We start from the raw sequence: 94,278 nt of genomic DNA on the forward strand, positions 1-94,278 counted from the left end.
CTTGGCGAGAATTTCCTCCAGCGTCATGCGGCCGCTGCTAAAAAATTCTCCATTGAGGAGGACCGTCGGCACGGCCATAATATTTTTGCTTTCTGCCTCTTCCTTGAAGGCCGCTCCATCAATCATGGTATGCGTGATGCCGGGATTGAGGATGCTCATCAAGTTCAATGCCTGTACAACGTCAGGACAGTTTTGGCAAGTCAAGCTGATGTAGGATTCAAAGTGATATTCGCCGGGAATGTTTTTGATTTGATCAATTATGTTTTGATCCACCTTGGGAGCTCTTCCGCTGACCTGCAGCAAAGCTAACACGAGGGAAGTAAACTCATGTCCCAAAGGAATTCCGGCAAACGTCACGCCAGTGTCTTCGCCCACACGATTTACACTAAAACTAGGTGTTCTAGGCAATCGAGCTTTCTCCACCGTAATTTTGGATGACATGCCGGCGATTTCATCGACCAAAGCCAGCATGTCATTGGATACGGCATCGGACTCCGCGCTGACCTTTAGCACTACATCGCCTTCCATAAGTTGAAGATATTGTGCTAATTGTGCTTTTATATCCGCGTCCAGTGCCATAATTTATCGCTCCTTAAATCTTTCCTACGAGATCAAGACTAGGCTTAAGTGTAGCAGATCCTTCCTGCCATTTCGCCGGGCAAACCTCTCCCGGATTGTTGCGGACGTATTGCGCAGCTTTAATCTTGTTGATCAAAGTGCTTGCATCACGGCCGATGCCGCCGGCGTTAATTTCTACCGCTTGAATGACGCCGTCCGGGTCAATGATAAACGTTCCGCGATCAGCAAGTCCATCTTCTTCATTCAGCACTTCGAAGTTGCGGGAAATCGTGTGCGAAGGATCCCCGATCATAACGTAAGTAATTTTTCCGATAGTTTCCGAGCTATCGTGCCATGCCTTATGTGTGAAATGGGTATCCGTCGATACGGAGTACACTTCAACGCCGAGCTGCTTCAGCGTTTCGTATTGATTCTGCAGATCCTCCAGCTCGGTCGGGCAAACGAACGTAAAGTCCGCCGGGTAGAAGCATACGATACTCCACTTGCCTTTGAAGTCGGCGTCTGTAACTTCGATGAACTGACCATTGTGGTATGCTTGAGCTTTAAAAGGTAGTACTTCTTTTCCAATAAGAGACATGATTAATATTTCCTCCTTCAATTGTTTGTAATAATTATAATTTGATATTAATTATCTTCAGTGCATTTGTCAAGTTCGAGCAGAAAATGAAACCAAAAAGGACCCGCTAATCAAGCCTCAAAAAACTGAACAATGAAGAGTGCGCAGCGGTGAAGGGGAAGGAAAAACATTAATGAAGGAACGGAATCCTACTTCCAATTAGACGTGTCTTTCCTTCTTGCAGGGCACCGTCAGAAAATGAAAAATAGACGGATTTTCAAGGTAGTGAATGAAGCATGGGCCGATAGCATATTGTTGGAATATGGGATATTATGGACAAGAGGGATGAATGCGCTTTCTTTAAATAGGAGAGGAGGCTGGATATGATGAAGGTCGGTCTTAGCAGCTATAGTTTATTGAAAGCTTTGAAATCGGGGGAAATGACGATCCTGGATGCCATCCAATGGATCGCCGACAACGGCGGAGAGCATATGGAGATGGTTCCTTACGGATATACCGTCGAGGACAACCATGACTTGGCGGATGCGATTCGCGAGAAGGCGGAAGCGGTCGGCATCGAGCTGTCTAATTACTCCATGCCTGCGAACTTCGTTCAAGAAACGGAGGAAGCCTTCGAGGCAGAGGTGGCCCGCGTCAAGAGACATGTCGATGTCGTGCATCGGATGGGAGTTAAGCATATGCGTCATGATGTAACGGCTTTTACCCTGCCGAAGGAGCAGATGACGATCGCCTGGTTTGAGGAAAGCTTGCCGCTTATGGTGAAAGGCAGCCGGATCATTGCCGATTACGCCGCACAATTCGGGATCACGACTACGATCGAAAACCATGGCTTCTGCGTACAGGCGAGCGACCGGGTTCAACGTGTTCTGCATGCGGTAGACCGTCCGAACTTCAAGACGACGCTGGATGTCGGAAACTTCCTGTGTGTCGACGAAAATCCAATTATCGGAGTGATGAACAATCTGCCCTATGCCTCTCTCATTCACTTCAAGGATTTCTATTTTCGGCCTTTCGATGAGTACCCGGGTGAGGGGGCCTGGTTCCGAACGGCTTACGGCAACTATTTAAGAGGAGCGATCTTGGGACAGGGGGATATGCCGATCCGCAAAATCGTCAAGCTGATCAAGGATTTCGGATACGACGGATATATTACAGTAGAATTTGAAGGCATGGAGGAATGCAAGCTGGCCTCCAAAATATCGATGGACAATTTGCGGCGCTTCTGGGAAGAGGCATAAGGCGTCCTGTCAGAGTAATTCTGAAATCGCTCCATTTGGTGAAAAAGTGGCGACATGCCTAATTCTAGAGCGATTATGCAGGTCTTTCCCCGAAAAAACGGCGACATGCCTAATTCTAGAGCGATTATGCAGGTCTTTTCCAGAAAAAAACGGTGACATGCTTAATTCTAGAGCGACTATGCAGGTCTTTCCCGAAAAAACGGCGACATGCTTAATTCTAGAGCGATTATGCAGGTCTTTTCTCGAAAAAACGGCGACATGCCTAATTCTAGAGCGATTATGCAGGTCTTTTCTCGAAAAAACGGCGACATGCCTAATTCTAGAACCATAATACAGGTCTTTGGAGCGATTTTTGCGAAATCGCTCCATTTTGCCAAAAAGACCTGCACATTTGCGCGTCTTTCGCTCTTTTGTTGTAAAAAGGCGGGATTCTAATGTACTTTCGCTCGTCTTTGGGCATCCTTGTCCGAGGATTCGCATCCAAACGATGCAGAGCAATCAGGCGATCCGCAGATTGGCCCGGGCGGGCGTAAGAATGCCTTTGTATGTCGGCGCCTCCAGATTTGGGACGATCCCTTATTTGCTCCGATTCGCTTTCACGTGCTTCAACTGTGCCACGATAATGACGCTGATGATGACAAGGAGAAACCACGAGCTGATTTTGCCAAAGCCTACGAGCTGCCATGTTTCTTGTTGGTTCGGATATTTCCATGCCCCGAAGTAGGTTGCGATGTTTTCTGCCAGCCAGATGAAAAAGCCGACGAGCAGGAAGGCTGCCGTAAGCGGCATCCGGTAAGTCGTAGTGCGAACGGTGTACCAAATCCATGTTTTCCAAAAAACAACAGGCACGAGCGCCATGAGGAGCCAGCGAAAATCGGGAATGAAATGATGGGTGAAGAAGTTCGCATAAATCGCCGCGCCAAGCACGACGGCAGGCACCATTCCCGGCCAGCCGGACATATCCATCTTGAGCCGCCTCCATACTTGACACATGTAGCTCGCCACACTGGCGTACATAAAACCGCTATATAGCGGAACACCGAGCCATTTCGTATACCCCGGTTCGGGATAGGACCAGGAGCCCATATGAACTTTATACAGCTCCAACATCAGGCCGATGATATGGAATACGCAAATAACCTTGATTTCATCGAGTGTCTCCAAGCGGCTGCGATACATCAAGTATTGTACGATAATCAGCACGAGTAAAATGAGATCATATCTATGGATGAACGGTACATCAATCCATTTGGAGACGGCCAACGTTCCGAAAATCGCCACCGGGAATATGCAGCTCATCGCCTGCTGATAACCGAAATGAAGCAACTGCAGGAAGGACTGGGCATAGGTTCGGCGCTGAGTCTTTGCTCCTGCGCCCTTCGATTGTTCTGTTTGCATTAGCGCCTCCTATGAATTGTTAGATGTCTTCAGGAGCATCCTTGGAATACTCCAGGATATCCCCGGGCTGACAATCCAGCACTTCGCATATTTTTTCTAAAGTGGAAAAGCGAACCGCCTTCGCCTTTCCATTTTTCAGTATGGAAAGGTTTGCCATAGTGATCCCTACCTTTTCTGAAAGCTCGGTGACGCTCATTTTTCTTTTTGCCAGCATGACATCGATATGGATAAGAATGGCCATATGTACACCTCAGACGGTCAAATCGTTTTCCGATTTGATTTCTAATGCATTTGTTAACAGTTCCTGGAGAACGGCTGCGAAGACGGCTACAGCAGAAGTAGCAAAGATAACGATGGCTCCAATGATTGCAATGGAATAATGGAAGGCGATCTGGAATCTAAGGAGCGCAAAACCGACGGCATACAATAGAATTATCGCAACGGCGCAATATTTAATAGATTTCAATGAAGCTATGGCATGTTCAGAGAAAGCATTATTGTTTTCAATGTAATGCAACAGTTTTAAAGCTTGGTACAGTGCAAAATAAAACGGTATGGCCGAAATATACACACCTGCGGGCACAGGATATCTCAAATAGGCATAATCGGGATTCATCTCTGCTGTGCTTCTAGCCAAACCCGGCAACCAAAAAATAAACAGTACAAGAGCAATCATACCAATAACGACAACAGCGATTTTCAGGAAAATGGTTTTTCCTCGTATCATCTCATGGAGCACTTCACCCTCCGTTAATGGCAGTAGAATATCATTTTATTTATCGAATATCAATATATTTTTAGCTATACACGATAAATATTTATTATTTTTCAGGTGATGTCGGCCTGTTGCTAATGGCTGGCGTATCTCTTGAAAAGGGGCGTGCCTTCAATTAAGCATGCTCCTCTTGCCGACCATAAAATTTATTTATACAAGTGAAAGAAATAATCCGTTTTACTTTTTATGGATAAAGTTGTAAGTTGGGTTTGAGGTGATCCGATGTCAAATCAAGTGAACTTTGGCCGAGTGTCTAAAGAGTATTCCAAGTATCGGGATGAGCTGCCGGAGGTCATCTTCGAGCAGTTTAGGCGCAGAAATATCGAATTCTCCGGTAAGGCCGTGGCGGATTTGGGTGCGGGGAGCGGCATTTTCTGCAGGGCATTGGCCCGGCAAGGGGCATCGGTCACAGGGATCGAGCCGGAAATAAGCTTAATTAGTGCGGCGAAAGCCCAGGATGAGGCGGAAGGCCATTCGATCCATTATATTCATTCAGTCGCCGAGAGCATAGACTTGCCCGATCGCAGCCTGGATGCTGTAACGGCTCTTAGGGCCTGGCACTGGTTCGACCGCCGATCGGTTCTAAAGGAAGTGAGGCGGCTGCTCAAAAGGAACGGCCTGTTGATCGTTATCAACTCAGTCTTTGTTCCGCAATTATCGGATGTGGCGCAGCAAACGTTCAGGATTGTCAAACAATTCGGGGTTGAAATTAAGCCGGCCGGAGCTATGGGGGAGGTTAAGGAAAGAAGAAACGGTTTTCCCGTGAACTGGTTCCGGGAATGGGAGGAAAGCGGCCTGAAGCTGATGGCTGAATGGCAGTACGATTACGATCTCAGCTTTATGGTGGAGGAATGGTGCGGCAAGATGAGAACCCTCTCTTGGATGACTAATGTGGAGGATGAGCGAAAGGAGAGGATCATTGCCCGGATCGAAGGGGAATTGTCCCCATTGCCCGAGCCCCTGTCCATCCCGCATCAATATTCTGTCGCGGTTATGATAATGCCTTCTTGACCGACAGATAAAAAAAGCTCCTAACGGAGCCATCTCGAAGATGAATAACCCGGTATTAGAGGAAGCTTTTTATGCCAATAGGAATCTATATTTACATCGTATTAACGCTGTAAAAGATTCCTTATGTGGTAAAAAAAGCTCCTCCAGGGAGCCGCAAAATGCTGTCCCGGGAGGAGTGATGGCCTTTATTTTGTCCCAGATTCGTGCTAAGCACGGGTCTTGGAGCCGAACAGCAGGGCAACGACCAGACCTGCCACCAATGTGATGGCGCTAATTCCCAAAGTCGCCATATCGGAGGTGAAGCCCGGGAAGACGACGACGATAGATCCGAGAATCAGGCCGATTATGACGGCATAAGTCATGTGAGGAAACTCTGACAGCAGATAGCGGATGCCCTTGCTGCTGACGATAAAACCGACAATCACGCCGGATCCGATAATGGCAATGAGCGGCAGATTAAGCTCGGACAGGGCATGAATGGCCGTGGAATAAACTCCGAGAACGAGCAGGATAAAGGAGCCGCTTATCCCCGGAAGCAGCATGGCCATACTGGCAAGCCAGCCGGAGAAGAACAAGCCTGCAACCGTGAGCAGCGTTAAGTTCGTGATCGGCTCTGCGGATTTATCCGTTTGAATGAATGCCATAGAAGCGAGCAGGGCCGCAGCAAGAATGAGAACGATCACGTGCGGCAACTTAAAATGGCGCTTGGCTTCCGATTGCCTGAAGATAAAGGGCAGGACGCCGATGATCAGACCGATAAAAAAGAACTGCGTTGGCTGGTAGTGATGCTCCAGTAAATATTTGATCAGACGGCTGAGAAGCAGGAGGGCCGTTCCCATTCCTGCTGCCAGCGGTATCAGAAACCCGATGTGGCGTTTCCAATCGCGGCTGAAAAATCCGCTGATCGCTTCCAACAGACGGTCATAAATACCAAGCACAACGGCAATGGTACCACCGCTGACTCCCGGGATCAAATCGCTGATGCCCATTAGCAGCCCACGGTAAATGTTCTTCCATTCCATAGTCTCTTTCCTCTCTTTATCCGAATATGAGCCTTGCTTGATTTCTATTTCTTTATAGGGTTGTCCGACTTCGATCCTCAATTACTATACCATAATCTGCTTGGGAAGCGCACCCATCCATTAGTAGCATTCTTAGCTCGCCGTACTATAAAAGGAGGAGTGAAAGTTGATCTATTATCGATACGGGGACCTTGCGGTAAGGGCACTGGAAGAAAGCGACGCCGAGCTTCTGGTGCATTGGCTGAGTGATCCTCGCGTGTTGGAGTTCTATGAAGGGCGGGACAGGCCTTTAACCATGGAAACGGTCAGGGAGCAATTTTACGACCGATCGATAGAGATCGATCCATGTATAGTTCAATATCAAGGCAAGGATATCGGGTATATTCAATTCTACCCGATTGGCGATGAAGAGAAAGAAGAGTACGGCTATAGCGATTTTGCCGAAAACATATACGGGATGGATCAGTTTATCGGCGAGCCGGATTATTGGAACCGCGGAATAGGGACCGAGCTGGTGCGATCGATGGTCGACTATTTGATCCGTGAGAAGCGGGCGGGCAAAATCGTAATGGACCCGCAAACCTGGAATGTCCGGGCCCTTAAAGTGTATGAGAAATGCGGGTTTGTCAAGGTCAAGCTGCTGCCGAAGCACGAATGGCATGAAGGCGAGTACAGAGACTGCTGGCTGATGGAATACCGGAAAAATTAAATAAGGCGGGACGCGCCGGAGAGGCAAAGACAGTAGATCAGAGCTTATTTTGTTCTATTGTCTTTTTTTGTGTCGTGTAACCAAAGAGTTTTCTCATTGACTTTTGCTGAAAAACAGAATACTCTGTAATACAGAGTTAATTCACTCTGTTTTTCAGAGTAAAAAATGAACATGCAAGGAGGGGCATCCGGTGGAAACTGTCATCCGGTTGGATAAGGTGAGCAAACGGTACGGATCTACGTTGGCTGTAGGGGATGTATCGCTGCAGATCGGTAAGGGAGAAATCTTCGGTATCGTAGGTCCTAATGGCGCCGGTAAAACAACTTTGATTGAAATGATGGAAGGACTGCGTTCGGCGGATAGCGGAACGGTGAAGGTGCTGAATAAAGATATCCGAAGCCATTCGCAGCAGATTAAGGAAAGGATCGGTGTGCTGCTCCAATCCACATCCATCCCAGGAAATGCGAGGGTGAAGGAGATTCTGAACGTCTTTTCCTCCTTCTATGATCGCACGGCCGACTTGGAAGGAATCATACGTTTACTCGGGCTGAGGGATAGGTTAAACAGTTACTTCAAATCGCTGTCGGGCGGCTGGAAGCAGCGGGTATCGTTGGCTCTCGCCCTGATTAACGATCCGGATATTGTCTTCCTAGATGAGCCGAGTATGGGCTTGGACCCGGTTGCCCGCAATCAGATGTGGCAGATGATCAAGCAGCTTAGAGAGGAAGGGCGGACCATCGTTGTTACCACTCATTATATGGAAGAAGCAGAGACGCTGTGCGACCGGGTGGCGGTGATGAGCCGCGGCAGCCTGATTGCGCTGGATACGCCGGAGAATCTGATCGCGTTGCTCGGAGAGGGCAAGCGGATCAGCTTCCGAAATCCCGGGCGGACAAGTCAGAAGGCCATGGCGGAGCTGACAAATGTCGTTCATGTCGAATGGGAGTCCGGCATCATCAAGCTCCATTCGACGGACATGGATCTCACCCTCCAGCATTTGTACCGCCGGGCCGATGAAGAGAAGTGGGTGGTCAGAGGACTGAAGCTGGAGGAGATGTCGATGAACGAAGTTTTCAGTGAATTGACGGAAAAGCAGGGGAGGGGAGCGTAATGAACGCCTTTTTGAAATTGACGGCTTTTGATCTGCGGTTATATTTGCGGGACTGGATTACGATCTTTTGGGTGCTGGTTTATCCCGTGCTGATGCTGCTGTTGTTTGGTTCCATGTTCGGGGATTCACCCAGTACGATCTATCCGGGAGGCCGGTATATCGATGATTATGTCCCCGCATTGTGCGCAATGAATGTCATGTCCGTGTCCTTGTTTACTCTTAATATTAACATGATCACCTACCGACAGAACGGTATTTTGAGAAGATTTCGGGTTACTCCGATCCGCAAGTCCGCCGTGCTGGCTTCCCATACGGTGCAAGGGATTTTTCTTATTGTCGCCGGTGCGGTTGAAATCGTCATTCTTGCCAAGCTCATTTGGGATGTCCAGCTTACGGCAGCCTCCCTGGCAGCGGTTATCGGGAGCCTGTTAATGGGAGCCATCGGTTTCTTCAGTCTTGGTTTTGCCCTGTCGGGTCTGGTCAGCACGACCGGTGCGGCAAGCGGGTTGGCGATGATCGTGTTCTTCCCCATGATCTTTCTCTCGGGAATTGCGATGCCGCTCGCCATGCTGCCCGACGTTATGCAGTCCATCAGCCGCTGGATACCGATGACTTATTATGTGGATCTGGTCCGGGGAGCATGGTATGGCCAGCCGTTCACGGAGCTTGGTAAAGAATTGCTGGTGATGGCCGGCTTCACAATTACTTGCTGTATACTTGCATTATTGTTGTTTCGATGGGAAAATCGATAACTAGGAAAGGTAAAATTGCAGGCTTCAGGAGTGGTTATCTTTGAAGGAAAACAAGGAGCAGCATATGCGTAAACCAGCAGAGGGTGGGCGGTACACGGGTGCGGATCAGGCTCTGCAGGATATTGAGTTTATTAAGCAGCTGATTGCCAGAAACCGCAAGAAGCTCGATCATTCTCCGCCCTATCTGTATATTTGGGGAGCCTATATGATGATCGGGTTCGTCGGCATGCATTTCGACCATTCCGTTTGGCCTAACTGGTACTGGTTAAGCGGTGCGATCGTAGGCTCGATACTTTCGGCGGCCGTCGGGATGAGACAATCCCGTTCCTCCAACGAGCAGGAGGGAGGAGCCTATGCCTGGATGTTCTGGCTGCCTTTCGCGGTGATGATGCTGTCAGGGTTCTTTATGCTGGCATCGGGCATAGTAAGGGTCGAATACGCCTCCTTCTTCTGGGTTATTCTGGTAGGGATTTCCTATGTATCCCTAGCCTCGCTGGCCGGGAAAGGACCTGCGGTTGTCGGCTGCTGGTTCATCCTGCTGTCGATCTTGACCTGGCTGTTTTTCAGGGAATATCAATTTATCATTCTGGGATTGCTGGGCGGAGGCAGCAATATTATGGCAGGAATATATCTGCAGTGGCGGAGTAAGCGTCATGGGGGATAATCTGTTCGATGCCATCGACGAGACCATCCATGCCAAGGCCCGGCTTGGAATCATGAGCTTGCTTGCCGTTCACGGGCAATGTGATTTCAAATTTCTGCGGGACGAGCTGCAATTAACCGAAGGCAATCTGGGGAATCATATCCGCGTACTGGAGCAGGCCGGCTACATTGATGTACAGAAAACATTCGTCGGAAGACGGCCCAAGACGATTTGTTCTCCTACCGAGCTCGGGATGAATATGTTCCAGCAGTATATTGAAGGCCTGGAACGGATCATTCGTATGGCACAGCCTCCACATCGGAAGAGCTGACAGGGCTCCTTCCAAGCAGACAGCGTGGATTTGGAGTCTTGTATTCTCTTAAAGCTATGGGGCGCTGCCTTTCCTTACATAAGAAATAGAGAGGTGGATGACATGAGTACTCCCGGTATTCGCAAACAAGAGATTATCGATGCCTTTCACTTTCGCCATGCAACCAAGGTGTTTGACCCTGAGAAGCCTATTTCGGATGAAGATTTTCATTTTATTTTAGAGGCCGGAAGGTTATCCCCCAGCTCTGTCGGCTACGAGCCTTGGAAATTTCTTGTTATCCAGAATCCATCGCTCAGGGAGAAATTAAAGGAATTTTCCTGGGGAGCGCAGACCCAGCTTCCGACGGCCAGCCATTTTGTCGTTATTCTAGCGAGAAAAGACGTCCGGTATGATTCGGAATATGTGATGAGACTTCAGAAGGAAGTAAAGAACTACCCAGATCACCTGATCGAGAAGCTTCTCCCCAGGTATAGAGAGTTTCAGGAATCGGACTGGCACTTGCTTGATAACGAGCGGGCTTTATTCGATTGGTCCTGTAAGCAAACTTATATTGCACTGGGGAATATGATGACTGCTGCCGCTCTGATCGGCATCGATTCCTGTCCGATTGAGGGCTTTGACTACGATCGGGTCCATCAGGTGCTGGAACAGGAGGGCTTGCTGGAAGAAGGACGTCTCGATGTATCCGTCATGGCGGCCTTTGGCTACAGAGCACAAGAGCCGAAGTATCCCAAGAGCAGACAAAAGCTCGAGGATATTGTCCGGTGGGTCGAATAGTCAACATTAAAAGAGGAGCAGGCCGAATCGGCTGCTCCTCTTTTAAATCATCTGGTTTGGATGACGGCTACATGACTTCCTTCAGCTTTTTCACATAGTTGGCACGGATGAACAAGAAATAGAGGATCTGGATGATCGTGAATGAGCCCAGAACGAGTGCCGATTCTTTAACTAGATTGGCATTGAATGTGTTCTGCAATGAATTCAGCGCAACGGCTCCATGAATGAGCGCAACGATGATCGGTACGAAGAACAGCAGCCCGATCTGGGTCGATACGATCTTCGACAGCTCGCCTTCCGTCAGCCCCAGCTTCGTAATAGAGCGGAACTGCGCACGGTCATGGTCCAAATCCGCGTACAGGCGAAAGTACAGGAAGCTGCCCGCGGCGACGAAGAACACAGCTCCGATGAACAATCCGGTCAGCAGAATTTGCCCGAAGCCCTGATTAATATCGTTTAGATCGTAAGCCCTTGAGAAGAAGCTGTAATGCTCGCCGTTGCCTTGCAGCTTCTCATTAAGCTGCTTGGACACATTCAAGGTTTGCCGCCAATCTTCTACATGGAATACGTACGAGGTAGATTCCGTCAGCGATTCGGACAGCGACTGGAAAACGGCGTCAGATACGATGGCCGTTCTGGAGAATTCAACTTGTTGGAGCGCAATCGGTAAGACGGTATTCTCCTTGATATCCAAAGTGCGTCCGTCCTGAAGCGAGATTTGTTTCTCCTGTCCTACAGGTTGCCCTCCGAAGCCCATGTTGTCCGGATAGAACAGGAGAGCTTCACCATCCGTTAACTGTATCTCCTCTTTTGTAATTTTATTGTAGTTTGTTTCTGAAATGATACTGTAGCTTTTCTTCGTTTCCGCATCTTCCAACCGTTTCTTCTGGATGACCAGAGGCTCGTAATTGATCTTGGCCTCCGTCAATTCCTGCTCGATGAGCTTGGAATGTTCGGCCTCCTGTGGATTTCCGGCATACGATTCGTACTTAAACGCCGGGACCGATTCGGTTATCTTGGCAGTAAACATGGATTTCATCCCGACCAAAGTCCCGATGGCGCAGAAAGCGACCGTCGAGATGATAGCGACCAGGAAGAACATGCGGGCATTATCCTTCATCCGGTAGGCCAGATCGGACAAGGTAATCAGATTGGTTTTGCTGCGGTACAGTTTTTGATTTTTCTTCAGCTTATTAATCATATAAACGCTCAACTGGGTGAACAGGAAATAGGTTCCTATACTTACGATAAGAGCAACCGGGAGCAGGGCAATAATCACCATCGCGCCTCTGACCACGAAAGCAATCACGTATCCGGCAAGGATCAAGAAAGCCGCTAACAGGGCGAGGAAAGTGGAGGCCTTCGGCTCCGGCTTCGGTTTGGCAGTGCCTTTCAGCAGGTCAATAAGCGAGCTGCTGCGCAAAATAACGGCGGTGAACAGAGAAATGAATATAAATAACAGAGCAAAGGCTACGAAAGTGAATAAAGCGGCTTTGGTCGGCAAATAGAAAGAGAGAGGCTGCTCCAGTGTAAGGACAGTGCTTCCCATTATTAGCATACCTTTGGACAACAGCAGTCCGATAGCAATGCCGGACACGGTCGAAGCCAGCCCAATGATGACATTTTCGAGAAAAACGAGCCGTCTAAGCTGCAAATCGGACATCCCCTGCATAATGCAGATGCCGAATTCTTTCTTCCGCGATTTCAGGAAAACGCTCATCGAATACAGAATAAAGAAAAATGTAAAAAAGTAAATGATATATTGGGAAACGTCCATACTCGTCTGAGCGCCTTGTCCATAACCACCCTTACCGGAGAAATCCAGCTCCGGATGGAACGCCAGCATCGAGTAGACGAAGAAAATCATGACCGAGAAAGCGCAGCTGAAGAAATACCCGGCATACAGCCGCTTGTTGCGGAATACGTTCTTAAACGCGAACTGCCGAAAATTCATCTTCCGTTCCCCCTATGGTCATCAATACGTTCATGATTTCCTGGAAAAATACTTGCTGCTTGTCCGTCCGGCGCAGCTCGCTGAAAAGCATGCCGTCTTTGATGAAAATAACGCGGTCGCAGTAACTGGCGGCCTGGGAGTCATGGGTGACCATCATCATGGTGGCGCCCTCCTCCTTGTTCAGCTTCTGCAGGATCTCCAGAACGTCGCGGGCCGCTTTCGAATCCAGGTTTCCGGTCGGCTCATCCGCCAGAATCAGCTTGGGAGAGTGAATAATAGCGCGTGCGATCGCTGTTCGTTGGCTTTGGCCGCCGGATATTTCGTAGGTGCGTTTGTTCAAGATATGGGCGATGCCAAGCTTGTCCGCGATCCGATTCACGCGTTCGTCCTGTTCCTTGATGCTGACATTTTCCAGAGTCAGAGGGAAAATAATATTTTCCTTAACCGTCAGCGTCTGCAGCAGATTGAAGTCCTGAAAGACGAAGCCCAGCTCCCGGCGGCGGAATAAGGCCAGCTTGCGCTTGCTTAGTTGATGGGCGTTCTTCCCGGCAATGACGACTTCGCCGGAAGTAGGCTTGTCAATGGTCGACACGACATTGAGCAGTGTTGTTTTGCCGCTGCCGGACGGCCCCATGACGCCGACAAATTCTCCTTGCTGAATCGTTAAATTCAAATTGGACAGTGCTTGGTAAGAGACTTTGCCCTCATAGACCTTGGATACATTTCTAACTTCAAGCATATTCCCACTCCTTCTATCTAAATTCATCTTACCGTCTACTTTACCTCCTCCCGGCAAACGGCACCATTGATCTTCCTTACGGTTATCTTTCATTTTTGTCATGTTCGTCCGGAATATAATAAGAGTCGCAGTAATCCATCGTTTTTTTCGTGTATACTGAAGTCAACAAACCGCTGTGACTTGCTTTATTGGATACGCATCGTTATAAAGGGAGGCTGACGGATTTGAAAAATGGAGAATATTTCATCAGCAAGGATAAGGCTCTGCTGCAGACCGAAACCATTCATCAGTTTTTATCACGCTCTTACTGGGCCAACCGGAGAACGTTAGCCCAAGTGCAGGCATCGATCGAAAATTCGATTTGTTACGGGGTCTATCATGGCACGAGACAAATCGGCTTTGCCCGGATCATTACTGATTGGGCCACTATGTATTATTTATGCGATGTATTTATTGACGAAGAGTATAGAGGGCAAGGCATTGGCAGGAGGTTAGTGGACCTCATTGTTCAATCTGAGGAATTAGACGGACTGACAGGAGTTTTGGGCACGAAAGATGCACATGGGCTGTATGAATCCTTCGGCTTTGTCCGGGACCCGGACAGATTTATGAAGAGGAGGCCGACTAATCCCTGGGCTTAGCCGGCAAGGGCGGAAGTAAGATTAGTCGGAACCAAAGTTTCAACCGACTGCGGATGAAAGGAATAAGTTTGGTGCATTCATTCCTAGTTTGCATAAAGATAAAGGAACTTCTAACCTCATTGCTGTGGGCTTGGAGGTTCTTTTTTTCGACTTCAAAGGCAGGTGGAAAGAATGCGGTCTCATTTATTTCCTGCGTAAAAGGCTTAAATCCATCCACTGCTTTCGGACTAGCCTCTGAGGAATAGGATTGACAAAAACAAACCATCATAATAAAATAAGTTTACGTAAAAAATAATTTTTAGGAGAGCGCGAAGCAATGGCGGAAATCGACATACAGGAAGTCTATAGGCTGGAAAGCCCGGAACAAGCTCTTGCGCTATTGAATCCTCTGCGGGCCGAGATTTTGCGAATCCTGAGCGAGCCTTCCTCCGCATCGGAGGTTGGCCGGCAGTTGGGAGAAGCCCCGCAAAAAATCAATTATCATCTGAAAGCGCTCGAGAAGGTCGGTCTGATCCGGAGAAGCGGCACCCGCCAAGTTAAGAATTTGATCGAGGTGCTGTATCAATCGATTGCCAGAACGTTCATTATTCCGGAATCGTTCGGCTGGCCGGAAGAGACGGTAAGCAAGCTGAAGGAGCAAGGGGCGCTGAGGCATCTGATTACGCTCTCCGAGCGGATGCGCAGTGATGCTCTGCGCCTCATGGAGGCGTCCGATGAGGCGGAGGAGGTTCCAAGCGCAACGATGGAGACGGAGGTCTATCTGCCGGATGAGGCGGATCGGCAGGCGTTCATCCGCGATTATGCGGAAGCCATGAAGGCCCTCGCAGAGAAGTATCGAACCCCGGACAAGAAGAACGGCTACCGCGTATTAATGGCCGTCTATCCTGAACCCGAACAAGGAGGTAACCTATGAATAACAAGAGTGAACCTGTGACGTCCCGGCCGATATTGGTCTGGGAGAAGGGGAGAGAGGGCGAACGGGAGGCGACTGTTCAAGTGCTGCATACAAGCAGTGATACAGGGGCAAATATGCCGGTCATCCGCGTGGTTTCCTCCGGTTTTGGCATTCCGCAAGCTAGTAAGAACGCCTCGGCGGCGACAAATTCGCTGCGCTGCGCGGCTTAAGGAAAGGGGATTACAATCCAATGAGTATTGTGCCGATTGTAGTGGAACAGAGCAAAGGGGTGGAGAGATCCTACGACATCTATTCCAGGCTGCTTAGGGACAGGATCGTATTTCTGGGCTCCCCCATTGACGATTCCGTAGCGAATGCCGTGATAGCCCAGTTGTTGTTTCTTGCTGCAGACGATCCCGATAAGGATATTCATCTGTATATTAACTGTCCGGGAGGATCGACATCCGCCGGATTCGCGATTTACGATACCATGCAGCACGTGAAGCCGGATGTATCCACCATCTGCGTCGGTCTGGCCGCTTCCTTCGGCGCTGTCCTGCTGGCCGCAGGAGCCCCAGGCAAACGGCTGGCCCTTCCGAATGCCGAAGTGATGATCCATCAACCTTGGGTGGGCGGCGGCGGAATCAAAGGCCAGGCGACAGACATCGCCATCCATGCCAAGAACATTCTGAATACCCGCGACCGTATCAACCGTGTGCTCGCGGAGAAGAGCGGGCAGCCTCTGGAGAAGGTGGAGAAGGATACGGACCGGGATTACTATATGTCCGCCCAAGAGACCCTTGAATATGGACTGATAGACCGGATTTGCCAATGAGCTTGCAAGCCGGGTCAACGAGCCTTTCCCCGCGGGGAAGGGCTTTTTTTCTATTGGGGCTCTCCGCAAAGTAAGAACGACCGCGATATGAGGAAGGCATGACCTTTTACAGCGGGTACAAATTCCTGTGATTATACATCAATTTTGAGTCGATTCGGAACAGCTCGGCGAAAAGCCTGCGATAATACATTATTTTCCTTACAAAATCGTCCGACCTCCCCTCAAACGATAAAAAAGATGTATTTTTTCAGGCTTTGCAGTGGTTACCGGGCCAAACGGCCGAAATCATGCAGAATTGCAGGCTTTCTATTTACATAAGATTCTGCATGGTTTTCATCCCATGGTGACTTACAGTTCTTGTAAGAAACAGATAACCTCGGAAAAGGACTTTGCCGCTCGAGGACGAATAAGAAAAGAAGAAGCAAGAATCCTATAGACATCCAGGAGGTAGGGCGATGCATGAACCTAAAAGCTTGAAATCGGAACAGGGAATAGAGATGCTCAAGCAGGTCCGCAAGCTGTGCGCCTCCTTGCCGGAGGTGGAAGAAATCATTGACGGGTTCGGGCATACCACCTTTAAGGTCAGGGGCAAATCTTTTATTATAATGGGAGAAAATGAAGGTCCTGCCGGCTTGTCGTTCAAGTCGGATCGGGAAAATCAAGAGCTGCTTTTGCACCAAGGCCGTTTCTTTAAAACCCCATATATCGGTCATTACGGCTGGGTATCGATCAAGGCCGACCAGCCTCTGGACTGGGGGGAGCTGGGTGAATTGCTTCGTGAAGCGTATATGCGGGCCGCTCCCAAACGTCTGGTGAAGCTGCTGCAGGAGCAGGAATAGTCTCAATACCGGACGGGAGATGAAAAACATGGAGAATAAATGGCTCAAGTGGGCGGACCGGCTGCAAGCTATCAGTCAAGCCGGATTGGCTCATTCCAAAGATGTTTATAACTTGGAACGCTTCGAGCAGCTAAGAGAGCTCGGCTTGGAAATGCTTAACGGCAGTGCATTTGCTGAAAGCGAAAAAATAACGACGTTATTTGCCGATGCAACACGGAGGATTACCCCGAAGGTAGCTGTGCGTGCAGTCATTTTTAACGAAGGAAAGCTATTGCTGGTGAGAGAACGGACCGATGGCAACTGGGCACTGCCCGGAGGATGGGCCGATATCGGACTGTCTCCTGCAGAGGTGGCTGTCAAAGAAATCAAGGAAGAGTCCGGATTCGATGCGGTCCCTGTCCGTCTGCTCGGGCTGCTGGACAAAAGGCTGCATTATCCGCTTCCGGCCCCTTATCCGGAATATGTTCTCTTTATCTTGTGTGAAATCGTCGGAGGGGAGGCTGGAGGCGGGCTGGAGACGTCGGAGGCACGGTTTTTCACGGAGAACGGGTTGCCGGCATTATCCGAATCGCGAACCACCCGAACGCAGCTCCAAACGTTATTTGCATGGTTAAGAGAACCCGATAAAGAAGCGGTATTCGACTAGAACGGGCGGAAATCGGGACTGCCCGATCCATATACTAATGGAGGAGGTTCTTTCATGAAACATTGGTCCGGCTCGGCGGGTGTTTGTGTGAATGAGTCGAAGCAGATTCTTATGGTGTTACAAGGCAAGCCGGAAGAGAAGAAGGTCTGGTCCGTGCCGTCAGGAGGCCAGGAAGAGGGTGAAACTCTGGAAGAATGCTGTATCCGGGAAATTCATGAGGAAACGGGTTATAGAGCGAAAGTCATCCGCAAGCTCTTCGAAAAAAAAGGAACGCATCTGCAGACGGAATTCACTGTGACTTATTATGAGGTGGAAAAAGTCGGCGGAGCCGCAGCCATCCAGGATCCCGACGGTCTGATCTATGAGGTTGCCTGGAAATCGGCAAGTGAACTGGAAGACCTGGAGCTGGCTTTTCCGGAGGACCGGTCTTTCCTGTTAGATTACCTTAAACAAATTGAACCCCGATAAAATATCCGATAGTGATAAACAAGACACACCATACCACCGCCCCAATAGAGGCAAAGAGCCAATAGGTGGTTCGCTTCATCCCGCTGACCCCGGACAGGTAGCAGGTTAGATGGCGGATTCCGGGGATGAAATAGCCGAAGCTGACGGCCCACATTCCGTAGCGGTTGAACCAACCCTCCGCTTTCTCCAGCCTTTTCGGCGTCAGCCAGATCCATTTGCCGAACTTCCACACCAGCGGTTTGCCGATTTTACGACCCAGCTCGTAACTAAGGATCATGCCGGACATGGATCCGAGAAGACTGACTACAACCGCTGCCGTATAGCGCAAAATCCCCATGGACGCCAAATACCCGACGAAGGTCATCAGCACTTCATCGGGTATGGGCAAGCCGATGATCCCAAGAGCCAGAAGACAGTACAAGGCGAGATATCCGTATTGTGCGATCATTTCCTGGACAAATTCCATATAAATATCTCCGTTCTAGTGAGGCGTAATGCTTTCGTTGGACTCCGGTAAAGGCTTGCCCCTGCTCCAAGTAGGCATTCTGATAGTACTGATCATGAGCCAGGAGAGAATAATAACCAGCAGGCTCATAATCCATGTATTAAGCTGGGAGCCGATAAGCACCAAGGCGGAAAGAGCACAGCCCGCAACCGGTATGGGCAGCCCCGAATGACGGCCGTTACGGGACGATACGATATTGTATCTGGCGAGCCTAAGAGCGCCGCATATCGGAAACAAGGCGGTGATGACCAAGCCGAGAGCATTGATTTGGTTAAAGGCAGCAACGTACAGGATCATGGAAGGTGCGGCTCCGAAGGTAACGAGTTCGGACAAGGAACGGAGTTCTTTCCCGAATTCATTGGAACGCTGGAGCCTATGAGAAGCATAACAGCCCATGCCGTTAATCAACGCCGCCAGGAAGACAAACAATACAGCGTGACGGGCCTCTCCTTCAAAAATCTGAATCATCGACAGCATTCCAGCGCTAAGGCTGCCTGAAGTAAACAGGATGGGGATTAATTCTATCAGCATCGCAATACTTCCTCCTTAATTTCTGCGATAAACTGCCCCCGGAGATTGGAAAAACTTCTTTTTTCTCTAGTTCCGGTACTGCATTTACTCTATTATAGTTTCACGATGTGTATTCCATGTGTTCAAGAAAAAGGAGCCGGGCATAAACCGCGATACGGAATATGGGGCATGCCTTCCGGCCGCATCTTAGTATAAGTAAAATAGAATAGCAGGCAAACACATAGAAAACACAACAGTTTGCTATACTGGGGTAAGAGATGTCTTCTGTTCGCACTAACCATACAGGCAGCCTGGCTGCTTCAGACAGAAGCGAATTATACTTGAACGGTAAACGGGGGACGCTAAATGGAGTGGAAGGTGCTCTTGATAGAGGATGAAAGCCGGATCCGCGAAATTCTGGCAGACTATTTCGAGCGGGACCATTGGACCGTATATGAGGCGGAGAACGGCAAGCAAGCGTTGGAAATGCTCGAGTATTTGCAGGTCGATCTCGTCATCCTCGATATTCTGATGCCGGAGCTGGATGGATGGACCGTCTGCAAGTCCATCCGTTCGAAGTCGGATTTGCCGATCATTATGCTTACCGCGAAATCGGAAGATGATGATAAAATGCTGGGCTTCGAGCTGGGGGCGGACGATTACGTGACCAAGCCCTTCAGCCCCAAGGTGCTGGTCGCTCGGGCCAAAACTTTAATGAAGCGGGTGGAAGGAACGATTGGCCGGGACGATCATCTGATGGTCTTCGGCCGGCTTACGATTAACAAGCGAGCCCATTGCGTAGAGATAGAGGGGCAGCGGATCGAGCTGACACCGAAGGAATATGAACTGCTGCTGTTCCTGGTCAAAAACGCCGGCATCGTGCTTTCCCGGGAGACGATACTGGACAACGTCTGGGGCTTCGATTATTTCGGCGATCTGCGGGTTGTCGACACGCACATTAAGAAATTGCGCAGCAAGCTGGGCGGCGAGGCCCGCCATATCCGAACAGTCATCCGCGCCGGCTATAAATTTGAGGAAGACTTATGAAGAGGCGGGGCGTCGTATTCAAGCTGTTCGCGATCACCGCGCTCTTCTTCCTGCTGTTCTATGCCATCATCATGCTGGGACAGCTTCTGTTTTTTGAAAAGTTCTATCAGCATAAGAAGATGGCGGACCTGGAGAAGAAGCTTCTGGCCTTCGAGCAGCAATATGCCCAGAAGCAGTGGGATGATACGCGAATGGACCGGGAAATTGCCTTGTTCATTACCCGATATAAAACTCAATTGGCGATTCTGACCCCGGAAGGCCATATGAAGCGAGAAACTCCTTTCCGTATCACCATCCGGGAGAATGACGGGCATTTCGTCAAAATTTCCTTGTCTCTGATTCACCCTTCGGAGCGGGAAAATTTATTGAATGCCAATCTGATGCGCGGGGATTGGATTGAGGTCGAAGGGCTGTTCGAGGAGGGAACGAATGATTTCTTCTACCCTGTCGTTATCAAAAAGGAAGGGGCCCAGGATATCGGCAGCCTCAAGGGAGTGGAAGAACTGGAACTCGATCGGATTTCGGGCCAGATTACCGATTTGCTGCTGCCTGATCCCAACCATTTGAATTTGCGCCAGGGGATGCTTTGGCTGGCTCTTGATGAATGGTTTCCCCTGTCGGAAGCACATGAGAGCAAGCTTAATAACGGCCAATCCGTCATCGAGGAGTGGACGGAGCCTTGGACAGGAATGCGCTTGCTGGTGGCCATTCAGCCGGTCATGAAGGAAGGGCGGGTCAATGAGCTCATCATGGCGATAACCTCCTTGCAGCAAATCAGTGAAGCCAATGATGCACTGCAATTGTTTTATATGTATATCGGAATCGGAGGGTGCGCACTCATTCTCTTGCTTTCCCTTATTTTTTCCAAAATAGTGGCCAAGCCGCTGCTTTCCCTTAACCGGATTGCACTGAGAATGGCCAGGCTCGATTTTTCGGTGAAATCTCCGATTCGCAGCCAGGATGAATTCGGGAGTTTGTCCGACAGCCTGAACGGCTTGTCCGAGAAGCTCGATACCACGCTGCAGGAGTTGCAGCAGGCCAACCGGCAGCTTCGCGAAGATATGGAGCATAAGCAGCGAATAGAGCAGATGCAGAAGGAGTTCGTGTCCAACGCTTCCCATGAGCTTAAAACACCTCTGAGCATTGTTCGCGGCTTCGCCGAAGGGTTGAAGGACGGCGTGGGGGAGAGCAAGCGGGAGCGGTATCTGGATGTCATCTTGGATGAGACCGGAAAGATGGAGGCGTTGGTGAGAGATATGCTCGAATTGACGAAGCTGGAATCCGGAACCATCAAGCTGAGGAAAAGCAGCTTCTGGGTAAGCGAGCTGATGGAGGAGATCGTCGATAAATTGTCCCACCATCTGAACGACAAGCAATTGAAGGTAGTGACCGTCACGGCCAACGAGCCGGTCGTCCATGCGGATCAAGAGAAAATCGAGCAGGTGATCTTCAATATTTTGGTTAATGCGATCCGGTATGCGGTTCCCGGAAGCGAGATCACCGTACGGATCGAAGATGAAGAGGGACGCGTGCGGATGTCTATAGAAAATGAAGGTGACGGGATTCCTCCGGACCAATTGGAGCATATATGGGAACGGTTCTACCGCGCCGAGCGGTCACGCAACCGGAAAACGGGGGGCACGGGTCTCGGGCTGGCTATTGTCAAGCATATTCTGGAGCTGCATGAGAGTAAGTATGGGGTGGTAAATACCCAGAAAGGCGTCATGTTTTACTTTATTTTGTAATTCAGTAGGGGCGGGCGATGAGAGCTCGCCCCTATATACATTTTCACAGGGAGGGAGGCCGGTCAAGGGACAAAAAATAATACGGCTGCGGTCTCAATCTGAGGCGGTGACCCGGTCAGGGAATTCACCGCCCCCGGCTTCGATCAGCTTGTTCTTCCGGTATTCTCCCGGCGGGCTGCCCGTCATTTTCTTGAACATTCGAATGAAGGAGGTGACGTTCTGGTATCCGATTCTCAAGCTGATTTCCTTCACGCTCAAATCGGTTTCGAGCAGCATCTCCTTCGCCTTGCTGATGCGGACCGCATTAATGTGCTCGCTGAAATTGGCTCCGGTCTTCTCCTTGATATAGACGGATAAGTACGCTACCGACAGATTCAGCTTATCGGCCAACAGATCGAGAGATAAATCTTCAGCAAAGCGGTTTACCACATAATCCATGACGAAGGTGATGATCGGGTCCTCCTCTTGTTTTCTGGACTGTACGATGTCTGCCGCTGTGTGAAACAACTGGGCCAGGAATTGCTTGAACTGCTCAATCGTACAGCATTCCTCCATGAGCTCAAGCTGCTTTTGCCGCATGGATGAATCTGCGTCCACCCCGTAAGGCTCCAGCATTTTAGCCACCCTCACGACGACCCCCATAGCCAGCTCGCGAAGCTGATGCAGACTGGCCTCCTTCTTATCCATCTGACCCAGCATCCGTTCCATGAAGGCGGTACAGAAGAGGTGGTTGCCCGCCTGCAAATTGGCGTACAGCTCCTGCTCTTGGGGCACTGTGAGAACGGGATGGGCAGGAAGCCGCCGGTAATCCCGGATCACCTGGCATTCATCCAGCGGCCGTGCCTGCAGTGCCAGCTCCAGCACTTGGCGGTAAGCCTCGCTAAGCTTGACTGCCTGATCATAGACCGAGCTTACAGCAATGGTCACCAGAAAATAAGACTTATCCCGATCCAAAATCGCTTTCAGCCTTGCCAGCGCATCCTCCAATGCCCCCGGGATTTCCTCGCTGCGGATCAGGGATAGAATCTGGTTGTTCTCGATTTGAAATGTATGTGCGGAAGGCATTCTTTCGGAAATGACGACATTAATATACTCCTGGATGTAATAGGCCATCCGCTCGGGCTTCATCTGACTGCTGGCGACGATCCGGGTTTTGAAGTGAAGCTGATAGAGCACGATCACGAACGGTTCGTCCATCTCGGCGATATCTTTCCATTCGTTAATATCGGATGTAATGGCCTTTAACTTGTTGATGTAGCCGAAGCTGGTCAGCAGCGATCTTTTGCCGGACAGGTCTTTCTGGATCGATTCCCGTTCCTTCATTAGCTCATAGATGTTCTGGTGAATCAGATCGAACTCCAGAATGGCGCTTTGCAGCTTAACCGGGTCTCTGCGCAAGATCGAGGTGACCATCTGCTTCACAGGCCGGTTGATCTTGCGGCTTAGGAACACGCTGACGAACACTCCGATCACAATGGACACCGCGCAGATCAGAAGCAGCATGAGGCTGGCATTTCGAACCTGGGATGCAATATTCGCATATGGCACTGCCGTTACATAAGTTAGATCGGCTCCTCTGTCGATGAAGAAATAGTAATCGCCGGACAAGCCATACTCTTTGCCATTCGCAAAGGAAGGAATTTCCTCGGCCGCCAAGGCATCGGAGGAACGGTACAGCAGCGAGCCGTCCTGGGTCAAAATCATAAAATGTCTGTTATCGCTGCCGAAAAACGCTTCCTGCAGCGCCCGGGCATCCAGCAGCGCGATGGCCAGGTAATTGGAGGAAGTAGCCCGGAATGAAAACGGGATGAGCTGGACATCCACCGAGGAATTCAACGTAGAGACGGTGAACGTCGCTTCCGGATGCAGCACATAGTTGCTGTCCCTGGCCAGCTCTTCCTTCCAAAAGGAGAGAGGGTAGGCGTCGCTCTCGTAAAATTTGGTAAACATCATCTCCGCCTCGACGGTTCCTTCCTTTTCTACAATCAAATTTTGCGAATCGAAATAGAGAAAAAAATTATTGAGAAAAAACATCGGATTGTATGCCGGGGAGCGGAGGCTCTTCAACACATCTCCGGCTTTCCAATAATCGATTTCGTCTTCCGTTTTCCTGTGCAACTGGCGGTTGAAGGCTACGACCTGTTCGTTCATATAAATGTCGAACAGCAATGTCCTGATCCTCTCGAGATGAGTCTCGTACCGCTCCGCCGCATTTCTAAGCATCAGGCGGTTGTATTGGATGATCTCGTTCTGCACGCTCCGGTTGAATAAATGGACGGACAGGAGATTGAAGACGGAAAACAGCAGAATGATGACCAGAAAGCTGAAAAAAACCTTGAAGACCAATGTTTGGCGGTTCAATAAGGCCCATTTCAATCGCACATGCTCCCTTACGTTTAATCGGGCTTCCTTTTTATAGAAGCGCTTTCATGAAACATGTCTTCATTATACAGAAAGCTGATTTATTGTAAAACATGCCCTTTTTTATATAGTTATCATTTTTTTCTGCGTGACAATGTGCTGCAAGCTACCGAAAGAAGTGTATATTCCCATTTCTCCGGGTCCTCTGGTATGCTCCGGAATGAATAGACGAAAGGGGTGGGAGCTTGTCAAAACAGCCCGTGCCGCCGGTGCAGGCGGAGGTTGGTCTCAGCCGGAAACGGTCCGTGATCCTAAGACGGATACGGAAAAACTGGGACTTGTATTTACTCATCGCGCCGGTCATCGCGTTCTTTATTCTCTTTGAATATGTTCCGATGTACGGCGTACAGATCGCATTCAAAAATTTTATCGCGACCAAAGGCATTTGGGGCAGCCCGTGGGTTGGCTTCCAGCATTTCGAACGTTTCTTTGAAAGCTATTACTTCTGGCGGCTGCTCAAAAACACTCTCGGAATCGGGCTGTACCAATTGTTCGTCGGCTTCCCGGTTCCCATTATTCTGGCGCTGATGATCAACGAGGTTCGTTCCAGGGCATTCAGCCGCTTCGTGCAGACGGTGACGTATGCGCCTCACTTCCTGTCCACGGTCGTCATGGTGGGAATGATTCTTATCTTCCTGTCGCCGCAGACCGGTCTGGTCAACCTGATCATCACTTGGTTCCGGGGAGAACCTATCGAGTTCCTGACCGAGCCCGCCTGGTTCAAAACCGTGTACGTAATGTCGGGTGTATGGCAGCAGATGGGTTGGAGCTCGATCATTTATCTCGCAGCTTTGACCGGGATCGATCCTCAACTGCACGAATCGGCCCGGGTGGATGGAGCCAGCCGCTGGCAGCGCATCTGGCACATCAATTTGCCGGGGATCGTTCCGACCATCACCATTCTGCTCATTCTGAACATGGGCTCTCTGCTCAGCGTCGGCTTCGAGAAAGTATTTCTGATGCAAAACTCGCTGAACATGCCGGCCTCAGACGTCATTGCCACCCATGTATACCGCAAGGGAATCATCGACGGACAGTACAGCTATTCCGCAGCGGTCGGGCTGTTCAACTCCGTGGTCAACTTTATTCTGCTGGTTATCGTTAACCGGATCGCCCGCAAAGTGAATGATACAAGCCTATGGTAGGAGGTGAAGTGCATGAACAATCAAAGCTTCGGTGATAAGCTGTTCGAATGGGCTGTCCACGCCATTCTGGCGGTCATATCCGTCATCGTTCTGTATCCGCTGATCTTCGTCCTCGTTGCGTCCATCAGCCATCCCGAAGCGGTTATGCAGGGAGAAGTGTGGCTGTGGCCGAAAGAGATTACATGGATGGGTTACAAGAAGATATTCCAGAATCACGAAATTCTATCCGGGTATATGAACACGATCCTGTATACGACGGTCGGTACGGCGATCAATCTGGTTCTGTCCGTGGCGGCGGCGTATCCGCTCTCTCGCAGAGACTTCTATGGACGCAATCTCATCGCGGCGCTGATGGTGTTCACGATGTTCTTCAGCGGGGGAATGGTGCCTACCTACCTTCTAGTCAAAAAGCTGGGCATGCTCAATTCCATGTGGGCGCTCATTATTCCGGGAGCGGTATCCGTGTACAACATCCTGATTATGCGTACTTTTTTTCAGAGCTCCATTCCCTATGAAATGCAGGAGGCCGCCTCGATCGACGGCTGCTCCAATCTGGGCATCCTTACGCGTATCGTGCTGCCGTTGTCCCTGCCCATCATCGCGGTCATGATCCTGTTCTACAGTGTCGGCCACTGGAACTCTTATTTTAGCGCCCTTATGTATTTGACCGACCGGCACAAATACCCTCTGCAATTGTTCCTGCGGGAAATTCTGATCCAGGGGCAGATGCAGGAGATGCTCGGCGTCGGCGATGACTCCCATGCCCGTAACGTCATGGAAGGCGAAGCGATAAAATACGCGGTGGTCATTGTAGCCAACTTGCCGGTTCTATTGCTGTATCCGTTCCTGCAGAAATATTTCGTCAAAGGTGTTATGATCGGGGCGGTCAAGGGATAATGGGCCGCATCGGGACTAATGGCTTTGGGCCTTTCCGAAGAAGGTTCGTGTGAACTGTGAATCACTAGGAGTTCTTAGGGGCTAGCCCCTTTTAACTAATCAATAGATAACGTTTGGAGAAAAGGGAGGAAGAAGCAATGCGAAATCATAAATGGGCCTCCGTCATGCTGACTGTCGCCATGAGCGGCAGCCTGTTATCGGCCTGCAGCGGCGGCGGCAAGGAAGTCAAGGAAGGAAACGAGCCATCGCCGGAAACGGAAGAAGTTACAAATCTGAATCTGACGGGAATGCCGATCGTGAAGGAGCCGATTAGTTTAACCTTCTTTACGGGGAAAGCGGCGACCAACGGAAATAATTTCGAGGAAACACTGGTGTGGAAAGAATACGCCAAAATGTCGAACATGAACATTACCTTCCAGCTGGTGCCGTTCGAGAATTTGACAGAGAAGCGCAATTTGGCTTTGGCCGGAGGAGATTATCCCGACGCCTTCTACTCAGCAAGGGTCCCTGCCGCGGACTTGATGAAATACGGGGCTCAGGGTACCTTCATCAAGCTGAACGATCTTATCGACAAATATGCTCCCAATTTCAAAAGCTTGCTGGAGAAATATCCGGACCTGAAGAGGGGCTTGACGATGCCGGACGGTAACATCTATTCCTTCCCGTCGTTCTACAGCCCGGAATTTCTGCCTATGCTTATCGGTACGCCGCTGTGGGTGAACAAGGAATGGCTGGATAAGCTCAACATGCCGGAGCCGACGACCACCGAGGAGCTGTACCAATATTTAAAGGCTGTCAAGGAAACCGATCTGAACGGGAACGGGGAGGCGGATGAAATCCCTTATGCCGGCGGGGGGATCAATCCGCTGCTGGAGCAGCTTAGAGGAGCATGGGGGTTCGGCAACCGCGGGTTGGGCCATAAATACGTCGATGTAGATCCGGAGACGAACGAGCTGCGTTTCTTCCGCATCGATCCGAAATACAAGGAAGTGATCGAATATGTACGCAAGCTGTACACCGAGGGTCTGATCGACAAGGAAATCTTTACGATCAAAACGGCCGCTCTGTATGCCAAAGGCCAGAAAGGCGTATTCGGAGCCACCATTAATCCGAACCCCAAGACCCAGCTCAACCAACCGGGGTATGTCGGTCTTGGAGCGCTTGAGGGACCGCACGGGGACCGGCTGTATTCCCATATCAAAGTGCCTGCCGTATGGCCGGGAGCTTTCGTCATCACGGATAAGAACAAGCATCCTGAAGCGACCGTCCGCTGGATCGACCATTTCTTCGGCGACGAAGGGGCTACATTCTACTTCATGGGCATCGAAGGACAGACGTACAGAACGACTCCCGAAGGCAAGCTGGAATTTGTAGAGGAAATCACCAACAATCCGGAAGGGCTTACGATGGACCAGGCGCTGGCCAAATATATTACCTGGCTGGGCGGCAGCTATCCCGGGTATGTGCAGGAGAAATACTTCAAAGGCTCCGAGACGCTGCCCGAGTCGATAGAAGTAGGGGAGAAAGCAAAGCCTTACGCGGTCAAGGAGCTCTGGAACAGCTTCAACTATACCGAGGAGGAGACCGAATTCCGCTCTACGGTCGGCTCCGATATCGAGTCTTACATCACCGAGATGGAGGCGAAATTCATTACAGGCTCCCAGCCGATGTCGGATTGGGATAAATATGTCGAGACCGTCAAGAAAATGGGACTGGAAGATTACATGACCATTTACAAGCAAGCTTACGAGCGCTACAAGGGAAGCAATTAAGTCTGCAGGAGGATATGACCGATCCCAGGAAGTCTGTCCGGGGTATTGTAAACCGAATCGTTCAAAGCTATTAGCCGATGAAGACGGTTGATCCGTGACTCGGAACAGTGAAAGCGCATTCGGGGAAGTGCCGTCGGACAGACTCCCGGAACAGGGGATGCGGCTTGCATTCCACCGGATAGAACAACCGGGAAAGGAGGCTTTCAAAATGTTCATCCGAATGAACGGCGTCTGCAGAGCTCTCTTCATGCTGGCCGCCGCTGCAGCAATGCTGGCGGCTTGCACGAAGGCGACTTCCGAAATAGAGCCACCGGCCGTACCGGAAGAAGCGAGTGTGCGAACTGAGGAAATATTCGACCGGGAGGCCTATAAGGATCAACTGACGATTCGTTATTTTTATCTGGATGGCAAGGACCTGATGGGAGACAGCTTTCTGATTATTTCACCGGACGGCAAAACGATGCTGGTCGACTCGGGGCTGCCGGAAGCAGGGACGCAAGTGGTCGACTATTTGAACAAGCTGGGCATCGACACGCTGGACATCGCACTCAATACGCATCCGCATATCGATCATATCGGAGGCTTTGCCACCGTGGCGAAGGAGAAGGAAATCAAGCAATTTTATATGATCAATCTGCCGTATACAAAGTCTTCCGCATATACCAATGCGATGAGCCCTCTGGAAGAGAAGAAGGTTCCTGTCCGAACGCTGGAGGATGGCGATGTTTTTCAGCTTGGCGATCAGGTTCGGTTCGAAGTGCTCAGCCCGCCGAAGGGGGAGCTGCCCGATGCGGTGAAAGTGTTCTCCGCTCCGGAGATTAACGATTATTCGATGGTGTTCCGAATGACCTATGGCGAGCGTACGTTTCTGTTCACTGCGGACATTTACAAGCACAGGGAAATTGAGCTTACCGCCTCCCCATGGGCAGACAAGCTGAAGTCCGATATGATGGACATTCCCCATCACGGCAGCGAATCGACCTCGTCGTCGGAGGCGTTCCTGCGGGCGGTATCGCCGCAGATCGCCATTATAAGCCAGAATATATTTCAGAGCCCGAATTTGAAGGAGCGGCTGGAGAAAAAAGGCACCGAGGTGTATACCACCGGCCTGCATGGACATATTTTGCTTCATACCGACGGCAAGACGATTCAAGTGAAGACGGAGAAGGATTGGGAGCCACCCGGAAAGGATAGTGCAGGGGAAGGCAAGGAGACCTGATTGCCGGGAGCTTGGGATAAAGCATTAACCTATTCCATGTCATGCGAGGAGGAATGAGGGATGTTGGAGCAGGAAAAGCAGAAGCTGCAGGAAGAGCCGGATCAACAGAAGCAGGGGAGGCCGGATAATCCCGAGGAGCAGGAGAGGCCCGATCACCGAATCAGCCGGAGGAGGATGTTAACCTCCTTGGGAATGACCGGACTGGCTCTAGTTGCAGGAAGCAGCATGCTGCGGACCGTTTCCGGAGTTTCCGCCATGCCGGTTACGGAAAATGTCTACAGTCCGCTGGATAAGCCTTCGATTTCGGCCAAAGGAACAAGCCCGGTGCTCAACGTTCGCGATTTCGGAGCTGTCGGCGACGGGATAACCGATGATACGCCGGCCATTCAGAATGCGCTGAATCAGGCGCTGCACAACAGCTATACGCATATTGTCGTTCCGAAAGGCACCTATAAAGTGACCGATACGCTGCGAATCTATCGCCGGACGCGATTCAGCATGCAGCAGGGCGCCACGCTGCTGCGCTGCCATGACTATTCCTTTATGGCCAACGGGAAGCTGAACGATAGCTTTCAGGGGTACGAAGGGCACGGCGATATTATTATCGAGGGGGGAGTTTGGGAAGGGAATATTTTGCAGTACCCGGATGACTTTAACGGCTTCGGCCTGGCCCGGGGAAGGAATATCATTATTCGCGATGTAGAATTGAGAGACGTTGTATCGGCTCACGGCGTGGACATGAACGCTTGCGAGAACGTGCTGATCGAGAACTGCCGTTTTCTCGGGTACAAGGACGATACACCCAATCAGTCGAGAAATTATGCCGAGGCGATTCAAATTGCCAATCATACGAAGGAGGGCTTCTCGATAATCGGCGTGTTTGACGGAACCCCCTGCCGGAACATAACCGTCCGCAACTGTTATTTCGGCGCCAGCGGCACACCGGGCACACAAGCTTGGCCGGCTGGAGTGGGCAATCATTATGCCGTTCACAATCTATACAACTCGAATATAAAAATTTATGGAAATACGTTCGAAGGCATGACCTTCGCCGGAGTAAGAAGCTTCAAGTATGCGGAATTGTTTGTCACAAACAATTTGTTTCTGAACTGCAACCGGGGAATCATGCTGTCGAATCCGCAGGCCAATACCGAATCGTCGAAGGATGCGGACGGGGTGCAGAGCGGTCTTCCCCAGTCGGGTAAAAATATAGTGATTTCAGGGAACATATTCAAAGGAACGCGGTCGGAAAATATCTATGGCGCGGGATGGCCCAAGACCAACACGGTTTATGCCAAAATGGAGTCCGTCGTTATTGCAGACAATCTCTTCGAAGACGGGTCGGCCAGCCATAATTGTATTACATTGCGGTGGACCCATAATGTGCAGATTGCCAATAATCTGTTCCGCAATCAGTATCGCGGAGTGCTGTTATCCTACGTCAGCGATACTTCCATAAGCGGCAATCGTTTCCAGGATATTAAGACGGAAGCGGTGTATACCGAGGAGCCGGATGCGGACTATCAGAATCAAGGACATACGTCGGGCATTTATATAGGCCATAACCAGATACAGCGCTGCGGAAGAACGGGAATCTTCATTCAAAGCATGGACGGTTTTCATGTAGAGGGGAATATGATCAGCTCGCCTGCCACCGAAACCGATAATACGCGCAGCGGCATCCTCGTGGCCAATAAGGCCAGGAACGGCAAGGTTGCCGGAAATACGGTCCGCAAAGCCCCTTCCGGCAACCAGAATCAGTATGGCATCAGCGTCACGGGGACGACCAGCAACGTGCAGGTAGCCGACAACTGTGTCGAGGGCAAGACGGCCGCCGTCCTCGTTCAAGGGTCAAGCAACTTCGACGGTATTTATGTGCATGCCCCTAATGGCACGAGATACAGGATGACTATCGGCAACAATGGAGTCCCTGTCTATACTCCGGGCTGAATGTAAACATTTTGTCCGCAAAAAGACAGCGAATGCCAAAATTCAGGGAAAGGTCAAGGGAGGGGATTGGAAAGCGAAAAAACGAGGTGGGACACGACGGAAAACTTGATTATAACGATTTATTACAGATTGATCAGGTTGTGAGTCGGTTTCCGATATGTTAGCATGAAGTTACTTTTAGTGAACGGAGGGTTACGTGTGGGTATTATATTTTTCATTCGATTGAGAACTTTGTGCAGATAATTGAATACTGCTCAAAGCCTCTGCCTGTGCAGAGCAATCGGAATGATCTGCCCATTTTTAACGTAACCTTATAGAGGGTGCAGGGAGAGGGAAGGTTGATCCTGACCTCTTCTTTGAAATATAAGCGTGTAAGCTTCATGCTTATTCCGTTATTATATTTCATCGAGAAACCGTACGTCCTTGTCCAAGGACGTACAGCCGTTTCTTCTTGCATGTGTAAATAAAGTTATAGGTTCGATCGGTTGAGCGGAGCCCTTAAGCAAGCTCATGCTGCAGGGACTTCAAGTCGAGTCGATATATGGGAAAAAATACCATGGATCTTCCAGATTCCCGAAGGAGGGAAGTCCTTGGCATGTATTCCTCCAGTGATGGATAAGCACAGGCAGCGGTCTGTGTTTTTTTATTTCATCAGATAATGGAGGATCGGCATGAAAAGACAAAACAAACGGCATCGCAAGGTGCGAAAGTGTGTAGAAGGACCTAACTTCTCCGGTCAGCATTTGCTGCATAATAAACGGATCATCGCAGAGATGATCGAGATCGCGGAGGTTAGAGAAACAGATACGATTTTCGAAATCGGGGCGGGTAAGGGCGTTCTCACTCTGCCTCTCGCCAAAAAAGCGGGAAAGGTGCTGGCGGTCGAGAATGATCCCGGGTTCATTGAGGTGCTTCGCGACAAATCGCGAAAGCATGCGAATATCACGATAATTCCGAGAGATATCAGGGAAACCGCGCTTCCCCGTGAGGCTTATTCCGTCGTAGCGAACATTCCATACTCCATAACAACGGCCATTCTCGGCAAGCTTCTGGATACCCCGTCCGCTCTCCTGCAGAAAGCCTTGCTGATGGTGGAGAAGGAGGCTGCAAAACGGTTTACTTCCACACCGGTTGTGAATGCACGCATTTTGACTTGGAGAATGTGGTTCGAGCTGAAGCTGGTAAGAGAGGTGCCCAGACACTTCTTCTCACCACCGCCCAGAGTCGATTCGGCCCTGCTGCGGATTCGCCGAAGGAAGCAGCCGCTTGTCCCGCATAACCAGCATTTGCGGTTTCGGGCCATGGCGGATTATGGGCTGAAGCATCCTAGGCTTCCGATTAGTGAAGCGCTGCTTGGAATTTTTACCCCGCCACAAATCAAGCATCTGGTTAAAAATATTGGAGCGGACCGCAATTCACCGATATGCTCATTGAATGAAGAACAATGGGCGACGGTATTTATGACGATGCTCAGACATGTGGAACCGTTTCGTTGGCCTAAAGGGTCGTGGAAGCGAAAATAATCATGAAGTGCCCATAACCATTGACAATGAAGTCAGATTTGCTAGAATGAATTAGTTAGTTTGGCAACTAACAGCCGCTTCGGCTTATTCATTCAATTTGTCAAGAAAGGTATGAGCTTATGGGCAATCCGATGTTAGGTACGGAAATGATACCGCAGAAGCTATCTCGGTCTAACCGATACAAGATGGCTGCCGTACTGGGGATGCTGAGTGCCATCGGGCCACTCTCCATCGATATGTATTTGCCTTCATTGCCGATCATGGCGGAGCAGCTTCAGACGAATCCTTCGCTGGTGCAGCTAAGTCTGACCTGCTTCCTGGCAGGGATTGCGTTAGGTCAGCTTTTCGCCGGGCCGCTGAGTGATATCTATGGGCGACGTACCCCGTTAATGATCGGCCTCGTCATCTTCGCCGCTTCGTCTCTGCTATGCGCAATCAGTCCTTCGATCGAAGTATTGATAGCGCTGAGACTTATTCAAGGCTTGTCCGGTTCGGTCGGCGTCGTCGTTTCGAGAGCGGTAGTACGGGATCTGTACTCGGGGGCAGAGCTGACCAAGTTCTTCGCGCTGCTGATGCTGGTTAACGGGGCGGCTCCCATCCTTGCTCCGATCATAGGCGGACAACTGCTGCGTTACGTATCCTGGCAGGGGGTATTTGTCGTCCTGGGTCTCTTGGGCTTTATTATGCTGATGGCCGCCTTGTTCGGCTTGCCGGAAACACTGCCGCGCGAACGGCGTTCCCAGAGCGGGATCAAGAATACGCTGTCGACTTTCCGCGGGCTGTTCAGAGACCGGATCTTCATAGGCTATGCTCTATCCCAGGGCCTTGTAAGTGCCGGCATGTTCGCGTATATTTCCGGATCGCCCTTTGTTATTCAAAATATCTATGGGGCCTCGCCGCAAATGTTCAGCGTCTTCTTCGCCATTAACGGGCTCGGCATCATTATGGCTACCCAGGTTACCGGCAGGCTGGCGGGAAGAATCAGCGAGACGAAGCTGCTGGTCTGCGGCCTCGGAATGGCTTCATTAGGCGGGACGACGCTGCTCGTGATGATTCTGTCCGGAGCCGGCTTGTATGGAGTGATGATTCCGTTATTCTTTGTCGTCTCGAGTGTCGGGATTGTTAGCACGGCTTGTTTTTCTCTGGCAATGCAGAACCAAGGCAAGGTTGCGGGCAGCGCCTCTGCGCTGCTGGGACTGATGTCCATGATCTTTGGCGCGCTGGTGGCGCCTCTGGTAGGCCTGGGCGGAGGAGAAACGGCCGTTCCCATGGGGATTGTGATAGCGGGAGCGGATATAGGGGCAGTCCTGTGTTATTTGCTGCTCGTTCGCAGATACAGAGCGAAGGCATGAAACGAGACAGCAGCAAGGACGTTGCAAAGACAAGCAAAAGTACATTGGATTTCCATTTTTTCCAGAAAGAGAGCGAAAGACGCTCAAATGTGCAGGTCTTCTTTGCCAAAATGCAGTGATTTCGCAAAAATCGCTCCAAAGACCTGCATAATCGCTTTAGAATCAGGTATTGCGCGGCTTTTACCAAAAAAGACCTGCGGTTTTGCCCGTCTTTTACGCTATCCGGCGTGTGACAGGGGTTGAAAGATCGCAATCCGACTTATGGGATTAACCCTTATCTCATGGGCCGGGTTGCAATCACCGGGTACCGTATTTCTTCGGACCGTTATCCTGCTCTCCTTGGTAACTGGCGCGCTGTCCCATATCTCTCTCCTCGTTCTTTGTCTGTTATACCAACGGCTCAGTAACGACCGGACACCATTTTTCCCTTCCATTGGACTATTATCCCCATCACTCAGAAGCTCCGGATTAGAGTCGGGCTCATATAAGAAGATGTGCAGGTACAGGGCCGGTCTGAATGGAATCAAGCGGGATAGGACTAAGACCAAGGCAGCGGCCTCAAGCCTTTCTGAGGAGAGGGGATAACGGTCGAAAGCAGACTTGATTAGTCGATCCATGCATTAGCGTTTGAATCCAACGGGCAGTGCTACTAGATCAAGACCGCAACTCCATTTTCCGAGCATCCAACCGGCTGTCATGCACATACCGTAATGATCGGAAAGGTGTATATCGGGATGCGTATCACTAAGAACGCCAGCGACGCTTTCTGATTAAGGGGGATAACAGTCCAAAGCGGCTAAAGAGGGGAGTTCCGTCCATAAGACGGAACAAGAAGAAGGAAGGTAATCAAATTATAGCGGGAAAAGAAAAAGGCGGGCTTAGGCCCGCCATATCTCGTTTTACTTCAAATTTACGTGCCCGTTCAGGCTTTCGGAAGCTCTACCCACTGATAGGGCGTTTCCAAAGCCTTGAGGCCATATTCGATGATGGTGATGATTGCAATCGTATCGGATGGATCTACGGTAGGCTGACCGGTGTTGAAAAATTGCACCAGATTGCGGATAAACAGGCCGAAGAAATCCGATTCCGGCTTCAGATGGACCGATTGGCCTGAAGAGTACCCCAGCGCCAGGCTGAACGGGCTATTGGCAAAATGGTGAATGGACGCCTGCCTGCCGTCTGCAAATTCGATAATCAGGGTAGGGAACGATGGAGTTCCGGTAGCCATGACCCTCGTCGGGGCGTTCCCCATCATGGAAACGATCGGTTCGATCTGATGGATCGAATAATTGGCGAACGTTCCCGGCCCCATACTGCAGATAGTTTCGATCCCTTGTCTGTCCGCCTCGACATACTCGGTGGCGAAACGCAAAGCTGAGGACGAGTACAAGGGGGTGCCGTGCTTGGCGGCGGTGTCGAACAGAAGCTGAGCTGTAGCCCGGTCCGGGGCAAATGTTTTGTCCACGTAAGTCGGTTTGCCGGATTTCAGGGCAGGGATTGCCAGCTCTTCATGAAACTCCGGATGGTCGGGGGAAAGCACGATCAAGTAATCGCTCTTGTCAACGACCGCTTCGATGGAATCGAGCAGCTCGACCCCCATGTTCCGGCACCAGGTGGCGTTATCGACACCCTGCTCGGAGTCCTTCTTGCCATAGGCATAGGCGAGCTTCAGTTCTCCGTTCGTTGCTTGCTGAATCCATCCCGGGTATTTATTGGCATGCCATTCATCCAGGAAGTAATCAATGAACCCGATGGTTTTCACAGTATTAAAGCCTCCTTGCTACTCGAACGAAATTTCCTTGCGCTGGTCGGAAGAATCGTAAATAGCCTGAATAATCTTGGAAGATAAGATGACCGTATCAATATGGGAAGGAAGCTTCTCTCCTGTACGGATGCAATTGAGGAAGCCGTCAATTTCATTCTGGAACATATCCGTCGAGTTGTAAGTCGGCGTTGTCTCCAGCAGAGCGCCGTTCTTCGCGCTGTACAGCTTGAAGTCGGAGCCGTATTGCAGACGAATGCCCGCCTTGTCGCCAAGGAAATCGATGTAGGTCTCACTGACGCCGATGTTCTGGGCCCAGGCGCCGTTCAAGGAAATGGTCGGTCCTTCGGTCCGGATCAACCCGGTTACAAAATCGTCCACATCATATGTACCGGAATAATTTGGCGGGCCGGCCCACATCTTCGTAAACGTATAGTCTTTCATGTCTTTACCCAGCTTGCAATAAGCTTGACCGGTTACTGTCTTGGGCTGCGGATCTCCGGTGCAATACATAACGACATCGAGGTAATGGACGCCCCAGTCGATCAGCACGCCTCCGCCGGCAATCGCTTTGGTCGTGAAGGCGCCGCCAAGGCCGGGAATGGAGCGGTGTGCCCGGAAGCTGACATATACATGGTATACTTCGCCCAGCTCTCCATTAGCGATCATATTTTTAACTACGTTGACTCCCGTATTAAAGCGGTTGACTACACCGATATTCAATACTTTGCCGGTTTCGTGTTGTACCTTCTGCATCTCCAGCGCTTCCTCAAACGTTCTGGCGGCCGGCTTCTCGCAGAGCACATTCTTGCCCGCGCGCAAGCAATCGATGGCGATTGCCGCATGACCGTCATTCGGAGTACAAATTGAAACCGCTTCGACTTCAGGATCATCCAGAATGACGCGATAATCCTCTATCGCTTGCCCGCATCCGTAGTCTTGAACAGCCTTATCGGCCCTTTCCTTGATAATGTCGCAGAAATATTTGATCTCGGCATTCGGGTTGGCCATATAAGCCTTGATATGGGCACTGTTGGCAATCGTACCGCATCCGATAATGGCCACTTTAATCTTCTCCATCGGTTTCCCTCCTCATGGACTTTAAATCCTTACTAATTATTGACAAGTCTATTGTAACGGTTTTCAAGAAATATACAACCACTTACGGAGTAAATAAATCGAAAAATTTTACGAAACACGATTTGGAAGAAAAATCGACATCCATAATCAAAATGTAAGGTTCTTAACATCAGTTTTTCAATTGACTTGGATCGAAAAGAAGTTTGAAAATAATATCGTCATTAGTTCAGCTATAGTTTATGAACCGAACTCAAATAAAATCACTGAGATAGCAACTGCAAAGTTGGACGAAAGAAATAACGGCAGAGAAGGAACATATCTAATTATCCAAAGACCCGTAGTAGATGGTATGTTAATCCATCAATCCGTATTTGAAAAGAAGGAGGCGCAGAGCAATAAGTCTTTTGAAATAGCTTTTTACCCTTACGATTCAACGAAATCTGCGAGAGTAATAAAATCTAATGTAGAAGGAATTGTGGATTTTACAGCAGATGAAAAATGGGTAGTGTTCTGCGAAATTGGAAGGGTTAGAGTGTTTGACCGGGAAAGTGGAGTTACCAAATATGAAATTAAAGGCGAAGAGAGTGAGATGACCTTCGATTCTCCTTTTATCATGAATAATAAAGTCTATTATCGTTATTCCATGAATCAAATATTCGCCTTAGATCTCTCAACTGGTAAAGAAGAGGAGGTTACAGTACGCCGGTCAATCCTATCAAAGATATACAATTCTGAGGGATATTTAGGATTCTCTTTCATCGAAGCCAGAGAAAACAGCGGCGAAATTGAGCTTTACATTATTAAAGAATCTCAGTAGAGATGCGGAGTATTAATGATTCTTTCGAATAGGTTTCTCCGCCTTGGGCGGGGCAAGCACGGTCCCGCCCCGTTTTTGCAATGAACGGGGTGGCACTTGTGCTGTATACGGTTATGAAACTAGACGGACATCTAGCTAACCACATCTTTCTTCTGCAATCTGCGTATGGCCAAGGAAGAGAAGGCGACGATGAAGATGAGATTCATCACAAGAAACAAACGGTCATCCGCGCCCGTCAGACTTTCTTGGCTTAGAACACCCAAGCCGATGGTCAAGAGAGAGTAAGGGAAGAATAACCCGACTTTGGCCACATAGAATCCCAATCCGAGAAAGGCCGCACAGAGACCGATTCCGATAGGGGCGGCGAAGCTGCGAATGCGCAGGGACAGCGCAAGCTGCACGGCACCGATGGATACCGAAGCAAGCCAGCCCCGCAATATCCAGCCGAAGGCTTCCGGGGGGAACGGGGAAGACAAGCCGAACAGGAGGCCTGCACAATAATACAGCGCCATAAATAAAGCTTGCACTATGAAAATCTGAATGCTAACGACGGTCAGCTTGGCCAGAAAAATGCATGCCACAGGAACAGGAGAGGTCATGACGGCGTTCCAGTTGCGGTTCATATGTTCCAAACGGCACGCATAAGCACAGCAGATGGCAATCAGTACAGGCAGGAAGAACTCGCCATAGAACAGGCCGACCTGGGTCCACAGACTGTACCAGCCGTTATGCAGCGCGCTCCGATTCATGTAAAAAGTCGCACAGCCAATCAATACGCTAAGAACCGGAAGGGTGAGGAGCACCAGTCCGATACGGGAATGGCGCAGCTTCAGCCACTCCGCCGAAATGCTTCTTATCATGCAGTGAACCTCCTTATATTTCCTGCCGGGAAAAGTGAAAGCAGCCGGCTGTGAACAGAATGATGATAAGGATAGACATAAATGCCAGAGAACCGGTTTCTAACGGTTGAACCCGGTAGTCGACGGAAAGATTTGAATATTGATAGATGACAGGGCTCAATCCCGTATAGTAAGACCAAATAAAGAGCCGTCGTACTCCGGCGGGGAAAAAGTCTGCGGCCATCCCGATAAAGCCTCCTATCATACCCAGAGATAGAGCGAAGGCCTGATTTTTGACAGACAGGGAAATCCACTGCTGCAGGGCGACGATAGCCATGCTGGTCAGCAGAGCCCCGCCTATATATGGAATCAGCAGGGAGAAGGGCAAAGGTTCCGCAAATCCTTTGACGATCCCGAAGCCGGCAATGGCGGCAGCCTGAAGGCTAATATAATAGAGGATCAGGATATTGGCGCACCAATACTTGGCCCAATATAGCCGGCTGCGCCGTACCGCAGTGGTGGCCAGCAGCTTCCAGGTGTCCCCTTTGTGTTCCATATCGCATATGCGGGATACGGCAACCGCAGACATGATCGGGACAAACAACCCGTTCATGGAAGCGACCGTTACCAGAAGCGCTTCCCAGGACGTACTGTCCGGATGGCGGGACATGGACATGCTTATGGATACGAAAGCCCAAGCCAGCTCTGCACCCAAAAACAAAGTCATCATGGCAAAGATTCGTTTGCGGCGAAGCTTATAGAATTCCAGTGCCAAAGCTTTCATCAAAGGCTGCGCTCCTTCCCCGTGAGCTCCAGGAAAATATCTTCCAGGCTCCTCTTGTGCTCCTCTATGCGGACGACGGAAATACCGGCCTCTACCAGAATTTGATTCGCCTTCGCTATTTGCAAATCGTTCGGATTATCGAAGTGCAGCCTTCCTTTGTCCATGACCGGCTTATACCCGTGAGCGAGCAGCAGCTTCTGGGCTGAGATGGCGTCCTGGGCCTTTATGGAAACGGTAATATTATTTCTGGCCCGCAGCTCTTCCATTCTCCCTTGAAACAGGAGAGCTCCTTCGCTGATAATGCCGACGGAAGCGGCTATTTGTTCTATTTCCGTCAGAAGGTGGCTGGACAGTAGCACGGTCATTCCGTAACGCTCCGGCAATGATCGGATCAGCTCCCTGATTTCGCCGATACCGGCCGGGTCCAGGCCGTTGGTCGGTTCATCCAGAATCAGGAGCCTGGGGAAGGACAGCAGCGCCATGGCGATCCCCAGTCTCTGCTTCATGCCCAGCGAATACTGATCTACCTTCTTATCCTTCTGATTTTCCAAGCGCACGATTTGCAGAGCTTCACGCACATTCTTGTCCGGTACGTTCTTCAGGCGCTGCATGACTCGCATATTTTCCAATCCGGTCAAATGCCCGTAATACGAAGGGGATTCAATGAGGGCACCGATCTGGCTCAGGATGGCCGTGCGGTTCCGGCTAAACTCTTTGCCAAAAATAGTGACGCGGCCTTCGCTCGGCTTGGCCAGTCCCAGCAGCATTTTCAGAGAAGTGGACTTCCCTGCTCCGTTAGGTCCGAGAAAACCGTATACTTCCCCTTCATGAACAGTCAGATTGACCTTGTTCACCCGGCATACATGGTTGTAGTACTTGGACAGATTGTAGGTGGCGACAATAGGCTCAGCATTCATTCGGTGATCACTCCGTTTCTGTATTTTTGGTAGCGGGGGCCATAAACAACATAAGCCCCGAACCTTTCATCAGGCTGAAGGCGACCTTACGCCAACCTTAAATTAGAAGAATCATCCGGAAAGAGGCGGAAGAAACGGGGGCATGTCATGTATAATAGACCCAGGTGATGGACTTGGATGCTATTAAAAATAGAAAAATACTCATCGTAGAGGATGAGCCTGAAATAAGAGTGATGATTGAAGGCTTCCTGCGCAAAGAAGGGTTTTATCGGATTTATTCCGCGGCTGACAGCGAGACGGCTTTGGCCATATGCCGGTCGGATAAACCGGACATAGCTATTCTGGACGTGATGCTGCCGGATATGGACGGCTTTGCTTTGCTTACTTCCATACGGCAGTTTTCCGGAATGCCGGTGCTTTTTCTGTCGGCGCGGGGGGAGGATGAAGACCGGTTGCTGGGGCTTGGGCTCGGGGCCGATGATTACATCGTCAAGCCTTTCTTGCCCCGGGAGCTGATTCTCAGGCTCATCGCGATCCTTAAGCGCGCCTACTCCCCGGCGTCCTCTGAACGGCCGCCTGTTTTTAACCTGGGGGTGTGCAGGGTAGACCTGGAAGGCGCAACGGTCTATAGAGCTGACGAGGAGTACCCGCTGACGGCCAAGGAGCATGCGCTGCTGTTGAAGCTGTACGAAAATCGAGGGCGCATTGTGACGAGCGACGCTCTATGCCAAGCGGCTTGGGGGGATGACTCCTATGGCTATGAAAATACTTTGATGGTGCATGTCCGAAGAATTCGGGAGAAGATTGAAGCTGATCCTTCCAAACCGCAGTGTCTGCAGACTGTAAGAGGGCTGGGCTACAAGCTGATTGCAAAGGAGTAAAAGCCCTATGGATTACATTATCCGGCTGATACGCAGATACATTGGAACGACCATGGTTATATCCTTATTGCTGCTGACGCTTAATTTGGTTATGCTGGGGACCGTCCTTTTTCAGGAAGCCTATGAGAAGGAAGCTCCCGCCTCGGTGATTGAAAGAATAGCAGCTTCTCTCGTTTGGAAGGATATCGGCTATGTTTTGGGAGAAGCGGAACAACAATGGCTGGAGCAAAATCATGCCTGGGCTATGCTATTGAGCGAGGACGGAGCCGTGAAGTGGGAATACCGGCTGCCGGAGGAAATCCCCCGTTCTTATACGTTGTCGGAGGTGGCCAAATTTTCGCGGAACTACCTTATGGATTATCCGGTATTTGTCTGGGAGCAGGATGAAGGGATATTGGTGGTCGGCTACCCTAAGAACAGCTACGCCAAATACCAGCTTATTTATCCGGTTAGCTGGATAAGCTCGATACCTTCAAGAGTTGTCCTTGTTCTGGTCGGGAATATGGCACTGGTGTTGATTCTTTCGATCATAGTCGGTACGAGACTGATCCGGTCGATCAGGCCTCTTGTGTCGGGGGTGCATGCTCTCGCCAAGGAAGAGGAGGTCCATGTCGAATGCAAAGGTATATTCAGTGACCTAGCGCATAGCATTAATCAAGCCTCCGACAAGCTTCAAGAGAAAAATGCGGCGCTTAAAGCCCGGGATGAGGCTCGTTCCAATTGGATCGCCGGGATTTCCCACGACATTCGTACTCCTCTGTCGATGGTGCTTGGCTATGCCAGCGATTTGGAGGAGAACAGCGCTTTGCCCGATGAGGGAAGGGAACAGGCAGGTATTATCCGCAGACAGGGGGAGAAGCTCCGTTCCTTGATTCAGGATTTGAATCTGGTCTCCATGCTGGAATATGAGATGCAGCCGCTGGATGTAAAGCTTATTCGTTTATCCGCAGTGGCGCGTCAGGTTGTCACGGAATTTCTCAACCATGGGCTGGAGGAGGACAGGTATCACTTGATCCTGAAAATAACGGACGAGAGCATCCGCGTGCAGGCGGATATCAAGCTGCTGCAGCGGGCGGTAACCAATCTGGTGCAAAATAGCATAGCCCATAATCCGCAAGGATGCGTGATTTGGATCGAAACCGGCCTAGGGCCGGACTCGCAGAAGGGGCTAATCGTCGTTTCCGATAACGGTACAGGGATTCCGGAGGAAGAACTGCCTGATTTGTTGGAGCTTCCTTATTCTTCAAGAAGAAAACGGCCGGTCTCCCACAGACATGGCCTGGGCCTGCCGATGGTGGCCAGAATTGCCAAAGCCCATCAAGGCCGGCTTACTCTGCAGAGCGGCGCCGGTCAAGGGCTGCGGGCAGAGATGGAATTTCCGCTCTGTAATGAACAGCAAGAGATACATCGAATGGCGTGACCCCAACGTATTATTTTTAAGTAAAAGAGCGCATCGAAATGAAGGATGTACTTATTCTTGGAGGAACGAGATTTGTTGGGAAGAAGCTGGTGTCTTTGCTGTTAACGAAAGGATACCGTGTTACGATCGGAACGAGGGGGACAACCCCGGATTCTTTCGACGGCAGCGTTAAGCGGTTGACCCTGGATAGAGCGGATTTCCAGTCGCTGGAAGAGGCTGTTGGATCGTCCGAATGGGATATCGTCTATGATCAAATCTGTTACACTCCGGAAAGTGCGAGTTATGCATGCCGCTTACTCGAGAACAAGGCCGAGAGATATATTGTGACTTCCAGTCAAAGCGTCTATGATTTTCTGGATAAAGAGTTAAGTGAGAGCGATTTTGATCCTTACAGTTATTCCGTGACCGGTCATGGCAACGATTTATCCTACTCCGAAGGCAAACGTTTAGTGGAGGCCGTGCTGTTTCAACAAGCGAAATTTCCGGTTTGCGCGGTCCGCTTCCCGATCATTCTCGGAACGGATGATTATACGAAACGTCTTCAGTTTCATATTGAGCGAATACGGGATGGAATTCCGATAGGTGTTCCCAACATGGATGCGCGAATTTCCTTTATAGATTCCGATGAAGCGGCCTCCTTCCTCGTGTGGTTAGGCGATAAGGATTTGCAAGGTCCGATAAACGCCTGCTCTTCAGGGAGCATCTCCATCCGCGAACTTCTTGCCGCTATAGAGCAAGAAGTGGGGAAAGAGGCGCAAACGCTGGAGCAATCGGAGGAGCAAAACCGTTCTCCGTTCGGCATACCGTCTTCATGGCATATGACTAACGGCAGAGCGGAGCAAGCTGGCTACCAGTTCCGGTCTCTGAACAGTTGGCTGCCAAAGTTAATCCGTGAATTGTGTTCGTTCTGACGGAAGGAAGGATGCGATGACAACGATCAAGCTTGGTATGATTGGCAGCGGTCATGTAAGCAATCGATACTTTGAGCAGGCGTCCGGGTCATCTCATATTTCGCTCAATGCCTTCGGTCGGGTCAGCAGCCTGTCCAGTCCGGCAGGCAGCAGCTGCATGTGCATGAGATTATGTTCGGTGCTTACCGTTCTGCAGAAACCGGCACCCGCTATAAGCTAACCTCAACGTTTACTCCATGGGAAAAACTTAAACCGGATATTTTGGACACCAGAAGCGGTTATCTGTAATTCGGCGACTTGACGAGCAGTCCGCAGCCTCGCAGGCTTAATGGACTGCTTTTTGCCATGCACAAATAACCTTAAGAAATTATTCAGAAATTCCCTACCTAAATCTACAGAATGTTTTGTAGAATGAGAAGCAGCCTTACATATGGAGGGAATGGACGATGTCGAATTCAATTACGGAAGTAATGCGAGAAAAAATGCTGTTTCTAAGCAAATTCCTCCGCACTCCCAAGGAGATCGGTAGCGTAACGCCAAGCTCGAAGGCTCTAGCCCGCAAAATGGTTGAGCCGGTACCCTGGGAAACGGTTCGGAATATAGCAGAGTTGGGTGCCGGTACGGGAGCCGTTACGAAATTCATCCGAAGCGCCAAACAGCCTGCCTGCAAAGTGCTGCTGTTCGAAAAAGACGATTATTTAAGGGAACAACTGGCCAAGCAATATCCCGATTTCCCCGGCTATCCGGACGCCTCGCAGCTGTTGTCCGTTATGAAGCGCGAACGGGGGGAGCAGTTGGACTGTATTTTGAGCGGATTGCCCTTTTTCAACTTCCCTCAAGCGTTTAGAGACCGGCTTATAGACCAGATTGTAACTTCGCTGAAGCCGGGCGGGTTGTTCATAGCGTTTCAATATTCTTTGCAAATGAGAGATCAGCTGGATCGGCATTTCGACATGGTCCGTGTAAAATTCGTTCCATTCAACATTCCACCTGCATTCGTATATATTTGCCGTAAGAAGTAGATTTCTGCCCATGAAGCATGATGCCGTAGGGCCGGTTATCGAATACTTGAATTATACCGCAAGCGAGCCATTGCAGGACCCGGCCATCAAGGGAATATGGTTGGCGGCCGTTCTTATAATTGTGTTCGTCATTATTCGGCTATCGTCGATGCATTATAATAGAAGGGAGAGAGCGCCGCTTGGCAAAAACAATATTGGTCGTGGACGATGACGCGGACATTCGTGAGGTCATTCATGTCTATTTACGGAATGAAGGCTATCATGTCATAGAGGCGGAGGACGGTATCCAAGCGTTGGAATATCTGCAGAAGGAAAACGTCGATTTGATGATTCTGGATCTGATGATGCCCCGTTTGGACGGAGTTCAGACTTGTCTAAAGATCCGCCTGGCGTCCAATATCCCGATTATTATGTTAACGGCGAAGGGGGAAGATCAAGATAAAATTACCGGGTTATCGGCAGGAGCCGACGATTATATAACTAAGCCCTTCAATCCTCTGGAGCTGGTGGCCAGGGTGAAGGCTCAATTAAGGAGGCAGCAGCTTAATACCAAACAGGAGGAAGAATCCTCCGCCGTTATCCGTCTGGAGGGACTGGAAATCGATAGAAGCCGTCATCTTGTAACCGTGCGGGGACGGGAAGTTTCTCTCACGCCGACGGAGTTCTCCATCTTGGAATTGCTTGCTTCGCATCGGGGGCATGTGTTCGGCACGGATCAAATTTATGAAGGCGTTTGGAAAGACCCTGCTTTATATTATTCGGAAAATACGGTCATGGCCCACATTCGAAATATACGGGAAAAAATAGAGGAGAATCCGAAAACGCCTCGGTATATAAAAACGGTTTGTTCTCCGCTATCGGATTCCTTTGACGAGGCAGGATGAGCTGGGAGATATCGCAAATAGCCTTAATCATATGGCTGTACAAATCCAGCAGAGTATCGATCGGGAAAGAAAGCTGGAGCAGTCTAAAATTGAGCTGATTACAGGCCTTTCCCATGATTTAAGAACTCCGTTGACGAGTATTAGCGGTTACCTGAATCTTATCCAGAACGAAGCCTATCGAAATGAAGAAGAGCATAAACGCTTTGTGGAAAATGCCTCGCAAAAAACGGAGCAGTTAAGGAAGCTGATCGATGATCTGTTCGAATATACGCGCCTGATTAACAGGGATATTCAGCTCTCGTTGAGAAAGATCGAATGGAAGCATTTAGCCGAGCAGATCATCTATGAATTCGAGCCGATCGCGAATGAGCAGGGGCTTGCCGTAACCAAACAGTGGGAGGTCGATCACGTGATCGTCGAAGCGGATGCGGAAAAGCTGGCGAGAGCGATGGATAATCTGCTGATGAATGCATTGAAATTTTCGCAAAGGCCGGGGGAAATCAAAGTCCGTCAGTTTAGTACTAAGGATCGGGCCATCCTGGCGATGGAAAACATGGGCAAGCCGATTTCCAAAGAAGCGGAAGCCCGGCTCTTCGAACGGTTTTACAAAGCGGAGCCATCCCGCAGCGAGGGGCATATGCCATCCGGTTCCGGTCTTGGTCTATCGATTGCCAAAAATATTGTGGAGCTGCACGGCGGAAGCCTCTCGTTTGAACATCGGAACGGGCGGTTTACTTTTTATATAGAGCTCCCATTGGACTCGGGTTAAGAGGCATTCAAGCCTTGACAGCCTGAGTCCGTTTTTATTTTAAAGAAGGAAACGATCCGTATCAGGCCTCGAATCGGAGAAAACAAGCAGGTAACTCCTTGACTTTCACGAATACGTTATACTTTATATTGAACAGGAGGTGATGAAAGATGTACAGTATCGGCGAAATAACGAAAATGGCCAACATCAGCCGGAGAACGCTTCATTATTACAACGAAATCGGCTTGCTTCAGCCTACTAAAGTGGAGAGCAATCAATATCGTTATTACGATGATGCCGCATTGATGAAGCTGCAAAAAATATTGCTCCTCAAATCATTGGGTCTAACTTTGGAGCAGATCAAGGCGGTTTTCGATAAGACGGGACAGGCGAACAGCGAGAATGAAAGCTGGATTGAGTCGCTGGAAGAGCAGATTCAGTGGATTCAGAGAGAGAAGGATTTATTGGATTGGAAGCAGTATTTGCTGAAAACGACGGTCCATGCGATCCGAATGAGCGGGAAGATTGAAGCTGCGGAAATTGTCCGCTTGATCCAGGCTCTGCAGGCCAGGGAGCTGGAGGACGGATGGGTTCGGCCGATCTTCAGCCAAGAACATTATACCGAAGAAGAGCTTGAAATCTTGTCCGGACTGCCCGTACTCGGAAGCCTGGATCCACGGGCGGAGCATTATGCGCGGTTGATAAGCTCCGTTCGGGAGAACATGCACGAGCCCCCCGATTCTCCGAAGGCACAGCAATTGGCCGGGCAGTTGTATGAGCTGGCGCTTGGTTTTTTCCAGGGCGATGCCCGGTTATTGGACAAATATTGGGGCCAATTGTTTCCGGAGGAAGGCGAGCAATCGGCCGTTTACGGTCATGACCGGGAATTGATGGCTTATATAGAAGAAATGATCGGCCATTACCTTCAGGCCCGGGAGGAAGAGCGGCAATGACGGGGGGCAGGAAGAAAAGCTTGGGCATCCATTTGCTAGTCTTCATCGCAGTACACGCTCTTCTGTACGCCATTATCCGGTCGGACATTTCATCTCCCGACTGGCTGCTGTGGTTTCGGGAGGCGGCGACAAGCGGGACAACGGGCTTCTATCATGAGCCGACGGGGATCTATATCAATGGGCTGTGGCTGTTGATTATGATCATAGACGCTTTGTATACCTTGTGGGGGAAAGAAGAAACCGCCGGAGGCAAGAAAGATATGGCGGATTCAGACGCTGCCGGCAATCCCGAGAGGGACCTTCAGCCGGTCAGTAGCTCAAAGAGCGCCTCATCCGCTTCAACCGCCGAAAGACGCGATAATCCCTGGGTTTTCCTGATGTTGGGCGGACTGCTGGAAATCGTCTGGGCTGTTCTGCTGAAAATGAATTTGCTGGGCGGCCCGCTGCTTGTCATCTTTTACTTCAGCTTCTATTGTCTTACACGGGCAGCCAAAACATTGCCGGTGAGCACCGTCGCCGCCGCATTTGCGGGAATCGGCGCTGCGGGAACGGTCGCCATGGATATGCTGTTTTTCGACCGGGAGATCCACTGGGTTCGGCTCGGGCTGATCGTGCTGCTCATTTTCTTCATTTTGTTATTAAAATTAGGAAGCGAATATAAGAGGAGGGCATAGCCGATGGGAACGCTGTATTTGCTGGCTGCGGGCGGTTTGGAGGTGATCGGCTTTATTGGTCTGAAACGAACCGCCAATCAGGACACATGGACCAATAACCTGCTTATGCTCGGTGCTTTCGGGCTTAGCCTGGCTTTACTGTCTATGGCTCTGGAGACGATTCCTCTCGGCGTGGCTTATTCGATATGGACCGGGATCGGAACGATAGGGACGGCGGTTGTCGATATTCTGTTTTTTAAGGAGCGGCCTTCCCTGCTTCGCATAGTTTGTATGGCCGGCATCATCGGGACCGTCATTGGATTGAGACTGACTCTATGAAACTGTGCCGGCAAAGAGAGTAGATGATTTTATCCCCGCATGATGAAAATATCGACCTTACCCCAATGAGGCAATGAACTTATAATGAGCTTGTAGCAAAAAAATACATGATATGGGAGGGTCATCCATGAAAAAAAGCGCATCCATCCTACTTTCTCTTGCATTCATCGCCACAACCGCATTGTCCGGCTGCAGCGGCAGCAAGGGCGGGACCGCCGGTCCGGCCGGAAACAGCCAGCCTCCGGACAGCAATAAGGAAACATCGTCGCCGGCACCGGAGACGGCCGAGCCATTCGAGATGACAATCCGCCATACCCAGCTGGGGGAGGCCAAGAAGTTCCGTCTGGCCATATTGGAGGATGTGGTCAAAAAAACGGAGGCGGCCATACCCGGTTTAAAGTTTAAGCTGGATGCGGTCGATTCGGAGGTTAACCGGACGGAGAAGCTGAGAGGAGAGATGGCCGCCGGCAGTCCTCCCGATATCTTCGATGTGTTCGGCAGTCCGGACGCGGGTCTCTACGGCAAGGAAGGCTTGGTGCTAGATCTGACCTCCATACTCGATGAATTGAATCTGAAGGATAAATTCACGAGCCTGGATCCGTTCACCCATAACGGGAAAATATACGGACTGCCGATCGGCGGGTCGATTGAAGGCTATTTTTACAACAAAGCCTATTTTGAAGAAAAGGGATTAAGCATTCCGAAAACGCTCGATGAGCTGGAAAAAATCGCCGAAACGATCAAGGCCGACGGCAAAATTCCGTTTGCCCAGGGCTCCAAGGACGGCTGGGTTCCGCTTATGACGACCAATAACCTGTGGTCTTACTATGCGGGTCCCGAAATCACCTACGGATTCAAGACAGGGGAAGCCAAATGGACGGATCCCAAGGTTGTGCAAGGCTTCGAGAAGCATCGGGAATGGGTTGACAAAGGATATTTCAAGAAGGGTGAGCTCGGTCTGGAGTATGCCGATATGAGAAATCAAGGTCATATCCGGGGAAGCGATCATGATGATGGACGGCTCGTGGGCCAACTCGGTCTTTACGGATCCGCAGCAAGCAGGGGATATGGTGGGCAAAATCGGGTTCTTCAATATGCCGCCGCTGAAGGAGAACGGCGAAGTTATCGTCATGCAGGACACGAATAACGGCTATGGCTTCTCCGCCAAAGCTGCGGAAGATCCGAGGAAATTGAAAGCGATTAAGGAGTTCATTAAAAATATGTGGACCGAGGAAATGCAAATTCGGGGCTTGAAGGAAGACGGGGTTCTGCCGGCGATGAAAATCGACCAGGCCCAGCTAACCGCCGCCTCCAGCGACCCGCTGATGCAGGATATTTTCCAGGCGGTCAGTGAAATCGACATATCTTTCCCGGCCTTTGACGCTCTGGTCCAATCCTCGGTGAAGACGGCCCTTAATATCGGTATTCAGCAAGTGATCGGCGGAGAACTGGAGCCTGCGAAGATGCTGGGAAATCTTCAGAAAGAGCAGGAGGCAGCCAACGCTTCAGGAGATTAATCCATGGTTGAGGGAGGGATGCCTCGATGGGTCTGCGGGGGCGTCCTTCCCGAACATCATTTGAATAATGACGGAGGTAACCATGAACAAAGCGATGAGACAACCTCTCACCTATATGATCTTTGTGCTGCCCGGGCTCCTGTTGTTCATAGCTTTCTTTGTTTATCCGATCCTAAGTGCGGTCCATAACAGCTTCACAAGCTGGAACGGTATTTCCAAGGACGTTGCATATGTCGGAATGAGCAATTATGGAACCGCTTTGACGGACACGGCCTTTTGGAAGTCGTTAAGAAACAATCTGTACTTTATTCTGTTCTCATGCTTTCTTCAGGTTCCGGTCATCGTCATCTTCTCTCTCTTGATTGCCAACGTCAAACGGTTGAAGGGGCTTTACAAAACCGCCGTATTTCTTCCTTCGATTATGTCCACGGCCGTGATCGGCATTCTGTGGGGGTTTATTTATAACCCGGATATCGGCTTGCTGAACAAGGTTCTGGGTTTGTTCGGGATCGAGCCGATATATTGGCTGGCGGATAAGAAATGGGCGATGCTCTCTATTCTGATCACGAACGCATGGCAGTGGACCGGATTCTATATTGTGATGGTGCTGGCAGCCATCCTGGCGGTTCCTAGAGATCTGGAGGAGGCGGCGGCGATCGACGGCGCGTCCAAATTTCAATCCGCCATGAAAATCACCCTTCCATTGATCATGCCGATCATATCGGTGGTCATTATGCTGTCGATAGCCGGAGCCATGAAGGCGGCCGACATCGTCATCGTCATGACCAAGGGCGGTCCGGCCGGATCGACGGATGTCATGGCCACTTATATGATTCGTTATGCGATAACGAACTTTAAATACGGCTTTGGCAATACAATAGCAGTATTAATATTTATTTTTACGCTGATCATTACAGTCTTGTATCAATTTCTTATATCAAGACGAATCGAAAGGCTGGAGTATTGATGATGAGGGCATGGAAGAAGCTGATCCCGCACATTTTCCTGATGATCTATCTGTTTGTCATTCTCTATCCTTTCTTGTTCGTGCTCTTCTCATCGGTCAAAACCGGTAATCAGGAAATCGCGGCAAATCCGTTCGGTTTCCCGACTTCGTTCCAATGGGAAAACTATGTTACAGCCTGGGTAAACGCCAAAATCAGCACTTATTTCTTCAACAGCTTATATATTGGTGTGCTATCATCCGTATTGTCCATCTTCTTTGCTTCCTTGCTGGCTTTTGCCGTCACCCGGATGAGATACAATAAATTAAGCGCGTTACTGTTCCAATTTGTGCTTCTGGGCATGCTCATTCCGAACAACGCCTTGCTGCTCCCGATTTACGGATTAATGCGAAAGCTCGATATTCTGAATACCCATTGGGCTCTCATCGTCCCTTATGTCGCTAACGCCATTCCGTTCTCGGTGATCATCTTGGCCGCCTTCATGCGCTCGTTGCCCAGTGAAATAGAAGAGGCCGCAGTTATGGACGGATTGAGCGCAAAGGGAATATTTGCTAGAATTGTAATACCATTGACGATACCGGCGATTGTCACCGTCTTTATTATTAATTTTCTGGGGAACTGGAACGAGTTTCTGCTGGCGAATTTCTTTCTGTCCGAGGATGCTCTCAGGACGCTGCCGGTGGGAATGGTCGGTTTTCGCGATGCGTACAATACGAATTACGCCCAGATGTCCGCCGGGATCGTATTCAGCGTAGTTCCCGTTCTAGTGATCTATGCCATCCTTCAGGAGAAAATCATTGAAGGGGTCACGGCCGGAAGCGTTAAGGGCTAACACAGAGAGGATCGGGTTAATGATGAATTTGCGATGGAAGCTCACGACAGCCTTTGTTACCCTCATCATTATTCCGCTTCTATTGATCGGTCTGCTCATCTTCTTCGTCGCTTATAATCTGATAGAGAAAAAATACAGCCAGCAGGCCGAATTCTCTGTCAAATCGATTATTCAAAACATGGAATATGTATTTAAGCAAATGAACTACGTCACCGACAGCGGGATTGCGAATTCCGTGTTCGAAACCGCCATCCATGCCAAAGATCCGGGAAGTCAGGATCTAACGGCTGCCGATTATATAGAGTTAAATGAGAAGCAGCGGATTTTCCGAAGCATGCTCTACGGATATCCGGCCATAAGCTATGCCTATCTCTATAATCTACAAGAAGGGGCGAATGTCGGGGTCATTCCTCTGTTCAACAAGGAGGGCTTCATCACTTACCCTTTGGACGAATGGAAGAAGCACCCGTTATACGCGAAGGTCATGGAGCTGAACGGTCTTCCGCTATGGGTCGGGCCGTATGAGTATCCGGAGTTGTCGGGATTCTCGTCGGTATTTACCCAGATCCGGCTGGTGAAAGAGGTCAGCACGCTGAAGAAAATCGGAATCCTGACCGTACAAATCAAAGATTGGGACATTGCCCAGATCTTCAGAGCCTTCGGCAATAATGAAAATTTGGCCAACACGCGCTTCCTGCTCGTAAATAAGGACGGCCTGATTTTGTACGATCATTGGGAGGAGGCCGGCGGGGACAATATCCGCAGCTACCTGTCCGGAGAGATTGAGTTTAAACCCGGTTATCAAAGTTTTAAACGAAACTTCGGCGGCTATGAAAGCGTTATCTCTATGGAAAAGCTGAAGGCTTACGACTGGTATTTGATTTCCGTCGCTTCCTGGACCTCCCTGTCCCAGGAAATGATCACCTTCACCAAGTGGATCGTCGGGATATTATCCGTCAGCCTGCTGGCTGCCTTCTTGTTCTTCCTCGTCTTTATGAACCGGATTACGAAATCGATAGGCAGAATCGTTCGCTTCATGCGCAAGGTGGAGGACGGCGATCTCCGGGTTCGTATTCAGCAGAACGGACAGGATGAGCTGCATACGCTGGCCGCGGGGTTTAACAGCCTTGTCAGCCGGGTGCATGCACTGCTGGATCAGGTCAAGCAGGAGCAGAATCATAAGATGAAAGCCGAATTACGTGTTCTGCAGGCGCAGATCAAGCCACATTTTCTATTTAATACGCTGGAGTCGATCAATGTGCTGGCCGTTCAGAATGAAGGGAAGAAGGTCAGCCAGATGGTATATCTGCTGGGTAATATTTTGCGAATCAGCATCCAGGACCGGGAAGAGATTTCCATCCGTCAAGAAATAGAGCATTTGCGAAGTTATTTGGAAATTCAGAAGTTTCGCTTTCAGGATGTATTCGAATATGAATTATCGATTCCGGAAGAAGTCATGAACTGCAGCATTCTTAAGCTCACTCTGCAGCCGCTGGTCGAGAACAGCATTCAGCATGGCTTCGACGGAGTGGATCATAAGGGCTTGATTCAGGTTAAGGCAGAGCAGCAGGGCGAGAAGGTGATCTTCTATATCACGGATAACGGCAAGGGAATGACTAATGAGCAGCTGCAATGCTTCCGCTATTTGCAGAATGAAGAGGAGGCGGGAACGAATTCTGTCGATTTCCATCAGGAAAGGCGGGGCTTAGGCGTCCGCAGTGTGGCAGACCGAATCCGCATCCAATATGGATCGGGGTACGGATTGATGATTTGTTCGGAATGGGGCCGGGGAACGGTAATTCAGTGTACGATTCCGAAATATGAGAACGGGGGATCCGCATGAAACTGCAAGCTATGCTGATAGATGATGAGCTTCCGATTCTTCATAATTTGAAGCAGGTCATTCCGTGGGAAGCTATGAACGTGGAAGTCCGGCTTGCCCGCAACGGCCAGGAAGCTCTGAATATGGCCAGAGCCTGTATGCCGGACATTATCCTATGCGATATTCGCATGCCGGTCATGGACGGACTGGCCTTCGTTCAGGAAATTCGCCGGCTGAGCTCCGATTGTGAAATCCTGCTGATTACCGGCTACGAGCAGTTTGAGTATGCGAAAATCGCCTTGCGATATGGTGTGAGGGATTATATCTCCAAGCCGATTAACTATGAGCAATTAAAGGAAACGGTTCTCGGACTGGCGGAACGAATCCGTTCCAAGAAGCAGGAGGCGCGCAACGAGCAGCGGAAATGGAGCCGAATCGCCAATCTGGCCAATGAAAAAATGCTGCTGGACATCCTGATGGGGTTCTCCTCCTTTCCTCCTTATTCCTTGGCATGCGGGGAAGAACAAGCTCAGGAAGACCCGGCCTACGCCATAATGCTGGCCGGAATCCACGATTATGCGAAAGTTTCGCTGAAATGGAACAAACAGGAGAGCAAGCTGTGGAATTTTGCCGTCAAAAATGTCCTCCAGGACCTGTCGGATGAGCTCTGGTCCGACTTCGCCGCCGTTCAGACCAAAGAAGGGGAATGGTGTATCGTCATTCCGTTCGTAGATGGAAGCCTCCCGCTTAAGGAAGAAGAGGCGGTAGACCTAGCGGAGAAGCTTCGGCTTGGTGTGAGGCAGCATCTAAAATTTGACATCCGTGTAGGGATCCATCCGGGCCCCATTAAGGCGGAAGAATTGGCGGAGGCCTACCAGTCGATTCAGTGGAGCTTGGCCAATCAACCGGTCAAGGAACCGTTTATTTATTATTATGCCGAGCCGGAGGCCGGCTCCCATTCTGCCCGTTCCGGTAAGAAAAGCGTAGAGATGTGGATGCTGTCCGCCAAAGATTACATTGAGCGCCACCTATCGTCCGACTTCGGTATTGAAGACGTAGCCAATCATCTCGGAATCAGCAGCAGCTATTTCTGTTTACTATTTAAAAACTATTTTGGCGAAACCTTCGTTGAATACGTAACGAAGCAGCGGATCGAATTGGCCAAATCCTACCTAATCCAAAGTGACAGGAGCGTCCGGCAGATCGGTCAGCAGGTAGGTTATATGGAAAGAAGGTACTTTACCAAAGTATTTCAGAAGTATACGGGTATTACACCTTCGCAATATCGGGAGAAGCAAGCGTTCCGCAGTGGTGCGGAAGGATGCTGAGCGGATCACTGTGATTTTTGCAGAAGGAGAGGTAGCGTCAAGAAGTCTGTGTAAGCAGGCAGGGTTACCTACCGGGACGATAGATAAGGGCAGCTTGGTGGGGAACGCAGCCCAGGCAAGGCGCGAGAAGCGGTTTTTTATTTTTACTTCCGGGTCATCATGTGAACTAACTGTATTTAATGCAGGTAAATTTAAGGATTTTTAAATGTTGGCCCAACTAAGTGGAAAAACTGCAGTTAGAATGGCCGTTTTCGCGGCTTCCTCCCAATTTGCGCACAACTAGATGTAGGTTTTCCAGTTAGTTTACTAAAATTAACTTTAAAGGATAAATCTAACTGTATAATATCCATTTAGCATCCATCCGTCTCCTTCTCTTTGCCAGAGCGCCACTGAAAGAGGCAAGCATGCTGAATGGCAGGGTAGTTTTTTCTGTATTGTCCTATTAAAGGAAAAATATTGATTTTGCAATACTAGTTGGTTATATCTATTGCGTGTATTGAATGCATTTTACGCAGGCTGCCGGACATGGGTCGGCGGCTTTGTTGTGGTAGGGTCCTCTCCAACAGGATAAGTTGATTGAGCTCAAAGGGCTGTGGCATTGCAGCTTGTACCCTTGGAGCTAAGCGAAGAGCGGATAAGCATCTTCTTGCGATCAAAGAACGTGTCAAAGTATCAATAATCGTTGATTTGTCATATTTATCTGAAAGCGTTTCGAATGTAATATGAAGTAAGTAATAGAAGATAAAGGAAGATCGCTAGAAATTACCGCTTATCCTATGGCGGCACCATGCTACAAGGAGGGATTCACCTATGGCGAAAGGATCCGCCGGACTAGAGACGAAATCGCTTTTGAATCCGGGACATAAGAGCAAGCTTCGGCGGTTTTTCACGCAAATAGATATTCAGCTTATGGTATTGCCCGCGCTTGTCTTTATCTTTATTTTTTCTTATATCCCTATGTATGGCGTTCTTATCGCCTTCCAGGATTATAAGCTGGGTTCAAATCTGTTGAACAACAACTGGGTTGGGCTGAAGCATTTTATCCAATTTTTCAATGCTCCGGAATTTAATACGGTCATGCGCAACACAATAGTGATCAGCTTTCTGAAATTTTTCTTCGGGTTCCCCGCTCCCATTATTCTAGCCCTGATGCTGAACGAAGTCCGCAAAATGTTATTCAAGCGGGTTGTACAGACCGTAACGTACCTGCCACACTTTCTGTCCTGGGTCGTCATCGGGTCCATGGTGACCTCCATACTGTCCGTAGATAACGGCAGCATCAATATGCTGCTGCAGAAATTAAGGTTGATTGATGACCCTATTAATTTCTTATCCATGACCGAGTATTTCTGGACCATCCTCGTAGCAACCAATGTATGGAAGGAGATCGGATTCAACTCCATCGTGTTCTTGGCAGCCATTGCCGGAATCGATCCTCATCTGTACGAGACGGCTTCCATCGACGGTGCAAGCCGGTTCAAGCAGATAAGATTAATAACGCTCCCGTGCATCATGCCTGTCGTCATCATCTTTATGATCCTGGCGATCGGGAACCTCCTGAATGCCGGCTTCGAAGATATTCTCATTCTTGCCTCCAACCCTGCTTTGCGTGAAGTGTCGGATTCCCTGGATGTATATGTGGTTCGGGTCGGGATTGACAACTACAGGTACTCCTATGCGACGGCCATCGGTCTGTTCAAGGCCGTAATCAGTGTAACGCTGCTGACCATGGCGAACTTCCTTGCCAGAAGGACAGGCAACAGCTTGTGGTAAAGGATCATTCCATAGACAGGAGGACCTGCAATGATTCGAGATAGTATAGGAGACCGTATCTTCACCTCATTGATATATGTCTTTTTGGCTGTACTGGCGTTTTCGACCTTCTATCCGTTCTGGAACTCACTGGTGATTTCTTTTAACGAAGGGATAGATACCTCGAAGGGCGGGATTACGTTCTGGCCGCGGGTATTCACTCTGGACAACTATAAGATTGTATTTGAAGATCCGCGTTTAATGAACGGATTCGTTATTGCCGCCTTGAGAACGGTCATAGGTACCGTGACCGCGATAATGGCCACATCGATCTTTGCTTACGGAATGTCGAAGAAAGAGCTGATGGGACGCAAATATTATATGATCATGTGCATCATCACGATGTATTTCGCAGGCGGATTGATTCCAACCTATATGCTCATCAGAGGGCTGGGCTTGTTCAACTCCTTCTGGGTGTTCATTATACCCGGTCTGATCAGCGTATGGAACATGATCATCTTCCGCACGTTCTTCCAAGGGCTTCCGCAAGGACTGGAGGAATCCGCCAAGATGGACGGCTGCGGCAACTGGGGGACGTTCTTCCGAATCGTCCTTCCGCTTTCCGGACCTGTAGTGGCAACACTCTCGTTATTCACGGCCGTCGCCCACTGGAATGAATGGTTCGTAGCCAGCATTTATATCACGAACGAGAAATTGCTGCCGATTCAGACGGTCCTGCGGCAAATCCTGTTCTCCAATATTGCTTCGGAGCAATTGTCCAATGTCGATGTCAGCTCGATTGCCCATATGAATGCCGCCAAAAAAATTACGTCGAAATCGTTAACGATGGCCACCATCATGGTCGCAACCATTCCAATCGTATGTGTATACCCGTTCCTGCAAAAGTATTTCGTTAAAGGCGTATTGGTGGGGTCTTTGAAAGAGTAATTGAACGTCGCCATGAAGTGTCGCCGCGAGTTTGAAGCTTAGTGCTTTGAACATAGATTAATAAGTGGAAAGGGGAAAGATCCGGTGAAGAACAAGAAAAATCTTCTTCTTAGTATGCTCTCCGCTTCTATGGCGTTCGTCCTGCTGGCTGGCTGCAGCAACAACAACTCAAGCGCGCCGCCCGCTAACGAACCCGGGAAGCAGGAGGAGTCCAAATCTGAAAGTGAACCTCCCAAGAGCAATCTGTATGAATTAGGCAAGGAAGATCTTGAAGTGTCGTTCTACGGCAATTATGGCTGGTATGACATGCCGAAATGGGGCAAGGACCCTGCTTCGAAGTGGATTCAGGACAATCTGAAGGTTAACGTTACGGCTATCAGCTCGGGTGGAAATAACGCCCAGAAGCTGCAAACGATGATTGCCGGCGGTGATCTGCCTGATATCATATGGACAGAGAGGGGAGCGGACGTCGAACGTCTCCGTGAAGCCGGCCTGCTCGTTCCGCTGGATGAATACATCGAGAAATATCCGAATTTCAAGAAAAATCTGACCGAACAGCATCTTGCTCTGCTTCGCTCTTCAGACGGCAAGGTCTACCAGCTTCCTAACTATTACACGCAGCAGCCGAACGGTAACGCGGGCTATGCGATTAACAAAAAGATCTATAAAGAGCTCGGTTCTCCGAAGCTGGAGACCACCGATGATTTGTACGAATATTTGAAGGCCGTTAAGGAGAAATTCCCGGACGTCGTTCCATTTGAGACGGGATTGGCCAAAGAAGGTCACGGCATTGATCAGATTTTCTCTTCCTTCAAGGAAGGCAACCTGTCCTTTACCCGCTTCTACGGGGTGCCCGACGGGGATAAGATCGTCTCCATTTACAAAGATCCCGGATTTCGCGAATCGGTCGTTTTTGTTGCGAAGCTGATGCGCGAGAAGCTGATGACGCAGGATGCGAATACGCAGACGGAAGATCAGGTTAAGCAAAAGGCGATGAACGGCAAGTTTGCGGTCATAGCTACGTTCGATCCGATGAAGATGCTTTCGGCTGCAGATGCAGAACTGAAGAAGGCGGACCCGGAAGACGGATATATGTTTATTCAGCCGATTGCCAAGGAAGGGCTGGATCGCAGTAAAATTTACCCCGGTACATTCAATCAGTTGGGCTGGAACGTTGCTGTAATTACGAAGAAGGCGAAAAATCCGGAAGCGGTGTTCGCTCTTCTGGACTGGATGACAGGGCCGGAAGGAAGCATGGTTCTGAACTGGGGCCCTCCCGGACCGGACGGGTACTGGAACGGATTCGAGGCGGATGGTGTGACTCCAAAGTTCAATAAGGAGAAGTATTTGAATGACCCGGATACATTGGCTGAAATTAACGGAAAAGCCGGCGATCTGGTTTGGGTGGGTAATACGATGTTTCTGGATAATACGAAAAAGAAGATGCTCTCGACCGTACCGCCCGAGAATATCGATTTCAGCAATCGCTGGCAGATGGAGGTTACATGGGCAACTCAAGGCGATTTTACCGAGTTCTTGAATTGGGAGCCCGCTCCAGATAGCGAAGAGGGCATCATTAGGCAAAGCATCAGAGATATATGGCTGACAGCCAGAGCGAAGTCGATGTATGCCAAAACAGATGAAGAAGCACTGCAAATATTGGATAAGGCCCATGACGATTCCATGCAGATTGGTTATGAGAAGTTCCTCAACCATGTAACCAAAGTATGGACCGAGAATAAGAAAGCATTGAATAAATAAGTAGTAAGGGAGGTCCGCTGTAACAGCGGGCCTCTGTCCCATTGGTTGAGTCGGCAGATAAAGCGGCATCCCCTGTTCAAATAGGATGGTTCAATAATATACTTGAAACAGGTAATTATTGGTTATCTGTCGGATGATCTCATGTTTTTGAAGGGGGCATCACGTGTGTATAACGTCTTATTAGTGGATGATGAAATGCTGGATCTCGAAGGAATGAAGCAGTTTATTCCGTGGGAAGAGCTCGGCATGAAGGTGGTGGCGGCAGTAAATAACGCCTTTGAAGCATGCGATATTATAGAACGGCAGCCGATAGACATCATGGTTAGCGATGTAAAAATGCCGAATATGTCGGGCTTGGAGCTGGCCCGCAGAGCGATAGAGCAGAGAGCAGACATTCGCATCATATTTGTAAGCGGTTTCCAGGAATTCAGTTATGTAAAGCAGGCATTGTCATTAAAGGCTTACAGCTATGTGCTCAAACCGATGGATGATAATGAACTGATCGCTGCGCTTCTGAAAGCGAGGCAGGATTTGGACAATGAACGGAAACGCCGTGACGTGGAAGAGGCATATCAGCGCATGATTCCAATGGCTAAGAACGACCTGCTCATCAGGCTGCTGGAGGGTGAGTATGATCACGACAACCTGCAAGGAATGGTCAAGCTGATTCAGTCATACGGATTGGATAAGCTGGAATGGCCTGTACGGGCCGCCGTTCTGGAGCTTGATGTGTTGAGCTGGACGCGTGAGGGCACACTGTCCCAGCAGGTGATGTCGAAAAACTTCTTTTGCGAGGTGAATGAAATCGGGCACAGGCACGGCATGCCGCACTGCTGCAAGCTGTCCTCCCAGCGAATCGCATTGTTGATTCATGACCGGCAGATGGAAGAGCTTGTGGCTGAGTTGTATAAGGTCATTCACGCCAATTTCCCCGTTACGATGACGATAGGCGCGGGGGAACCAGTGTATACGTTAGAACAGCTTCACAGTTCGTTCAAGCAGGCGGTGGAAGCTGTGGACGGGAAAATGTTCATTGGCAAAGGCAAGTTTATCATGTATGAGGAAGCAAGCCGAGAACCGGAAATGATCGATGCCCGAACGCTGGATACTCGCTTGGATGCTTTATTTCACGCTCTGACGGAGTATGAGCTGGTCCCGCTCTATGACGAGATTGAGAAATTGTTCGAATCGGTAAGCATGCTGAGATCCAAATTCACGGTGCATAATCTTGCGATGTTTATCATATGGAAGCTGGATCAGCAGTTGAAGGCTAGAGGGGAGAACTTATTTGATATTTTAGGAATGGAGCTTCATAATCTGGACATTCTGTTTCAGTTCGATACGATTGACGATATTCGCTCCTGGCTCGTACGGAAGGCGTTTGAAATATCCGAGCATTTGCGAAGCAAAGCCTGTTCCAAGAACAGCCGGCTCATTCGGGAAATGATTCAAATGATGAAAGACCGAATGAGTGACAACCTTACGCTCAAAGATGTGGCCCAGCAATTTTCTTTTTCCCCCAACTATCTCGGTTACATGTTCAAGGAGGAGACGGGTAAATCGTTCAGCGAAGTGCTGATCCAACTGCGGATGGAGCGGGCAAAGGATTTGTTGAAAGAGCCTTCCATGAAAATATATGAGATTGCCGATCAGGTAGGCTATCGCTATCTCCCTTATTTCAGCAGACAATTCAAAGAGGCTTACGGAATGACCCCGATGGAGTATCGCAAGCGAGTAACGTAACAGGGGGAGAGTACTATGAACGAGCAGCGGTCGAAACTCCGGTATTTGCCCATCGGCTATAAATTAATGCTTTCCTATATGCTGTTCATTCTTATTCCGGTATCTGTTATCGGCTATGTATCTCATTCCATGTATGAAGAATCGATACGGAAGCATGTGAAAATGAATGTTCGGGGAACCTTGCTGCAGATTCGCGATAATATTGAATATAAGATGCGGGATATGGTCCGCATTTCTTCTCTTTTATATGGCGATTATGATTTGTATCGTTTTTTACGAAGGTATGAGGAAGGATGGGATAACTACGACCGGATGACTAAAGAAATTTTGCCCAAGATAGAAGTGGCCACGAAATCGACCGGTATGAAGCTGTGGACCTCGGTGTTCTTCCGCAACGAATCACTTCATGAAATATATAAGAATATGATCGGAGATGAAAATCCGGTGGAAGGCACTTGGTCCTATGATATCTATCATCTTAACCGAATAGCAGGGAAGGATTGGTATCTCCAGTTCCCTCCCGAGAAGTACGGGATTACGATGAAATGGAGCCAAGTAGAGAAAGATGAAGAGCTTCATCGCATTTCTCTGCTGCGCAGGCTTGTAGATACGAACAATCCGGTTCAACTGCAGGAAGTCGGCTTCCTCCGCATTAATGTGGCCATTCAAGAATTGTTCGACAGTCTAGATTATTCCAAGATCGGCAGCGGCAGCGTCCTCTATATTCAAGATGAATCCGGCCGGATCATGCTGCAATCCGGTGAGCTCCCCGCCACTTATTCTTATGGACAAGAGCAGCTCGACAAGGGCTATTTAACGATTGAAGAAACGGTCGGACAGCCATCGTGGAAGCTGGTTGCGCTTGTGCCTCTAACGATCATCCAGCAGGATGCGATGAAGGTTCGACTGCTGATCATCTTTATTTGTCTGATTTGCTTTATTGTCTTATCTTTTGCAGGAGGGTTTGTCTCCCGGTATTTTGCTAAACGGATAAACAAGTTCGTTGCGGTGCTCAACGCCTTTCGTGAAGGAGATCTGCATAAGCGCATCTCTTACCGGGGCAAGGACGAGTTCTCGCAAATTGCAACGGCACTTAACCGAATGGGGGAAAATATCGAGACCTTGATCAAGGAAGTGTATTGGAACCAACTGCAGAAGAAGGAGGCGGAGCTGGAAATGCTGCAGGCTCAAATTAATCCGCATTTTCTCTACAACACCCTATCCTCCATCAGCCGTCTCGCCAAATTCGGACAGAATGACATGCTGCAGCAAATGGTATTGGGCCTGGCCAAATTCTACCGCTTGTCCCTGAATAACGGCAAGCTCATCATTTCAGTTCCGCAAGAGCTGGAACAAGCACTGGCATATGTAGACATTCAGAAGATCAAGTACGGAGAACGGCTTCATGTCCGGTTCGATATAGATATGAACATCTGGCCGTATAACACGGTAAAACTGATCCTGCAGCCTTTTATTGAGAATGCTCTGGAGCACGCCTGGTGCGGAGACCGGATCCATATTCGCATCGTGGCGGCTAAGGAAGGGGAGCATTTGCTATTTCGCGTCATTGATGATGGAGTCGGCATCTCCCCGCAGCGAGTGAGAGACATCTTCGACGGCCGGGATCACGTGAACGCAGGCTATGGCATCCGCAACGTCGATCAACGCATCAAGCTGCATTACGGTCCGGAATACGGCGTAACCATCGACAGCCGGCTCGGAATCGGAACGTCGGTCACGATCCGGATTCCTGCGAAGCGCAGGTGATTTTCGATGGGCTGGTGAGCAGAATTTTGTCCCGTCGTTAGTAGTGATCAAGGCTGCCGGATATTATTTGGCGGCTTTGTTTGCGATAGTAGCCATTTTAAAATAGGATAGAAGGTAGGAGTTGGTTATCAAAAAATAATTGGGAGTTGTAAGCTTGTGATTCTATCCGATAAAACGATTAGAAGCTTGCTTGACCGCGGGTCATTGGCAATCCACCCTTTGGAGGACGATCAAATCCGCGATGAACTTCGCATGGGCAGACAAATCCAACCCGCCAGTGTCGATCTGAGGCTGGGCAGGCATTTTCTGAAGGTAGACGAGAACGATATCCCCTTTATAGATTTAGAGCATCCCGCCAATTATATTTCTATTGAAAAAGAGGAGATCATCCTGCCTCCCCATTCTTTTATTCTGGCGACGACTATGGAGTATGTAAAGCTGCCGGATAACTTGACTGCCTTCGTAGAGGGGAGGAGCTCCATTGGACGGATGGGCCTCTTCATCCAGAACGCCGGTTGGGTGGACCCGGGATTCGAAGGGGAAATTACTTTAGAGCTGTACAATGCCAATCAGCTTCCGATCAAGCTCAAAGCGGGGCGCCGCATTTGTCAGCTTGTCTTTGCCCAGCTTGACCAGAAGGCCCAGTTTCCGTATAGAGGAAAATACCAGGGGCAGAGAAAAGCTACAGGCAGCCGGGTTTATGCGGATATCGAAAACAGGGGCCCACATTCTTAAAATATGGTAGCTTGAGCGGCCAAATGGTTATGAGCTTAAGAAAGAGGAATTTCTTTGACAACGAATAGGAATTGATTTGGGGACGACCCATCAAGCTTAGGAGAAGAAACTTATGAATTTTCTGTATACGGAAGTGATCCCAAGCCAGAACGAAATCTATAAGCTGTATGATTGTTTTGGATGGAACGACTATCTGAAGTTGAGCAAGGAAAGCCTTCATCAAGCTATGCTTCAAAGCTGGTGTGTCATCAGTGCTTATCATGAAGATGAATTGGTGGGGACGGGCAGACTGGTTTCCGACGGAGTCCTTAGTGCCTATCTCTGTGGGCTGGCTGTCCATCCGGATTATCAACAGATGGGGATCGGTAGTGAAATTGTGCGGCGTCTGGTCAGCAAAGGCCAGCATCAGAATCTGCATATAGAGCTTTTTTGCGAAGAGAAATTGCTTAACTTTTACGAGAAATTAGGGTTTGCCGTCTTTGCTTCGGGAATGAAGTATAGGAAATGAGGTTAACCCCAACGGATTAACCTCATTCAGGCAACTAACGTTTTTATTTATAGTTCACTAAGCGTTCAGCAAGATAGATGAATAGGGAGGCCGCATCCTCGCTAACATGCTTTCCTCTCTGGGCTTGGACTTCCCGAATAAAGTCCGTTAAATTGTTGTTTTTTAATTTGACCTGCAAACTGTTTAAAATACCCTGCTGCCGAATCCATCCTTTCTCGTAGCCCTGGTCTAAGAGACTTTGCAGCAATTCCTCACTCATGGGAGGAGTATACTTCCATAAATTCGAGCTGTTATCCGAGAAGTAGAAGTTTCCGTATTTATCCTGGTTTAAGTAATTTCCGATGCTTCCGTTAAGCATGATAAAGTCCATGCTGTCCGGTTTGACCATGAAAAATTGCCCCCGGGAAGTTCCATATACATTCCCGTCAATCCCTGTTCTTAAAAATCCGTAAGCCCACGTTGTGCTTGAGCCGTATCTTTTCAGCTTGGAGATACTTGTTTCCACTGTCCGGGTATCCGGATTAAAGGTAAAGATATGATCTTCGGCAATCCCCCAGATCATTCCGTCAGGGCCGACCGTCAACCCGGTCACCCCCCGCCTGCCGGCTACCGGTACCGTCTCGAATATTTTACTCTTCGTCTCGGGATCGAATATAAAGAGCTTGCCCTCGCTTTCCGCCGGACCGTCTGTGCCGAGTCCGCCATAAATCGTAGATCCGCCGTACACTAGGCCGTCCTTATAAACTAAGGACACGATACTTTGATTCGGAATAATGTTAGAGTAAACATCGAGCTCTCCTGTTGCAAAATTGTAAGTCGAGAGAGCCCCTTCCAGCGAGGTCGTGTCAGGGACCGTTCCGACATAGAGCTCATCCCGATCCTCCGCATATACCATGGCGAATGGGCGGTCCTGGCCATGACTGCGAAGGTCGAACAACGGCTGCGGATTCGTCCTGGACCAAGGCTGATTCGGATCATATTCCAGAATACGCCCTCCGGCGTAGGCTCCGATCAACAGCTTTCCGTCGCGAATTGCCGACGATTCGATCTGGCCGATCGCTCTCGTTTCGGAAATTTCTCCAGTCAGCGGATCATAGGAGGCGAAGCCCGACATGTACCCGGCTACATACATTTTTCCATCCGGCCCCGCATGAATGCTCTGAATAAGAATAGGGGAGCCACTGTAATGGGAAGGCAGAATGTCGGCCCGGTCCGTCGCAGGGTTGTAGTACACAATATGGCCGCCTCTGCCGCTGGCCACTAACGTCCAGCCCGGCCAATCGTCGTGATTCAATTCAACAAATTTACCGGTATGAAAATTATGTCCGTCCATCACTTCTTTAACCAATGAGATGGATGCGCTTGCCGCATCATAAACATATATGTTTCCATTGTAGGTAAACATCACCCGTCCCGGCTGATCCGGAACTGCAACTACCGTTTCGGAATGAATTCCTATCCCGTCCGGATTATAATATTCCAATGCTTCATCCTCGCCGCGGATAACGAGCAGATCCCCGTTGGAAAACTTCACGAACAGCCGATCCTCGGCAAATTTCATCCCATATGGAAAAGCATACGATTCCCCTCCATCAGGCAGAAGTCCGGAAAGCAATTCCTTATAGGTTCCATCCTCCACATTCATCTTGAACACCTTGCTCCGGGTTCCGCCGACTCCGACATACAGTTCATTCCGTTCAGCGTCATAGGCCATGGAGCGAACATATTTTTCCGTTGGTTCCGGCCGGCCCAAATCCTTGATTTGGCCATCCGCGGGATCATATTCGTATACTTTGGCGTTCGGATAGGTGCCCGCATAAATCTTGCCGTCCGGCCCAGGGGCCATAGCCCATACATGAGTTTCGTTTCCGAAACGCCCGATATGCTCGAAGCTGCCGTCGTCAGGGGAATAACGGTATAGCCCGCCGTTATAGTGCGTTCCAATGTATACTGAGCCATCTGTCGCGACTTCTACCGCCCAAGCCGATTCCACTCCAGGCATCGGGTAAGATTTTAATACTTCCCGTGTCAATACATCAATAACAACGAAACTAGTCGGCACGTCGTCTCTGCCTTTATACACGGTATACATTACATGAGTCCCATTCTCCATTCCGACTGTTCCGGTTAAATTGATAGAGCCGTTCACGACGCTGCCAATTTGTTCGAAGGTGCCCATCTGCACTTCTCCAATCATAATTTGATCCATATAACCGCGTCCGGTTCCGGTAGAAGAGGAGTAAAGCAGAATGGTTGCGGTAACCGCATCATCGGGAGCCTTGGTGAAAGCGGAATTTCTCACCCATTGTCCATCGGTTGAAGCTAACCAGTTCGATGTTTCGCCAAGCTTGACCCCATCCGCATCAAAGTAGCGGATGTATATCGCGAGGTTGCTTCTCTCGACCTTCATCATAGCGGAGACGATATATTGCGCGCCGGGAGTAATGGGGAAAGGGTCGCTTTCCAGTCCCAGAGCGCGGCTGGTATTCCTGTCGTCGAGCAATAGGCTGTAATTTCCTTCATAGGCATCCGCTGAAGTGACTTCATAGGACATATCACTGTACCCTGCGCCAAATGTCAGGCTCCAGCCCGGAATTTTCTCTCCTGTCACCGGCTCTTCAAAGCCGGCATTTAACACAGAAGGAGCTGCGGATGGGATATTATCCGCAGCGAGTGCGCCTTGCCCGAAGGGAAGCAAGGACATACAAATCAGCAATGAAAGCAGACGGGTACTACGGGTAAGCGATTTCATAATTTCATCTCCTTTTGATTAAATTTGGGGATATGAGAATCCCTGACTCACTTCTGACTTACAATTATGTTAATTTTGAGTTTAGTGAAGAAAAGTTCCATTGTCAACAAGATTTGTCAAAACGGCTCTTCCATATTTCTTGCTTCTCTTAACTTGATTCGATATGCTCTTGATAACAGAAGAGCATTCTGGTGCACCGTAGAAGAATGAATAGAACAAGGTGGTTAGCGTCATGTCCGAGCAACGGAATCGAAAGAATTCACGAAGCAGAATGGAGCATATGATAGCCACTCTGCGAATGGATATTATTACGAACAAGCGAAAAGAAGGCCAATTTCTGCCCTCGGAACGAGAACTCGCGAAGCAATTCCATCTCAGTAACAAGCTTGTACGCTTGGCCTTAGAGCAGCTTGCCGCCGAAGGACTGATCGTCAAGATTCCGCGTGTAGGCAATAAAATAGCCGAATCTTCCCCGGCAAAGCCTGTTCATGTCAGATTCGGCTATCATTCCTCTTTGGGTTATGACGCTGAAATAGAGCAGCTGCTTGCAGCGTTTCATAAACGCTATCCAGGCATCGTCATCCAGCCGCTTCAGCTTTCCTACGATAACTATGAGCATACGGTCATAGAGTATATGGAGTCCGGACTGCTGGATGTGATCACGATGAATTTCAGCAACTTCAATCATTTTGTTACGGAGAAGATAACCGGTCTGCTGCACCCGATGGATGAAAATCCTGCGGTTTACCCGCTCTTGACCACAGCATTCCAGCATGAAGGGCGGTTAATGGTGCAGCCGTTTATTTTTTCTCCGTTGGTCATTTGCTATAACCGCAGGCATCTTCAAGAGCTGCAGCTGGAGCTTCCGCTACAACCACGTTCTTGGGAGGAGCTGCTGCATATCGCTTCCCGGCTGACAGTGGAGAATAGCAGGTTCGGCTTTTACTATTCACTGCATTCCCGAAACCGCTGGCCAGTTTTTCTATTGCAAAGCGGCCTGAAATTTCATGCGGAGGCAGGAAGATTCGAGGAAGCGGTCGAGCGGATCATAGAAGGGTTGAATTTATGCCGGGAGATCATTTATGCGCCGAACACATTTCCGATCTTCCTGTCTGAAAGCGATGCGGATGCCGAGCAATTATTTGTGCAGGAGAAGGTTTCCGTGATCATGACTTCGTTATTTGCCATGAACCGTCTGAAAGGCTCGGGGATACCATTTGACGTTGCTCCGCTTCCAGTGCTGCGGGAAAATAAAACGATTCTGTTATCCATCGGCCTGGCCATCAGCAATAAATCCGAAGTTAAAGCCGCTGCGCTGAAACTGGTTGAATTTTTCTTATCCATGGATGCTCAATCGTTGATTAAACAGAACACATACGGTTTTCCGGCGGTTCTAGATACACCGGATCCCGGACAATCAGAAGGCTTGTACAGGCCTCCCCATATCGGGGAAATATTAGGAAACCAGCCCGCCTACCACGTTTTTCAAGAATTAAATTTGAATCAGAACGAGATTAATGCTATTTACAGGGAAGCCCGTATGTATTGGGCGAAGCTGCTTACAGAGGAAGAGCTTCGTGACCGAATCTCGGCCATATTGAGCAAACGCGGCGAGTAAGAGATGGACGAGTCCATAATAGTCTCTGTTTAAGCCGGAGAGTCGTTGTTGCATCGGAGCCGGGATGGGGGAAAACCTGAAAATAGAAAGCCGGTCAACCACAGAAATACGATTGTCCGGCACAGTTAAAATTCCGATATTCATGCTTGGTGTTTGCTCACATCATGTATTAACTGTTGTAGTGGAGGATGGGGTAAAGTTTATAACCTCCAATACGATCGGCGTATTCGCCAAAATAGGTTCGCTCCCGGCGGGTACGGCTATTGCCAGCGACCCAACCGTTGTGGCGCCAGGGGTATAGGTCGCAATGCCCTGCATTTGCAATACCCCATTAACGTAAACATTAAACATACTGTTGCCGGCGGCCAGCGCAGGCAGATCGGTGGCTGCGGCACCGGTATCATCGAAAAAATCGGCGGTATCAATAGTTAGTGTGGCACCCGCCGCCGTTTCGCCGGCAGTGACATGGAAAAATTTCTCCGGAGTCGGAACCGTATTTGTCGTAGTCGTTGCCGTAACAAGTAATTTCATAAGCTGTAAAGCCATAGCATACATAACCTCCTTTTTGGCAATAGACTCGATATACTATATTCGATTTAATAGAAAATGGCAGGGTGAAATAAAAGGTTCATATAACTATTTTAATACCGGGTTTCTATTATTCAGGTTTAAATAAAGCGAGCAAGAAAGATATAAATGAAGTGCAGCAGGAAGGAAGAACGGCGATGAACACATTTACGAAAAATGTCATTGAAATCATCCAAACGATTCCTGAAGGGAAAGTGATGACGTACGGCCAGATTGCAGCAATGGCGGGCAGTCCCCGGGGAGCACGGCAAGTCGTGAGGATCCTGCATTCCATGAGCAGGAAGTACAGGCTGTGTTGGCATCGTGTAGTGAATGCGCAAGGGAAAATCAGCATCAAGAACGAGGAGGCGTATCAGTTACAAATGATGCTGCTTCAGAATGAAGGTGTGGCCGTAACGCATGATGGCTATGTCAATCTTGAACAATACCGTGCCAATGGCATCTGACTGGAGACTAAAACAGGGCAAGCAAGGTTAAGGAAGAGGAAGAAGGGGAGGGGTTTGCCATAAAGAAATTTGTCTTAATCTTTGGACCGCAAGCTGTCGGCAAGATGACCGTAGGACAGGAGCTCGAGAAGATAACCGGGCTGAAGCTTTTTCATAATCATATGAGTATTGAAATGGTCGCCCCCTTTTTTAGTTATGGTACCGAACCTGGCAAAAGGCTGGTCAGGCTGTTTCGCCGGGCGATCTTTGAAGAAGTGGCTAATAGCGAATTGGAAGGGTTGATCTTTACATATCTTTGGTCATTTGATAGCCAGGCGGATTGGGACTATGTAGAGAGTGTTTGTCAAATATTCGAAGCTAAGGGTGGCGAGGTTTACTTTGTTGAACTGGAGGCCGAACTGGAGATAAGGCTGGAACGCAACATAAGCCCTCACAGGCTTAAGCATAAGCCTACTAAAAGAAATATCGAATTCTCTGAAACGGATCTGAAAAGCAAGATGGCCCGAAACCGGCTAAACTCTTATGATGGAGAAATAAAAAGAGAGAATTATATAAGAATCAATAACTCCAGCTTAAGCCCGGAACATGTTGCAGGTCTGATTAAGCAGAGGTTTGAATTGTAGTTGGATTTATAACGGCCGAGAAACGGAATTAGACCAAACAGCGGCAGTCCGGGACTTGATTTGCTTATCCAGGACCGCCGATGTAGGAGAACTGCATGTCGATTACGCCTTCCACATCTTCATTCAGGGGCGAGGCCGCTGCATGCTGTTGAGATTTGCCGAGTAGCGAACGGTCACCGTAGCATGAGATTCGTCATTCAAGGAGAGTTTCACAATGACGTCAAGAGAAGTATAACCCGTATCTCCGATTAAAGTGTTCAAAACCTCAGGATCGACCTCGATGTGCCATTCCTCCATATATTCGGGCGAAGGAAAGGGTCCGCCGGTCGGCAGCTCGGTCAATTTATCCAGCCGGTTAGGATGGCCCTCTATCGTGTCGGGTTGGCCGAGCAGTTTGGCCAGTTCATCTCTAAGCGCTTTGCTGACAGCAAAGGCATCCTGATGATTGTCGAACCGGTATTGTAAGTACATCAACAAATCATTGTAGAATCCCATCAGCAATCGGCTCGAGTGGCCATGTACTTTCACAGGCTGCTTTAACAGGTAGCTCGTGTTGTTGGGGATTAAATTGGACTCCTCAAAATCATTGTCCGCATCAAGGGATAGGGCCTTGAACACATCTTGTTCCGCTGAACCGAATAAAGCATACAGCCCGGCAAAGCTGTCTTTACCTTTACTTTGAGACGTTGAGCCTTGGCAAGAAACCAAGGTGCCTCCGGCAAGGATCATGATCAATAGGAGGCAGGAAACCCAGGCCGCCGATTTTTTGGGCTGATTTTGAAAAATCAATTTAAACCGCTCTTTCATGACGCGATCCCCTCCAAGGAAAGAAGTAGATAAAGAAGGCCCTTTATTAACACTATTTCTCATATAATGGATGATGGTGTCGGCATAAAGCTGTCTGGTGCGAACATCGGCATGTTTAATCACGTGATTGTCGCATATTTTTTCCAGATCATCATAGGCCATGCGGATCATCCAATGGACGAACGGGTTGAACCAGTGCAGGGCAGAGACCCATGACATAAGTGCCATGAACCACAAATCTTTCCTCTTGGCATGCGTCAGTTCGTGCCGCAGGATCAGCTCAAGCTGATCATCCGTCAGGCGCGTATCCGGCAGCAGGATGGCAGGACGAATAAAGCCGATCAGCATCGGACTGCTGGCGAGCCGGCATTGATACAGACCGATGCGCCGACTTACACCCATATCCGCCTTCAGTGCAGACATTATCGCAAGCTCGCGTGGACCAACTGGCTGCGAGCAAGCCTTTAAATTTCGCAAGGCAAGACGATACTGAATAATCCTCCAGCCTAAATAGCTTGCTGCGCCCAACAGCCATATCCAGGACAGCAAAGTCGGAATATCCGGAAGATAACCGGAAGTGGGGGTATCCGTATTTACGGCGGACCACGATTCGTCAATCGGACCGGTTTCCGTTGACCCCGCAGATGAAGGCGCATTCACGGTTGACGGGCCGGCATTGGGCGCAAGCTGATCCGCTACGATGTTCGGGAGCGTTATCACAGGGATGGCCTGCGGCACCTGCCAGAATGGAAGCGCCAGGCGCAGACCCAGGACAAGCCATATCCAGTAGCGCCATTGCGGGCGATACCGATGGCCGGTCAATCTTCCGATCCCTGCTGCCAACAGGATGGTAACGACTGCGAAGGCCGATGTTTCAATGATGATTGCAAACCAGGTATTAATCATCCTCTTTACCCGCATTCCGGACGATTTCCGACAATTCGTCCAGTGACTCTCTACTAATTTTCCGTCCGCCTGTCAGTGCCGCAAACAGGCTTTTGTAGGAGTTGCGATGGAAGCGGCTGAAGAAGCTCTGAGTTTCCTGCCGGGTGTACGAATGCCGGTCAATTAAAGGATAGTAGAGCTTCAGTCTGCCTTCATTTTTGAAGTCAATGTAGCCCCGCTGCTGCAGGCGCGTCAACAGGGATTGCAGGGTAGAAATGTTCCAATCCTTTCCTTGCTCCTCGTGAAGTCTGGACAAGATCGCAGACGTTTTGAGCGGTTGCTCTGACTGCCAGATGATATCCATAACGTCATACTCGGCATCCGGCAGTCGTTCAAAGGATGGTTTCATTGGGGGAATCCCTCCATTCAGTTTTTGTGGGCCGTGCCATTGGAGGCTGTCGATTCATTGCGGACAGGGCGTACAAACTGGATGATTGTACTAGTGAAAAGTCCAAATGTTATAGCATCAAATCAACCGGCAATGGATAACCGTGAAGCTGGTAATGGATAACGGCAATGTAACGGATCTGTAAGACCCTATTTCGTCAAAATAGGCGGTTTTTTTAGACTAACGGACCCAGACGCCCTTATTTCATTGAAATCCTCATACTTTCGTCTGCATTTCTTGGAATAAGGTCATCCGATTCCGTTAAAGTTACCGAATGGCCCTTCTGGAACGATTAAGGTCTCTGGGTTCCGTTATAGCCAATCCTTGCAGCATTTTTCCACATGAACTTAGTTTGTACTCCATTATTCGACAGCCAACCTGGATCATCTAGCGTGTTGTTATGCGTTCAGTATAGCATGCGAAAGAAATTTCGTCTACAAATGTAGATGAAATTTCTTGAAAATGGGCTGAAGCTGAAACTACACATAAAAGGATGTGAATATATGAAAAATGATAAACTTCCCCGCAGATACGAGGTGCAACAAGTATTGCTGGACGGGTGGAAAATGCACTCGGAAGTAAAGGCGGAGGGGACTGGAGTAAACAACACTATCTGGCAAGTGGGGAAGGAAGCTTGGCTGGCCAGGTACAATAAAGCGGAAGCGAATCGAGTCATTCGCGAATTAGAGTTATATGAATATTTGTCCATAATTCAAGACAGACATTCAGGAACGATGATATTTGTCCCGGAATTGATAGTGCCGCTTGACGGAACCGGTGAAGCTTTGCCGACTTGGGCGTCTAACTGGATTTCATACAGTTAGATTTGCTCCTCTGGAGCGAAAGACGTAATCTAAGTGAAAAAATGCAGCTAGTTTGGGCAAAAAGGGTGATATCAGCAAAATAACTCGATTCTAACTGGAGTTTTTCCATTTACTTCAATCACTTTCTGCCATTCGCACGAATTTACCTACATAAATTACAGTTAAATCGTTTTTACCATAGACCCTCATGCCTCGAGAAATCGCAAGTATTCCTTCGGCAAAGTATTAAACTTTGCAGATCATGAAGAAAACTACTTTGCTGTCATGGAAAAAAGTGAATCACAAATACAGGTTTCCTCAAACCAAGCTTTGGGGATTTTTTGTTGATCCGGTTATGTTTTTGGAATGGAAAAAAATCCACACTAAACTAAATGTAAACTTAAGATAACGTCATATGTTATTTTGAGTTGGTGGATATATGGAAAAAGTTCAATAGAATGATATAAGGGGTGTGACAAAATATGATAAATATGAATTTGAAAAAAATGCGGAAAATAATGAGATACACACAAGAAGAAGTGGCCGATAAAATCGGTGTTTCAAGGCAAGCCGTAGCGAAATGGGAGTCCGGGGAAACCATGCCGGATATCCATAATTGCAAGGCTTTGGCGGAATTATATGGTGTAGCATTAGATGATCTTGTGAATGACACGAATGATAAGCAAGAAATTGGTATTAAACCAAAAGGAAAGCACATATTCGGGCTGGTAAAGGTTGGGGAGCGAGGGCAAATTGTCATTCCCAAGAAAGCTAGAGAGGTATTTAGCATTGCGCCGGGAGACAGATTACTTGTTTTAGGCGATGAAGCTCAAGGGATTGCCATCGTAAAGAACGAGAGCTTCCTGCAGTTTGCTGAGGATATATTTAAGGCACAGGAATACGAGGAGGAAGAGGAATGATAGCTATCCAAACCAATAATTTAACCAAGAAATTTGAAAAAAAGATTGCCGTGCATTCTCTCGATCTTTCTATTGAACAAGGTGAGCTTTTTGCTTTACTCGGAGTAAATGGTGCAGGTAAAACGACAACGATCAAGATGTTGACCTGCCTCAGCAGCCCTACAAGCGGAGATGCAACTCTCCTCGGCAACAGTATTGTCTCCAATCCTCATGGAGTAAAAGAATTGATTAATGTTTCACCACAGGAAACGGCTGTAGCCCCTAATTTAACCGTCCGGGAGAATCTTGAATTAATTGCCCAAATATACGGGTTCGACAAGAAAACGGTTGAAATAAGAGTGGAAGAGATGCTTCGCACTTTTAGCCTTACGGAAGTATCCAACAATAAAGCAAAAACTTTATCCGGGGGAATGCAAAGACGGCTTAGTATTGCCATGGCACTTATTACGAATCCCCAAATCTTATTCCTGGATGAACCTACACTAGGCTTGGATGTCATCGCAAGAAGGGAACTATGGACTGCAGTTAAGAAACTAAAGGGAAGTATTACCATTATTCTCACGACCCATTATATGGACGAAGCAGAAGTACTTTCGGATCGAATAGGAATTATGGCGAAAGGAAGATTGAAGGCCGTTGGAACGGTAGCTGAATTGATGGCAAAGACGAACACCGAGTCGCTGGAGGAAGCCTTTGTTTCGTTAGCTACTAAAGAGGAGGTAGAGAGATGAAATCACTGGCCTTTGCTGCCCGTAACCACAAAGAAATTATTAGAGATCCATTAAATTTGGCATTTGGTATAGGTTTCCCGTTAGTTATATTATTATTGTTAACTGCTATTCAAGCGAATGTTCCAACCGAGTTATTTGTCATTGATAAGCTTATTCCCGGTATAGCCGTTTTCGGTCTTTCTTTCATCTCGCTATTCTCCGGAATGCTTATAGCTAAAGATAGAAGCACCTCATTTTTGATGCGATTGTTCACGGCACCTCTATCTGCCTCTGATTACATTGTAGGATATATAGTGCCGCTAGTCCCTATGGCCATTGTTCAAATTATGATTAGCTTTACCACAGCACTTTTCTTGGGATTGCCGATCAATGCCAATGTTTTACTTTCTATTATTGTGCTTCTGCCAATCTCCTTATTATTTATAGGAATAGGACTGTTAACAGGCAGCATATTTAACGACAAGCAGGTGGGCGGTATTTGCGGAGCGCTGCTGACTAATCTTAGCGCTTGGTTAAGCGGTACGTGGTTCGACTTGAATCTGGTAGGGGGCTGGTTTAAAGAGATTGCCTATGCGCTTCCATTTGCTCATGCAGTAGACGCGAGCAGAGCTGCTCTATCCGGGGATTATGCTTCAATTTTACCGCATATGTGGTGGGTTGTTGGATATATGGTTGTTGTCATAGTTATTGCCGTTTTTGCTTTTAAAAAGAAAATGAATGGGGAAAGCGCGTGATGAAAGAAGAGAAGCGGTAAACGGTTTTATCGGCGGAAACACTTTCAGGCGGCTGACGATCAGTCGGCCGCCTTGTGAATTTAATCGTCCTTCACCATGGACAATAATATTTGTTCCATTTGCTCTTTGGGCAATAGGTCTGCAATCATAACAATTTCGTATGATTTACTGCTGTCGCTTTCCGGAACTCGGATCCTCATCCCTTGAACGTTAGAATCTTTATACCAAGCAAATTCAAGCTGATAACCATCCACGGTATAGGATTCCATATGATCAAATGCCCACTTGGCAAATTCGTTGTCGTTTATCGGCTGCTGCACAGTTCTGAAACCAAATTCGCCATTTCTATATTCCATATTTCTATAATCCAATGCAACAAAAGGGCGGGTCGCTCTAAACATCTCCTTGGGGTTTATCTCTTCCAATATTAATTGATGGCCGTCCGGAACATAGGCGGGTCGACGGATGGGATAGCCCGCCAGTTGACTGGCTTCCTCCATAGTCATCTTCGTTCTCTCAACAATCTGGTTGTTGAAGCGTTCAATTTCTGCAATCGCCGCCTGGTATTCCTTCTGTTCTTCCTCCGATAAAACCTCAGGGTTTCTTTCCTTAGCTCCATCTGCCGCAACTGCCATTTGTTCGGCATAATGCTCGAGCTTGGCGAGCAGTTCTTTATATTGAGCAAATTCGCTGTCGGATAACGCTAGCTTGGCAGTCTGCAAGTCTTCTTCAATATTCTGTATATCCACCTCGGTAAGTTGAGGGTCTACTATTTTTAACTTTTCTTTCGAGCCGAAGATCTGACTGATTAGAGTTTCTACTGCGTTTTGTGCAGCGGTTACTATGCGCGAACCTCCCTCGGTCATTAGCAATGTTCCCCCCAAAATCAAGCAAGCAGCAGCGGCGATAAAGCTTTTCTTCATTCGTTTAATTGGTTTTGCGTTCTCAATCTCAATTTCCTCCTTTGCTTTCATCACACCAAGTATGCTCCGCTCATGCAGCTCATCGGGGAGTTCAATCTGGTCCAATAATTGTTTTATTTGATTACTCATAAATCTCCGCCTCCTTCGTTTGTTCACGGAGCTTTTGTAGAGCCCGATAAAAAATCGATTTTGCAGTTCCTAAAGGAATATGTAATACTTCCGATATTTCCTTAAAAGTATAGTCATTATAAAATCTTAACAGGATAACACTTTTTTCTTCCTCATTCAGCGTATCTAACAGTTGTTGGAGCGATAGCGAGAGAGGAAGGTCCTCCTCATTTGAACCAATAAACTCTTCATATTCCGTTTTAAAGTGAACCACCTTCCTTTTTTGTTTCAGCACATTCAGGGCACAAGTTATTGTAATTTTGATCAACCATGTCTTAAAAAACTGCGGATTTACCAGTGTGCCCAAGCTTTTAAAAGAACGATAGGCCACCTCTTGAACCACATCCATCGCATCATTCTTGTTTTTGACATATAGATAGGCCATGCGATAAATGTCTTGTTCGTAGGTTTGAAAAAGTTCGATATAGGCTTTGTGGTCACCATTTTGAGCTTTTTTTACTAACTGATTGATTGGAGTTCAACCTTTCCTTTTTATGTTTTATACCTATTAGACAATCCGGTTGACAATTTGGCTTAATTTTTTTGATATTTTTTTCGGCCTCGAACAATTTTGGAAGGACGCATATCCATAACAAAGGGGGAACAGAATCAGTCGAGGAAATTGAACCATGTCCTTAGGAAATGTAATTCAAGCCTGTCGTATATCTGCAGAAATTACTCAGGCGGCTGACGATAAGTCGGCCGCCTTTGAGCGCAATCGTTGAAGGTGATTTCATTTCCTAATATTGTCAAGGACATGCTTGATTCTCGATATTCCTTTTTCAATTTGTTGTTCTTCCAGGTTTCCATAGCCCAGAATAATTCGGTTTTCGTGCCTGCCTTTCTGTATGGCGTGCATTTCGACACCATGTACGGAAACGCCGGCGCCCAACATTTGCTCCAGAACTTCATTTGTAAATCGTATACCCGTAAACTCGGCAATCAAGTGAAGTCCTGTAGAGTCACCAGTTACCTGGACGCTGTCTCCAAAACATTGCCCTAATACTTTCCTGAGGAAATTCCTTCGCTGTTTATAAACCTTCTTCATTTGCCGGATGTGCCGCTCCAGAAATCCCTCTTCGATGAAGCGCGCAAGGATGAGCTGTTCCAAAGAAGGAGTATGCAGATCACTGAACCATTTGAGCATCCTGCACCGTTCAACGAGCGGATAGGGCAGAATCAAATAACCTATTCTTAGAGCGGGGGAGAGAATTTTGCTGAAGGTTCCGATGTAAATAACGACGCTTGGGTCCAGCGACTGCAGCGAATGGATAGGAGGGCCCTCGTACCGGAATTCGCTGTCGTAATCGTCCTCAACAATATAGCTGCCGGTATTTCGGGCATATTCAATCAACTGCACCCTTCGTTGAATAGGCAAAATGGAACCAAGCGGATACTGGTGCGAAGGGGTGACATACACGGATCCGTGATATGCGCCGGTTACTAACCGATCTGCTGCAATTCCGGAATGATCGACGGGAAGAGGGATCAGGCGGGCACCGCAGGACGTGAAGATGGTTTGGATATCGTTCGTGATCGGGTCCTCGATCATGATGTGATCACCCGGGTTTACAAGTAATTTAGCGACAAGGGTAATCGCCTGGGTGGCTCCGGAAGTAATGACCAATTGGTCCGGGTGGCAGCGCACTCCCCGAGTTCTGTATAAATATTTGGCAATAGCGCTTCTAAGCTCATACCTGCCTTCGGGAGAACCGTATCCAAAGCTCCGGCCCGGCGTATCGGATAATACCTGCTGCGCAAGCCGCGCCCAATGTTTCCGGGGGAAAAGCTCCAAAGCCGGAATGCCCGACCGAAAATTAACGATATCCTCTGTCATCTTGGTCCCCGTATGTTTGATCGAATCCGGCAAAGACTCGAATGTTAGGGGGTGCTTCAGCAGCGCCCCTTCGGCGACAAAAGTCCCCGAGCCCTGCCTGGCTTCCAGGTAGCCTTCCGCCATCAATTGCTCGTAAACTTCCAAAACTACATTTCTCGACACTTGCAAATCGGCCGCCAGCTGGCGGGTTGAAGGCAGCGCCTGACCGGCCTTAAGGTCTCCGTTCAATATTTTGGATTGAAGCTGATGAAAGATTTGCTTGGTCAATGGCGTATTTAACCTGCGGTCTACTGCAACCCAAACCATTTTCTCATCTCCCTCACGAAGTGGTACCCCTAATATCTTAAAAATGTGGTTCTTATTAGAACCAGTTTATCATGTTAAACTTTTTTGAAAAAGGAAGTAGGGAGGATCATTTGATGATGGAAATGGAAAAGCGGGCCGCGGACGCTCTGAAAAGCATCGCGCGGAACCAGCAATTAAAAGCCTATCTCAGCCAATCGGAAGTCATGTACCCGGTGCTCCTGCAGGCGGCAAAACGGTTCATTGCAGGGGAGACAAGGGAAGAAGGGATTCAACAATCCAAATTACTGGCATCCAGAGGATATCGGGTATCGATTGAGTACATAGGTGAAAATACGCCATCTGCCGAAGATTGTGTGAAGGCGAGAGAGGAATTCGCCGCATTGATCAAAGAAATCGCCCGCGAATCGCTGGAAGCTGCCGTTTGTCTCGACTTGTCGCACATTGGTTTAACGGTGGACCGGGGTTTAGCGGCGGACAATATAAATATTTTGGCGAAAGAAGGTAGGGAGCACGGAATTAGCATCATGGTTAGCATGGAGGAATCCTCCAAGACATCGGATATTATTCAAATATATAAAGAAGCTGCGAAGAATCACCCGAATGTGGGAATCACGGTTCAAGCCTATTTGCAGCGCTCGCTGGACGATTTAAAAGAACTGCTGCGCTTCCCGGGAAAAATAAGAATCGTGAAAGGGGCCTACCGGGAACAGCCCGAGATCGCCGCGGGCCGTGGAAGTGAGCTCAACGAACGATTTTTGGAGATGGTTGATCTATGCGTCAAAGACAAGCATCCCGTTTCCATTGCAACCCATGACGAGGCCGTTTTGCACAGCGCGATGGCCAGAGGCTATTTGGATTTGCCCTTCGTGGAGACCGAAATGCTGTACGGGGTTAAGGCAGAATGGTTGAAGCCATTCAAAGATAAAGGGTATCCGGCCAGAGTATATCTGCCTTATGGAACCGATTGGTTTTTGTACTTGTGTCATCGGTTGGCCGAGCATGCTCCGAACATTTATGGCGCTATTGCGGATATGGTTAATGTTCATGAGGCAAGGCACGAGATTCGATACTAAAAAGGAGACCGGCAAAAGATGATCCGATTATGTGAAAAAACGGATGAAGAGCGTATATACCAAATAATAAACGATTCGGCCCAAGCATACCGGGGTGTAATTCCGGAGGATCGTTATAAGGAGCCGTACATGAGCAGACATGAACTCGCCCAAGAGATGGAGGACGGTGTCATCTTCTGGGGATTTGAAGACGGCGGGCAGCTCTGCGGTATCATGGGAATTCAAGATAAAAACGAGGTGGCCCTGATTCGCCATGTCTATGTACAAACGATCAGTCGTCAGGCAGGGATCGGAACCAAGCTGTTAAATCATATTAGACAGCTTACAGATAAACCAATTCTGATAGGGACATGGGAATCCGCAGCTTGGGCGATTTCCTTCTATGTCAAGAACGGCTTTACTCTGGTTAATAGGGATGAAAAAAGAAGCCTGCTTCATAAATATTGGAATGTGCCGGAGAGGCAGGTCGAAACATCAGTCGTTCTATGTGATAACCGATTTCACCGGGGAAAGTAGAAGCCGTAACCAATAGAGGGCCCGCTTGAATGCGGTTCCGACAGTAAGCATACCGAGTCCGACCATTAAATAGGAGAGTTTCTCTTTAAAACTCACCGCCGGATTGTGCAAAAGACAATCAAAACTGCAGGTCTTTTTGGGAAAAAGCCGCGCGATGCCTTATTCTAAAGCGATAATGCAGGTCTTTTTCCGAAAAACGGCGACATGCCTAATTCTAGAGCAATAATACAGGTCTTTGGAGCGATTTTTGCGAAATGGGCCCATTTTGTGAAAAAGACCTGCACATTTGAGCGTCTTTCGCTTTCTTTTTGGAAAAAGGCAGGATTTTAATGCACTTCTGCTCGTCTTTGCGACGTCCTTGCCGACCCGGATACGACGTATGGCTTTCCCTTGCCTGCTCCAATGGTCCAATGGGCAACGATGGAAGAGAAGAGCGAATGCGAGTGGAAAAATTATATTTTTAACGGGCTTATTTAGTAGAACTCTACGAGGCGTTTATTGAGAAAGACATCTGTAACCGATATTCTGAAATTAAGGGGGGTGGACAATATGGATTGCAGTAAGGTGGGGAGGCTCATTTTGAAGCTTCGTAAAGAGAAAAGCCTGACACAGAAGGATTTAGCCCAGCTAATGAATATTAGTGATAAGACGATTTCAAAATGGGAACGTGGTTTAGGATGTCCCGATGTGTCTTTGCTTGGTGAGCTTTCCAAAATATTAGGAGTTAATGTTGAGAAGATTTTATTGGGGGACTTAAATCCCAATGAACAGGATAAAGGGAACATGAGGCACATTAAATTTTACGCATGCCAAAGCTGTGATAATGTCATGACCAGTACGGGGGCAGCAAGCATTTCATGCTGCGGCAGGATATTGGAGCCATTGCTTGCAAAGCCGGAGAACGATGAGCACGAAATAACCGTTCATGAGATTGAGGATGATTACTTCGTTACCATTCAGCATGAGATGAGCAGGGATCATTATATATCCTTTGTTGCTTATATCTCATATGACAGGTTGCTGTTCATGAGATTGTACCCGGAACAAAATGCAGAATTACGTTTTCCCAAAATGCACGGCGGAACGTTATATGCGTATTGCAACCGACATGGATTGTGGAAAACGGACATGATGAAACAGAGAACAAGGAGGGGGATCTGAAGTGAGGAAGGCAATACTTATTATTGACATGCAGGTTATGCCTTTTGTGTGGAAAGATTACGGCGGAAAACCTATTTGTCAAGAAGAAAAACTGCTAGAAAATACGAAACGCTTGATTGAAAAGGCTCGAAAGAGAAGCGTGCCCGTTTTTTATATCATGTTTACTGAACCGAAGGGCTCTCTAAGAGCCGAGAATCAACCGCTATGGCAAGTACATGAGCAGATCGCACCTGTTGAACATGATCAGATCATTATTAAGCATTTTGCGGACTCCTTTCTGGAATCTGATCTCTATACCCGGCTACAGGATCATGGAATTGATACTTTAGTTATGTGTGGGGTTCAAACCGAGTATTGCGTGGATACAACTGTGAAAAGCGGTTATTCGCGCGGCTACAAAGTAGAACTGGTAAAAGATTGCCACAGCACCTATGATTCCGATGGATTAACAGCAGAACAAATCATTAACCATCATAATAGCATTCTTGCTCAATTTGCTGCCATTGTTAACTCAAATGAAGTGCAGTTTTAATTCCTGGCCAATACGAACTAAAGGTTATGGCAGATTCAACCCTTGCGCTTACGGAATTGAATACGTACTAACCGAACTCCTTGTCAAAGGATAAGTTCGGTTTTTGAGTTTCTGGGGGTTAGCTGGACCTGAACAAAAGAAGATGGCGATCACTCATTTGGTTAACCGCTTTCGCAAATGCTCCAATGAGAAGTATGATACATTGATTCGGTACGATATCATTGTCGGCTTAAATAAGTAAACAAATAAGCTATTGACATCGCTTTCAACTATTGTTTATAATTCTATTCAACAACTGGTATAGACAAGTATATGTTTATATATATAGCCATGTGGAAAAATCTGATACTTATGATGTTAAGGGAGCGATACATGTGGAGAAAAGTCCGCAAACCGAGGGTATTATCGATAAGAACAGCATCGTACCCATCTACTACCAACTGAAAGAATATATTAAAGATCAAATCAAAAGCGGGGGGTGGAAGCCGGAACAATTGATTCCTTCCGAGCGGGAACTGACCGAGCAGTTCCAGATTAACCGGATGACCGTCAGGCAATCCATTAACGAGCTGGTGCACGAAGGTTTCCTGCGCAAGCAGCGCGGAGTCGGAACATTCGTTACCCAGCCGCCATCCGGAAGAAGCTTGGCCAAATTGACGAGCTTCTCGACCGATATTCTGAATCTCAAGCCGGGCTCACGCTTGCTGGCGATGAACGTTATCCCCGCACCGCAGAAGACGAGGGAACAGCTTGGCCTGTCAAAAGAGGAGCAGATCATCGAGATTATCCGCATCCGGACGGCTGATAACGAGCCGATCGCTCTGGAGCAGGTGCATTTGATCTATGACAAGGCATCCCCGCTACTTAACGAGAATTTCGAAAATCGGTCGATTTATAAAATTCTCGAAGAGGTATGCGGCTTCCGGCTGACGCGCGTGTCACAAACGATTGAAATCGCTACGTGTACACCGGAGGAAGCCGCACATTTGGACATTGATCCAACCGATGCGGCGCTGCTGATGGAGAGGGTCACGTATTTGGAAAACGGCGAACCTATCGAATTCGCGCGCTGTATCTATCGAGCTGATCGTTACGAATTGACATAGTAGCGATAATTTACAAACAGGAGGTATTTTTTATGGCAGAACATCTGAAATTATCGTTCGAAATTTGGCCGAACATGCCTTGGGGCCGGCTGGAAATTTGTGGACCCGCATGGAACTCTTGGGGAGACAAGCCCCTGGAATGGTGCGTTCGCCAGACCGCGTCGTACGGGTACGAAGGGTTTGACGTCATTTTCCCGAAAATTATGGAGCTTCGTCCGCATGAATACACCGAAACGGTGAAGAATGTTCGCAAAGCGATGGATGAAACGGGCATTGCCTTTGCTTCTATCGGGGCGCATACGACGTTTGTCTCCCCGCGATATTTCGATCGGGAGAACGGGATCGCCAAATTCAAGAAGGCTATTGACGCTGCCGCAGACATGGGGGCGGAATCGGTGGTTACCCTGCTTGGAGACGGATACTACGATCCGCCGCTCTACAATTTGATGACACGACAAGAAGCTTGGCATCAGGCAGTTACAGCTATTCAAGAAACGGCGGACTATGCCAAAGGCAAAGGCGTCGACGTCAGCATTGAGCTGCTGCAGGGCACAATCGCCAATACAGTGGAGACGATGATTAAACTAATTGAGCTGGTGGATCGTCCGAACGTATACACCTGCGTAGACGTTGGAACGTTCTATACGACGGTGAAACCGCGGATGCCGATTAAGAAAGCGATCGAGCAGCTTGGCGACCGCATCCGCAATGTGCATGTGAAGGATGAAGTTGGATTTCCGAACATTATGCAATCTCAGCACGTCTGGTTTGGAGGCGGTTTCGTCGATTTTCAAGAGATGGCTGATGCGCTCAAGTCGGTTGGTTATAAACACTTCAACGCGGTGGAGTGGGAAGCTTGGCAAGCCGGCGGATTATTCGGTGTAGGGGAGCCTTCCGGAATCGGGCTGGCGGATTTCGACCGGGTGGCCGCAGAAGCCAAGGAATTCCTCGAAGAATATGGATGGGGCAAAGCAAATTGAGAGCGTTGTCAAAATACGTAAGCCAGGCTGAGCTGGAGGAGCTGCTGTTCAACCTGATTCAACTGGAGAGCCATGAGGAAGCACCGGCGCTTGAACGCCCTTTGGCAGAATGGATTGCGGCTTGGTGCCATAAGGCCGGGATCGAAGCATTCGTTATGGAAGCGCCCGCAGGCAGGTTTAACGTTATCGCCCGTGTAAGAGGCGACGGCTCCGGTCCGAGCCTGATGCTGAATGGGCATCTGGATACCGTGCCACCTTACGATATGGAGGATGCGTTTCGGCCGAGGGTGGCTGACGGCCGGATTTACGGACGCGGTTCCACGGATATGAAGGGGGCGCTTGCTTCCATGCTCGCGGTTTTGCTGGCGGTACAACGAAGCGGCGTTTCGCTGGCCGGGGATGTGTGCTTTGTCGCTACGGCAGGTGAGGAGACCTACAGTCCCGGAGCCTATGAGCTGCTCCGTTCCGGATTTCGATGCGATTATGCCATCGTAGGCGAACCGACGGGCATGCAGGTCGGCATAGCGCATAAGGGCGTGCTGTGGGGAGAGGCCGAATTCGCTGGGGTTTCCGTTCACGGAAGTGTGCCGGATGAAGGCATTAATGCGATTTACCACGCGAGCGATTGGATTCAGGCGATTCAAGAAACGTACATCCCTTCATTAAAGCAAAAGCTGCATCCGCTGCTTGGAGCTCCGACGGTCAATATCGGTATGATCGAGGGTGGAACGCGCCCGGTCATTGTACCGAATAACTGCCGGATCCGATTCGAAAGACGGATGATCCCCGGCGAATCCGAAGAGAGCGTGATTGGTGAGCTCCAGGAGCTTCTTGACGGGCTGTCCGCGGAGTCGAAAAACATGCGAGGGAATATACGGGTGTCGGACAATTTCCACGGCGTTCCGCATGGACCATTCGAAACCTCTTTCGCCAATCCGCTCATTTCATTGTTATCGCAAGCGTATGCCGAGCATTTCCAGACGGCGGCTCCGGAGCCGGTCGGCCTGCAATTTTGGACCGAGGCGGCAATGTTTGAGCATATAGGCGGGATGGGAACGGTCGTTTGCGGTCCGGGCTTCATCGCACAAGCGCATTCCTCGAACGAGTATGTGTCAAGATCGCAATTATGGGCTGCCTACATGATGTATGCAGCGGCGGTTTATCGGCTCTGCGTCCGGAAGGAAGAGGCTTCGCCTTGTTAGCAGTGCATATTTGATGGTGTACCCGGCATTTATACGTGTAAAGGCCGTAACACAATATAGTAGAGACTCGGGAAAGGAGGAAGATATGTTATTGCTCGGATTAAGATGCAGCAGTTGCGGAGAATGGCATGAATCAACGATCCGGTATCAATGTGAAGCTTGCGGGAACAGCCTGATGGCGGAATATGATTATAACCGTATTTTTCGCAAGTTTTCATTTGAGAATGCCGGAATGGCCAGCGGGATATGGCGATTCAAACCTCTGCTTCCCGTAGGGCCGAATGTCGCGCCCGTAACGCTCGGAGAAGGCAGCACACCGCTTTTGCGGGCGAATAGGCTGGAATCGGCACTATCGCTTGCAAACGTTTTCTTAAAGAACGAAACGGTGAATCCGACACTTTCTTTTAAAGATCGTGCCTTATCGGTCGCTTTAACGGTGGCCGGCCAGCTCGGTGCGGAGGCCGTTGTGACCGCTTCCACCGGCAATACCGGCGTATCCGCCGCAGCATATGCGGCCAAAGCAGGATTGCCCTGCACGTTGTTTGTTCCGAAATCGACGCCACGGGCCAAGCTGTATGCAATGAAACGCTATGGAGCTTCACTGCATCAGGTGGACGGCACCTTCAGCGATGCTTACCTGATGGCAAAGGAAGTTGCCGAGCGGAAGCGTTGGTTTAACCTGACGTCGACGTTCCTGAATCCGTTTGCAGTGGAAGGCCATAAAACGCTGGCTTATGAACTGGTTGAGCAAATGAAAGAGGTTCCGGATTGGGTGATCATTCCCATTGGGGCAGGACCGCTTCTCGTCTCCGTATACCGGGGGTTTCTCGAACTGCGTTTAGCCGGACGGATTAACACCATGCCCCGGTTAGTGGGGGTACAGGCGGCAGGCTGCGCTCCGATTGCCAGAGCGTTCGCTCAAGACAAGACGGAAGTAGAGCCTTGGGAAGCGCCCGAGACGGTGTTATCCGCAATTGCCGATCCGCTCAGCAGCTATCCTGCTGATGGAAGCCGGACGCTGAAGATCATCCGTGAATCGGGTGGACAAGTCGTTGCTGCTCCGGATGAGGCTGTACTGGGAGATCAGGAATGGCTGACGAGACAGGAAGGGCTTTACGTGGAGAATGCCTCCGCATCAACGCTAACTGCTCTCAAAATTTTGTTGAAGCAAAGGGTTATCCGCGAGTCGGATTCCGTCGTTCTCGTATTAACCGGACATGGTACGAAAGAAACGGAGTAGGATTTGTGTCCTTACATGTTAGGAAACAAGCAGTTACTTTATGGAAAAGAGGGGTATGCAATGAAAAAAGTTTTAGCATCCACCTTGGCCGGCGCCATGGCAGTGTCTGCTCTATTGGCGGGATGTTCCTCATCCGGCGGCAATTCGGGTCAGCCTGCCGGGAGTCCAAACAGCAATGGCGAGGCGGTCACCGAGCTTACACTATGGCATATGGAAGAGCCGCCGAATCGGGTCAAACGGTTTGCAGAAGTGGTCGAGGAGTTTAACCAGTCGCATCCGAACATCAAAGTGAAAGCCCAGGTTCAAAGCTGGGGGGATGCCTATTCGAAATTCCCTGCATCGATTAAAGCGGGCAACGGGCCTGACCTTTTGTTTACGATTCCCGATTATACGACGCTGCTGAAAGAATTAGACGTTGTGCAGCCTGTAGACGATATCGTGCAGAAGCTCGATGAGAAGCACAAGTTTCTTACAGCGTCGCTTGCCCCGTATCAATATGAAGACAAAACTTGGGCCGTGCCGGTATTCGGAATGATCCAGGTGCTGTGGTATCGCAAGGATATGCTGGATGCAGAAGGGCTTCAGGCGCCGAAAACATGGGACGAGCTGCTTGCAGCGGCAAAAACGCTAACCAAAGACGGGAAGTATGGAATTGCGCTGCCGGCCTCCAAATCGATGGCGACCGACCAGGTGCTGTACAGCTTCTTGGTTACGGCAGGGGCCAAGTCGGTCATAGACGGAAATAACAAAGTGACGTTCGATAACCCGAATACGGTGAAGGCGTACGAAATGTACAAGGAGCTGCTCGCCTTCTCGCCGCCGGACAGCAATACGTACCAATGGGGCGAACCGCAGGCGCAGTTAAACACCGGCCAATCGGCGATGGCTATTGAGAAAGGACAGTATTTGGCCACGTTCGAATCCGAGTCCGGACGCCCGGCTTCCGATCTTGGGGTGGCGCCGATTCCGGTAGCGGATGGAGGCGAACCAGGCAGCATCTACTATTCCAACGGCATTATGGTGCTGACGAAAGACGCCAAGAAGAAAGAGGCGATTGCCGAGTTTTTCGATTATTTGTACGAACCGGAGACGTACGGGAAGTTCATTAACGCGGAGCCAGGCTTGTTCCTGCCGGTAACCGAAGATGGTGCGAAGGCAGAAAGCTTCTGGAATGATCCTGTAATCAGCAAGTACAAGGACCAGGTGCAGGTGCTGCTCGACGCTTCCCAGAAAGGCTATCTGTTCGGTTTCACCGACGGAGTGGCAAGCAAGATTGGAAAAATCGCCGGACCGAATTTCATTGCGCAAACGCTGGAAATGATCATGACGAGCGGCAAGTCGCCGGAGGAAGCCGTGAAGATTGGGCAGCGGCTAATGGAAGATGCGGTGAAGTAATGGCGGATATGAATTTTAATACAAGAGATAGAGAGAAAAACAAAAAAAGTGGAAACGACAGCAATCTGCGCGATTTCCACTCCAAAGGTTTCTGTTCACACGGCAATGGAACAGATAATAATATCTTCTGACAATCAGCATGAAATTGCAAGTCTTTTCCGTGAGGGAGCGCGAGTTCCCTTGCGGAAATTCATCACACGTTCCGAGGTGAGAGCATGAATTCCAAGACAGCTAGGTCCAGAAAGAATATTCCTGTGCTTCCCTATTTGCTTGTGCTCCCGATAACGGCCTGGATCATTGTAACGATTTTCGTTCCTTTGTTTCAAGTCGTCAGGGAAAGCTTTTATAACACGGGGTTCATCGGAACGAGCGGCAGTTTCGTGGGGCTGGACAATTATACAACACTCATTTTTTCTTCAGAATATTGGAGCAAATGGGGCAAGAGCCTGATATGGGTGCTCGGCAACGGACTGCTGCAGACTGTCCTGGCGTTCTCGATCGCCCTGCTGCTGAACCGTCCCGGCAAAATCCGGCAATGGCTGCGCACATGGGTTATCATTCCGTGGGTTATTCCGACAATTGTCGTCTGTATTTTTTGGCAATGGATATTTAATGGGAGCTATGGCATTCTCAACGACGTTCTGATGTCCTTCGGCTGGATCGACAAGCCGATCAATCTGCTAGGCCATCCGTTCTGGTCGTTGCCCATCCTGATCTTCATCAATACGTGGCACTGGTTCCCATTCATGACGGTGATCGTGCTAGCGGGGCTGACCATTATTTCGCAGGACATGTACGAGGCGTCCTCGATCGATGGGGCGAACAAATGGCAGCAATTTTGGAAAATTACATTTCCGCAGCTCAATCCGATTCTATTCGCATTAGGTCTCGTAGGAACATTGTGGAGCTTTAATATTTTTGATTTGATTCATATTTTAACCTCTGGAGGGCCGGCCGGAGCTACGACGACAGTGCCCGTATATATTTACCAAATGGCGTTCCAGTCGTTCCAACTGGGTAAAGCATCCGCCGCCTCTGTAATAACCTCGCTGCTTTTGCTTGTCTTTGCAACCGTGTTCATTAAATTCGCTTCGCCGAAGGAAGAGTAGGAGGGTGATAGCATGAAAGTATTGAAATGGCTGTTCAGTTTAATTCTCGCGTTGATCGTCGTCTTCCCTTTTTACTGGGTTATCGTCTCCTCCTTCAAACCGGCGGATCAAATTTTGAGTCCGGATCTGTTTCCTAAAGCATTTACGCTGGAGCATTACCGGCAGCTGCTCGAAATGACCTCGTATTTGCAAAATTTGTGGAACAGCATTCTCGTCTCGCTAGGTACGCTCGTATGTACCGTACTGATTGTCATACCGGCCGGTTTCGCCATTTATCGGATGAAATTTCCGGGAAGATTGTTCGTATACCGGCTTATTCTCGCATCGTATATTTTTCCGGGCATTTTGCTGCTCGTTCCGGTTTACCAATTGATGAGCAATATCGGTCTCGTCGATTCACTCTGGGGATTGATCGTTATGAACGTGACGTTCTCGGCACCGTTTGCTGTTTGGCTTATGCGGGGATTTTTCGACGCAATTCCAGTGGGACTGGACGAGGCGGCTTCCATCGATGGGGCCGGACGCATGCGGACGCTGATGCAAATTATTCTGCCGCTCATTATGCCGGGCATCGCAACCATTATGATTTATGCATTCATTACATCGTGGACGGAGTTCGCTTATGCATCGGTTCTCATCTCCAGCGATCAGCTGCGTACGCTGCCCGTAGGGCTCAAAGCGATCATGGGCCAATACACGGTGCGCTGGGGCTGGACGACCGCCGGTGCGGTGCTGACACTGCTGCCCGTCGTCGTGTTCTTCGCTTTCGTTGGCAAGTTTTTCGTGCGCGGACTAACGACCGGAGCCGTGAAATAAGATGAAAGGAATGGTAGATATGCGGTCGATCAAACAGTCAGTCAAGATCGGTGTCATTGGGTTAGGGAGATTCGGCAGGCTGCACCTGAAGGTATTCAGCCAAATCGACGGCGCGGAGATTGCTGCGGTATGCGATTTGGACCGGGAATTGACGAAACGGATCGCGGGGGAATACCCGACTTCCCGAGATTATGCAAGTCCTGAGGATTTAATCAGGGATGACGGGCTCGACGTAGTCGATATTGTCACCGATGAAGCGACCCACGGCAGGCTCGTCATTCTGGCGCTCCAGCATGGCAAGCACGTCTTCGTTGAAAAGCCGCTTGCACTGACCAGCGAGGAGGGGCGGAAGATCGAGGAGCTGCAGGCCAGTACCGGCAAGCTTGTCATGGTAGGGAATATAAGCCGTTTTGCTCTGCCCTATATTTTAATGAAACGGTCGCAAAATAGGGGGCAGCTGGGAGAACTCGTTCATATGCGGGCGAAACGCCAGTTCAGCCGCAGCTGGTTTGAGCATTTTGGCAAAAGAGTGCATCCGGTTTACGAATCGGGCATTCACGACCTGGATTTATTCCTGTGGTATGCGGGCGCACGGTGTACAAGCGTATATACCGTCGAACGAAATATAAGCGGATATCCGTATCCGGACCATTTCTCCGCGCTGTTAACCTTTGAAAACGGGCTGCATGCTTCCTTGGAATCGTCATGGACTATTCCGGGGAACGGACCGCATAATATGACGGACACGCTGGAGCTTGACGGTACCATCGATGCGGAGATCGAGCTTGTCGGACAGCGCAGTATGGCGAAATTTTCAACGCTGCAATCCGGGCTTTCGATCTGGACCGATGAACGCTGCTATACACCGGATTACACGTTGTGGCCGACAGAGCACGAACAGGTCGGCGGCGCGATTCGCGCAGAGCTGACTCATTTCGTGGAATGCGTCAGGCTCCATCGGCCGTCGGACATTGTTCCGCTGGCCGATTCCGTTCATGCCCTGGAGATCGCCGCGGCGATTGTCACGTCGGGAAAAACCGGGGAACCGGTTCGGGTGGGAGGTTAAATCCTATGAATGATAGAATAGATATCTATGAGCGAATCAGAGAGTTGGGTTTGACGATTCCAGAAGTACCGCCCCGGTTCCTGTTCGTGCCCGGGGTACTTACGGGGAATCTGCTGTTTATATCCGGACAAACGCCGGAAGTGAACGGCGTCATGCAGTACACAGGCCGGCTCGGCGACGATCTGGACGTTGAAACAGGCCAACGGGCAGCCAGGCTCGCTGCGCTGAACTGTATCGGCGAGATGCAGGCGGTGCTCGGTGACTTGAATCGGGTAGAGCGAATTGTGCGGATGATGGGATACGTTCGTTCCGCAGACGGTTTCGGCGAGCAGCCGCTTGTTGTCAACGGGGCTTCGGAGCTGCTGCACGAAGTGTTCGGCGAAGCGGGCAAACATGCTCGCGCCGCTCTCGGCACAAGCGAACTGCCGTTCGGCGCTCCGGTCGAGCTGGAGATGATCGTGCAGGTGAAGGCCGAATGAAGATTGACGAACGTCTCTATTTAATCGGGAGCGGCCGGCTTGGTTTCGACTGGACGCATCCGAGCGATTGCAACGTATATGTGTTCGATTCGGGTGATGGACTTGTCATGATCGATTCCGGAACCGGATTGTCGCATAATGAGATTCGAGAGCATCTGGAGGACGAGGGGTTACGAGCCGGGGACCTGGCCGAGATTTGGCTGACCCATCTGCATGCGGATCATGCGGGCGGTGCAGCGGAATGGCGGCGTATATCCGGAGCTAAAGTGGGCGTACTGAAGCAAGCGTCCGAACCGCTTATGCTTGGCGATGAGGAAGCTATTGATTTGCCGACAGCCCGTCGCAACGGCTTCTACCCGCCAGATTATCTATTTTCGGGCTGCCCAGTGGACCGGCTATTCGAAGATAAGGAGAATTTCCGAATAGGGAACTGCCGGGTTCAAGTTCTTCATACTCCCGGACATTCGCGGTTCGATACTTCGTTTCATGTAACGATGCCGAACGGCAGAGCGGTTTTGTTTTCAGGTGATACGGTTTTTTATAACGGAAGGATTTCGATGATTCATACTCGCGATTTTCATCTCCAACAACTGGCTGACAGCATGGAATTACTTGGGCAATATACAGTCGACATGCTGCTTCCGGGTCATGGACAGCCTGCATTAAAACGCGGATCTGAACATATTCGACTGGCGCGCGACACGTTTCGGGCGATGGGCGTTCCGATAAATATCGTTTGAGGAGTTGAGGAATTTGGCTGGGCAAAAGGCAGGGAAGCAGTACGCGGAGAAGGTTATTAGCCATATTCATGAAATAATAGAGAAGGAAAGCGCAGCGATCGACAAGGCTGCAGACAAAGTAGCCGCGACGATCGCCCGCGACGGGCTTGTTCACCTTTTCGGGTGCGGACATTCGCATATGCTGGCCGAGGAGGTGTTTTACCGGGCAGGAGGGCTTGCGGCAATCCAGCCGATTTTGGACACTGCGGTCATGCTTCATGAAGGCGCTGTCAAAAGCTCCATGGTCGAGCGAATGGAAGGATATGCGGCACACATATTGAACAATTACGACGTCAAGCCGGGCGAACCGATCATCATTTTATCCAATTCAGGTGTGAACGGGGTTCCCGTCGATATGGCGATGGAAGCCAAAGCGAAGGGGTTATATGTGATCGCGATCGTATCCTCTGCTTATTATGAGGACGCCCCGCGGCATTCCTCCGGCAGGAAGCTGTACGAAGTCGCGGATCTGGTCATTGACAATCATTTGCCGCACGGGGACGCATTGATGGAAGTAGCGGGAACGGATATTCGGATGTCTCCGGGTTCAACGGTGATCGGCGCAACGATTTTAAATATGATGATGACGATGGCCGTTTGTAAGCTTGCAGAGCAGGGCATCGAACCTCCCGTATTCCGAAGCGGGAACGTTCCGGGCGGTTTCGAACAAAACCTTAAGTATATTGAAAAGTACAGAAAGCGGATCAAGCATCTTTAGAATGGGGGAAGCCGGAATGACAATGAGTGCGGTTATGGGAATCGATCTCGGCACGACTTCCGTCAAATGCCTGGCGATGGACCGGAACGGGAAGCGGATCGCATTGGCATCCCAAAGCTATCCGATCCAATCGCCGCATACCGGTTGGGTGGAGCAGCGGCCGGAAGATTGGTGGGCGGCAGTGGTGAAGTCGGTTCGGGAATGCTTGTCGGCACTGCCTGAGGATGGGTTCATCGAAGCCGTTTCGTTATCCGGTCATATGAGCGCGCTGACGCTGCTGGACGAGTGCGGTTCACCGGTCATGCCTGCCATTCTTATCGCCGATACGAGATCGGAACAGCAAACCCGTTATTTAATGAAGCATTACCGGGATCGAACGATCGCCTTGACCGGCAATGTCCCCCTTGATGCGTTCACGGCTCCGAAGCTGATGTGGGTGAGGGATCAGCGGCCCGATTTGTACCGGAAAGCGGATAAGCTTGTGTTTCCGAAGGATTACGTACGCTTCCGCTTGACGGGCCGTCTAGGAACGGATCCGACTGATGCGGGCAACAGCCTGCTGTTCGATGTGCGCAGACGGGAATGGAACGAGACGTTCATCCGGGACCTTGGTCTGCGTGTGGATCTGTTTCCTGAGGCCGCCGATTCTCTATCTGCAGCGGGAACGATAACGTCCGAGGTCAGCGTCTTGACCGGCCTGCCTGCAGGTACCCCCGTGTTCACGGGAGCGGCGGATATCGCCTGCACCCAGATCGGCACGGGAACCCTGGAAGCCGATATCATGGCGATTACGCTGAGTACTTCAGCGCAAATCATTATGCGTGTGCCGGATACGCATGTTGGTGTGGCCGGGCAAGTGACGTTTCATCCGAGTGCCGCAGCCGCGGCGATGTATGCGATGGGCAGCGTGTTTACTGGAGGGTTGGGCGTACAGTGGGGGTATGAGCTGCTGTTCGACCGCGATTCTATGAATGCGGGCGATTATGAGCGGTTGGACCGGCTGAGCGAACGGATGAAGCAGATCCCTTGCGGCAGCGGGGGGCTTCTGTTCCTGCCGTTTCTGGTCGGAAGCTCGACGCCTTATTTCGACCCCCGCGACAGGGCGGCATGGATCGGCTTGACGCATCATCGCGACAAGGCGCTGCTGCTGCATTCCATTATGGAAGGCATCGCCTTCAACATCCGGGAGAACGTCGAAGCCTTCGCCGCCATGGGCCAAGTTCCCCGACGGATTTACTTGGGCGGAGGAGGCAGCCGCAATCCGGTCTGGCGCCAGATGATCGCTGACGTACTCGGCCGCGAGATGGTCCTGCTGCAAACAAGCGATGCCTCCGCCTTAGGCGCTGCAGCCATTGCCGGTGTCGGCGCCGGCCTGTTTGACTCGCTGGAATCGATCTCCCGCGAGCTCGTTCGGGAGGGAGAGCGGCTGGACAGCGATGGGGAGCGGCATAGGAGATACAACGTCCTATATGAAAAGTACCGTAAAGTGTATCGGTCGCTGCATGAGTATTATACGGAGCTGGATTCGGAGCTGCTTGGCGAGTAGCATAAATAAACGATCATTTGTTCCGGATCTAGTGAATTTGGGTGCGGCAGATTTAGCAATTTCAGCACTGGCCCCTCGCGTGATGTTAGGTCAGTCCCTATGCGCGCATGCCGACCTTTGCTCACAAAAGAAGCAAAAGTGCATCTTTTTTCACGGAAAACGCCTATTGTAAGGGAAAAGGGTAGCGTCAAGAAGTTTGTGTAAGCTGGTAGGGTTATCCATCGGGACGATGGATAAGAAATATTTTTTATGTTTAA

General features: G+C 49.4%; 93 protein-coding genes and 2 pseudogenes (1 of these 95 cut by a window edge). 72 read left to right on the forward strand and 23 right to left on the reverse strand.

Annotated features, from left to right (window positions below; all coding sequences use genetic code 11):
- Positions 1 to 579, reverse strand: the beginning of a protein-coding gene (ahpF, locus tag ACTHRH_RS07885) for an alkyl hydroperoxide reductase subunit F (protein ID WP_144933773.1). The gene continues 951 nt to the left of window position 1, outside the view; 579 of the gene's 1,530 nt are visible here — the first part of the coding sequence; the start codon lies at positions 577 to 579; its stop codon lies off the left edge, out of view.
- 13 nt (positions 580 to 592) lie between these two features.
- A complete protein-coding gene (gene ahpC / locus ACTHRH_RS07890) occupies positions 593 to 1,156 on the reverse strand; it encodes an alkyl hydroperoxide reductase subunit C (protein ID WP_144933774.1) in 564 nt (187 codons plus the stop codon).
- Positions 1,157 to 1,521: 365 nt separating this feature from the next.
- Between ahpC and ACTHRH_RS07895 the strand changes: the two genes are divergently transcribed.
- Positions 1,522 to 2,394, forward strand: coding sequence for a sugar phosphate isomerase/epimerase family protein (locus ACTHRH_RS07895; protein ID WP_379288974.1), 873 nt, complete (start codon positions 1,522 to 1,524; stop codon positions 2,392 to 2,394).
- 469 nt (positions 2,395 to 2,863) lie between these two features.
- Positions 2,864 to 2,953, forward strand: a pseudogene (locus tag ACTHRH_RS07900) (IclR family transcriptional regulator); the annotation flags it as partial.
- 17 nt (positions 2,954 to 2,970) lie between these two features.
- On the opposite strand, the gene ACTHRH_RS07905 reads toward ACTHRH_RS07900, so the two are convergent.
- From ACTHRH_RS07905 to ACTHRH_RS07915, 3 genes are read right to left on the reverse strand one after another with little or no spacing between them, the layout of a single operon-like run.
- Positions 2,971 to 3,792, reverse strand: coding sequence for a DUF817 domain-containing protein (locus tag ACTHRH_RS07905; RefSeq protein ID WP_379288966.1), 822 nt, complete (start codon positions 3,790 to 3,792; stop codon positions 2,971 to 2,973).
- Between the two features lie 19 nt (positions 3,793 to 3,811).
- On the reverse strand, positions 3,812 to 4,033 hold the full coding sequence (locus ACTHRH_RS07910) for a helix-turn-helix domain-containing protein (RefSeq protein ID WP_144937308.1): 222 nt from the start codon (positions 4,031 to 4,033) through the stop codon (positions 3,812 to 3,814).
- 9 nt (positions 4,034 to 4,042) lie between these two features.
- Positions 4,043 to 4,519 carry a DUF2975 domain-containing protein gene (locus ACTHRH_RS07915; protein WP_440414996.1) on the reverse strand — a complete coding sequence of 159 codons (477 nt, stop codon included), beginning with the start codon at positions 4,517 to 4,519 and terminating at the stop codon, positions 4,043 to 4,045.
- A 270-nt stretch (positions 4,520 to 4,789) separates the two neighbouring features.
- On the opposite strand from ACTHRH_RS07915, the gene ACTHRH_RS07920 reads away from it, so the two are divergent.
- Positions 4,790 to 5,578, forward strand: a complete 789-nt coding sequence (locus ACTHRH_RS07920) for a class I SAM-dependent methyltransferase (protein WP_440414914.1) — start codon at positions 4,790 to 4,792, stop codon at positions 5,576 to 5,578.
- A 206-nt stretch (positions 5,579 to 5,784) separates the two neighbouring features.
- On the opposite strand, the gene ACTHRH_RS07925 is transcribed toward ACTHRH_RS07920, so the two are convergent.
- Entirely contained in the window at positions 5,785 to 6,600 is an 816-nt protein-coding gene (locus tag ACTHRH_RS07925; RefSeq protein WP_440414916.1) for a DUF368 domain-containing protein, read from the reverse strand.
- Between the two features lie 169 nt (positions 6,601 to 6,769).
- Between ACTHRH_RS07925 and ACTHRH_RS07930 the strand changes: the two genes are divergently transcribed.
- The 6 genes from ACTHRH_RS07930 (at position 6,770) to ACTHRH_RS07955 (ending at position 10,923) form a co-directional block, all read left to right on the forward strand.
- Positions 6,770 to 7,309, forward strand: coding sequence for a GNAT family N-acetyltransferase (locus tag ACTHRH_RS07930; protein WP_440414998.1), 540 nt, complete (start codon positions 6,770 to 6,772; stop codon positions 7,307 to 7,309).
- 190 nt (positions 7,310 to 7,499) lie between these two features.
- Positions 7,500 to 8,420, forward strand: coding sequence for an ABC transporter ATP-binding protein (locus ACTHRH_RS07935; RefSeq protein ID WP_440414918.1), 921 nt, complete (start codon positions 7,500 to 7,502; stop codon positions 8,418 to 8,420).
- The gene (locus ACTHRH_RS07940; protein ID WP_440414920.1) at positions 8,420 to 9,172 is read left to right on the forward strand and encodes an ABC transporter permease; all 753 of its coding nucleotides are present in this window, start codon (positions 8,420 to 8,422) and stop codon (positions 9,170 to 9,172) included. The genes ACTHRH_RS07935 and ACTHRH_RS07940 overlap by 1 nt, the downstream gene beginning before the upstream one ends.
- Positions 9,173 to 9,212: 40 nt before the next feature.
- On the forward strand, positions 9,213 to 9,836 hold the full coding sequence (locus ACTHRH_RS07945; RefSeq protein WP_144937290.1) for a hypothetical protein: 624 nt from the start codon (positions 9,213 to 9,215) through the stop codon (positions 9,834 to 9,836).
- Entirely contained in the window at positions 9,826 to 10,146 is a 321-nt protein-coding gene (locus tag ACTHRH_RS07950; protein ID WP_144937287.1) for a winged helix-turn-helix domain-containing protein, read from the forward strand. The genes ACTHRH_RS07945 and ACTHRH_RS07950 overlap by 11 nt, the downstream gene beginning before the upstream one ends.
- Positions 10,147 to 10,248: 102 nt before the next feature.
- The gene (locus tag ACTHRH_RS07955) at positions 10,249 to 10,923 is read left to right on the forward strand and encodes an NAD(P)H-dependent oxidoreductase (RefSeq protein ID WP_144937284.1); all 675 of its coding nucleotides are present in this window, start codon (positions 10,249 to 10,251) and stop codon (positions 10,921 to 10,923) included.
- Between the two features lie 67 nt (positions 10,924 to 10,990).
- On the opposite strand, the gene ACTHRH_RS07960 is transcribed toward ACTHRH_RS07955, so the two are convergent.
- Together ACTHRH_RS07960 and ACTHRH_RS07965 are read right to left on the reverse strand one after the other, a co-directional pair.
- Positions 10,991 to 12,877 (reverse strand): FtsX-like permease family protein, encoded by a 1,887-nt coding sequence (locus ACTHRH_RS07960; RefSeq protein WP_144937281.1) that lies wholly within the window; start codon positions 12,875 to 12,877, stop codon positions 10,991 to 10,993.
- Complete coding sequence (locus ACTHRH_RS07965) at positions 12,852 to 13,616, reverse strand: ABC transporter ATP-binding protein (RefSeq protein ID WP_144937278.1); 765 nt, start codon at positions 13,614 to 13,616, stop codon at positions 12,852 to 12,854. Before ACTHRH_RS07965 ends, ACTHRH_RS07960 begins: the two co-directional genes overlap by 26 nt.
- A 224-nt stretch (positions 13,617 to 13,840) precedes the next feature.
- On the opposite strand from ACTHRH_RS07965, the gene ACTHRH_RS07970 reads away from it, so the two are divergent.
- The 7 genes from ACTHRH_RS07970 to ACTHRH_RS08000 all read left to right on the forward strand — a co-directional run bounded on the left by ACTHRH_RS07970 (position 13,841) and on the right by ACTHRH_RS08000 (position 17,940).
- Positions 13,841 to 14,257: a GNAT family N-acetyltransferase gene (locus ACTHRH_RS07970; RefSeq protein WP_144937275.1), complete on the forward strand. Its 417-nt coding sequence runs from the start codon at positions 13,841 to 13,843 to the stop codon at positions 14,255 to 14,257.
- Positions 14,258 to 14,573: 316 nt separating this feature from the next.
- Entirely contained in the window at positions 14,574 to 15,170 is a 597-nt protein-coding gene (locus ACTHRH_RS07975; RefSeq protein WP_379290217.1) for an ArsR/SmtB family transcription factor, read from the forward strand.
- Complete coding sequence (locus ACTHRH_RS07980; RefSeq protein WP_144937269.1) at positions 15,167 to 15,382, forward strand: hypothetical protein; 216 nt, start codon at positions 15,167 to 15,169, stop codon at positions 15,380 to 15,382. Before ACTHRH_RS07975 ends, ACTHRH_RS07980 begins: the two co-directional genes overlap by 4 nt.
- Positions 15,383 to 15,402: 20 nt before the next feature.
- Positions 15,403 to 15,987 (forward strand): ATP-dependent Clp protease proteolytic subunit, encoded by a 585-nt coding sequence (locus ACTHRH_RS07985; RefSeq protein WP_144937266.1) that lies wholly within the window; start codon positions 15,403 to 15,405, stop codon positions 15,985 to 15,987.
- 455 nt (positions 15,988 to 16,442) lie between these two features.
- Entirely contained in the window at positions 16,443 to 16,826 is a 384-nt protein-coding gene (locus tag ACTHRH_RS07990) for an MmcQ/YjbR family DNA-binding protein (protein ID WP_225312758.1), read from the forward strand.
- Positions 16,827 to 16,854: 28 nt separating this feature from the next.
- Positions 16,855 to 17,472 carry an NUDIX hydrolase gene (locus ACTHRH_RS07995; protein ID WP_440414925.1) on the forward strand — a complete coding sequence of 206 codons (618 nt, stop codon included), beginning with the start codon at positions 16,855 to 16,857 and terminating at the stop codon, positions 17,470 to 17,472.
- Between the two features lie 54 nt (positions 17,473 to 17,526).
- On the forward strand, positions 17,527 to 17,940 hold the full coding sequence (locus ACTHRH_RS08000) for an NUDIX hydrolase (RefSeq protein ID WP_440414927.1): 414 nt from the start codon (positions 17,527 to 17,529) through the stop codon (positions 17,938 to 17,940).
- Here the strand turns inward: ACTHRH_RS08000 and ACTHRH_RS08005 are convergent.
- Entirely contained in the window at positions 17,918 to 18,406 is a 489-nt protein-coding gene (locus ACTHRH_RS08005; protein WP_379290207.1) for a DedA family protein, read from the reverse strand. The two genes, ACTHRH_RS08000 and ACTHRH_RS08005, sit on opposite strands and share 23 nt — an antisense overlap.
- Before the next feature lie 15 nt (positions 18,407 to 18,421).
- Positions 18,422 to 18,976 carry a CDP-diacylglycerol--serine O-phosphatidyltransferase gene (pssA, locus tag ACTHRH_RS08010; protein WP_379290205.1) on the reverse strand — a complete coding sequence of 185 codons (555 nt, stop codon included), beginning with the start codon at positions 18,974 to 18,976 and terminating at the stop codon, positions 18,422 to 18,424.
- Between the two features lie 345 nt (positions 18,977 to 19,321).
- On the opposite strand from pssA, the gene ACTHRH_RS08015 reads away from it, so the two are divergent.
- Together ACTHRH_RS08015 and ACTHRH_RS08020 are read left to right on the forward strand one after the other, a co-directional pair.
- Positions 19,322 to 20,002 (forward strand): response regulator transcription factor, encoded by a 681-nt coding sequence (locus tag ACTHRH_RS08015; RefSeq protein ID WP_144937252.1) that lies wholly within the window; start codon positions 19,322 to 19,324, stop codon positions 20,000 to 20,002.
- Entirely contained in the window at positions 19,999 to 21,747 is a 1,749-nt protein-coding gene (locus ACTHRH_RS08020; RefSeq protein WP_440414930.1) for a sensor histidine kinase, read from the forward strand. The genes ACTHRH_RS08015 and ACTHRH_RS08020 overlap by 4 nt, the downstream gene beginning before the upstream one ends.
- Before the next feature lie 93 nt (positions 21,748 to 21,840).
- Here ACTHRH_RS08020 and ACTHRH_RS08025 read toward each other — a convergent pair whose 3' ends face one another.
- Positions 21,841 to 24,129, reverse strand: a complete 2,289-nt coding sequence (locus ACTHRH_RS08025; RefSeq protein ID WP_440414932.1) for a helix-turn-helix domain-containing protein — start codon at positions 24,127 to 24,129, stop codon at positions 21,841 to 21,843.
- 248 nt (positions 24,130 to 24,377) lie between these two features.
- On the opposite strand from ACTHRH_RS08025, the gene ACTHRH_RS08030 reads away from it, so the two are divergent.
- The 7 genes from ACTHRH_RS08030 (at position 24,378) to ACTHRH_RS08060 (ending at position 34,026) form a co-directional block, all read left to right on the forward strand.
- Entirely contained in the window at positions 24,378 to 25,313 is a 936-nt protein-coding gene (locus tag ACTHRH_RS08030; RefSeq protein WP_225312761.1) for an ABC transporter permease, read from the forward strand.
- 12 nt (positions 25,314 to 25,325) lie between these two features.
- Positions 25,326 to 26,210, forward strand: coding sequence for a carbohydrate ABC transporter permease (locus ACTHRH_RS08035; RefSeq protein ID WP_379290198.1), 885 nt, complete (start codon positions 25,326 to 25,328; stop codon positions 26,208 to 26,210).
- 137 nt (positions 26,211 to 26,347) lie between these two features.
- Complete coding sequence (locus ACTHRH_RS08040) at positions 26,348 to 27,982, forward strand: extracellular solute-binding protein (RefSeq protein WP_144937240.1); 1,635 nt, start codon at positions 26,348 to 26,350, stop codon at positions 27,980 to 27,982.
- A 208-nt stretch (positions 27,983 to 28,190) separates the two neighbouring features.
- Positions 28,191 to 29,201 carry a ComEC/Rec2 family competence protein gene (locus ACTHRH_RS08045; RefSeq protein ID WP_379290194.1) on the forward strand — a complete coding sequence of 337 codons (1,011 nt, stop codon included), beginning with the start codon at positions 28,191 to 28,193 and terminating at the stop codon, positions 29,199 to 29,201.
- 60 nt (positions 29,202 to 29,261) lie between these two features.
- Positions 29,262 to 31,151: a NosD domain-containing protein gene (locus ACTHRH_RS08050; RefSeq protein WP_440414935.1), complete on the forward strand. Its 1,890-nt coding sequence runs from the start codon at positions 29,262 to 29,264 to the stop codon at positions 31,149 to 31,151.
- A gap of 671 nt (positions 31,152 to 31,822) precedes the next feature.
- Entirely contained in the window at positions 31,823 to 32,674 is an 852-nt protein-coding gene (gene erm, locus ACTHRH_RS08055) for a 23S ribosomal RNA methyltransferase Erm (protein ID WP_144937229.1), read from the forward strand.
- A 119-nt stretch (positions 32,675 to 32,793) separates the two neighbouring features.
- Positions 32,794 to 34,026 carry a multidrug effflux MFS transporter gene (locus ACTHRH_RS08060; protein ID WP_440414937.1) on the forward strand — a complete coding sequence of 411 codons (1,233 nt, stop codon included), beginning with the start codon at positions 32,794 to 32,796 and terminating at the stop codon, positions 34,024 to 34,026.
- Positions 34,027 to 34,948: 922 nt separating this feature from the next.
- On the opposite strand, the gene ACTHRH_RS08065 is transcribed toward ACTHRH_RS08060, so the two are convergent.
- Both ACTHRH_RS08065 and ACTHRH_RS08070 read right to left on the reverse strand, forming a co-directional pair.
- The gene (locus tag ACTHRH_RS08065) at positions 34,949 to 35,788 is read right to left on the reverse strand and encodes a Gfo/Idh/MocA family protein (RefSeq protein WP_440414939.1); all 840 of its coding nucleotides are present in this window, start codon (positions 35,786 to 35,788) and stop codon (positions 34,949 to 34,951) included.
- A gap of 18 nt (positions 35,789 to 35,806) precedes the next feature.
- A complete protein-coding gene (locus tag ACTHRH_RS08070) occupies positions 35,807 to 36,868 on the reverse strand; it encodes a Gfo/Idh/MocA family protein (RefSeq protein WP_150960241.1) in 1,062 nt (353 codons plus the stop codon).
- Between the two features lie 181 nt (positions 36,869 to 37,049).
- Between ACTHRH_RS08070 and ACTHRH_RS08075 the strand changes: the two genes are divergently transcribed.
- Positions 37,050 to 37,685 (forward strand): hypothetical protein, encoded by a 636-nt coding sequence (locus tag ACTHRH_RS08075; protein ID WP_379289547.1) that lies wholly within the window; start codon positions 37,050 to 37,052, stop codon positions 37,683 to 37,685.
- A gap of 131 nt (positions 37,686 to 37,816) precedes the next feature.
- Here ACTHRH_RS08075 and ACTHRH_RS08080 read toward each other — a convergent pair whose 3' ends face one another.
- Genes ACTHRH_RS08080 through ACTHRH_RS08090 form a run of 3 tightly spaced genes read right to left on the reverse strand, consistent with a single transcriptional unit; the run spans position 37,817 to position 40,225 of the window.
- Entirely contained in the window at positions 37,817 to 38,545 is a 729-nt protein-coding gene (locus ACTHRH_RS08080) for an ABC transporter permease (protein ID WP_379289545.1), read from the reverse strand.
- Positions 38,546 to 38,558: 13 nt separating this feature from the next.
- Positions 38,559 to 39,311 carry an ABC transporter permease gene (locus tag ACTHRH_RS08085; RefSeq protein WP_144937214.1) on the reverse strand — a complete coding sequence of 251 codons (753 nt, stop codon included), beginning with the start codon at positions 39,309 to 39,311 and terminating at the stop codon, positions 38,559 to 38,561.
- A complete protein-coding gene (locus ACTHRH_RS08090) occupies positions 39,308 to 40,225 on the reverse strand; it encodes an ABC transporter ATP-binding protein (protein ID WP_379289542.1) in 918 nt (305 codons plus the stop codon). Before ACTHRH_RS08090 ends, ACTHRH_RS08085 begins: the two co-directional genes overlap by 4 nt.
- Before the next feature lie 167 nt (positions 40,226 to 40,392).
- Here ACTHRH_RS08090 and ACTHRH_RS08095 point away from each other — a divergent pair, with 167 nt between their 5' ends.
- The 23 genes and pseudogenes from ACTHRH_RS08095 (at position 40,393) to ACTHRH_RS08205 (ending at position 63,714) form a co-directional block, all read left to right on the forward strand.
- On the forward strand, positions 40,393 to 41,106 hold the full coding sequence (locus ACTHRH_RS08095; RefSeq protein ID WP_379289552.1) for a response regulator transcription factor: 714 nt from the start codon (positions 40,393 to 40,395) through the stop codon (positions 41,104 to 41,106).
- 7 nt (positions 41,107 to 41,113) lie between these two features.
- Complete coding sequence (locus ACTHRH_RS08100; RefSeq protein WP_440414943.1) at positions 41,114 to 42,526, forward strand: sensor histidine kinase; 1,413 nt, start codon at positions 41,114 to 41,116, stop codon at positions 42,524 to 42,526.
- 38 nt (positions 42,527 to 42,564) lie between these two features.
- The gene (locus ACTHRH_RS08105) at positions 42,565 to 43,437 is read left to right on the forward strand and encodes an NAD-dependent epimerase/dehydratase family protein (protein ID WP_144937204.1); all 873 of its coding nucleotides are present in this window, start codon (positions 42,565 to 42,567) and stop codon (positions 43,435 to 43,437) included.
- 16 nt (positions 43,438 to 43,453) lie between these two features.
- Positions 43,454 to 43,657, forward strand: coding sequence for a hypothetical protein (locus tag ACTHRH_RS08110; protein WP_144937201.1), 204 nt, complete (start codon positions 43,454 to 43,456; stop codon positions 43,655 to 43,657).
- Between the two features lie 226 nt (positions 43,658 to 43,883).
- Positions 43,884 to 44,459: a class I SAM-dependent methyltransferase gene (locus ACTHRH_RS08115; protein ID WP_379289537.1), complete on the forward strand. Its 576-nt coding sequence runs from the start codon at positions 43,884 to 43,886 to the stop codon at positions 44,457 to 44,459.
- 10 nt (positions 44,460 to 44,469) lie between these two features.
- Positions 44,470 to 44,670, forward strand: coding sequence for a hypothetical protein (locus ACTHRH_RS08120; RefSeq protein WP_150960251.1), 201 nt, complete (start codon positions 44,470 to 44,472; stop codon positions 44,668 to 44,670).
- On the forward strand, positions 44,639 to 45,343 hold the full coding sequence (locus ACTHRH_RS08125) for a response regulator transcription factor (protein WP_379289535.1): 705 nt from the start codon (positions 44,639 to 44,641) through the stop codon (positions 45,341 to 45,343). Before ACTHRH_RS08120 ends, ACTHRH_RS08125 begins: the two co-directional genes overlap by 32 nt.
- A gap of 31 nt (positions 45,344 to 45,374) precedes the next feature.
- Complete coding sequence (locus tag ACTHRH_RS08130) at positions 45,375 to 46,112, forward strand: sensor histidine kinase (protein WP_379289550.1); 738 nt, start codon at positions 45,375 to 45,377, stop codon at positions 46,110 to 46,112.
- A gap of 149 nt (positions 46,113 to 46,261) precedes the next feature.
- The gene (locus ACTHRH_RS08135; protein WP_440414947.1) at positions 46,262 to 47,044 is read left to right on the forward strand and encodes a MerR family transcriptional regulator; all 783 of its coding nucleotides are present in this window, start codon (positions 46,262 to 46,264) and stop codon (positions 47,042 to 47,044) included.
- Positions 47,041 to 47,718 (forward strand): DMT family transporter, encoded by a 678-nt coding sequence (locus tag ACTHRH_RS08140; protein ID WP_379289531.1) that lies wholly within the window; start codon positions 47,041 to 47,043, stop codon positions 47,716 to 47,718. The genes ACTHRH_RS08135 and ACTHRH_RS08140 overlap by 4 nt, the downstream gene beginning before the upstream one ends.
- A 3-nt stretch (positions 47,719 to 47,721) precedes the next feature.
- Positions 47,722 to 48,036, forward strand: a complete 315-nt coding sequence (locus ACTHRH_RS08145; RefSeq protein ID WP_379289529.1) for a DMT family transporter — start codon at positions 47,722 to 47,724, stop codon at positions 48,034 to 48,036.
- 127 nt (positions 48,037 to 48,163) lie between these two features.
- Positions 48,164 to 49,553: pseudogene (locus ACTHRH_RS08150) on the forward strand (ABC transporter substrate-binding protein).
- 82 nt (positions 49,554 to 49,635) lie between these two features.
- On the forward strand, positions 49,636 to 50,520 hold the full coding sequence (locus ACTHRH_RS08155) for a carbohydrate ABC transporter permease (RefSeq protein ID WP_144937181.1): 885 nt from the start codon (positions 49,636 to 49,638) through the stop codon (positions 50,518 to 50,520).
- A 2-nt stretch (positions 50,521 to 50,522) separates the two neighbouring features.
- Positions 50,523 to 51,350: a carbohydrate ABC transporter permease gene (locus tag ACTHRH_RS08160; protein WP_144937178.1), complete on the forward strand. Its 828-nt coding sequence runs from the start codon at positions 50,523 to 50,525 to the stop codon at positions 51,348 to 51,350.
- The gene (locus ACTHRH_RS08165) at positions 51,316 to 53,193 is read left to right on the forward strand and encodes a cache domain-containing sensor histidine kinase (protein WP_379289524.1); all 1,878 of its coding nucleotides are present in this window, start codon (positions 51,316 to 51,318) and stop codon (positions 53,191 to 53,193) included. Before ACTHRH_RS08160 ends, ACTHRH_RS08165 begins: the two co-directional genes overlap by 35 nt.
- The gene (locus tag ACTHRH_RS08170) at positions 53,190 to 54,500 is read left to right on the forward strand and encodes a response regulator transcription factor (protein ID WP_379289522.1); all 1,311 of its coding nucleotides are present in this window, start codon (positions 53,190 to 53,192) and stop codon (positions 54,498 to 54,500) included. The genes ACTHRH_RS08165 and ACTHRH_RS08170 overlap by 4 nt, the downstream gene beginning before the upstream one ends.
- A gap of 810 nt (positions 54,501 to 55,310) precedes the next feature.
- Positions 55,311 to 56,273 (forward strand): ABC transporter permease, encoded by a 963-nt coding sequence (locus ACTHRH_RS08175; protein WP_379289520.1) that lies wholly within the window; start codon positions 55,311 to 55,313, stop codon positions 56,271 to 56,273.
- A 30-nt stretch (positions 56,274 to 56,303) separates the two neighbouring features.
- Positions 56,304 to 57,200: a carbohydrate ABC transporter permease gene (locus ACTHRH_RS08180; RefSeq protein ID WP_379289519.1), complete on the forward strand. Its 897-nt coding sequence runs from the start codon at positions 56,304 to 56,306 to the stop codon at positions 57,198 to 57,200.
- Between the two features lie 84 nt (positions 57,201 to 57,284).
- The gene (locus tag ACTHRH_RS08185; RefSeq protein ID WP_379289517.1) at positions 57,285 to 58,961 is read left to right on the forward strand and encodes an extracellular solute-binding protein; all 1,677 of its coding nucleotides are present in this window, start codon (positions 57,285 to 57,287) and stop codon (positions 58,959 to 58,961) included.
- A 165-nt stretch (positions 58,962 to 59,126) separates the two neighbouring features.
- The gene (locus ACTHRH_RS08190; protein WP_379289515.1) at positions 59,127 to 60,704 is read left to right on the forward strand and encodes a response regulator; all 1,578 of its coding nucleotides are present in this window, start codon (positions 59,127 to 59,129) and stop codon (positions 60,702 to 60,704) included.
- A 15-nt stretch (positions 60,705 to 60,719) separates the two neighbouring features.
- Positions 60,720 to 62,471 carry a cache domain-containing sensor histidine kinase gene (locus ACTHRH_RS08195; RefSeq protein WP_379289513.1) on the forward strand — a complete coding sequence of 584 codons (1,752 nt, stop codon included), beginning with the start codon at positions 60,720 to 60,722 and terminating at the stop codon, positions 62,469 to 62,471.
- 156 nt (positions 62,472 to 62,627) lie between these two features.
- Entirely contained in the window at positions 62,628 to 63,206 is a 579-nt protein-coding gene (gene dcd, locus ACTHRH_RS08200) for a dCTP deaminase (protein ID WP_144937161.1), read from the forward strand.
- Between the two features lie 112 nt (positions 63,207 to 63,318).
- On the forward strand, positions 63,319 to 63,714 hold the full coding sequence (locus ACTHRH_RS08205; RefSeq protein WP_144937158.1) for a GNAT family N-acetyltransferase: 396 nt from the start codon (positions 63,319 to 63,321) through the stop codon (positions 63,712 to 63,714).
- Between the two features lie 43 nt (positions 63,715 to 63,757).
- Here ACTHRH_RS08205 and ACTHRH_RS08210 read toward each other — a convergent pair whose 3' ends face one another.
- Complete coding sequence (locus tag ACTHRH_RS08210; protein WP_379289510.1) at positions 63,758 to 66,466, reverse strand: hypothetical protein; 2,709 nt, start codon at positions 66,464 to 66,466, stop codon at positions 63,758 to 63,760.
- A 232-nt stretch (positions 66,467 to 66,698) separates the two neighbouring features.
- On the opposite strand from ACTHRH_RS08210, the gene ACTHRH_RS08215 reads away from it, so the two are divergent.
- Positions 66,699 to 68,084 (forward strand): extracellular solute-binding protein, encoded by a 1,386-nt coding sequence (locus ACTHRH_RS08215; protein WP_379289508.1) that lies wholly within the window; start codon positions 66,699 to 66,701, stop codon positions 68,082 to 68,084.
- Between the two features lie 162 nt (positions 68,085 to 68,246).
- On the opposite strand, the gene ACTHRH_RS08220 is transcribed toward ACTHRH_RS08215, so the two are convergent.
- Positions 68,247 to 68,630, reverse strand: a complete 384-nt coding sequence (locus ACTHRH_RS08220; RefSeq protein ID WP_440414954.1) for a DUF4183 domain-containing protein — start codon at positions 68,628 to 68,630, stop codon at positions 68,247 to 68,249.
- A 179-nt stretch (positions 68,631 to 68,809) separates the two neighbouring features.
- On the opposite strand from ACTHRH_RS08220, the gene ACTHRH_RS08225 reads away from it, so the two are divergent.
- Both ACTHRH_RS08225 and ACTHRH_RS08230 read left to right on the forward strand, forming a co-directional pair.
- Positions 68,810 to 69,118 carry an MGMT family protein gene (locus tag ACTHRH_RS08225; protein ID WP_440414956.1) on the forward strand — a complete coding sequence of 103 codons (309 nt, stop codon included), beginning with the start codon at positions 68,810 to 68,812 and terminating at the stop codon, positions 69,116 to 69,118.
- 104 nt (positions 69,119 to 69,222) lie between these two features.
- Complete coding sequence (locus ACTHRH_RS08230; RefSeq protein ID WP_440414958.1) at positions 69,223 to 69,741, forward strand: shikimate kinase; 519 nt, start codon at positions 69,223 to 69,225, stop codon at positions 69,739 to 69,741.
- Positions 69,742 to 69,864: 123 nt separating this feature from the next.
- Here ACTHRH_RS08230 and ACTHRH_RS08235 read toward each other — a convergent pair whose 3' ends face one another.
- Positions 69,865 to 71,454, reverse strand: a complete 1,590-nt coding sequence (locus ACTHRH_RS08235; RefSeq protein WP_440414960.1) for a M56 family metallopeptidase — start codon at positions 71,452 to 71,454, stop codon at positions 69,865 to 69,867.
- Positions 71,447 to 71,842: a BlaI/MecI/CopY family transcriptional regulator gene (locus tag ACTHRH_RS08240; RefSeq protein WP_379290366.1), complete on the reverse strand. Its 396-nt coding sequence runs from the start codon at positions 71,840 to 71,842 to the stop codon at positions 71,447 to 71,449. The genes ACTHRH_RS08235 and ACTHRH_RS08240 overlap by 8 nt, the downstream gene beginning before the upstream one ends.
- A gap of 542 nt (positions 71,843 to 72,384) precedes the next feature.
- Between ACTHRH_RS08240 and ACTHRH_RS08245 the strand changes: the two genes are divergently transcribed.
- The 4 genes from ACTHRH_RS08245 to ACTHRH_RS08260 all read left to right on the forward strand — a co-directional run bounded on the left by ACTHRH_RS08245 (position 72,385) and on the right by ACTHRH_RS08260 (position 75,069).
- Positions 72,385 to 72,705: a hypothetical protein gene (locus ACTHRH_RS08245; RefSeq protein WP_440414962.1), complete on the forward strand. Its 321-nt coding sequence runs from the start codon at positions 72,385 to 72,387 to the stop codon at positions 72,703 to 72,705.
- Positions 72,706 to 73,166: 461 nt separating this feature from the next.
- Positions 73,167 to 73,604 carry a helix-turn-helix domain-containing protein gene (locus ACTHRH_RS08250; RefSeq protein ID WP_440414964.1) on the forward strand — a complete coding sequence of 146 codons (438 nt, stop codon included), beginning with the start codon at positions 73,167 to 73,169 and terminating at the stop codon, positions 73,602 to 73,604.
- Positions 73,601 to 74,335 (forward strand): ABC transporter ATP-binding protein, encoded by a 735-nt coding sequence (locus tag ACTHRH_RS08255; RefSeq protein WP_440414966.1) that lies wholly within the window; start codon positions 73,601 to 73,603, stop codon positions 74,333 to 74,335. Before ACTHRH_RS08250 ends, ACTHRH_RS08255 begins: the two co-directional genes overlap by 4 nt.
- Positions 74,332 to 75,069 (forward strand): ABC transporter permease, encoded by a 738-nt coding sequence (locus ACTHRH_RS08260; RefSeq protein ID WP_440414968.1) that lies wholly within the window; start codon positions 74,332 to 74,334, stop codon positions 75,067 to 75,069. The genes ACTHRH_RS08255 and ACTHRH_RS08260 overlap by 4 nt, the downstream gene beginning before the upstream one ends.
- 80 nt (positions 75,070 to 75,149) lie before the next feature.
- Here ACTHRH_RS08260 and ACTHRH_RS08265 read toward each other — a convergent pair whose 3' ends face one another.
- The 3 genes from ACTHRH_RS08265 to pdxR all read right to left on the reverse strand — a co-directional run bounded on the left by ACTHRH_RS08265 (position 75,150) and on the right by pdxR (position 78,303).
- Complete coding sequence (locus ACTHRH_RS08265; RefSeq protein WP_440414970.1) at positions 75,150 to 76,121, reverse strand: hypothetical protein; 972 nt, start codon at positions 76,119 to 76,121, stop codon at positions 75,150 to 75,152.
- Entirely contained in the window at positions 76,114 to 76,632 is a 519-nt protein-coding gene (locus ACTHRH_RS08270) for an RNA polymerase sigma factor (protein ID WP_440415001.1), read from the reverse strand. The genes ACTHRH_RS08265 and ACTHRH_RS08270 overlap by 8 nt, the downstream gene beginning before the upstream one ends.
- Before the next feature lie 261 nt (positions 76,633 to 76,893).
- Positions 76,894 to 78,303: a MocR-like pyridoxine biosynthesis transcription factor PdxR gene (gene pdxR, locus ACTHRH_RS08275; protein ID WP_379290278.1), complete on the reverse strand. Its 1,410-nt coding sequence runs from the start codon at positions 78,301 to 78,303 to the stop codon at positions 76,894 to 76,896.
- Positions 78,304 to 78,416: 113 nt separating this feature from the next.
- Here pdxR and ACTHRH_RS08280 point away from each other — a divergent pair, with 113 nt between their 5' ends.
- From ACTHRH_RS08280 to xylB, 16 genes are all read left to right on the forward strand, one after another.
- Positions 78,417 to 79,376, forward strand: a complete 960-nt coding sequence (locus ACTHRH_RS08280) for a proline dehydrogenase family protein (protein WP_440414972.1) — start codon at positions 78,417 to 78,419, stop codon at positions 79,374 to 79,376.
- A gap of 18 nt (positions 79,377 to 79,394) precedes the next feature.
- Positions 79,395 to 79,892, forward strand: coding sequence for a GNAT family N-acetyltransferase (locus tag ACTHRH_RS08285; RefSeq protein ID WP_440414974.1), 498 nt, complete (start codon positions 79,395 to 79,397; stop codon positions 79,890 to 79,892).
- A gap of 579 nt (positions 79,893 to 80,471) precedes the next feature.
- Entirely contained in the window at positions 80,472 to 81,053 is a 582-nt protein-coding gene (locus ACTHRH_RS08290) for a helix-turn-helix domain-containing protein (protein ID WP_440414976.1), read from the forward strand.
- A 1-nt stretch (position 81,054) separates the two neighbouring features.
- Positions 81,055 to 81,585 carry a cysteine hydrolase family protein gene (locus ACTHRH_RS08295; protein WP_440414978.1) on the forward strand — a complete coding sequence of 177 codons (531 nt, stop codon included), beginning with the start codon at positions 81,055 to 81,057 and terminating at the stop codon, positions 81,583 to 81,585.
- Positions 81,586 to 81,959: 374 nt separating this feature from the next.
- Positions 81,960 to 82,691: a GntR family transcriptional regulator gene (locus tag ACTHRH_RS08300; protein WP_440414980.1), complete on the forward strand. Its 732-nt coding sequence runs from the start codon at positions 81,960 to 81,962 to the stop codon at positions 82,689 to 82,691.
- Between the two features lie 32 nt (positions 82,692 to 82,723).
- Positions 82,724 to 83,671: a sugar phosphate isomerase/epimerase family protein gene (locus ACTHRH_RS08305; protein ID WP_440414982.1), complete on the forward strand. Its 948-nt coding sequence runs from the start codon at positions 82,724 to 82,726 to the stop codon at positions 83,669 to 83,671.
- On the forward strand, positions 83,668 to 84,873 hold the full coding sequence (locus ACTHRH_RS08310; RefSeq protein ID WP_440414984.1) for a M20 family metallopeptidase: 1,206 nt from the start codon (positions 83,668 to 83,670) through the stop codon (positions 84,871 to 84,873). The genes ACTHRH_RS08305 and ACTHRH_RS08310 overlap by 4 nt, the downstream gene beginning before the upstream one ends.
- A gap of 91 nt (positions 84,874 to 84,964) precedes the next feature.
- Entirely contained in the window at positions 84,965 to 86,113 is a 1,149-nt protein-coding gene (gene thrC / locus ACTHRH_RS08315) for a threonine synthase (protein ID WP_440414986.1), read from the forward strand.
- A 60-nt stretch (positions 86,114 to 86,173) separates the two neighbouring features.
- Positions 86,174 to 87,508 carry an ABC transporter substrate-binding protein gene (locus ACTHRH_RS08320; RefSeq protein WP_379290295.1) on the forward strand — a complete coding sequence of 445 codons (1,335 nt, stop codon included), beginning with the start codon at positions 86,174 to 86,176 and terminating at the stop codon, positions 87,506 to 87,508.
- 215 nt (positions 87,509 to 87,723) lie between these two features.
- Positions 87,724 to 88,617, forward strand: a complete 894-nt coding sequence (locus ACTHRH_RS08325; RefSeq protein ID WP_440414988.1) for a carbohydrate ABC transporter permease — start codon at positions 87,724 to 87,726, stop codon at positions 88,615 to 88,617.
- 12 nt (positions 88,618 to 88,629) lie between these two features.
- Positions 88,630 to 89,433 (forward strand): carbohydrate ABC transporter permease, encoded by an 804-nt coding sequence (locus ACTHRH_RS08330; protein ID WP_379290299.1) that lies wholly within the window; start codon positions 88,630 to 88,632, stop codon positions 89,431 to 89,433.
- A gap of 1 nt (position 89,434) precedes the next feature.
- The gene (locus ACTHRH_RS08335) at positions 89,435 to 90,499 is read left to right on the forward strand and encodes a Gfo/Idh/MocA family protein (protein WP_379290301.1); all 1,065 of its coding nucleotides are present in this window, start codon (positions 89,435 to 89,437) and stop codon (positions 90,497 to 90,499) included.
- A gap of 5 nt (positions 90,500 to 90,504) precedes the next feature.
- Positions 90,505 to 90,978: a RidA family protein gene (locus ACTHRH_RS08340; RefSeq protein WP_379290303.1), complete on the forward strand. Its 474-nt coding sequence runs from the start codon at positions 90,505 to 90,507 to the stop codon at positions 90,976 to 90,978.
- Complete coding sequence (locus ACTHRH_RS08345; protein WP_379290305.1) at positions 90,975 to 91,718, forward strand: MBL fold metallo-hydrolase; 744 nt, start codon at positions 90,975 to 90,977, stop codon at positions 91,716 to 91,718. The genes ACTHRH_RS08340 and ACTHRH_RS08345 overlap by 4 nt, the downstream gene beginning before the upstream one ends.
- Positions 91,719 to 91,731: 13 nt before the next feature.
- Positions 91,732 to 92,475 carry a sugar isomerase domain-containing protein gene (locus tag ACTHRH_RS08350; RefSeq protein WP_440414992.1) on the forward strand — a complete coding sequence of 248 codons (744 nt, stop codon included), beginning with the start codon at positions 91,732 to 91,734 and terminating at the stop codon, positions 92,473 to 92,475.
- A gap of 16 nt (positions 92,476 to 92,491) precedes the next feature.
- Positions 92,492 to 94,021 (forward strand): xylulokinase, encoded by a 1,530-nt coding sequence (gene xylB, locus ACTHRH_RS08355; protein WP_440414994.1) that lies wholly within the window; start codon positions 92,492 to 92,494, stop codon positions 94,019 to 94,021.
- The last annotated feature ends 257 nt before the right edge of the window (positions 94,022 to 94,278 follow it).

Origin of the sequence: Paenibacillus sp. SAFN-117 (assembly GCF_051966115.1) — a bacterium.
GTDB lineage: Bacteria > Bacillota > Bacilli > Paenibacillales > NBRC-103111 > Paenibacillus_L > Paenibacillus_L residui.

Excerpts from the sequence above, each read along its gene's own strand:
- ahpC (WP_144933774.1), bottom strand. The coding sequence starts at position 1,156 with ATGTCTCTTATTGGAAAAGAAGTACTACCTTTTAAAGCTCAAGCATAC.
- ACTHRH_RS07895 (WP_379288974.1), top strand. The coding sequence starts at position 1,522 with ATGAAGGTCGGTCTTAGCAGCTATAGTTTATTGAAAGCTTTGAAATCG.
- ACTHRH_RS07905 (WP_379288966.1), bottom strand. The coding sequence starts at position 3,792 with ATGCAAACAGAACAATCGAAGGGCGCAGGAGCAAAGACTCAGCGCCGA.
- ACTHRH_RS07910 (WP_144937308.1), bottom strand. The coding sequence starts at position 4,033 with ATGGCCATTCTTATCCATATCGATGTCATGCTGGCAAAAAGAAAAATG.
- ACTHRH_RS07915 (WP_440414996.1), bottom strand. The coding sequence starts at position 4,519 with ATGATACGAGGAAAAACCATTTTCCTGAAAATCGCTGTTGTCGTTATT.
- ACTHRH_RS07920 (WP_440414914.1), top strand. The coding sequence starts at position 4,790 with ATGTCAAATCAAGTGAACTTTGGCCGAGTGTCTAAAGAGTATTCCAAG.
- ACTHRH_RS07925 (WP_440414916.1), bottom strand. The coding sequence starts at position 6,600 with ATGGAATGGAAGAACATTTACCGTGGGCTGCTAATGGGCATCAGCGAT.
- ACTHRH_RS07940 (WP_440414920.1), top strand. The coding sequence starts at position 8,420 with ATGAACGCCTTTTTGAAATTGACGGCTTTTGATCTGCGGTTATATTTG.
- ACTHRH_RS07950 (WP_144937287.1), top strand. The coding sequence starts at position 9,826 with ATGGGGGATAATCTGTTCGATGCCATCGACGAGACCATCCATGCCAAG.
- ACTHRH_RS07955 (WP_144937284.1), top strand. The coding sequence starts at position 10,249 with ATGAGTACTCCCGGTATTCGCAAACAAGAGATTATCGATGCCTTTCAC.
- ACTHRH_RS07960 (WP_144937281.1), bottom strand. The coding sequence starts at position 12,877 with ATGAATTTTCGGCAGTTCGCGTTTAAGAACGTATTCCGCAACAAGCGG.
- ACTHRH_RS07965 (WP_144937278.1), bottom strand. The coding sequence starts at position 13,616 with ATGCTTGAAGTTAGAAATGTATCCAAGGTCTATGAGGGCAAAGTCTCT.
- ACTHRH_RS07975 (WP_379290217.1), top strand. The coding sequence starts at position 14,574 with ATGGCGGAAATCGACATACAGGAAGTCTATAGGCTGGAAAGCCCGGAA.
- ACTHRH_RS07980 (WP_144937269.1), top strand. The coding sequence starts at position 15,167 with ATGAATAACAAGAGTGAACCTGTGACGTCCCGGCCGATATTGGTCTGG.
- ACTHRH_RS07985 (WP_144937266.1), top strand. The coding sequence starts at position 15,403 with ATGAGTATTGTGCCGATTGTAGTGGAACAGAGCAAAGGGGTGGAGAGA.
- ACTHRH_RS07990 (WP_225312758.1), top strand. The coding sequence starts at position 16,443 with ATGCATGAACCTAAAAGCTTGAAATCGGAACAGGGAATAGAGATGCTC.
- ACTHRH_RS07995 (WP_440414925.1), top strand. The coding sequence starts at position 16,855 with ATGGAGAATAAATGGCTCAAGTGGGCGGACCGGCTGCAAGCTATCAGT.
- ACTHRH_RS08000 (WP_440414927.1), top strand. The coding sequence starts at position 17,527 with ATGAAACATTGGTCCGGCTCGGCGGGTGTTTGTGTGAATGAGTCGAAG.
- ACTHRH_RS08005 (WP_379290207.1), bottom strand. The coding sequence starts at position 18,406 with ATGGAATTTGTCCAGGAAATGATCGCACAATACGGATATCTCGCCTTG.
- pssA (WP_379290205.1), bottom strand. The coding sequence starts at position 18,976 with ATGCTGATAGAATTAATCCCCATCCTGTTTACTTCAGGCAGCCTTAGC.
- ACTHRH_RS08015 (WP_144937252.1), top strand. The coding sequence starts at position 19,322 with ATGGAGTGGAAGGTGCTCTTGATAGAGGATGAAAGCCGGATCCGCGAA.
- ACTHRH_RS08020 (WP_440414930.1), top strand. The coding sequence starts at position 19,999 with ATGAAGAGGCGGGGCGTCGTATTCAAGCTGTTCGCGATCACCGCGCTC.
- ACTHRH_RS08035 (WP_379290198.1), top strand. The coding sequence starts at position 25,326 with ATGAACAATCAAAGCTTCGGTGATAAGCTGTTCGAATGGGCTGTCCAC.
- ACTHRH_RS08040 (WP_144937240.1), top strand. The coding sequence starts at position 26,348 with ATGCGAAATCATAAATGGGCCTCCGTCATGCTGACTGTCGCCATGAGC.
- ACTHRH_RS08045 (WP_379290194.1), top strand. The coding sequence starts at position 28,191 with ATGTTCATCCGAATGAACGGCGTCTGCAGAGCTCTCTTCATGCTGGCC.
- ACTHRH_RS08050 (WP_440414935.1), top strand. The coding sequence starts at position 29,262 with ATGTTGGAGCAGGAAAAGCAGAAGCTGCAGGAAGAGCCGGATCAACAG.
- erm (WP_144937229.1), top strand. The coding sequence starts at position 31,823 with ATGAAAAGACAAAACAAACGGCATCGCAAGGTGCGAAAGTGTGTAGAA.
- ACTHRH_RS08060 (WP_440414937.1), top strand. The coding sequence starts at position 32,794 with ATGGGCAATCCGATGTTAGGTACGGAAATGATACCGCAGAAGCTATCT.
- ACTHRH_RS08070 (WP_150960241.1), bottom strand. The coding sequence starts at position 36,868 with ATGGAGAAGATTAAAGTGGCCATTATCGGATGCGGTACGATTGCCAAC.
- ACTHRH_RS08080 (WP_379289545.1), bottom strand. The coding sequence starts at position 38,545 with ATGATAAGAAGCATTTCGGCGGAGTGGCTGAAGCTGCGCCATTCCCGT.
- ACTHRH_RS08090 (WP_379289542.1), bottom strand. The coding sequence starts at position 40,225 with ATGAATGCTGAGCCTATTGTCGCCACCTACAATCTGTCCAAGTACTAC.
- ACTHRH_RS08095 (WP_379289552.1), top strand. The coding sequence starts at position 40,393 with ATGGACTTGGATGCTATTAAAAATAGAAAAATACTCATCGTAGAGGAT.
- ACTHRH_RS08100 (WP_440414943.1), top strand. The coding sequence starts at position 41,114 with ATGGATTACATTATCCGGCTGATACGCAGATACATTGGAACGACCATG.
- ACTHRH_RS08105 (WP_144937204.1), top strand. The coding sequence starts at position 42,565 with ATGAAGGATGTACTTATTCTTGGAGGAACGAGATTTGTTGGGAAGAAG.
- ACTHRH_RS08110 (WP_144937201.1), top strand. The coding sequence starts at position 43,454 with ATGACAACGATCAAGCTTGGTATGATTGGCAGCGGTCATGTAAGCAAT.
- ACTHRH_RS08115 (WP_379289537.1), top strand. The coding sequence starts at position 43,884 with ATGTCGAATTCAATTACGGAAGTAATGCGAGAAAAAATGCTGTTTCTA.
- ACTHRH_RS08120 (WP_150960251.1), top strand. The coding sequence starts at position 44,470 with ATGAAGCATGATGCCGTAGGGCCGGTTATCGAATACTTGAATTATACC.
- ACTHRH_RS08130 (WP_379289550.1), top strand. The coding sequence starts at position 45,375 with ATGGCTGTACAAATCCAGCAGAGTATCGATCGGGAAAGAAAGCTGGAG.
- ACTHRH_RS08135 (WP_440414947.1), top strand. The coding sequence starts at position 46,262 with ATGTACAGTATCGGCGAAATAACGAAAATGGCCAACATCAGCCGGAGA.
- ACTHRH_RS08140 (WP_379289531.1), top strand. The coding sequence starts at position 47,041 with ATGACGGGGGGCAGGAAGAAAAGCTTGGGCATCCATTTGCTAGTCTTC.
- ACTHRH_RS08145 (WP_379289529.1), top strand. The coding sequence starts at position 47,722 with ATGGGAACGCTGTATTTGCTGGCTGCGGGCGGTTTGGAGGTGATCGGC.
- ACTHRH_RS08155 (WP_144937181.1), top strand. The coding sequence starts at position 49,636 with ATGAACAAAGCGATGAGACAACCTCTCACCTATATGATCTTTGTGCTG.
- ACTHRH_RS08160 (WP_144937178.1), top strand. The coding sequence starts at position 50,523 with ATGAGGGCATGGAAGAAGCTGATCCCGCACATTTTCCTGATGATCTAT.
- ACTHRH_RS08170 (WP_379289522.1), top strand. The coding sequence starts at position 53,190 with ATGAAACTGCAAGCTATGCTGATAGATGATGAGCTTCCGATTCTTCAT.
- ACTHRH_RS08175 (WP_379289520.1), top strand. The coding sequence starts at position 55,311 with ATGGCGAAAGGATCCGCCGGACTAGAGACGAAATCGCTTTTGAATCCG.
- ACTHRH_RS08180 (WP_379289519.1), top strand. The coding sequence starts at position 56,304 with ATGATTCGAGATAGTATAGGAGACCGTATCTTCACCTCATTGATATAT.
- ACTHRH_RS08195 (WP_379289513.1), top strand. The coding sequence starts at position 60,720 with ATGAACGAGCAGCGGTCGAAACTCCGGTATTTGCCCATCGGCTATAAA.
- ACTHRH_RS08205 (WP_144937158.1), top strand. The coding sequence starts at position 63,319 with ATGAATTTTCTGTATACGGAAGTGATCCCAAGCCAGAACGAAATCTAT.
- ACTHRH_RS08210 (WP_379289510.1), bottom strand. The coding sequence starts at position 66,466 with ATGAAATCGCTTACCCGTAGTACCCGTCTGCTTTCATTGCTGATTTGT.
- ACTHRH_RS08215 (WP_379289508.1), top strand. The coding sequence starts at position 66,699 with ATGTCCGAGCAACGGAATCGAAAGAATTCACGAAGCAGAATGGAGCAT.
- ACTHRH_RS08220 (WP_440414954.1), bottom strand. The coding sequence starts at position 68,630 with ATGGCTTTACAGCTTATGAAATTACTTGTTACGGCAACGACTACGACA.
- ACTHRH_RS08225 (WP_440414956.1), top strand. The coding sequence starts at position 68,810 with ATGAACACATTTACGAAAAATGTCATTGAAATCATCCAAACGATTCCT.
- ACTHRH_RS08230 (WP_440414958.1), top strand. The coding sequence starts at position 69,223 with ATGACCGTAGGACAGGAGCTCGAGAAGATAACCGGGCTGAAGCTTTTT.
- ACTHRH_RS08235 (WP_440414960.1), bottom strand. The coding sequence starts at position 71,454 with ATGATTAATACCTGGTTTGCAATCATCATTGAAACATCGGCCTTCGCA.
- ACTHRH_RS08240 (WP_379290366.1), bottom strand. The coding sequence starts at position 71,842 with ATGAAACCATCCTTTGAACGACTGCCGGATGCCGAGTATGACGTTATG.
- ACTHRH_RS08245 (WP_440414962.1), top strand. The coding sequence starts at position 72,385 with ATGAAAAATGATAAACTTCCCCGCAGATACGAGGTGCAACAAGTATTG.
- ACTHRH_RS08250 (WP_440414964.1), top strand. The coding sequence starts at position 73,167 with ATGATAAATATGAATTTGAAAAAAATGCGGAAAATAATGAGATACACA.
- ACTHRH_RS08255 (WP_440414966.1), top strand. The coding sequence starts at position 73,601 with ATGATAGCTATCCAAACCAATAATTTAACCAAGAAATTTGAAAAAAAG.
- ACTHRH_RS08260 (WP_440414968.1), top strand. The coding sequence starts at position 74,332 with ATGAAATCACTGGCCTTTGCTGCCCGTAACCACAAAGAAATTATTAGA.
- ACTHRH_RS08265 (WP_440414970.1), bottom strand. The coding sequence starts at position 76,121 with ATGAGTAATCAAATAAAACAATTATTGGACCAGATTGAACTCCCCGAT.
- pdxR (WP_379290278.1), bottom strand. The coding sequence starts at position 78,303 with ATGGTTTGGGTTGCAGTAGACCGCAGGTTAAATACGCCATTGACCAAG.
- ACTHRH_RS08280 (WP_440414972.1), top strand. The coding sequence starts at position 78,417 with ATGATGGAAATGGAAAAGCGGGCCGCGGACGCTCTGAAAAGCATCGCG.
- ACTHRH_RS08285 (WP_440414974.1), top strand. The coding sequence starts at position 79,395 with ATGATCCGATTATGTGAAAAAACGGATGAAGAGCGTATATACCAAATA.
- ACTHRH_RS08305 (WP_440414982.1), top strand. The coding sequence starts at position 82,724 with ATGGCAGAACATCTGAAATTATCGTTCGAAATTTGGCCGAACATGCCT.
- ACTHRH_RS08320 (WP_379290295.1), top strand. The coding sequence starts at position 86,174 with ATGAAAAAAGTTTTAGCATCCACCTTGGCCGGCGCCATGGCAGTGTCT.
- ACTHRH_RS08325 (WP_440414988.1), top strand. The coding sequence starts at position 87,724 with ATGAATTCCAAGACAGCTAGGTCCAGAAAGAATATTCCTGTGCTTCCC.
- ACTHRH_RS08330 (WP_379290299.1), top strand. The coding sequence starts at position 88,630 with ATGAAAGTATTGAAATGGCTGTTCAGTTTAATTCTCGCGTTGATCGTC.
- ACTHRH_RS08335 (WP_379290301.1), top strand. The coding sequence starts at position 89,435 with ATGAAAGGAATGGTAGATATGCGGTCGATCAAACAGTCAGTCAAGATC.
- ACTHRH_RS08340 (WP_379290303.1), top strand. The coding sequence starts at position 90,505 with ATGAATGATAGAATAGATATCTATGAGCGAATCAGAGAGTTGGGTTTG.
- ACTHRH_RS08345 (WP_379290305.1), top strand. The coding sequence starts at position 90,975 with ATGAAGATTGACGAACGTCTCTATTTAATCGGGAGCGGCCGGCTTGGT.
- xylB (WP_440414994.1), top strand. The coding sequence starts at position 92,492 with ATGACAATGAGTGCGGTTATGGGAATCGATCTCGGCACGACTTCCGTC.